Origin of the sequence: Paraburkholderia dipogonis, assembly GCF_046027395.1 — a bacterium.
GTDB lineage: Bacteria > Pseudomonadota > Gammaproteobacteria > Burkholderiales > Burkholderiaceae > Paraburkholderia > Paraburkholderia dipogonis_A.
The window spans coordinates 115,343-219,064 of record NZ_JAQQEG010000010.1; the positions used below are offsets into that span (position 1 = coordinate 115,343).

General features: G+C 59.5%; 90 protein-coding genes and 2 pseudogenes (1 of these 92 running past the window's edge). 64 read left to right on the top strand and 28 right to left on the bottom strand.

All coding sequences use genetic code 11. From position 1 onward, the window contains the following. The 7 genes from PQR32_RS12375 to PQR32_RS12405 form a co-directional block, all read left to right on the top strand. On the top strand, positions 1-58 hold the 3' end of the coding sequence (locus PQR32_RS12375; protein ID WP_408226478.1) for an efflux RND transporter permease subunit. 2,354 nt of this gene lie to the left of the window's left edge; 58 of the gene's 2,412 nt are visible here — the last part of the coding sequence; the start codon falls outside the window, past its left edge; its stop codon occupies positions 56-58. Between the two features lie 388 nt (positions 59-446). After that, complete coding sequence (locus PQR32_RS12380; RefSeq protein ID WP_408226481.1) at positions 447-1,562, top strand: porin; 1,116 nt, start codon at positions 447-449, stop codon at positions 1,560-1,562. Positions 1,563-1,673: 111 nt separating this feature from the next. After that, entirely contained in the window at positions 1,674-2,420 is a 747-nt protein-coding gene (locus tag PQR32_RS12385) for an SDR family NAD(P)-dependent oxidoreductase (protein WP_408226484.1), read from the top strand. 80 nt (positions 2,421-2,500) lie between these two features. Continuing rightward, complete coding sequence (locus PQR32_RS12390; protein ID WP_408226487.1) at positions 2,501-3,250, top strand: electron transfer flavoprotein subunit beta/FixA family protein; 750 nt, start codon at positions 2,501-2,503, stop codon at positions 3,248-3,250. A 21-nt stretch (positions 3,251-3,271) separates the two neighbouring features. Next, complete coding sequence (locus tag PQR32_RS12395; RefSeq protein ID WP_408226490.1) at positions 3,272-4,204, top strand: electron transfer flavoprotein subunit alpha/FixB family protein; 933 nt, start codon at positions 3,272-3,274, stop codon at positions 4,202-4,204. Between the two features lie 844 nt (positions 4,205-5,048). Beyond that, positions 5,049-6,677 carry an electron transfer flavoprotein-ubiquinone oxidoreductase gene (locus PQR32_RS12400; RefSeq protein ID WP_408226729.1) on the top strand — a complete coding sequence of 543 codons (1,629 nt, stop codon included), beginning with the start codon at positions 5,049-5,051 and terminating at the stop codon, positions 6,675-6,677. A 107-nt stretch (positions 6,678-6,784) separates the two neighbouring features. Next, complete coding sequence (locus tag PQR32_RS12405; protein WP_408226493.1) at positions 6,785-7,945, top strand: iron-containing alcohol dehydrogenase; 1,161 nt, start codon at positions 6,785-6,787, stop codon at positions 7,943-7,945. Positions 7,946-7,978: 33 nt separating this feature from the next. Here PQR32_RS12405 and PQR32_RS12410 read toward each other — a convergent pair whose 3' ends face one another. Beyond that, a complete protein-coding gene (locus PQR32_RS12410) occupies positions 7,979-10,678 on the bottom strand; it encodes a winged helix-turn-helix domain-containing protein (protein WP_408226496.1) in 2,700 nt (899 codons plus the stop codon). A 396-nt stretch (positions 10,679-11,074) separates the two neighbouring features. On the opposite strand from PQR32_RS12410, the gene PQR32_RS12415 reads away from it, so the two are divergent. The 7 genes from PQR32_RS12415 (at position 11,075) to PQR32_RS12445 (ending at position 17,995) form a co-directional block, all read left to right on the top strand. Beyond that, positions 11,075-12,256 carry a lipid-transfer protein gene (locus PQR32_RS12415; RefSeq protein WP_408226499.1) on the top strand — a complete coding sequence of 394 codons (1,182 nt, stop codon included), beginning with the start codon at positions 11,075-11,077 and terminating at the stop codon, positions 12,254-12,256. Between the two features lie 13 nt (positions 12,257-12,269). Then, on the top strand, positions 12,270-13,469 hold the full coding sequence (locus tag PQR32_RS12420) for an acyl-CoA dehydrogenase (RefSeq protein ID WP_408226502.1): 1,200 nt from the start codon (positions 12,270-12,272) through the stop codon (positions 13,467-13,469). 15 nt (positions 13,470-13,484) lie between these two features. Continuing rightward, positions 13,485-14,639: an acyl-CoA dehydrogenase family protein gene (locus PQR32_RS12425; protein ID WP_408226505.1), complete on the top strand. Its 1,155-nt coding sequence runs from the start codon at positions 13,485-13,487 to the stop codon at positions 14,637-14,639. Beyond that, positions 14,636-15,091 carry a MaoC family dehydratase gene (locus tag PQR32_RS12430; protein ID WP_408226508.1) on the top strand — a complete coding sequence of 152 codons (456 nt, stop codon included), beginning with the start codon at positions 14,636-14,638 and terminating at the stop codon, positions 15,089-15,091. The genes PQR32_RS12425 and PQR32_RS12430 overlap by 4 nt, the downstream gene beginning before the upstream one ends. An 87-nt stretch (positions 15,092-15,178) precedes the next feature. Continuing rightward, on the top strand, positions 15,179-16,081 hold the full coding sequence (locus PQR32_RS12435) for an SDR family NAD(P)-dependent oxidoreductase (protein ID WP_408226510.1): 903 nt from the start codon (positions 15,179-15,181) through the stop codon (positions 16,079-16,081). Between the two features lie 143 nt (positions 16,082-16,224). Continuing rightward, the gene (hisD, locus tag PQR32_RS12440) at positions 16,225-17,532 is read left to right on the top strand and encodes a histidinol dehydrogenase (protein WP_408226513.1); all 1,308 of its coding nucleotides are present in this window, start codon (positions 16,225-16,227) and stop codon (positions 17,530-17,532) included. 16 nt (positions 17,533-17,548) lie between these two features. Beyond that, positions 17,549-17,995, top strand: a complete 447-nt coding sequence (locus PQR32_RS12445) for an acyl-CoA thioesterase (protein WP_408226516.1) — start codon at positions 17,549-17,551, stop codon at positions 17,993-17,995. A 46-nt stretch (positions 17,996-18,041) separates the two neighbouring features. Here the strand turns inward: PQR32_RS12445 and PQR32_RS12450 are convergent, their stop codons facing one another. Next, positions 18,042-19,616 carry a class I adenylate-forming enzyme family protein gene (locus PQR32_RS12450; RefSeq protein ID WP_408226519.1) on the bottom strand — a complete coding sequence of 525 codons (1,575 nt, stop codon included), beginning with the start codon at positions 19,614-19,616 and terminating at the stop codon, positions 18,042-18,044. 57 nt (positions 19,617-19,673) lie between these two features. Between PQR32_RS12450 and PQR32_RS12455 the strand changes: the two genes are divergently transcribed. Continuing rightward, complete coding sequence (locus PQR32_RS12455; RefSeq protein WP_408226522.1) at positions 19,674-19,862, top strand: hypothetical protein; 189 nt, start codon at positions 19,674-19,676, stop codon at positions 19,860-19,862. Positions 19,863-19,965: 103 nt separating this feature from the next. On the opposite strand, the gene PQR32_RS12460 is transcribed toward PQR32_RS12455, so the two are convergent. Continuing rightward, positions 19,966-20,490, bottom strand: a complete 525-nt coding sequence (locus tag PQR32_RS12460; RefSeq protein WP_408226525.1) for a hypothetical protein — start codon at positions 20,488-20,490, stop codon at positions 19,966-19,968. A gap of 315 nt (positions 20,491-20,805) precedes the next feature. Here PQR32_RS12460 and aspT point away from each other — a divergent pair, with 315 nt between their 5' ends. From aspT to PQR32_RS12485, 5 genes are all read left to right on the top strand, one after another. Further along, positions 20,806-22,497, top strand: a complete 1,692-nt coding sequence (aspT, locus tag PQR32_RS12465; RefSeq protein WP_408226528.1) for an aspartate-alanine antiporter — start codon at positions 20,806-20,808, stop codon at positions 22,495-22,497. Positions 22,498-22,554: 57 nt separating this feature from the next. Beyond that, entirely contained in the window at positions 22,555-24,210 is a 1,656-nt protein-coding gene (locus PQR32_RS12470; protein ID WP_408226531.1) for a bifunctional aspartate transaminase/aspartate 4-decarboxylase, read from the top strand. A 1,302-nt stretch (positions 24,211-25,512) separates the two neighbouring features. Continuing rightward, positions 25,513-25,974, top strand: a complete 462-nt coding sequence (locus PQR32_RS12475; protein WP_408226534.1) for a hypothetical protein — start codon at positions 25,513-25,515, stop codon at positions 25,972-25,974. Positions 25,975-25,983: 9 nt separating this feature from the next. Next, entirely contained in the window at positions 25,984-26,733 is a 750-nt protein-coding gene (locus PQR32_RS12480; RefSeq protein ID WP_408226537.1) for a nucleotide-binding protein, read from the top strand. A gap of 855 nt (positions 26,734-27,588) precedes the next feature. Continuing rightward, positions 27,589-27,975: a RidA family protein gene (locus PQR32_RS12485; RefSeq protein WP_408226540.1), complete on the top strand. Its 387-nt coding sequence runs from the start codon at positions 27,589-27,591 to the stop codon at positions 27,973-27,975. A 262-nt stretch (positions 27,976-28,237) separates the two neighbouring features. Here PQR32_RS12485 and PQR32_RS12490 read toward each other — a convergent pair whose 3' ends face one another. From PQR32_RS12490 to PQR32_RS12510, 5 genes are all read right to left on the bottom strand, one after another. Beyond that, positions 28,238-29,074, bottom strand: a complete 837-nt coding sequence (locus PQR32_RS12490; RefSeq protein WP_408226543.1) for an ABC transporter permease — start codon at positions 29,072-29,074, stop codon at positions 28,238-28,240. A gap of 36 nt (positions 29,075-29,110) precedes the next feature. Continuing rightward, positions 29,111-30,382, bottom strand: a complete 1,272-nt coding sequence (locus PQR32_RS12495; protein WP_408226546.1) for an ABC transporter permease — start codon at positions 30,380-30,382, stop codon at positions 29,111-29,113. An 89-nt stretch (positions 30,383-30,471) separates the two neighbouring features. Then, complete coding sequence (locus PQR32_RS12500; RefSeq protein WP_408226549.1) at positions 30,472-31,521, bottom strand: ABC transporter substrate-binding protein; 1,050 nt, start codon at positions 31,519-31,521, stop codon at positions 30,472-30,474. A gap of 69 nt (positions 31,522-31,590) precedes the next feature. After that, on the bottom strand, positions 31,591-32,676 hold the full coding sequence (locus tag PQR32_RS12505; RefSeq protein ID WP_408226732.1) for an ABC transporter ATP-binding protein: 1,086 nt from the start codon (positions 32,674-32,676) through the stop codon (positions 31,591-31,593). Positions 32,677-32,750: 74 nt separating this feature from the next. Continuing rightward, positions 32,751-34,145 (bottom strand): aspartate aminotransferase family protein, encoded by a 1,395-nt coding sequence (locus PQR32_RS12510; protein ID WP_408226552.1) that lies wholly within the window; start codon positions 34,143-34,145, stop codon positions 32,751-32,753. Between the two features lie 364 nt (positions 34,146-34,509). Here PQR32_RS12510 and PQR32_RS12515 point away from each other — a divergent pair, with 364 nt between their 5' ends. The 3 genes from PQR32_RS12515 (at position 34,510) to PQR32_RS12525 (ending at position 37,010) form a co-directional block, all read left to right on the top strand. Continuing rightward, positions 34,510-35,109 (top strand): helix-turn-helix domain-containing protein, encoded by a 600-nt coding sequence (locus tag PQR32_RS12515; protein ID WP_408226555.1) that lies wholly within the window; start codon positions 34,510-34,512, stop codon positions 35,107-35,109. 177 nt (positions 35,110-35,286) lie between these two features. Then, positions 35,287-36,213, top strand: a complete 927-nt coding sequence (locus tag PQR32_RS12520; protein WP_408226558.1) for a fumarylacetoacetate hydrolase family protein — start codon at positions 35,287-35,289, stop codon at positions 36,211-36,213. A gap of 14 nt (positions 36,214-36,227) precedes the next feature. Next, positions 36,228-37,010 carry an N-acyl homoserine lactonase family protein gene (locus tag PQR32_RS12525; protein ID WP_408226561.1) on the top strand — a complete coding sequence of 261 codons (783 nt, stop codon included), beginning with the start codon at positions 36,228-36,230 and terminating at the stop codon, positions 37,008-37,010. A gap of 75 nt (positions 37,011-37,085) precedes the next feature. Here PQR32_RS12525 and PQR32_RS12530 read toward each other — a convergent pair whose 3' ends face one another. Beyond that, complete coding sequence (locus tag PQR32_RS12530; RefSeq protein WP_408226564.1) at positions 37,086-38,519, bottom strand: aminotransferase-like domain-containing protein; 1,434 nt, start codon at positions 38,517-38,519, stop codon at positions 37,086-37,088. A 283-nt stretch (positions 38,520-38,802) separates the two neighbouring features. Between PQR32_RS12530 and PQR32_RS12535 the strand changes: the two genes are divergently transcribed. From PQR32_RS12535 to PQR32_RS12560, 6 genes are all read left to right on the top strand, one after another. After that, positions 38,803-40,002 (top strand): pyridoxal phosphate-dependent aminotransferase, encoded by a 1,200-nt coding sequence (locus PQR32_RS12535; RefSeq protein ID WP_408226567.1) that lies wholly within the window; start codon positions 38,803-38,805, stop codon positions 40,000-40,002. Between the two features lie 28 nt (positions 40,003-40,030). After that, positions 40,031-40,891 (top strand): fumarylacetoacetate hydrolase family protein, encoded by an 861-nt coding sequence (locus PQR32_RS12540; RefSeq protein ID WP_408226570.1) that lies wholly within the window; start codon positions 40,031-40,033, stop codon positions 40,889-40,891. Positions 40,892-40,951: 60 nt separating this feature from the next. Beyond that, complete coding sequence (locus PQR32_RS12545; protein WP_408226573.1) at positions 40,952-41,668, top strand: transporter substrate-binding domain-containing protein; 717 nt, start codon at positions 40,952-40,954, stop codon at positions 41,666-41,668. A gap of 183 nt (positions 41,669-41,851) precedes the next feature. Beyond that, complete coding sequence (locus tag PQR32_RS12550; protein WP_408226576.1) at positions 41,852-42,334, top strand: MFS transporter; 483 nt, start codon at positions 41,852-41,854, stop codon at positions 42,332-42,334. Between the two features lie 149 nt (positions 42,335-42,483). Beyond that, positions 42,484-43,362: a PhzF family phenazine biosynthesis protein gene (locus tag PQR32_RS12555; RefSeq protein WP_408226579.1), complete on the top strand. Its 879-nt coding sequence runs from the start codon at positions 42,484-42,486 to the stop codon at positions 43,360-43,362. 91 nt (positions 43,363-43,453) lie between these two features. Further along, positions 43,454-44,896: an aldehyde dehydrogenase family protein gene (locus PQR32_RS12560; RefSeq protein WP_408226582.1), complete on the top strand. Its 1,443-nt coding sequence runs from the start codon at positions 43,454-43,456 to the stop codon at positions 44,894-44,896. Positions 44,897-45,023: 127 nt separating this feature from the next. Here the strand turns inward: PQR32_RS12560 and PQR32_RS12565 are convergent. After that, a pseudogene (locus PQR32_RS12565) lies at positions 45,024-45,161 on the bottom strand (3-keto-5-aminohexanoate cleavage protein); the annotation flags it as partial. A gap of 256 nt (positions 45,162-45,417) precedes the next feature. Between PQR32_RS12565 and PQR32_RS12570 the strand changes: the two are divergent. Further along, on the top strand, positions 45,418-45,819 hold the full coding sequence (locus tag PQR32_RS12570; protein WP_408226585.1) for a hypothetical protein: 402 nt from the start codon (positions 45,418-45,420) through the stop codon (positions 45,817-45,819). Positions 45,820-46,009: 190 nt separating this feature from the next. Next, positions 46,010-46,458: pseudogene (locus PQR32_RS12575) on the top strand (epoxide hydrolase); the annotation flags it as partial. A 201-nt stretch (positions 46,459-46,659) separates the two neighbouring features. Here PQR32_RS12575 and PQR32_RS12580 read toward each other — a convergent pair. Beyond that, positions 46,660-47,727 carry an alkene reductase gene (locus tag PQR32_RS12580; protein ID WP_408226587.1) on the bottom strand — a complete coding sequence of 356 codons (1,068 nt, stop codon included), beginning with the start codon at positions 47,725-47,727 and terminating at the stop codon, positions 46,660-46,662. Positions 47,728-48,090: 363 nt separating this feature from the next. On the opposite strand from PQR32_RS12580, the gene PQR32_RS12585 reads away from it, so the two are divergent. Beyond that, positions 48,091-48,540 (top strand): Rrf2 family transcriptional regulator, encoded by a 450-nt coding sequence (locus PQR32_RS12585; RefSeq protein WP_408226590.1) that lies wholly within the window; start codon positions 48,091-48,093, stop codon positions 48,538-48,540. Between the two features lie 67 nt (positions 48,541-48,607). Here PQR32_RS12585 and PQR32_RS12590 read toward each other — a convergent pair whose 3' ends face one another. After that, positions 48,608-49,915: an MFS transporter gene (locus PQR32_RS12590; RefSeq protein ID WP_408226593.1), complete on the bottom strand. Its 1,308-nt coding sequence runs from the start codon at positions 49,913-49,915 to the stop codon at positions 48,608-48,610. Between the two features lie 357 nt (positions 49,916-50,272). Between PQR32_RS12590 and PQR32_RS12595 the strand changes: the two genes are divergently transcribed. Both PQR32_RS12595 and PQR32_RS12600 read left to right on the top strand, forming a co-directional pair. Beyond that, positions 50,273-51,871, top strand: coding sequence for an FAD-dependent monooxygenase (locus PQR32_RS12595; protein WP_408226596.1), 1,599 nt, complete (start codon positions 50,273-50,275; stop codon positions 51,869-51,871). Positions 51,872-51,985: 114 nt separating this feature from the next. Next, positions 51,986-52,783, top strand: a complete 798-nt coding sequence (locus PQR32_RS12600) for a substrate-binding domain-containing protein (protein WP_408226599.1) — start codon at positions 51,986-51,988, stop codon at positions 52,781-52,783. A 174-nt stretch (positions 52,784-52,957) separates the two neighbouring features. Here the strand turns inward: PQR32_RS12600 and PQR32_RS12605 are convergent, their stop codons facing one another. Then, entirely contained in the window at positions 52,958-53,608 is a 651-nt protein-coding gene (locus tag PQR32_RS12605) for an FMN-dependent NADH-azoreductase (RefSeq protein WP_408226602.1), read from the bottom strand. 116 nt (positions 53,609-53,724) lie between these two features. Here PQR32_RS12605 and PQR32_RS12610 point away from each other — a divergent pair, with 116 nt between their 5' ends. The 7 genes from PQR32_RS12610 to PQR32_RS12640 all read left to right on the top strand — a co-directional run bounded on the left by PQR32_RS12610 (position 53,725) and on the right by PQR32_RS12640 (position 60,791). Further along, on the top strand, positions 53,725-54,576 hold the full coding sequence (locus PQR32_RS12610) for a LysR substrate-binding domain-containing protein (protein ID WP_408226605.1): 852 nt from the start codon (positions 53,725-53,727) through the stop codon (positions 54,574-54,576). A gap of 224 nt (positions 54,577-54,800) precedes the next feature. Beyond that, positions 54,801-55,511, top strand: coding sequence for an SDR family NAD(P)-dependent oxidoreductase (locus PQR32_RS12615; RefSeq protein ID WP_408226608.1), 711 nt, complete (start codon positions 54,801-54,803; stop codon positions 55,509-55,511). A 59-nt stretch (positions 55,512-55,570) separates the two neighbouring features. Beyond that, entirely contained in the window at positions 55,571-55,996 is a 426-nt protein-coding gene (locus PQR32_RS12620) for an organic hydroperoxide resistance protein (RefSeq protein WP_408226611.1), read from the top strand. A 200-nt stretch (positions 55,997-56,196) separates the two neighbouring features. Next, positions 56,197-56,826 (top strand): acrylate utilization transcriptional regulator AcuR, encoded by a 630-nt coding sequence (gene acuR, locus PQR32_RS12625; protein ID WP_408226614.1) that lies wholly within the window; start codon positions 56,197-56,199, stop codon positions 56,824-56,826. 87 nt (positions 56,827-56,913) lie between these two features. Continuing rightward, positions 56,914-58,578, top strand: coding sequence for a GMC family oxidoreductase (locus PQR32_RS12630; RefSeq protein WP_408226617.1), 1,665 nt, complete (start codon positions 56,914-56,916; stop codon positions 58,576-58,578). 23 nt (positions 58,579-58,601) lie between these two features. Beyond that, the gene (locus PQR32_RS12635; RefSeq protein WP_408226620.1) at positions 58,602-59,858 is read left to right on the top strand and encodes a CaiB/BaiF CoA transferase family protein; all 1,257 of its coding nucleotides are present in this window, start codon (positions 58,602-58,604) and stop codon (positions 59,856-59,858) included. A 30-nt stretch (positions 59,859-59,888) separates the two neighbouring features. Further along, on the top strand, positions 59,889-60,791 hold the full coding sequence (locus tag PQR32_RS12640; protein WP_408226623.1) for an enoyl-CoA hydratase-related protein: 903 nt from the start codon (positions 59,889-59,891) through the stop codon (positions 60,789-60,791). Positions 60,792-60,911: 120 nt separating this feature from the next. Here PQR32_RS12640 and PQR32_RS12645 read toward each other — a convergent pair whose 3' ends face one another. The 3 genes from PQR32_RS12645 to PQR32_RS12655 all read right to left on the bottom strand — a co-directional run bounded on the left by PQR32_RS12645 (position 60,912) and on the right by PQR32_RS12655 (position 63,644). Beyond that, entirely contained in the window at positions 60,912-61,793 is an 882-nt protein-coding gene (locus PQR32_RS12645) for a carboxymuconolactone decarboxylase family protein (protein WP_408226625.1), read from the bottom strand. A 312-nt stretch (positions 61,794-62,105) separates the two neighbouring features. Next, on the bottom strand, positions 62,106-62,489 hold the full coding sequence (locus tag PQR32_RS12650) for a nuclear transport factor 2 family protein (RefSeq protein WP_408226628.1): 384 nt from the start codon (positions 62,487-62,489) through the stop codon (positions 62,106-62,108). Between the two features lie 27 nt (positions 62,490-62,516). Beyond that, positions 62,517-63,644 carry an HPP family protein gene (locus tag PQR32_RS12655; RefSeq protein ID WP_408226631.1) on the bottom strand — a complete coding sequence of 376 codons (1,128 nt, stop codon included), beginning with the start codon at positions 63,642-63,644 and terminating at the stop codon, positions 62,517-62,519. Positions 63,645-64,190: 546 nt separating this feature from the next. Here PQR32_RS12655 and PQR32_RS12660 point away from each other — a divergent pair. Together PQR32_RS12660 and PQR32_RS12665 are read left to right on the top strand one after the other, a co-directional pair. After that, positions 64,191-65,168 (top strand): LysR family transcriptional regulator, encoded by a 978-nt coding sequence (locus PQR32_RS12660; RefSeq protein WP_408226634.1) that lies wholly within the window; start codon positions 64,191-64,193, stop codon positions 65,166-65,168. Between the two features lie 69 nt (positions 65,169-65,237). Then, positions 65,238-66,197 (top strand): LysR family transcriptional regulator, encoded by a 960-nt coding sequence (locus PQR32_RS12665; protein ID WP_408226637.1) that lies wholly within the window; start codon positions 65,238-65,240, stop codon positions 66,195-66,197. 35 nt (positions 66,198-66,232) lie between these two features. Here PQR32_RS12665 and PQR32_RS12670 read toward each other — a convergent pair whose 3' ends face one another. Together PQR32_RS12670 and PQR32_RS12675 are read right to left on the bottom strand one after the other, a co-directional pair. Further along, the gene (locus tag PQR32_RS12670; protein ID WP_408226640.1) at positions 66,233-67,186 is read right to left on the bottom strand and encodes an NAD(P)H-dependent flavin oxidoreductase; all 954 of its coding nucleotides are present in this window, start codon (positions 67,184-67,186) and stop codon (positions 66,233-66,235) included. 4 nt (positions 67,187-67,190) lie between these two features. Then, positions 67,191-67,745 carry a cytochrome b gene (locus PQR32_RS12675; protein ID WP_408226643.1) on the bottom strand — a complete coding sequence of 185 codons (555 nt, stop codon included), beginning with the start codon at positions 67,743-67,745 and terminating at the stop codon, positions 67,191-67,193. A gap of 1,515 nt (positions 67,746-69,260) precedes the next feature. On the opposite strand from PQR32_RS12675, the gene PQR32_RS12680 reads away from it, so the two are divergent. Continuing rightward, positions 69,261-70,973: an FAD-dependent oxidoreductase gene (locus tag PQR32_RS12680; protein WP_408226646.1), complete on the top strand. Its 1,713-nt coding sequence runs from the start codon at positions 69,261-69,263 to the stop codon at positions 70,971-70,973. A gap of 98 nt (positions 70,974-71,071) precedes the next feature. Here PQR32_RS12680 and PQR32_RS12685 read toward each other — a convergent pair whose 3' ends face one another. After that, positions 71,072-72,031, bottom strand: a complete 960-nt coding sequence (locus tag PQR32_RS12685; protein ID WP_408226649.1) for a LysR family transcriptional regulator — start codon at positions 72,029-72,031, stop codon at positions 71,072-71,074. Positions 72,032-72,160: 129 nt separating this feature from the next. On the opposite strand from PQR32_RS12685, the gene PQR32_RS12690 reads away from it, so the two are divergent. Genes PQR32_RS12690 through PQR32_RS12700 form a run of 3 tightly spaced genes read left to right on the top strand, consistent with a single transcriptional unit; the run spans position 72,161 to position 76,019 of the window. Then, positions 72,161-73,447, top strand: coding sequence for an MFS transporter (locus PQR32_RS12690; protein WP_408226652.1), 1,287 nt, complete (start codon positions 72,161-72,163; stop codon positions 73,445-73,447). 13 nt (positions 73,448-73,460) lie between these two features. After that, on the top strand, positions 73,461-75,005 hold the full coding sequence (locus tag PQR32_RS12695; protein WP_408226655.1) for a M81 family metallopeptidase: 1,545 nt from the start codon (positions 73,461-73,463) through the stop codon (positions 75,003-75,005). After that, a complete protein-coding gene (locus tag PQR32_RS12700) occupies positions 75,006-76,019 on the top strand; it encodes a D-cysteine desulfhydrase family protein (protein WP_408226658.1) in 1,014 nt (337 codons plus the stop codon). A gap of 735 nt (positions 76,020-76,754) precedes the next feature. Here the strand turns inward: PQR32_RS12700 and PQR32_RS12705 are convergent. Further along, positions 76,755-77,243, bottom strand: a complete 489-nt coding sequence (locus tag PQR32_RS12705) for a tautomerase family protein (protein ID WP_408226661.1) — start codon at positions 77,241-77,243, stop codon at positions 76,755-76,757. A gap of 757 nt (positions 77,244-78,000) precedes the next feature. Between PQR32_RS12705 and PQR32_RS12710 the strand changes: the two genes are divergently transcribed. From PQR32_RS12710 to PQR32_RS12725, 4 genes are all read left to right on the top strand, one after another. Further along, on the top strand, positions 78,001-78,642 hold the full coding sequence (locus PQR32_RS12710) for a DsbA family oxidoreductase (protein WP_408226664.1): 642 nt from the start codon (positions 78,001-78,003) through the stop codon (positions 78,640-78,642). A gap of 76 nt (positions 78,643-78,718) precedes the next feature. Continuing rightward, positions 78,719-79,603 carry a LysR substrate-binding domain-containing protein gene (locus PQR32_RS12715; RefSeq protein WP_408226667.1) on the top strand — a complete coding sequence of 295 codons (885 nt, stop codon included), beginning with the start codon at positions 78,719-78,721 and terminating at the stop codon, positions 79,601-79,603. Between the two features lie 638 nt (positions 79,604-80,241). Next, the gene (locus PQR32_RS12720) at positions 80,242-80,664 is read left to right on the top strand and encodes a VOC family protein (RefSeq protein WP_408226670.1); all 423 of its coding nucleotides are present in this window, start codon (positions 80,242-80,244) and stop codon (positions 80,662-80,664) included. Between the two features lie 136 nt (positions 80,665-80,800). Continuing rightward, a complete protein-coding gene (locus PQR32_RS12725; RefSeq protein ID WP_408226673.1) occupies positions 80,801-81,643 on the top strand; it encodes an oxidoreductase in 843 nt (280 codons plus the stop codon). Positions 81,644-81,663: 20 nt separating this feature from the next. Here the strand turns inward: PQR32_RS12725 and PQR32_RS12730 are convergent, their stop codons facing one another. After that, positions 81,664-82,605, bottom strand: coding sequence for a LysR family transcriptional regulator (locus tag PQR32_RS12730; protein ID WP_408226676.1), 942 nt, complete (start codon positions 82,603-82,605; stop codon positions 81,664-81,666). A 106-nt stretch (positions 82,606-82,711) separates the two neighbouring features. On the opposite strand from PQR32_RS12730, the gene PQR32_RS12735 reads away from it, so the two are divergent. The 9 genes from PQR32_RS12735 to PQR32_RS12775 all read left to right on the top strand — a co-directional run bounded on the left by PQR32_RS12735 (position 82,712) and on the right by PQR32_RS12775 (position 92,276). Further along, positions 82,712-84,223 carry a CoA-acylating methylmalonate-semialdehyde dehydrogenase gene (locus PQR32_RS12735; RefSeq protein ID WP_408226679.1) on the top strand — a complete coding sequence of 504 codons (1,512 nt, stop codon included), beginning with the start codon at positions 82,712-82,714 and terminating at the stop codon, positions 84,221-84,223. A gap of 313 nt (positions 84,224-84,536) precedes the next feature. Beyond that, the gene (locus PQR32_RS12740; RefSeq protein ID WP_408226682.1) at positions 84,537-85,454 is read left to right on the top strand and encodes a LysR substrate-binding domain-containing protein; all 918 of its coding nucleotides are present in this window, start codon (positions 84,537-84,539) and stop codon (positions 85,452-85,454) included. 171 nt (positions 85,455-85,625) lie between these two features. Next, positions 85,626-86,168 (top strand): MOSC domain-containing protein, encoded by a 543-nt coding sequence (locus PQR32_RS12745; RefSeq protein WP_408226735.1) that lies wholly within the window; start codon positions 85,626-85,628, stop codon positions 86,166-86,168. 649 nt (positions 86,169-86,817) lie between these two features. Beyond that, entirely contained in the window at positions 86,818-88,227 is a 1,410-nt protein-coding gene (locus tag PQR32_RS12750) for an MmgE/PrpD family protein (protein ID WP_408226685.1), read from the top strand. A 26-nt stretch (positions 88,228-88,253) separates the two neighbouring features. Beyond that, positions 88,254-88,484, top strand: a complete 231-nt coding sequence (locus PQR32_RS12755; RefSeq protein WP_132374109.1) for a tautomerase family protein — start codon at positions 88,254-88,256, stop codon at positions 88,482-88,484. Between the two features lie 18 nt (positions 88,485-88,502). After that, positions 88,503-88,706, top strand: coding sequence for a tautomerase family protein (locus PQR32_RS12760; protein WP_408226688.1), 204 nt, complete (start codon positions 88,503-88,505; stop codon positions 88,704-88,706). 188 nt (positions 88,707-88,894) lie between these two features. Then, positions 88,895-89,185, top strand: a complete 291-nt coding sequence (locus tag PQR32_RS12765) for a DUF485 domain-containing protein (protein WP_408226691.1) — start codon at positions 88,895-88,897, stop codon at positions 89,183-89,185. 24 nt (positions 89,186-89,209) lie between these two features. Beyond that, the gene (gene actP / locus PQR32_RS12770) at positions 89,210-90,856 is read left to right on the top strand and encodes a cation/acetate symporter ActP (protein ID WP_408226694.1); all 1,647 of its coding nucleotides are present in this window, start codon (positions 89,210-89,212) and stop codon (positions 90,854-90,856) included. Between the two features lie 532 nt (positions 90,857-91,388). Beyond that, positions 91,389-92,276 (top strand): LysR family transcriptional regulator, encoded by an 888-nt coding sequence (locus tag PQR32_RS12775; RefSeq protein WP_408226697.1) that lies wholly within the window; start codon positions 91,389-91,391, stop codon positions 92,274-92,276. An 18-nt stretch (positions 92,277-92,294) separates the two neighbouring features. Here the strand turns inward: PQR32_RS12775 and PQR32_RS12780 are convergent, their stop codons facing one another. Continuing rightward, the gene (locus PQR32_RS12780; RefSeq protein ID WP_408226700.1) at positions 92,295-92,741 is read right to left on the bottom strand and encodes a hypothetical protein; all 447 of its coding nucleotides are present in this window, start codon (positions 92,739-92,741) and stop codon (positions 92,295-92,297) included. Positions 92,742-92,871: 130 nt separating this feature from the next. On the opposite strand from PQR32_RS12780, the gene PQR32_RS12785 reads away from it, so the two are divergent. Both PQR32_RS12785 and PQR32_RS12790 read left to right on the top strand, forming a co-directional pair. Beyond that, positions 92,872-93,762 (top strand): alpha/beta fold hydrolase, encoded by an 891-nt coding sequence (locus tag PQR32_RS12785; RefSeq protein WP_408226703.1) that lies wholly within the window; start codon positions 92,872-92,874, stop codon positions 93,760-93,762. A 123-nt stretch (positions 93,763-93,885) separates the two neighbouring features. Beyond that, complete coding sequence (locus tag PQR32_RS12790) at positions 93,886-94,410, top strand: YceI family protein (RefSeq protein WP_408226738.1); 525 nt, start codon at positions 93,886-93,888, stop codon at positions 94,408-94,410. 104 nt (positions 94,411-94,514) lie between these two features. Here PQR32_RS12790 and PQR32_RS12795 read toward each other — a convergent pair whose 3' ends face one another. Both PQR32_RS12795 and PQR32_RS12800 read right to left on the bottom strand, forming a co-directional pair. Beyond that, positions 94,515-95,651, bottom strand: a complete 1,137-nt coding sequence (locus tag PQR32_RS12795) for an FAD-dependent oxidoreductase (protein ID WP_408226706.1) — start codon at positions 95,649-95,651, stop codon at positions 94,515-94,517. 14 nt (positions 95,652-95,665) lie between these two features. Beyond that, complete coding sequence (locus PQR32_RS12800) at positions 95,666-97,207, bottom strand: FAD-dependent monooxygenase (RefSeq protein WP_408226741.1); 1,542 nt, start codon at positions 97,205-97,207, stop codon at positions 95,666-95,668. 105 nt (positions 97,208-97,312) lie between these two features. On the opposite strand from PQR32_RS12800, the gene PQR32_RS12805 reads away from it, so the two are divergent. Further along, positions 97,313-98,005: a TetR/AcrR family transcriptional regulator gene (locus PQR32_RS12805; protein ID WP_408226709.1), complete on the top strand. Its 693-nt coding sequence runs from the start codon at positions 97,313-97,315 to the stop codon at positions 98,003-98,005. Between the two features lie 149 nt (positions 98,006-98,154). Here the strand turns inward: PQR32_RS12805 and PQR32_RS12810 are convergent, their stop codons facing one another. Together PQR32_RS12810 and PQR32_RS12815 are read right to left on the bottom strand one after the other, a co-directional pair. After that, positions 98,155-98,865: an SDR family NAD(P)-dependent oxidoreductase gene (locus PQR32_RS12810; RefSeq protein WP_408226711.1), complete on the bottom strand. Its 711-nt coding sequence runs from the start codon at positions 98,863-98,865 to the stop codon at positions 98,155-98,157. 104 nt (positions 98,866-98,969) lie between these two features. Further along, complete coding sequence (locus tag PQR32_RS12815) at positions 98,970-99,722, bottom strand: SDR family oxidoreductase (protein WP_408226714.1); 753 nt, start codon at positions 99,720-99,722, stop codon at positions 98,970-98,972. A 190-nt stretch (positions 99,723-99,912) separates the two neighbouring features. Between PQR32_RS12815 and pdxR the strand changes: the two genes are divergently transcribed. Next, positions 99,913-101,442: a MocR-like pyridoxine biosynthesis transcription factor PdxR gene (pdxR, locus tag PQR32_RS12820; RefSeq protein WP_408226717.1), complete on the top strand. Its 1,530-nt coding sequence runs from the start codon at positions 99,913-99,915 to the stop codon at positions 101,440-101,442. A 99-nt stretch (positions 101,443-101,541) separates the two neighbouring features. Here pdxR and PQR32_RS12825 read toward each other — a convergent pair whose 3' ends face one another. Then, positions 101,542-102,159, bottom strand: coding sequence for an FMN-dependent NADH-azoreductase (locus PQR32_RS12825; protein WP_408226744.1), 618 nt, complete (start codon positions 102,157-102,159; stop codon positions 101,542-101,544). Between the two features lie 24 nt (positions 102,160-102,183). After that, the coding region (locus PQR32_RS12830) for an ABC transporter substrate-binding protein (RefSeq protein WP_408226720.1) at positions 102,184-103,722 on the bottom strand (1,539 nt) is incomplete at its 5' end.

Consider the following 103,722-nt stretch of genomic DNA (forward strand, 5'->3'; position numbering starts at 1 on the left):
GCTGAATCATCGGAAGGTACCGCAGACCGCGGCATCGCAAGTTCTCGCCAGAGAATAGCGCCACGCGCGACCGAGGCGCCGTCCCGTAACCGTTTGCAACGAGGCCGTTGCGCGAGGCGACGCCCGTGCGACGGCCTTTCCCGCACGCGGCAGGCACGGCGTCACCCTGACGCCGGTGGCGCGTCCGCCACTGGCATAGGGGCGACGCCCCCCGGTCGGCATATTGGGCTGCGGCACCCCCCCTACATGGGAGGGGGGCATCCAGGCGGAAAGGTCCCTATCCTTCTTCCATGCCAACTGGCATGTCAGCACGTCAGATGGTCACACGGCGTCCGTTACACGCGTCCGTTACACGGCGTCCGCGAAGGTATCCGCAGCTGTTACGCATTTGCTTGAGTTTGTTTCGCGCGTCTGTCCGGCGCGATAGGCACAAAGAGGAAGGTTGTATGCGCTTTATCAGTCGGAGTATTGGCGGGGCCGCTTTGATGCTCGCCGCAGGGGGGGCCGCGGCGCAGTCAAACGTGACGCTGTATGGGGTGGTCGATACGTTCGTCCAGTACCTGAATAACGGCGGAAAGACTTCGATTTCCGAGCGAAGCGGCGGCAGCACGGGGTCGATGATCGGCCTGAAGGGCAGTGAAGATCTGGGTGGCGGACTGAAGGCGATCTTCGATCTGGAAAGCGGTTTCACGGCGAACAACGGCGCATTTTTTGTCGATAGCAGCAAGCTTTTCGAGCGTCAGTCATGGGTCGGACTCGCGAGCGACCACTACGGCACGCTGACATTCGGGCGTCAATATCAGCCGAGTTTCTGGATCGCCTATTTCGCCGAGCCGTTCCGGGGCAACGAAATCTTGTCGCCGTTCTCGGCGGGCATCTTGCCGGTGGACAAGCGGACCCTGTCTACCCAATACCCGGCAGGGCGGGTGGATAACTCGATCTTGTACCGCTCGCCGGTCTTGGGCGGTTTCAAGTTTTATGCGATGTACGCGCTTCCTGACACGGTGACCCAGCCAGTGCCGGTCACTTCGGGCGATGTCCTCGATGTCGGGGTGACCTACGAAGGCTATGGGCTTTACGCGGGCCTCGCGTATCAGAGCCAGCATGCGGGCTCTGAAACGTTCCCCGGGCTGCCGGCTGCGCTGAATCTGCTGCCGACGGAGCACTTCACGGGCGCACTGGCGTACCGGCTGGGCATCGTGAATCTCCAGTTCATCTATACCTATGCCCGGCCGGGCAATGCGCCGGCGGGTTCGCCGGCGGCGCAGCTCAATGCGGGGCATTCGGTCAGCGTGGCCGAACTGGGCGCGACGATTCAGGCCACCGCGGCGGACGTGATCGAGGTGGCCGCGGTTGAGCGCAACGTGCGCGGCGCTCACGACAACACGGTTGGCATCGAGCTGGGCGCTGATCACAACCTGTCCAAACGCACGAGCGTCTACATGCGTGCGGGCTATATGAAGAACCACGGCAGCGCGACGGCGAGCTGGCCAGGGGTATCGGTGACCGGGACAGGCACGTCGCAGACCCTTTTCGCGCTCGGCATCATGCATCGATTCTGACGGGCACGCGCACGATCCGAGGGGGTGCCTGGTGGGGGCCGTTGCGTTGCAGAGGAGTCGTCCGATTGCGCAGCATCCTGAACGTACAAACGTAGAGAATGAGGAAGAAAGATGAAACTGCAAAACAAGGTAGCTGTCGTCACGGGCGCCGCTTCGGGTCTCGGGCTCGCCACCTGCCAGGCGCTGGCGGCGGCGGGTGCCACGGTGGTCGGCTTCGATCTGGACAAGACGAAGCTTGACGACGCGCTCGGCACGGGCATCAAAGGGATCGCCGTCGACGTGGCCGACGAAGCCAGTGTGAAGGCTGGCATCGATGCGGTCGTCCACGAATACGGTCATGTGCATATCGCCGTCAATTGCGCCGGCGTGCTCGGACCCTGCAAGACGATTTCGAAAGGCCAGCTTTTTCCGTCGGATCTCTGGAACCGCGTGATCGGCGTGAACCTGACGGGCACCTTTAATGTGATTCGCCATGCAGCGCTCGCGATGACGGCCAACGAACCGGAAGAGACCGGCGAGCGTGGCGTGATCATCAACACCGCATCGGGTGCGGCTCGCGGGGGGCAGATGGGGCAGGCCGCTTACAGCGCGAGCAAGGCGGCGGTGATCGGTATGACCACTCCCGTGGCGCGCGACCTCGCGGAGCACGGTATTCGGGTCGTGTCGATTGCGCCGGGTTTGTTCGAGTCGGGCATGTCGGCCGGTATGCCGCCGAAGGTGTCGGACGGATTGATCGAGAAAATGCTGTTCCCGCGGCGCATGGGCAAAGCGAGCGAATTCGCAGCCCTGGTTCAGCACGTGATCGAGAACGCCTATTTGAATGCGACCACACTCGACATCGATTGCGGCACGCGATAGCCATGTCTCAGCGGTGGCGTGCGCTCAGAGTCGGCGCGTGCCGCTGCCCATAGAGAATCTCAGCAGGCAAGGAGAAGGTTGTGAAGATTTTAGTTGCAGTTAAAAGAGTGGTTGATGCGAATGTGAAGGTCGGCGCGAAGTCGGATGGCACGGGCGTCGATCTGGCGAATGTGAAGATGTCGATGAACCCGTTCGACGAGATCGGCGTGGAAGAGGCAGTACGTCTGAGAGAAGCGGGCGTGGCGACCGAAGTGATCGCCGTGTCGGCGGGTGTGACGCAATCGCAGGAAACGCTGCGCACGGCGCTGGCGATCGGCGCGGACCGCGCGATCCTGGTCGAGTCGAACGAAGAGCTGCAGCCGCTCGCCGTCGCCAAGCTGCTGAAGGCGCTGGTCGACAAGGAACAGCCTGGGCTGGTCATTCTGGGCAAGCAGGCGATCGACGACGATTCGAACCAGACCGGCCAGATGCTGGCTGCGCTGGCGAACCTGCCGCAAGCCACGTTCGCGTCGAAGGTTGTCGTGGCTGACGGTAAGGCGACGGTGTCGCGCGAAGTCGACGGCGGCGCGGAAACGCTGTCGCTGACGCTGCCGGCAGTGGTCACCACCGACTTGCGCCTGAACGAGCCGCGCTACGTGACGCTGCCGAACATCATGAAGGCGAAGAAGAAGCCGCTGGAAATCGTCAAGCCGGAAGATCTGGGTGTCGACGTCGCGTCGCGCCTGAAGACGCTGAAAGTCGCCGAGCCGCCGAAGCGCTCCGCCGGTGTGAAGGTGCCGGATGTGAAGACGCTGGTCGAGAAGCTGAAGACCGAAGCCAAGGTGTTGTAGTTAGGACCTGAGAGATAAAAAATGACGAATCTAATAATTGCAGAGCACGACAACGCGTCGATCAAGGCCGCGACGCTGAATACGATTGCCGCCGCGCAGAAGATTGGCGGTGATATTCACGTGCTGGTCGCAGGGCACAACGCACAAGCTGCAGCGGATGCGGCAGCGAAGATTGCTGGCGTGAGCAAGGTGTTGCTGGCCGACGCGCCGCAGCTCGCAGCAGGCCTCGCAGAAAACGTCGAAGCGACGGTGATGAACATCGCGAAGGATTACACGCACATCCTCGCGCCGGCGACTGCCTATGGCAAGAACATCGCGCCGCGTATTGCGGCGAAGCTCGATGTTGCGCAAATCAGCGAAATCACTGCAGTGGCTTCGGCTGACACTTTCGAACGCCCGATCTACGCTGGCAACGCGATCGCAACGGTTCAATCTCAAGATCCGATCAAGGTCATCACGGTCCGCACGACCGGCTTCGACCCGGTGGCGGCCGACGGCGGCAGCGCGACGGTCGAGAAGATCGAAGCCGCAGCGGATACCGGCCTGTCGCAGTTCGTGAGCCGCGAAGTGACGAAGCTGGACCGTCCAGAACTGACCTCGGCGAAGATCATCGTCTCGGGTGGCCGCGGTCTGGGCAACGGCGAGAACTACACCACGGTTCTGGAACCGCTGGCAGACAAGCTGAACGCGGCGCTGGGCGCATCGCGCGCAGCCGTCGATGCGGGCTTCGTGCCGAACGACTATCAGGTTGGGCAGACCGGCAAGATCGTCGCGCCGCAACTGTACCTTGCAGTCGGTATCTCGGGCGCGATCCAGCATCTGGCCGGGATGAAAGACTCGAAGGTCATTGTCGCGATCAACAAGGATCCGGAAGCGCCGATTTTCAGCGTTGCCGATTACGGTCTCGTCGGCGATCTGTTCGAGGTGGTGCCGGAACTCGCGAGCGAACTTTAATTGCGGGCATAGACAGGTTAGCGACTACACAGTCCTGCACACCGACACGCCCCCCCACTCGTGGAGGGGCCATTCGAAGCCCATCACGGTACCTTTAAAGCGTGCGCAAAAACCTGGAGTGGCGGCGGCACGCTTGCCTTCTTCAGCATTGCGCGATATCGGCGTGCGCGTCCATCAGCCGCAGTGTCCCGCGCATGGTGAAGCGCATGGCCCAGCAGACCTGTTGTCTGGACAAGCGGGTTGGCGCGCCGTGTAATACAGGACGTTGGCGTAGTCGGAGAAACAAATGGGTACTCGAGAAAAGTCGTTGCGCGTACTGGTTGAGAATTGGATGGGACCTGACGCGGCGAAGCATGCCCGCGTGACCCGTTTCAGTCACTCCCGCCGTAAGCAGTGGCGCTATGTGTGTGTGGAAGCCGATCGACCGTCAGGCACGCTGGCGTTCGTCTTCTTTCGTCACGACGAGGGATCGTGGTGCGTATTCCCCCCGGAATACAAGCGACCAACGATGAATATCGTACGAACCATCGCTTCGCCGGCCACGAGTCCTGACTGCGCAAGGCAATTTTCAGGCGACGAGGCTCTTCACGTCGCCTGAGCGGCCGGAGCGCCAGTGTTTGGCTCGGCAGCCGCTTGTGAATGCCAGCAATGCGCTTGGGCTAATCGATGCCGCAGGAAGCGGGACTGTCACAGGTCCGCGGCGCCGGTCGACGTTTTCCCAGATTAAAAAAAGTCGCGTGGCTCGCGTGAGACGCGACTTATACCGTTTTTATAAGCATGGAGACCTGGTTCAGTGTGTATCTCGACAGTCCTCGAAGATGACTTCGCCCCCAAGCGCGAGTCGATGCAATACGACGTGGTGATCGTCGGCGGCGGGCCGGCCGGCCTGTCCGCGGCGATCCGCCTGAAGCAGCTGGCACAGGAAAAAGGCGCGGAGATTGGCGTCTGCGTATTGGAAAAGGGCTCAGAGGTCGGTGCTCATATTCTCTCCGGCGCGGTAATGGACCCCCGCGCCCTTACCGAACTGATTCCTGACTGGAAGGAAAAAGGCGCGCCGCTGAATGTGGACGTGACCGAAGACCGCTTCCTGTTCCTGTCGAAAACCGGTTCGAAGAGCGTGCCGACCTGGGCTCTGCCGGGCAACTTCAAGAACCACGGCAACTACGTTGTGAGCCTTGCGAATGTCACGCGCTGGCTGGGACAGCAGGCCGAGGCGCTGGGCGTCGAGATCTTCCCGGGCTTTCCGGCTGCCGAAGTGCTGTACAACGACGACGGCTCCGTGAAAGGCGTCGCCACGGGCGATCTGGGCATCGGCAAGGAGGGGCAGCAGACCGAGAATTTCCAGCTCGGCATGGAGCTGCACGCCAAGTACACGCTGTTCTGCGAAGGCGCACGCGGCCATCTCGGCCGTCAGCTGAACGACCGGTTCAAGCTGCGCGACGGTGTCGATCCACAGGTCCACGGCCTCGGCATCAAGGAACTGTGGGAAATCGATCCTTCGAAACATAAGCCGGGTCTGGTGATCCATACCGCCGGCTGGCCGCTGGAGAGCGACACCTACGGCGGCTCGTTCCTCTATCACCTGGACAACAACCAGGTGATGGTCGGCTTTGTGGTGGGTCTGGGCTATACGAATCCGTACCTGTCACCGTTCGAGGAGTTCCAGCGCTACAAGACGCATCCGGCGATCCGCGAGTTCCTCGAAGGCGGCAAGCGCGTGTCGTACGGCGCGCGGGCGATCACCGCGGGCGGCCTGATGTCGCTGCCGAAGCTGGTGTTCCCGGGTGGCGCGCTGGTGGGTGACGATGCGGGCTTCCTGAATGCATCGCGGATCAAGGGTTCGCATGCGGCGATCAAGACCGGCATGCTGGCGGCCGATGCGGCGTTCGATGCGGTGCAGGCGGGACGTCAGGCCGATGAACTCACTGCTTATCCGGAGAGCTTCAAGACCTCGTGGCTGCACACTGAACTGTATCGTGCGCGCAACTTCAAGCAGTGGATGAGCAAGGGGCTGTACCTCGGCACCTTGATGGTCGGTGTCGAGCAGAAGCTGCTGGGCGGCAACGTGCCGTGGACGCTGCATCACCAGCATTCCGATCACGAGATGCTGAAACCCGCGTCGCAGTGCAAGCCGATTGTCTATCCGAAGCCGGATGGGAAGCTGACGTTCGACCGCCTGTCTTCGGTGTTCATTTCGAACACCAATCACGAAGAGAATCAGCCGGCTCACCTCACGCTGAAGGACGCAAGCGTTCCCATCAACGTCAATCTGCAAATCTACGCAGGACCGGAAGCCCGTTTCTGTCCAGCAGGCGTGTACGAGTTTGTGAAAGACGAGAGCGACGACGACCGGCTTGTCATCAACGCGCAGAACTGTGTGCATTGCAAGACCTGCGATATCAAGGACCCGACGCAGAACATCGTCTGGGTCACGCCTGAGGGGGGCGGCGGTCCGAATTACCCGAATATGTAATCGGCACGTCGTGAAATGGGCCGCAGAATCAGGATGGCCGATTTCACGCGATTAACGCATTGGCGTCGTGTTCATCGCCTCGCCGAGCCATCGTTCTTTTCAAAGACATGACGCGATCATTCAGCTTTCAAACCGTTCCCACCATCGTCGTCGAGTTTGGCGCGGCGCGACGCCTTGGCGCGTTGCTTCGCGAGACGTATCGCTCCCAGACTCGCCTGTGCGTCGTTACCGACAGTGCACTGAAAAGAAGCGGGCTACTCGATCCGGCACTGAACGACTTGTGCGCACACGGGTGGCATGTGACGCTGGTCGACGATGTGATCGCCGATCCGCCGGAGCACATCGTGATCGAGGCGGCGAACCGCGCGCGCGCCGCCGACGCGGAGGTCATACTCGGGCTGGGCGGCGGCTCGTCGATGGACGTGGCCAAGCTGATTGCGATTCTCGTGCCTGGCAGTCAAACGCTGGCCGAGATCTACGGCGTCAGGAAAGTGACCGGCGCACGCCTGCCTCTCGTGCAGATGCCGACAACCGCAGGGACCGGCTCGGAGGTGACGGCGGTGTCGATCGTGACTACCGGCGAGACGACCAAGACGGGCGTCGTGGCGCCCCAGTTGTACGCGGACCTCGCCATCCTCGACGCTGAGCTCACGCTGGGGCTGCCACGGCACGCAACCGCCGCGACGGGCATCGACGCGATGGTTCATGCCATCGAAGCCTATACGTCGGTACACCTGAAGAATCCTGTTTCCGACATGCTGGCGATGAAGGCGCTTTCGTTGCTGTCGCGCAATCTGCTGCGTGCTTGCGACAACGGCAGCGATCGCGCGGCGCGTGAGGCCATGCTGCTCGGTGCGATGTTCGCGGGGCAGGCATTCGCCAATTCGCCGGTGGCCGCCGTGCATGCGCTCGCCTATCCGATCGGTGGCATTTTTCATGTGCCGCACGGTCTGTCAAACGCACTCGTGTTGCCGCATGTGATGAAATTCAATGTCGAGGCGGCTTCGCATCTGTACGCGGAGCTTGCCGACATTGTGGTGCCAGCCGCAGCCTGCAGCGACGAATCGAAGGCGTACGCGCTGATCGACCACATCGATTGTCTGATAGAGGCGGCAGGCATCGCGCGGACACTGCGCGAGGTCGGCGTTCGACTTGAGGACCTGCCACGCATGGCCCGCGACGCGATGCTGCAGACGCGCCTGCTTGTCAATAACCCTCGTCCCGTCGAGGAGGGCGACGCACTGGCGATCTACCGCGCCGCGTTCTGACGCTCGGCCCGCCAGTCTGCAACCTGAACGCACCTATTGGATCAGGTTCCGATTCCGTGCCCATACCATCGCGTCGTAGCGGCTCGATACTTCCAGTTTCGAAAAGACATTGCGCAGGTTCCATTTCACGGTCTCGACCGTGATTTTCAACGTCAGCGCGATGCGCTTGTTGGACATGGCCTGTGCCACCAGCTCGAGTATTTCGATTTCCCGTTGCGTCAGCGCGGCCTGTCCCCGGCCGGCGCGCGAGTGCGGTTCCGCCGGTACGGCCAGGCCTTTCGCCGTGCCGTCGTCGGGAAATCCCGCCAGCAGTTCGCGTGCGAATTGCAAGGATCGGTCCTGCGATCCCTGTTTTTTCACCAGCAGCGCGAGTTCTTCGCGTGCGAGCAAGCCTTCGTCCAGAAAAGTGCGCACGAGGCCCAACTGGCAGCCGAACTGGACGGCCCGGCTGCGCGATGCCATCGCGTCATCCGTCCGCCCCAGCTCATCGAGCGCGCGCGCCGAAAGCAAATCGACCAACGTGAGCAGCTTGCCCCGTTTAAGCGCCAGCGCATACCGGCGCGCCTCTTCGAGCGCCTGAATGGCAAGCTCCGGCCGCTCGCCGAGATTCATGCGCGCTCGCGCAAGGGCCGCGGCGGCCGGGATTTCGGCCAGGAAGCCCTGACTGTCGGCGTGAGCGCCGGCGAGCTCATCGAGGGCTGCCATCACCGTCGCGGCGTGCACTTTGTCGCCTTTGGCGAGCAGGATCTTGAGCTGCTCGGCGAGCATGAGCGCGACCGGGCGATCCAGCCCCACGGTGCGAAAGCGCACGACCTGCCGCTGCAGGAACGCGAGTGCCGCACCAGGACTCTCCTGCAACAGGTCGAGCCGGGCCCGGCAGAGTGAAGCCCGTACGGTCACTTCCACGCCTGATGATTCCAATAATCCGTGGCGGTTGGCGAGTGTCTCGCGTGCATCGTCGATACGGTTGAGCTCGTAAAACGCGTCGGCGACGAATGCCGAGCAAACATTGGCGGGCACGGACTGATCGCCGAATTCTTTTTGCGCTCGTGCCAGCAGTGGTGAAGCAAGTCGTTCAGCCTCGAGTGCGTTCCCCTCCAGCAAGAGCAACAGGACGCGCGTATTTTCTGCGACGATCGCCATGTCGCTGTTTTCGTCGCGCGGAAGCATGGGGTGACGGTCCAACAGGCTTCGAGCATCGGCGAAGCGTCCTGCACCCGCATAGGCGGTGGCCAACACGGAAAGCGCGAGATACCGCAGGAACGGGTTATCGGCAGCGGCGTCGGGCTGCGACTCCAGCAGATCGATCGCGTGCTTCGCGTCGTCTCGCTGCAGTGCGATGACGGCATGGATCAGCGGCAGGCGGCTCGCAATATCAGGGTGCCGGGCGGCTTCGCTTGCTTGCAGTTGTGTCAGCCGCGCCTGCGCAATAGGCGCGCGCGCAGCCATCGCAACGGCGAGGCAGGCGAGGAAGGAGAGCTTGCGATGCTTGAGCAGCGTCTCGGGAGACAGGCGCTCGAGCAAGCCGAGGATCGGCCCGAGGTATCCCAGCGTCCAGTTTGCCGGCACCGCGCCTTCGATCACCGAAGCGGCGAGATCCACGTCTCCCGCCAGGTTGGCATGACGCACCGCCTCGACGAGCAACTCGTTGGCGGCAAACCAGCGGCTCGCGCGGCTATGCAGATCCGCGATGGCGTGCACGCCGCGCCGTTCCACGCGCGTATTGAGGAATTCGCTGAACAACCGGTGGAAGCGAAACCAGGGCGTGCGATCGTCGAGATCGACAGGCTGGATCGGCAGATTCTCGAACTCCATGCGCCTCAGCAGTTCGGCCGCGCGCGGATTGCCGGTCACGTACTCCGCAAGCGGTGCGTTGAAACGGCGAAACAGCGAGAGTGTCTCGGCGAACTCGACGAGTTCGGCGGGCAGGTCAGCGAGCACCTCCTCGCTGAGGTAGGTTTGCAGATCGTTTGAACGCCACACCACGTCGCGCAAGCGGCTGCCGGCACCCGGGTGGTTTTTCAGCATGATGGCGATCAGTTGAAGGCAGGACGGCCAGCCGCCTGTCATCTCATAGATGAGACCCGCGTCGTCCGCGTTGACTTTGCCCGGCCCGAGGTTCCCGTCGAGAAAGCTGCGCGTTTCCGTGGCACTGAACGGCAACTCCACGCAGTCGATCTCGACCATCTGGTCCATCACGCGAAGCCGGCCCAGGCTGAGTGGCGGGGCTGAACGCGACGCGATCACCAGATGGAAATTCGCGGGACACTGGTCGAGCAGCTTCTGCACCAGTTTGTGTATCCACGGATCCTCGACGTGATGGTAGTCGTCGAGGACGAGAAACAACTCACTCGCGAGATTGGCGATGCCCGCAAGCACGCTCGCGATCATCTCGTCGATCGCACTCTGGCTGCTGCCCTCGACGAACAGGTCGAGCTCGACCGCGACGCCGATCTGCTGCAGGGCGGCAAAGAAGACAGCACAGAAATCCGTGAAACCGCTGTCGTCGGAAGTCAGGGACAGCCACGCCACTTGCGCATGCGATTGCAGACAGGTTTGACGCCATTGTGCAAGCAGCGTGGTTTTGCCGTAGCCGGCGCTGCCTGTGACGAGCGCCAGCTTGCGTTGCTGTGTCTGCGAAAGCAGGCTCAGCAAGCCGGCGCGCGGCACATGCCTGGCGCTGATACGGGGCGGTGCGAACTTCGTCGAAATCAGGAGTTTGGTCGAGTGCATCGTCAGGCCGTCAACAGTGAACAATGGCGCCGCGCGCAGCCGAGGCGCTGCTGGAGCGTTCGCTATGGCGTAACCCGTTGCGATTTCGCGTGCCGGCGCCTGCCGGCCGCCAGGATGATCGACCCGTTTCGCGCATGTCGGGAACAGGCAGGACGCAGCGTTCCGTCCAGCTTAGAGCGGGTCGGTCGCGGTAGAGCCCCTCGTTTCGAGGGGTGTGGGGAAGATACCGACAAGCGTCGGGTGTCGCGCTGACGCGTGCTGTGCTCGCTGTTTCTGTACCGGCGGGCAAGTTTGAACGCCCCCTAGAAAGGAAGGGGCGGGTGCGGGGCGGCTCTGCCTATTATGGCCCAGTGCCGATTCCCCCGAACGGCGTGAATAACAGGTGGAGGAGAGCGTATGACACGCAAGGTGGTAGTCGCCGGTGTAGGGATGGTCCCGTTCAAGAAACCCGGTGCCAGTGAAACGTATGACCTGATGGGTGCGCAGGCTGCGCGATTCGCGCTTGCCGATGCAGGCGTGACCTACCAGGCGATCCAGCAGGCGTATGCCGCATTCGTCTACGGCGATTCGACGGCCGGCCAGCGCGCGCTGTACCACGTCGGCATGACGGGGTTGCCGATCTTCAACGTCAACAACAACTGCTCGACCGGTTCCACGGGCCTGTTTCTCGCACGCCAGGCGATCGTATCGGGCGCGATCGACATCGCGCTGGTGGTGGGGTTCGAACAGATGAATCCGGGCGCGCTCGGCAGCTACTTCAACGACCGTCCGCTGCCTTCCGATCTGTTCAACCAGCAATGCGACCGGCTCGGCGTGCCGACCGACATTCCGCCCGCGCTGCGCATCTTCGGCGGGGCCGGTATGGAGCACATGAAGCGCTTCGGCACGCCGATGGAGAGCTTCGCGAAGATTCGCGCCAAGGCGAGCCGCCACGCGGCGAACAACCCGCTTGCGGTGTTCCGCAAGGTGGTGAGTGTCGAGGACGTCATGAACGAGCAGGTGCTGTGGCCCGGCGTGATGACGCGCTTGATGGCCTGCCCGCCGACCTGCGGCGCGGCGGCGGCCGTCCTGTGCAGCGAAGACTATGCGCGCAAGCATGGTCTCGATTCGCGCGTGTGGATCGCCGCCCAGGCGATCACGACGGACAAGGAGGAATCTTTGCACGGCGACGACCTGCGCTACGTGGCAGGGTACGGCATGTCCAAGGACGCCGCGAGTCAGGTCTACGAGACGGCGGGCGTGGGTGTGGAAGACGTGGACGTGGTCGAGCTGCATGACTGTTTCGCACACAACGAACTGATCACCTACGAAGCGCTTGGCCTGTGTCCGGAAGGTGGCGCAGAGAAGTTCATCGACGACGGTGACAACACTTACGGCGGTCGCTATGTCGTCAACCCGTCCGGCGGCCTGCTGTCGAAAGGACATCCGCTCGGCGCAACGGGTCTCGCGCAATGCACCGAACTCGTCCAGCAACTGCGCGGCACGGCGGGTGAGCGCCAGGTCGAAGGTGCACGGATCGCCCTGCAGCACAACGTCGGCATCGGCGGCGCTTGCGTCGTGACGATGTACCGGAACTGAGCGGGAGACGCTGATGGACTTTCAACCCGATCAGGGACTGGACGCATTTCGCGACGAGGTTCGTACGTTCCTGCGCGAGAACTTGCCGGCCGACCTTGCCGGCAAGCCGGTGGGCAGCGTCAGGTCGATGCGTGCCGATCTCGTGCGCTGGCAGCGCATCCTGAATCAGAAAGGATGGGGCGCGCCCTATTGGGCAGCGAAGGATGGCGGCACCGGTTGGAGCGTGCTGCAGCGGCTGGCGTTCGATGAAGAGTGCGTCGCCGCGGGAGCGCCCACTCAGGACGGCTTTGCGCAGAAGCTGCTGGGCCCGGTACTCAACGAGTTCGCGTCGCCCGAGCAGAAAGCCGAACACCTGCCGTTGATCTTCGCCGGCGAGCGGCTGTGGTGCCAGGGTTTTTCGGAGCCGGGTTCGGGATCGGACCTCGCGTCACTTCGCACGCAGGCGGTGCGCGAGGGCGATCACTACGTGGTGAACGGCCAGAAGATCTGGACCAGCTATGCGCATGAGTCGGACTGGATCTTCCTGCTGGTGCGCACCGATACCGAAGTGAAGAAGCAGGCCGGTATCAGTTTCCTGCTGGTGGACATGAAGACGCCGGGTATTACGGTGCGCCCGATTCGCAGTATCGACGATTGCCATCACCTGAACGAAACCTTCTTCGACAACGTGCGGGTGCCGGTTGGCAATCGCGTCGGCGAAGAGGGCGCCGGTTGGAACATTACCAAGTTCCTGCTCAACAACGAGCACGCCTCCGCGGCCGATCTGCCGATCTTGCGCCGCTACCTGATGCAGCTCAAAAAGCTCGCGACAAGGCAGCTCGCCGGCGGCCAGGCATTGATCGAGCAATCTGAGTTCGCGCTGAAGCTGGCGCGGCTGGAGGCGGAGGTCAACGCGATTGCGATGATGGTCAAGCGCGTCGCTGCGATGGAGCAGGATCATAGCCCCGCAGCGCATGCGATGGGCTCGATCCTGAAGGTGCGTGGCACCGAGCTGCAGCAAAGGCTCAGCGAGTTCGCGCTCGAGGCGCTCGGCGACTATGGCGCGATCGCGTATCCGGAGCCGCACGATGACGCGCAGGGCGAGGCGCTGCCGCTGCAGGAAGTTGGGCGCGGCATTGCCAACGAGATGTTCTTCCGGCGTGCGTCGACGATTTATGGCGGCACGAGCGAAGTTCAGCGCGGCATCATCGCGAAGATGCTGTTTCAATTCTGAGTTGGGCTATCGATCATGAACTTCAACCTGAATTCCGAGCAGCAACTGCTGCAGGACAGCGTGCGCCGCTTTGTCGACAAGGCCTACAGCTTTGAAGCGCGAACCGCGTCGCTCAAGGCGGGCGCTACCCGTAGCGCTGCGCACTGGCAGACGTTTGCCGACAACGGCTGGCTCGCCGCAGCGCTGCCCGAAGCGGCCGGCGGTCTGGGCGGCACGCTCATCGACACCGTATTGATCGCCCACGAATTTGGCCGTGGTCTGGTGGTGGAACCGTATCTGGGCTGCGCGGTGCTCGCGGCGCAAACGCTGGTGGCCGCCGCCACGCCGGCGCAGCTCGAACAGTTGCTGCCGCCGCTTGCAGAGGGTTCGCGCAAGCTCGCACTCGCGTACAGCGAAGCGCAGTCATGTGGTTTTGCCGAGCCTGTCCAGTTGCATGCGAAGGCCACCGCGGACGGCTATACGCTGCACGGCCGCAAGACACTGGTAGCGGGCGGGCTCGACGCCGACAGTTTCATCGTGTCAGCGATCGCGCCAGACGCGCCCGGCATCACGCTCTTCCTGGTGGACGCCGCCAGCACGGGCTTGACGCGTCGCGCGTTGCCGCTACATGACGGTAGCTGGGCCGCGGAAGTTTCGTTCGAAGGCGTACGCGTGCCGCGTGACGCCGTGCTCGGAGCGCCCGGCCAAGGTTTGGCCGCACTGGAGCAGGGCCTCGCACACGGCACTGCGGCGCTGTGCGCGGAGCTGGTGGGCGGGATGGAGAAGGCAATCGCGATTACCGCCGAATACCTGAAGATGCGCAAGCAATTCGGCGTCCCGATCGCCAGCTTCCAGGCACTGCAGCATCGCATGGCCGATATGGCTGCGGAACTGGAAGTGGCGCGTTCGATGCTGTACGCGCTGCTCGCGTCGATTGACAACGATGATGCGGCAACGCGTCAGCATACGGTCTCGCAGGCCAAGGCGCTGATCGGGCGGGCGGCGAAATTCGTGTGCGGCCAGGCGATTCAGTTGCATGGCGGAATCGGCATGACCGAAGAATATGAGGTCGGTCATTACTACAAACGCGCCGTGGTAGCCGATGTTCTGCTGGGCAGCAGCGGCCGGCATGAGGCGGCCTGTGCGGCGCAATTGCAGAAAACCTTGCTTCAGGGAGACAACGCAGCATGAAGATTTTCGAAAAAATCACCGACCTGCAGCCGCTGGTCGGCGAATCGATCGGTACGAGCGATTGGCTGCTGATCGACCAGCACCGCGTGAACCTGTTCGCGGACGCCACCGGCGATCACCAATGGATCCACGTAGACGTCGAGCGGGCCAAGGCCGGGCCGTTTGGCGGTCCGATTGCGCATGGCTTCCTGACGCTGAGCCTGCTGCCGGCGTTCTTTGCAACCGCTTTCGAGATCCGCGAGACGAAGAGCGGCCTGAACTACGGGCTGGACAAGGTGCGTTTCGTCGCGCCGGTGCCCGTGGGCAGCCGGCTGCGCGCGCACTTCCGCTTGCTCGCGTGGGAGGCGCTCGCCAACGGCGGCGCACAACTGAAGATCGAGATGACCGTCGAATGCGAAGGGGGCACGAAGCCCGCGTGCGTCGCGGAATCGATCACACGCCTGTTTCCGTAACTGACTGAGGCAGGGTCGTGGTTCACGATCGTGTCCGACTTCTGATTCCGAAGAATCAGCAATGACTATTAATCTGGAGAGCAAACCATGACAATTCGTTTTGATGGCAAGGTCGCCATTGTGACCGGCGCGGGCGCCGGTTTGGGCCGTGTTCACGCGCTGGCGCTGGCCGCACGTGGCGCGAAGGTCGTCGTCAATGATTTCGGCGGCGCGCGCGATGGCAGCGGCGGCTCGTCCGAGGCGGCGCTCGCGGTGGTCGAGGAGATCGTCAAGGCAGGCGGCATGGCGATCGCCGACGGTGCGAATGTGGCCGACTACGATCAGGTGCAGAAGATGGTTGAGCGCACGGTGACGGAGTTTGGGCGCGTCGACATCCTCGTGAACAACGCCGGCATCCTGCGCGACAAGAGTTTCCAGAAGCTCGAGATGGCCGATATCAAGGCGGTGCTCGACGTGCACCTGATGGGCTCGATCAATTGCTCGAAGGCGGTGTGGGAGATCATGCGTGCGCAGGAGTTTGGGCGCATCGTGATGACCACGTCGTCCTCGGGCATGTATGGCAATTTCGGCCAGGCGAACTATGGAGCCGCGAAGATGGCGGTGATCGGCCTGATGAACGCACTGACGACCGAAGGCCGCAAGTACAACATCAAGGTGAACACGATCGCGCCGGTGGCGGCCACGCGCATGACGTCCGACATTCTGCCCGAAGCGATGCTGCAGCGGATCCAGCCGGAACGCGTGACGCCGGCGGTGCTGTTCTTGTGCGGCGAGGATGCGCCGTCGAAGACGATTATCGCAGCGGGCGGCGGTGCGTTTGCCGCGGCGACGGTGGTGGAGACCGCGCCGGTGCTGCTGTCGGACGCGGAGCTGACGCCCGAAGGCATCGCGGCGCGCTTCGACGAGATCGCGAACTGGAGCACGGCGCGCGCCTATGAAGAGTCGGGCCCGCAGGTGCAGGCGTTCCTGAAGCTGGCTTGCGGCCAGTAACGGAGTGAACGGCCCCGGTGGTGATGCTGCCGGGGCCGTTTTCGTATTGAAGCGGCGGGGGCTGTAGATGCCGGTGCTGAAAATCCGGCGTGGTGGGCGGCCGGCGCGCGAGGCCGCATAATCATAGATGGCAGGGATTAGAAATGGCAATTTGGCTCAAGCGAGGCGCCGAGGCGGAGGTTCTGAAGGCGGCCGCGCGCGAAGTACGCGAAACGGTTGAAGCAACGTTGGCAGATATCGAGGCGCGAGGCGATGCCGCGGTGCGTGATCTGTCGATCCGCTTCGACAAACTGGAGCGTGACGACTACCGCCTGTCGCAAGGTGAAATCGATCAATGTCTGTCGCAATTGTCAGCGCGTGACATCGCCGACATCGAATTCGCGCAGAAGCAGGTTGAGAATTTTGCGCGCCACCAGCGCGACTCGATCCGCGACATCGAAGTCGAAACGTTGCCGGGCGTCGTTCTCGGTCACAAGAATTTGCCGGTGAACGCTGCGGGTTGCTATGTGCCTGGCGGCAAGTATCCGTTGCTGGCGTCGGCGCATATGTCGGTGATTACCGCGAGGGTGGCCGGCGTGCCGCGCATTGTGACCTGCGCGCCGCCGTTTCACGGTAAACCGGCACCCGCCGTCGTCGCTGCACAACATATGGCAGGCGCGCACGAGATCTACTGTCTGGGCGGCATCCAGGCCATCGGCGCGATGGCGATCGGCACGCAGAGCATTGCGCCCGTCGACATGCTCGTCGGGCCAGGCAACGCATTCGTGGCTGAAGCGAAGCGGCAATTGTTCGGGCGGGTAGGGATCGATCTCTTCGCCGGTCCGACCGAGACGCTGGTGATCGCCGACGAATCTGTCGACGGCGAAATGTGCGCAACCGATCTGCTCGGCCAGGCCGAGCACGGTCCCGATTCGCCCGCGATCCTGCTGACCACCTCGGAGAAGCTGGCTCGCGAGACGATGGCCGAAGTCGAACGCCTGCTCAAAATACTGCCGACGGCTGATATTGCCCGCAAGTCGTGGGACAAGCATGGCGAAGTGATCGTGGCGGAAAGCGACGAAGAGATGGTTCGCATCGCCAACGAGATCGCTTCGGAGCACGTGCAGGTGATGACGCGCGATACCGACTATTTCCTGCGCAACATGACCAACTACGGTGCGCTCTTCCTTGGGCCGCGCACCAACGTGTCGTTTGGCGACAAGGTGATTGGCACGAACCATACACTGCCGACCCGAAAGGCGGCACGCTACACGGGCGGACTGTGGGTGGGCAAGTTCCTGAAGACCTGCACTTATCAGAAGGTCATGACGGACGAGGCATCGGCGATGATCGGCGAGTACTGCTCGCGTTTGTGCGCGCTTGAAGGCTTCGCAGGCCACGGCGAGCAGGCTAACCTGCGTGTGCGCCGTTACGGCCATAAGGACGTTCCTTACGGTGGCGCGGCGGTTTGAACGGGGGAAAGCAGCAATGAAGAAACCCACTGCCTTGTCACGTGATGCGTACCGTCACTTCCTCTCGATTCCGACTCGATGGATGGATAACGACGTCTACGGACATGTCAACAACGTTGTCTATTACAGCTACTTCGATACGGTCGTGAACGAGTATCTGCTCCGAATGGGGGTACTCGATTTCGAGCACGGCGAAGCGATTGGGCTTGTCGTCGAAACCCAGTGCAACTATTTTTCGTCGGTCGCATTTCCGGACCGCGTCGACGCCGGGCTGCGCGTGGCGAGACTCGGCTCATCGAGTGTTCGATATGAGGTTGGGCTCTTTCGTGAAGGTGAGGCGGAGCCCGCAGCGCAAGGTCATTTCGTGCATGTCTACGTCGATCGCATTGCGCGTCGCCCGATGCATTTGTCCGATGCGATGCGAGCGGCGCTCGCGCCGCTTACGGTCGCGGCGGACCGCTAGGGAACGCCGAGCCCGCAGCCGGAGCTGCGGGCAAAGCGCGCCAGTACTATCCAACCTGCCGCGAACGATCAGCCCAATACTTTTCGCGGACCTTGCGGCGCAATACCTTGCCGACCACGCTGACCGGGAGATCCTCCACGAACACGATCGACTTGGGCGCCTTGTAGCGGCCTATGCGGCTCTTCACATGTTCAATCAATGCTTCGGCGGTGACGGATTCGCCGGCACGCAGAACCACTTCCGCGTGCACGGCTTCGCCCCATTCATCGTGCGGCACGCCCACCACGGTCGAGTTCGACACCGCCGGATGAGCATTTAGCGCGGCTTCCACTTCGACTGCATAGACATTGAAGCCGCCGGTGATGATCATGTCTTTCTTGCGGTCGACGATGTACAGAAAGCCCTGGTCGTCGAGATAGCCGAGATCGCCTGACTTCCAGAAGCCGTTGGAGAATTCGCTGGCCGTGCCTTCCGGGTTATTGAGGTAACCGTCGATGGTCGCCCGCGAGCGGATCCAGATCTCGCCCGTTGCGCCCGGCGCGACTTCCTTACCTGTCTCGTCGACGATCATCAGTTCGACGTCGATTGCCACGCGTCCGGCAGAAGCAAGATGGCCGGTTTCCGCTGCCGTCAGATGGTCCGCTTTGGTCAGCATCGTGGCGTATTGCAGGCATTCAGTTCCCCCGTACACCTGCACGAAAATGTTACCGAAACGCTTCTGCGCCTGATCGAGTTTGGCCGGGCTCATCGGGGCGGCACCGTAGGCGATCGTGCGCAGCGTCGACAGGTCGTAGGCGGAAGCTTCGGCCAGATCGAGCAGCCAGTACAACAGCGTCGGCACGAGCGCGCTCATGGTGATTCGCTCAGTCTCGACGTTGCGGCACCACTGGGTCAGATCGGGCAGGTTCTGCGTGGCGGTGCAGCCCCCACGAAAGAGCGCTGCCAGCAAGGCCATTCCCGAACCGTGACTGATCGGCGCCATATGCAGGCACCGCGAGTCGGCGTCGTACAGCTGTTCACTCTCCAGGTAGGCCGAGTTCCGGCAGGCCAGCCAGTTTTCCATGGTGTACTGCGCGCACTTGCTCTTGCCGGTGGTTCCGCCGGTGAACCGGTAGATAAGGACGTCGGTGTCGGGATCGCTTTCGATCCCGGGGTTTCGATCGGAAACGTCTTCCAGAAGGTCCCAGAAGTAAGCCAGCCCTTCGCGCGCGCCCGGCGGCGGATCCATGCAGACGACCAGGATGCCGCGCTCATGCAGCATGTCGAAGTAGCGATCGAGAAGCGCGTTCTCAAGAAACACCACCTTGGGCTGGATAAACTCGATTTGCCAGCGGTGCTCGTCGCTCGAGTCGCGGAAATTCGTCCATGCGGCGGCGGCTTCGCCCTTCAGTGCGGTCCAGGCGTGCAGCAACGACAGATTGTCGTTCTCCAGAATGCACAAATAGGTGTCGCCGCGCCGCAGTTGGAGACGCTCGACCATCATGTTCACGATGCGATTGGTGAGCAGATGTAGATCGCGGTGCGTGAAGCGCCGTTGGCGTTCGATATTCACAAGCGCCTCGCGGTCGCGATGGCGAACGGACAATTGTTCGGTCATGCGGGCGAAATTCATTTTCATCATCTGTCTCCATTTGTTGTAGCCAGCCGTTGACGCCGACTATAACGCCGCAGGCGTTATGTGAACCCCTCATTCCGGAGGGGGGCGAAGCCACATAACAGCGTTGCCGTCGGTCAAGGCGCGAAGGCGCATCGGCAGGACAGTGCGGCGGTCGGCGCGTACACCGCCAGCGGCAACACGCTGAACCGCCAGGCCTATATCGCTGGCGGTTCGGCGAACGCGGAGGTATCGCTGGGGCCGGCCCGGTAACTAACGGCGTATCACCAACCTCGCAGCTGGCACCCATGCAACCGCACGCAGCTGAATTCATTGCACGCCTGCAATAACCTGCGCGGTCATGTCTGAAGCTGAACTAGACGATAGTCTGCCCGTCGGGCTTGTGGGGCAGGGGACCGAAGAACAACGCCTTGAGCTTGTCGCGACCGACTACACGTGCGAGTTCGGCGAGCACACAGTAGTTGGCGATTAGCGTGACCAGCAGGATCTGGATGGCCCAGAAATGCGCCCAGTTGAGTTCGGCAAACAGCATGTTGTTGGCGGCAACCAGGCCCGGTGCTTCCTTCCAGTAGTCGTACAGGTGCTCCGCGTAGTGCACGAGCAACGCCACAATCGTGTAAATGAACGTCCTCCATCCGACATTCCAGATCAGCGGTTTCTCGGGAAACTGGTTGACGAACGGCAGCATGTTGGCGACCAGCACCGATTTGCTGAGAATCAGAGCGGCGATGGTCACCGAGGCGGAAGTGGGCAGCGTAATGTCGGTGCCCTTTGTTGTCAGGGCCCGAATGATCGCGACGATGTGGAGGATGACGAAGAAGATAGTCGGCGGCAGCATCTCCATAAATTCGCGCTTGATCGTGGTGGTCAGCTTGCTCATGTTCCTCTCCCATCTAGATAGGGTTGGGCAGCATCATCGCTCCGCATATGACATCAAGGGCGTGCGAAGCTTAACCGTTCCTTGACCTCTGAACTCCATCGTGTGGAGCATTCTGGTGCGCTCCCAGATCCGTTGAAAGGATTGTATTTCAGGTTTCATTTCCTACACTCAATCGACGACCCTTTCCTTCCCGAACGTACTGCCTGCGCGTCGGTCGGCTCAGCAGCACGCGGCTGCGCCGGGCTGGAATGCCCGTATGTTATTGCTTGAGCCTGTCGAATATATCGTCGAGAAGCAGTCCACCAAGGAGTGCGTATGTCATGGTTCACTACAACATTACGCAGTTACCCCGAGATCGCCATTTTTCTCTCGTTGGGGATCGGATATTGGATAGGCGGGAAAAGCTATCGCGGGTTTACTCTCGGGGCGGTGACGGCGACGCTGCTTGCCGCCATTGCGATCGGACAGCTGGGTATTACCGTCTCGGCTAACGTCAAGTCAGTGTTTTTCTTGATGTTTCTATTCGCCGTCGGTTATGGCGTCGGCCCGCAGTTCGTCCGTGGCGTTGCGAAGGACGGCTTGCCGCAAGCATTGTTTTCTGTCGTTCAGTGCATATTGTGTCTCGCGGCGCCCTATGTTGCGGCGAAGCTTGCCGGGTATAGCGTCGGTTCGGCCGCGGGCCTCTTCGCGGGGTCGCAAACCATCTCTGCATCGATGGGCCTTGCCACAGACGCCATGAATCGCCTCGGGCTACCCGCCGACCAGACGAAGGCGCTGCTGGACGCAATGCCGACCGCCTATGCCGTCACCTACATCTTCGGCACTATTGGCTCCGCACTGATCCTCGCGACGCTCGGACCGAAGCTCCTGGGTATCGATCTCGTGGCAGCGTGCAAAGAGTATGAAGCGACGCTGGGCGGGGCACAGGAGTCAGGTGGGGCCGCCGTGGCATGGCACCAATATGAATTGCGTGCCTACCGGATTGCGGAACACGGCCCGGCTGTCGGCCTGACGGTGGCACAGGCTGAAGTGAGGTCGCCAGAAGGAGCCCGGCTATTCGTTGAACGGATCAGACGCAGTGGCGTGCTTCAGGACGCAAAGCTCGACGATGTGCTGCAGGCGGGCGACGTGGTCGCCGTTGCCGGGCGCCGCGAGCATCTCGTGGCGATGCTGGGGCCACGGGGTACCGAGGTCGACGATCCGGAATTGCTGGCCGTGCCGGCCGAAGGTGTCGACGTTTATGTCACGAACAAGGAGGTCGACGGGAAGACCTTGCAGGAGTTGGCGGCGCGGCCTCTGGCGCGCGGCGTCTTCCTGCGCAGGATCAAGCGTGGCGCGACGGAAACACCGATTCCGGTCTTACCGAGCACCAGGCTGCATCGTGGCGACACCGTCACTATCATCGGCCGCACGCAGGACACCACGGCGGCCGCGAAAGATCTGGGCGTGCTCGATCGGCCCACCGGCGCCGCGGATATCGCGTTCGTTGGTTTTGCGATTACGCTCGGCGCCCTGATCGGTGCCGTCGTGATCAAGGTTGGGGCGATTCCCATTACGTTATCGACGGCGGGCGGTGCGCTGATCGCGGGTATCGTGTTCGGCTGGTTGCGCGCGATTCATCCGACCTTCGGCCGGATCCCCGAGCCGACCATCTGGTTCATGAACTCAGTCGGTCTGAACGTGTTCATTGCGGTGGTCGGTATCACGGCGGGGCCGGGTTTCGTCTCGGGCCTTCAGCAACTGGGTGTGAGCCTCTTCCTGTGGGGCATCTTCGCGACCAGTGTACCGCTCATCCTTGGCATGTTCATTGCCAAATACATTTTCAAGTTCCATCCTGCGATTCTGCTCGGCATCTGTGCCGGGGCGAGAACGACGACAGCCGCGCTCGGCATGATCTGCGACGCGGCCAAAAGCCAGGTGCCGGGTCTCGGTTACACCGTCACCTACGCAGTGGGCAATACGCTGCTTACGATCTGGGGGATGGTCATCGTGATGCTGTTGACCTGACTCCCACATTGACGCATTCGGCTTTTCCTGCACGTTAACCCTCAATGGAGGTGTTGGATGGCGAAGTCTTCTAAAGCGGGCGCAGGCGATCGTGCTGCGATGGCGGCGCTCAGCCCGTTCGAACTGAAGGACGAACTCATCAAGGCCGCGGGCGGCGGCGCAGTCGAGCGCGCGGCGAACGCATCGATGCTCAATGCCGGTCGCGGCAATCCAAACTTTCTCGCGACGGTTCCACGCCACGGTTTCTGGCAGATCGGGCTATTCGCGATGCGTGAATCTGAGCGTTCGTTTGCGTACATGCCGGAGGGCATCGGCGGCTTTCCGAAGCGTGAAGGGCTCACCGAACGCTTCGAGCTATTCCTGCGCGAAAACCGGGGCGTGCCCGGTATTGACTTCCTGGGCGCCGCCGTTTCGTATGTACGCGACCAGCTCGGACTGTCTGCCGGCGACTTCCTCTATGAAATGTGCGAAGGCATTCTCGCCTGCAACTATCCGGTGCCGGACCGGATGCTCAAGCTCTCGGAGATCATCGTTGGGCAGTATCTGCGTCGAGAGATGATCGGCAAGCATCCGTTCATCGGCGAGTTCGACATCTTCGCTGTCGAAGGCGGCACGGCGGCGATGACGTACATCTTCAACACGATGCGTGAGAATCACCTGATCCAGGCAGGTGACACGATTGCGCTCGGCATGCCGATCTTTACGCCGTACATCGAAATTCCGCGTCTGAACGACTACCAGTTGAATGTCGTGAACCTGAATGCCGACGTGGAAAACGGCTGGCAATATTCGAAGAAGGAACTCGACAAACTGCGCGATCCGAAGGTGAAGGCGTTCTTCCTCGTGAATCCGAGCAATCCACCTTCGGTAAAGATCAGCGACGAGAGCCTCGAATACATCGCCGACATCGTCAAGGAACGTCCCGACCTGATCCTGCTGACCGACGACGTTTATGGCACCTTCGCCGATGACTTCGTGTCGCTTTTCGCACTCGCACCTAAGAACACGATCCTCGTGTATTCGTACTCGAAGTACTTCGGCGCGACCGGCTGGCGCCTGGGCACGATTGCGACGCATCGCGACAATGTGCTCGACAGGCTGCTCGCCGAGATGCCCAAGGACGTCAAAAAGGAACTGAACACGCGCTACGAGTCGATCACGACCGAGCCGGCCAAGCTCAAGTTCATCGATCGTCTCGTGGCCGACAGCCGCACCGTCGCGCTGAATCACACAGCTGGCTTGTCGACACCGCAGCAGGTGCAGATGGTGTTGTTCTCTCTGTTCTCGCTGATGGATACGCCCGATGCGTACAAGAATGCGCTCAAGCGGCTGATCCGCAGCCGTAAGCAGGCGCTATACCGCGAGATCGGCATTAGCTTCGATGACGATGATGAGAACAAGGTTGACTACTACACGATCCTCGATCTCGAGTTCCTCGGTGAGCGAGCCTACGGACGCGACTTCGTCGATTGGGTGATCAAGAACACTGAGCCGTCCGAGATGCTGTTCCGTCTCGCGAAGGACGCGCGGGTCGTGCTGCTGCCGGGACGCGGTTTCGGTACACAGCATCCGTCGGGCCGCGTGTCGCTTGCGAATCTCAACGAGAGCGACTATGTGAAGATCGGACGCGCGATCCGGGCATTGCTTGGCGAATACGTCGACCACTACAACGCGGCATCGGGCAAGAAGCTCGATAAGAACAAGGTGCTCTGACGGGCTGCTTCGCTGAATCCATGCGTGGGCGGGAGTCCTCAATGGGCACATCGAACCGAGAAGAATCTGCTGGTCGGGGCGGCGATAGCCCACGTTATCGCGGCGACCAGGTGTCGCAAAGGCGAGGGCGGGCGGGACGGATCGGCTGGTGGTTGCCCGGCTCAAAGTAGTATCGTTCTTTGCATTTTCTTGAGACCCCGACCGATGCGGCGAGCGGGCCGCTTTTCGGTATAGCAGTTGCCTCATGACGGGCTAACAGTGATCGCAATTGCCGACACCCGCCGGCCGCGACGACGTCTCTAACGCCCGCTGATCTTTGCAATCAGTCCTAGCCGCGACATCGGCGACGACCGGCTGAAGTAGGGTTCGTTCGACCTCTCAACTCCGCTGCGGATCGCGAGCTATTTCGGCGGCCACGAATACAGTGCTCGATATCCTCGTTGATCTGATCGTTCACACCACCAGCGTACGCAACAGGATCCCGGTCAACGCGAGAGCGTTTGTTAACAAGCGCAAGGTTACTGAGGCCGCGACCATGTTTATCTAGTAGAAGTGCATTGCACATGGCGCCCAAAACCGGCGGTAGCCTATCCTGCCATCCCTTGTTTTTCCGTTGTTCAGTTTGTCGTCCGCAGATCCCGTGAGTAGGGTAGCCGACGCCGCGCGAAAAGAATGACCACCTGGCGCAAGAAAAACGATCCACTAGCACAGAAAAGACATCTGTGGCACGCAGAAAACTGAACCTCTTGCGAGGGAAGGTGCGCGACATCGTACGGGTAGATTTCCCTGCTCGCAAATTGACCGAACAGTCTGGAGAAAGAAACCCGTAATTGCTGGCGCAATATGGAGAACACGGAGTTCCATGCTTCGCGCAGAAAAATTCAAATGACCTGTTGAATGTCTACGCGAGAAGGCAGCCTCTTCCGCCACTTGGAGATGCCAGGTGTTGGCGAGCAGCGCAGAAAAAACCTGTATAACGAAGCGGATTAAATCGAATCCTGCGATTGCTCGGCGCAACTTGCGCGATCGCAGCCTCCTACGGTGAACAATGTTCCTACCGGTCAAACCTGTAGAAGCGCGCAACCATTGATTGCTATCGCTGGGTAGCCTCGACGGTCGTGCCTTCTCGCACGAATCCCCACGTGTTGCCCGTACAAAACGACGCAAAAAAATTTCCTATTCCGGTCAGTTCCTCTGTATTCCGCCGTGTTCTCGTGCCTTGCTTCAGGCCTGATTCAGGGTGTTGACGATCATCGGGAATCGTTTGCAAGATGGCATTCAGGCCGCACACCGGAGCGAGTCATGCCGATGGTGAAGAGCTTTACCCAGGCGCAATGGGACGCCGCCTCGCGCCGTCTCGATACGCTGCCGGCAAAGCCTGCGCATGAGCATCGCGTCAATGTGCGGGATGCAATCAAGTCGATGCAGGCCCAGATCTGCAGCGCCCAGAAAAAGGGGTACACGCTGGAGGAAATCGTGCAGCAGCTTGCCCAGGATGGCGTCGAAATCAGCGCGAGCACGTTGAGATACGCGATGCAACGCGCTGCAAAGGAGAGTCGGCCTGTTCAGGCAGAAGCGAATGGTGTGCAGGGTGCGACGACGGCAGCACGCGCGAAGAAGGGTAGTCAGGAAAGAGCATTACATGCCGGCAACAAGCCTGCCGGGAAAACGCAGGATGGGGGAAGGGCAGTCAGTCAGCAGGGATCAATGGTAATTCGGGACGCGTTCTCGTTCGAGATCACGCCCGATGTTGAAAACTTGTAGAGGGCTCAAATGGACACGACGATTCCCCCCATTTATCTGGTTGGCGGCAGCAAGGGCGGTGTGGGTAAGAGCTTTGTATCGCTTGCGCTGGCCGATTATCTCCAGCGTCAGGATATCCATGCCGCGCTGGTTGAAACCGACACCTCAAATCCGGACGTCATGAAGGCGGTTCAGGACGAGATGCATTGCGTTGCCTATAGTCTGGACGATGCAGACGGCTGGATTGGCCTCGTCAATTTCTGCGACGGACACCGGGACGCGGCAGTAATCGTCAATACGGCGGCGCGTAATCAGGCGGGTGTTGCGCGATTTGGTGCGATGCTGGCCGGTACGCTAGGCGAGCTTCAGCGCCGACTAGTAGTCCTGTGGGTGATTAACCGGCAGCGCGACAGTCTGGAACGTCTAGCTCTGGGGCGAATGAAGTCTGCCAGGGATCGTTCCCGGGTTGAAATCATGGCTTCAGCAAGCTCTGCCAGGATTACCTTGGACGTGCCTGACGGTATCGATGACGATATCCTTGGAGAAATCGCCCTCAAATGCCTAGTGTTCCTGATCCATCGACGAAAGCACGGGTTGAATCTCCGATGCAGTCTATCGAAAGCCGATAACTGCCGACTAGGTTTTTCGGTATCGGTGACGGTATCGTCGATACATGACCTGGCGGCAATCCGTTCCCACAAAGGGTGCAGCCACTGGATTGACAATCGAGTGGGAATGAGGGGAAATTTCCTCACTGTGAAATTCTGCCGGAGAGACTAGACGCCGCGCGGGTCCGTGGGCGTCTGTCGGTCTCGTGGTTGGTGACGGTAGAAAGTTGTCCCAACCACGACGCCGATACGATGCCCGCCGAATTTGCAGTCGCAACCGCGAGATCCATGCAAGATCGCGCAGCCTGAGCGTATAGCGTCGATATTATCGAACGCAGAGAACGGTCGAGAAGGGGCGTTCCTGATCGTGGACGAGCAGGTTGCAGCGACAACTTGCGTTACCACCGTTGAAAAGCGGCGCCCCCGCCGAGAACCGACCGCTCGTTCCCTGTACCACTGAACGGGGGATTCCGTTACGGCGGAAGCTACCTGACAATCGGTCGCTCGATGCCTTTCACAGCGGAATCATTCGGGACCTACCCATATGGGCACCGCCCAGACGTCGTTTGACATTTCTTCAATGGTAGATGTATTCTACCGACACGATGCGTCCTGCAACACTGAAGGCGCGCCGGGAACATTTGGCTGACAGTCACTTCAGTCGGGTAGGTCCCGGGCAAGAGATTGTCTCCGATCCGTTCTGTCTAACCCATTACATTTCGGATTACTTATTTAAAAGCACCAGCAATAAGTCGGGTGTTGACGATCTCAGTCGAGTGGCAATGGCTTAAGCCTGGTGACGAACCTTGTCTTCCCGGAGAAGAGGCTGGGTGAACTACGCATCGCCTTGTGCTAACTCGCTCGGGTCGGTGCTTTCATTCTCGGTGTGGGCGTCTTTCCAGAAGAGTGAGCGGACAACCATCAGCGCAACCGCCGCATGCGTTTGTGTTCGTCCTACGCATTTGGAGTCGGCGGAAGGTCACATGTGGCCGTCCTCTCCCAAATCCTAAAATAGAAGGAGCTAACGATGACTATCCGATTGCACAATCCTGCTGGCATTGCACCGCCGTTTTCCTGCTACAGCCATGGCGCGTCGGTGCCGGGTGGCGCACGCTGGCTATATGTTTCAGGCCAGGTTGGCGTCACGCCTGAAGGCATCGTTCCAGATGACCCTGAGAAGCAAATCGAGCTGGCCTGGGACAATCTGCTGGCGGTGCTCGCCGATGCCGGTATGACCGTAACCGATTTGGTCAAGGTGGACGGCTTCATCACCCGGCCGGACCTCGTGCCTTTTTATCGAAAGGAGCGCGAGCGTCGATTTGCCGGTCACGCCGCTGCTACCACCATGGTCATCGTCGCCGGCCTTGCGGAACCCAACCTGCTAGTGGAGATTCAGGCGGTCGCAGCCCGTTAAGCGCTGCTCCCTGGTCGTCAGCGGACGTCTCTCGATGGAGGTGCCCCCTGCATGACCAGGCCATCGCCGTGTCGTCGCGTGTGCGGCCACGCGGCGCTTCGGGGGTGGCGTAAGGCAAATCACGTCCGCGACGGCGCTGTAACGTAGATTGATATCTTGTCCAGCTCGAGTCACACGCCGACGGGGACGCTTCAATTGACGACGCCAATGACGGAGATCGAGCCTCTCTTCGTCGATAGTGTGTGTCAGTGACCGTCTCCTGTCAGGCAACAGCGCTCCTCGCGTTGCGGCCGCGCAGCCATTCGAGCGCGAGCAGCAGGCTCGTCGAGAACAGGATCAGGATCGTCGCTAGCGCAGCGATCGTTGGGCTGATGTTCTCGCGGATCCCAGTGAACATCTGGCGCGGCAGCGTTGTCTGGTCGGCGCCCGCGAGAAACAGCGTGACGACCACTTCGTCGAACGACGTCGCGAACGCGAAAAGCGCGCCCGACATCACACCAGGGGCGATCACCGGCAGGGTGACGCGGAAGAACGTCGTCACCGGATTCGCTCCTAGTGACAGGCTTGCGCGCACGAGGTTATGGTTGAAGCCCTGCAGTGTCGCCGCGACGGTCGTGACGACGAAAGGGGCGCCGAGCGCCGCATGCGCGGCGATCAGCCCCGTGTAGCTATTCGCAAGGCCGAGCGGGGCGAAGAACAGGTACATGCCGACGCCGACCACGACGACGGGCACGATCATCGGCGATATCAGCACGGCCATCAGGAGCCCTTTGCCGCGGAAGTCGGCTTTCGTGAGACCGATCGCGGCGAGCGTACCGAGCACGGTTGCGACGACGGTCGCCGACGGCGCGACGATAAAGCTGTTCTTCGCGGCCGTCCGCCACTCGTCCGAGGCGATCAGGTGCTCGTACCAGCGCATCGAGAAGCCCGGGATCGGATAGACGAGGAATGTGCTCGACGAGAACGACAGTGGCACGATCGCGAGTACCGGCAGGATCAGATACAGCAGCGTCAGCACGACGAGCAAGCGAAGCGCGACGTACCACGCGCGCTCGGCCAACGACATATGCGGCGCGAACAGCGGCCTGGCAAGTTTCATGGTCGGATTCCCCTTGCTTTTCCAGTAGTCATCGGTTCAGCCGAGGCTCAGTTTCGAGCGCGTGAAGCGGCTGTACACCGCATACAGCGCGAGCGTCGCCGCGAGCAGCAACCCGCCAAGCGCGCACGCCATGCCCCAGTTGATCGTACCGTTCGTGTAGTACGCGACGTAATAGCTGACCATCTGGTCGTCCGGTCCGCCGACCAGCGCCGGGGTGATGTAGTAGCCGATCGCGAGAATGAACACAAGCAGTGCACCGGCGGCGACGCCCGGATAGGTCTGCGGCACGTACACGCGCCAGAACGCCGCGAACGGATGACTGCCGAGCGACACGGCCGCGCGCTGGTAGGTCGGCGGAATCGACTTCATCACGCTGTAGAGCGGCAGGATCATGAATGGCAGCAGGATGTGCGTCATCGAGATGTACACGCCGACCCGGTTGAACAGTAGCATCAACGGATGCGAGATCAGCCCGATGCCGATCAGCGCGTTGTTGACGAGTCCAGCGTTCTGAAGCAGCACGATCCACGCCGCGACACGGACCAGGACCGATGTCCAGAAGGGGATCAGCACGAGGATCATCACGAGGTTCGCGCGGCGCTCCGACAGCTGCGAGATCCAGTACGCGAGCGGGTAGCCGAGTAGCAGCGCAAAAACGGTGACCGCGGCGCCAATCACGAACGTACGGCCGAAGATCGTGAGGTAGATCGACTGGTCGGGATCGGCGTGCACGATATGACCGAAGCCGTCCTGCTTGTGGTCGAGTGCGGCGAGCAGATAGAACGGTGAGATCTGATTCCCGTTCTTCGCGATTGCCTGCCAGTATGCCGTGTCGCCCCAGCGCGCATCGAGCTCCACGACCTTCTCGCGCGTCTGCGCGGGCGTCAGTGCGTGGTCGTTGCCGCCCTTGAGCGGCATCGCGCGCGCCGTCTTCGCAACGAGTGAACGAAAGCCGGGAATCTCGTGGTTCAGACGCGACGCGAGCGTACCCATTGCATCGCTGCCGGCGACCCTGGTCATGTCGGCCGCGAGCGCAACGTACGCTGCGTCGGCCGGTGGCGCGTGACGGTCCCAACCCGACAACGCAGCGACCGTGTTCGGCAGCGACGTTGCGATCTCGGGGTTTTGCACCGCGCGCGTGAGCAGCGCACCGATCGGCACGACGAAGATGAGCAGGACGAAGACTGCGAGCGGCGCTATCAGCAGCAGCGCCGTCACACGCTTGCGGGCCTCCGCGGACTTGAGTTCGCGCTTGAGCGCGGCTGTCGACGGCGTCGAAGAGGAGGGAGCGATCGTCATCGTATTCAACGTTTTTCTCCGGCCAGACGGCGATCCGGCGGAATGCCGCACGACGCGATGCGCGCCGCGCGGCCGGTTGGACCAGAACAGCCGTACACTTACTTCGAGGCCCATGCGGCGAAGCGCTGCTCGAGTTCATCGCCGTGATCGGTCCAGAAGCCAATGTCCTGCAGCACCGCGTCTTTGGCGTTCGTCGGAGAGTTGGGCAGGTTCGCGAGTGTCTTTGCATCGAGCGACTTGAGCGCCGCGACGTCTGCCGGGCCGTACGCGATATGCTGCGTGAACGTAACCTGCTGTTTTGGCGTGAGCGTGTACGCGATGTATTTCTCGGCGAGCGCCTTGTTCGGCGTGCCCTTCGGAATCGCCCAGTAGTCGAGATCGTAAATGCTGCCGTTCCACATGACCTTCAGGTTCTGGCCTTCTCTTTGTGCGGCATCGATGCGGCCGTTGAACGCGGTCGACATCACGACATCACCGGCGACGAGGAACTGCGGCGGCTGCGCACCCGCCTCCCACCACTGGATGTTCGGCTTCAGTTGGTCGAGCTTCCTGAACGCGCGATCCTGGCCGGCCTTCGTAGCGAGCACCTTGTACACGTCCTTCGGCGCGACGCCGTCGGCCATCAGCGCGAACTCGAGGTTGTAGCGCGCGCCTTTGCGCATCGCGCGCTTGCCAGAGAATTTCTTGACGTCCCAGAAATCAGCCCAGCTCGTTGGCGCCGTCTTGAGTTTGTCGGCGTTATAGGCAAGCGCCATGGACCACACTACGAAGCCGACGCCGCAGGTCTGCGGCGCTTCGGGCACCAGGTCTGACTTCTTCGCGATCTTCGACCAGTCGAGTTGTTCGTACAAGCCCTCATCGCAGCCGCGGTTCAGCTCGCCCGACTCGACCTCGACTACGTCCCAGTTGACGTGCTTTGCCTCGACCATGGCCTTCACCCTGGCCTGCTCGCCGTTGTACTCGACGACGGTAACCTTGTTGCCGGTCGCTTTCTCGAACGGCTGGTTGAATGCGATGGTCTGCACTTGCCCCCAACTGCCGCCGAAGTTGACAACCGTCAGTTCCGCAGCGGCTGCGGATGTGCCGGACATCACCAGCGTAAGAGCCAGCACCGTGCAGGGCGCGGCAAGCTTTGCTCGAGTGATCATGATTTCTTCTCCTCGTGATGGAAACGAATCGTAGATTTGGACCAGGTGGCGTGGGCGCGTGTAGACCGTTCACGCGAAGACGCGCAGATGTTCGGGCGCGAATGCGAGCATCACGGGTGCACCGGGTGAGAATTGTTCAAGCGCGCCGGTACCGAGCGGGACTTTGACGAAACATTCGTCCTGCCCTGTGAACGCGCAGCGCATCCGCACGTGATCACCGAAATAGATCAGGCTACGTGCCTCTCCCGCGAGCGCGTTCGCTGCTGCACCGTTTGCATCGTCGCTGCCATACACGACGCTCATGCGCTCAGGGCGGATGCATGCGACGGCGGATGCGCCCGCCGCCGCATTATCGATATTGCGCCCGACGAGCCGCGTACCGTCGTCGAGACGGAAGTTACAGAATTCGCCATCCACCGACGCAATAGTGCCGTGCAGCCGGTTGCTATCACCGATGAAGCTCGCCACGAACTCGTTGCATGGCGATTCGTACATGCTGTCGACGGTGTCGAGCTGCTGCACGACGCCCTTGTCAAACACCGCGACCCGATCGGACATGGTGAGAGCCTCGTCCTGATCGTGCGTGACGTAGACGAACGTCAGCCCAAGGTCCGCGTGTAGCGACTTCAGCTCGTATTGCATATGTTCGCGCAGTTGCTTGTCGAGGGCGCCAAGCGGCTCGTCCATGAGAACGAGCTTCGGCTTGAACACGAGTGCGCGCGCCAAGGCGATGCGCTGCTGCTGGCCACCTGAGAGTTGTGCTGGATAGCGCTTCGCGAAACTGTCCATGCGTACCATCTTCAGTGCTTCGTCCGCACGCGCGGCCCGTTCGATTGCGGACACCTTGCGCACGCTGAGCGGATAAGCGACGTTCTGCTCGACGGTCAGGTGCGGAAACAGCGCGTAGTTCTGAAACACCATGCCAATGTCCCGCTTGTGCGGCGGTACGTTGTTGAGCAGCTTGCCGTCGAGGCGAATCTCGCCACCCGTAGGAAATTCGAACCCCGCAAGCATCATCAGGCAGGTCGTCTTGCCGGACCCAGACGGTCCGAGCAACGTCAGAAATTCCCCACGGTAGATGTCCAGATCGAGCGATTTGACGACGAGCGATTCGCCATCGTAAGTTTTCCTAACGCCTTGAAAGCTGACGATCACTTCATGAGTATTCGACACAGTTGCCTCCGTTCAACGGGACAAGCACTAACAGGATGCGGAGCGTAGCGGCAATGTCAGCCGGCGTCCGCGAGAGCTCGCTCCGCAACCTCGTCCACGGCCTGCTTTACGATGCCAACGATCTCGTCTGCCTCGTCGCGGCGCATCACGAGCGGCGGCGCGAAGCCGAGGATGTCGCCGTGCGGCATGGCGCGCGCGATCAGACCTCGCTGCAGCGCGGCTGCGGCCACCCGCGGCCCGATCTTCAATGCCGGGTCGAAGGGCTGGCGCGCCTCCTTGTCCGCCATGAATTCCAGTGCAGCTAGCATGCCGGCGCTGCGCACCTCGCCCACGAGCGGGTGCGTGCCGAACGCTTCACGCAGCTTCGTGCCGAAGTACGAGCCCACCTGCGCGGCGTTTTCCACGAGCTTTTCACGCTCCAGGATCGCCAGATTGGCGAGCGCCGCAGCCGCGGACACCGGATGCCCCGAATAGGTCCAGCCATGTCCCATCGGTCCATGCTCCTGCGAGCCTCGCGCAATCACGTCCCAGACCTTTTCGCCCACGATCACACCGGAAAGCGGCGCATAAGCGCTCGTGAGTCCCTTCGCGACGGTAATGAGATCAGGCTGGATGCCAAAGTGCTGCGCACCCATCTTTGAGCCGAGCCGGCCGAAGCCGCACACCACTTCGTCGCAGATCAGCAGAATGTCGTGCTTGCGCAGCACCGACTGGATGGCAGGCCAGTAGCCGGCCGGCGGTTCGATGATGCCGCCTGTGCCCATCACCGGCTCGCCGATGAAGGCGGCGATCGTGTCGGCGCCTTCGCGCGCGATCAGTTTTTCGAGTTCGTCTACACAATAGACAACGAACGCGGCCTCATTCATTCCCGCGGGTGCCTTTCGATACCAGTGCGGGCAGACCGTGTGCTTCACGCGATCGATCGGCAGGTCGAAATGCTGATGGAAGCTCGGCAGGCCTGTGAGACTACCCGTCACGATGCCCGAGCCGTGGTAGCCGCGTTCGCGTGAGATGATCTTCTTCCTGTTCGGGCGGCCCAGCACGTTGTTGTAGTACCAGACGAGCTTGACCTGCGTTTCGTTCGCGTCCGAGCCGGACATGCCGTAGTACACCTTCTTCATGCCGGCCGGCGCCCATTCTATGAGGCGCGAAGACAGTTCGATGATCGCGTCCGACGAGTGACCGACGTAGGTGTGGTAATAGGCAAGCTGCTTTGCCTGCTGATACATGGCGTCGGCGACTTCGGTACGGCCATAGCCGATGTTCACGCAGTAAAGTCCCGCAAAGGCGTCGATGTACTGCCTGCCTTCATGATCTTCGATGCGGATGCCGCTGCCGCCGCGCACGATCTTGCCTGGCAGCGCGCCGCTCTGGTGATCGTGAGCGTGCGTGGATGGATGCATGAAATGCGCGCGGTCCTGCTCGAAAAGTGCGTCGATCGGTTGAGTCATGTCACCTCCTGATTCGGGCGCGAGTCTTAGCCGAAGGCGGCGAGGCGCGATAGCCCGGATAAAAATATCTCTTTTGCGTACGCTAAAAAAGGGGGTATCGGACGACCGGCGTCGGCCACATGGCGGGGCGCGGGCCGGTATCCTGGCCGCGACATCAATCCGCTCCTCGCCGCCTTCGTCTGATCTAAATATTCGCGCGCTTCTTCAGAAATGGCTCCAATCTTCTTACATGGTAGACACAATCTACTATGGAAGATACACTAGCAGACAGTTAGTGAGCCATCAAGCGTTTTCAAAAAAAGCTTGTGACGATGCGCTAGACTCTCGCCGACCCCCTAATGAACAGTCATAGATGAACAGGCTTATGGCACTTCCACCTGAAGCTGCAGGCGACCACGACGAGTTGAATCAGGAATTTGGGCGGCGCATGCGCGCGCTGCGGGAACGCGGCGAGCTGACACTCGAAGAACTGGCGACGAGGTCTGGCGTGAGTCGAGCGATGCTTTCGAAAGTCGAGCGAGGCGAGAAGAGCCCGACAATCGGGGTAGCAAAACGAATAGCGCATGCGCTCGAGACGACCCTGAGCTTTCTTACCGGCGGCGTCGAGGACCGACAGGCGGTAGTGGTGGTTCGCCGCGATCAGCGGCATATTTTCCGGGACAGTGAAACCGGCTTCGAGCGTCACATTCTTTCCCCGTCAATGGTTGGAGGCCAGGTTGAGCTGCTCCAGCACTGGCTGCCGGCTGGTGTGTCCACGGGCACGATGCCTGCCTATCGAAGCGGAACGGAAAAGCACGTCACCGTGGCAGAAGGGGAGTTGATCGTTTCGCTGCCGGACCAGGAGATCCGGTTGTCGGAGGGAGATACCCTGTTTTTCGAAGCCCGGGTCGAGCACGCTTTCAGCAATCGCTCCAGAAAGCATTGTTCTTATTACCTGGTCATCTCCCGGCGCGACGATAAGTAAAGCAATGGAGACCGCCGGGAAGGTGGTCGTTGACATTCTACTATCGTAGATATATTCTACATAAATGTGTCGACGAGCGTGGCGAGCGATCGGTTTCGTTGTGCCTCGTTCCTGCGACCACCCAGGTCGTCCCGTCTCTTCATCCCGCTTTTTGTCAATTTTCATAAGGAATGCAAATTGAAAAACGCAAACCCCAATCTCGAAGTCGGGGATCTCAGCCTGAAGCTAGCCAATCTTCGCGTTGATGGTGTACTCGCCCTCGGCGCCGAGCTCGATGGCCGAATCGTGAATATCACGCAGGCTGGCGCCAACTTCGACATGCCGGCGCCGCTGGATATGGACGATTTGATCCAGAACTATCGTGCTCCCGATGTATCGGCCATCGTGAACCGTCTTCGGCAGAACGACGGAATCGAATCGGTTGAGGTACATGAGGCCGCTTTCGCCCCTCTCGTCAGCCGACCGCAGAAGATCATCTGCGTGGGGTTCAACTACCGGGCGCACGCAGCGGAGACGGGAACTCCCATTCCCAAGGCGCCCCCGCTCTTCAGCAAGTTTGTGAACGCGCTCAATCACCATGACGGTGATATTGAACTTCCTACTCTAGTGGACAAGGAGTTCGATTACGAAACGGAACTCGTGATCGTGTTCGGGCAGAAGTGCAAGAACGTGTCGAAGGAGAATGCTCTATCCGTCGTTGCGGGTTACGCGGTCGGCAATGACTTCAGTGCCCGAGGTTTGCAGAACATCACGACGCAGTTTACGGCGGGGAAGATGTCGGATGGCTTTGCTCCATTGGGTCCCTGGCTTGTTACTCGCGATCGTGTGCCCGAGCCGAATAACTTGAGGTTGCGAACTTGGGTGAACGGCGAAATCAGGCAGGACAGCAACACCAGCGAAATGATCTTCGACTGCCGCGAGATCATCAGCTACGTGACCGGCATCATGACGATCGAACCGGGCGACATCCTGTTTACCGGAACGCCGCCGGGGGTGATCTGGGGGCAAAAGGTGCCGCGTGACGAGCGTCAATGGCTTAAAGCGGGCGATAAAGTGGTGTCCGCGATCGATGGGCTCGGTGAGCTCGCCGTTCACCTTCGATGAGAACGGAGAAAGCCATGAGCCATGACGCGACAATCGAGCGACTCTACGTTCTCGACGCTGGCATAGCGCAGGTCGAGGATGCATCGATTTACTCTCCCGGATTCAATGTTGGCAAACCTATGACGCTGAGCTGCAACGCGTATCTCATCCGGCATCGCGGACAATGGATGTTATGGGACACCGGCACCCAGGACGATCTGATCGGCGAACCGGAAGGCCGTATCATCGCTCACGGTATCCGCGGAACGATCAGTAAGACGATCGCGTCGCAGCTTACGGAAATCGGGGTTGAGCCCGATGAAATCGGCACGTTGGCGCTTTCGCATGCGCATTACGATCATGCAGGCAATTGCCGGCTGTTCACGAAGGCCGAGTGGATAGTGCAGAAAGCTGAATACGAAGCCATGTTTGGACCGGATCCTGGCGCTTTCGGGTTCAGCCCTGAGTTGTACGGTACGCTTCGTAACAACAAGCTTAGGTTGATCGAGGGTGATCACGATGTCTACGGAGATGGCGCCGTCCGTATCATTTTCACTCCCGGCCATACCCCTGGCCATTGCTCGCTGTTGGTAAATCTTCCCGAGGCAGGACGTGTCCTGTTGAGCGGCGATGTTGCTCATAATCGACGCAACTTCCAATGCAGATGCGTTCCCTCTTTCAATGTCGACGCACTGCAGTCAATTGCGTCGATGAACAGGGTCGAAGAGATTTTGGAGACTGAGGGCGCGACCTTGTTTGTCAATCACGACGTTGTTCAGAATGCAACCTTGCCTCATGCGCCCGACTGGCTCTTCTGATTGCAGTATGCGTAGGTGAGCCGCCGCGTTCCCCGTACAGGCCCCTTTGTTCACCCGTGCATGCGCCAAAGCCGCTCAGCGCGCGAGCTGAGCCTGCGCGAGCCGGGCCAGGCGATGGACGCCGTCTTCGATTCGATCGTTCCAGACATGTCCGGCGCTCAAGCGCAGGCAATTGCGAAAGCGACGGCTCGCAGAGAAGACGTCCCCCGGTGCGAAGCAAACCCCTTGCTCGAGCGCTTCGTCGAAGAGCGCTCGCGAATCGAAACGCCTCGGCAGTTCGAGCCAGAGCACAAAGCCGCCTGCTGGCCGGCTTACTTTCGTGTCGGCCGGGAAGCTTGCCTCGATCGTGCGCGTCATGCGCGCGAGGTTCTCTTCGAAGAGGCGCCGGATGCCGCGCAAGTGCGTATCGTAGGCGCCGCTCTCCAGGAAGTCCGCAAGCGCGACTTGGGGTAAGACGGGGCAGCAGAGGCTGAATGCGAGCTTGCGTTCCATCACCTGCTGCGCATAGGCGCCCGCGGCAATCCAGCCGATCCGGTATCCGGGCGCAAGGCTCTTCGAGAACGAACTGCAGTAGATCGTATTGGCGCCGCCGTCGAGCGCGATGAACGGCTTCGGCCGCTCGCGACCGAAGTGGATGTCGCCGTAGACGTCGTCTTCGATGAGCGGCACGGCGTGGCGCGCGAGCAGGGCGAGGAGCGCCCGCTTGTCGGCCTCGGCCATTGTGGAGCCGAGCGGATTGTTGAAATTCGATGACAGCGCGCAGGCCGCCACCGGCTCCGTATCGAGCAAGCGTGCGAGCGCGCCGACGTCGATGCCGCGAGTCGGGTCCGTCGGAAGCTCGAATGCCTTCAGGCCAAGCATTTCGAGCGTATGTAGTAATCCGAAGTAAGTGGGCGATTCAACCGCGATCGTATCGCCGCGCCTGGCGACGGAGGTAAGCGCGAGGGTCAGCGCCTCGGTGCAGCCGTTCGTGACGACCAGGTCGTCGGGCGACTGCGCGTGCCCGAAGCGCATCGCCCGCTTCGCGATTTCGCGACGCAGGCGCGGGTCGCCTTGCGGTGCGCAATAGATGTTGTAGCGCGTGCCGTGTTGACGTGCTGCACGCGCGAGCGCGAGGTCGAGCCGCGTCGATTGCAGCAGCGCCGCGTCGGGTACGGCGCAGCCAAGCGGCACGAGCGCCGGGTTCGATGCGTGCTCGAGCAGTGCCGCGACGGCTCCGCTGATCGACACGGCCGACGCTTTCGCGCGCGGTCGCGAGACCGAAGGTAACGCGAGTGCACCGCGGCGCGAGGCTGCGACGTAAAAGCCTGACTGCGGCCGCGCGACCAGGATGCCGCGGTCTTCGAGCAGGCGATACGCCTGTAGCGTCGTGGAGATACTGATGCGGTGCTGTTCGCTGACGGCGCGCACGGATGGCAGGCGCGTGCCCGGCGCGAGCGCGCCATTGTCGATCATGTCGACGATGAGCTCGGCCAACCGCTCGTAGCGGTACGGAGTGGGCGTGTTCATGGAAGCGCTCATAACGGAGTAATCCACGATTATCGATGCGGCGCGCCCGGCTCGCCAAGGGGAATTGTGATGGTCCATTCCGCAGAAAATTGTGACTGTTACGGTCGATCTTTGGGCGCTACGATGCAAGCGTCGCGATCACGTCCGAAAGATCCCGGACGCCGCACCGCAGCAAAGCGCTGCGCACAGCTGTGACTGCTATCAGGGCTGTGCTGGAGCAGCCGTTCGACTGCTTGCAACGGATCGGCTGACGAACAATTCACAGCAAATACAAGGCAAAAGCATGCAGCGTATTGAACGGAATTTCGATGAACGACAGCAGCCTGGCCTCAGCGGATCGAATGCCATCGAGTGGCGCGGGAGATTTCCTCACAATGAGATCATTTCACTTCTCAACGTAAATCGGCCGTTCAATCTGGCGGAGAGCACGTCGCAGGACCTGACGGTCGGCGAACTCCTGGATCTGGCTGGTCTCGAGAATATCCGCAATCTGAAGCTTGGCTATGGCACATCCGCTGGGTCGACCGCGCTTCGTGAGGCAATTGCCGAGGGCTGCAACGTTCCAGCCGAGCAGATCATCACGACACAAGGTACCGCGCTGGGTCTGTTTCTTCTCGCTTTCGAAGTTTGCCGGTCCGGCGACGAAGCTGTCCTCGCGACACCCTGCTTTCCGCCGAGCCGTGATTGCCTTCTCGGAGCCGGCGTTAGCGTCCGCGAGATCAAGCTCTCGTTCGAGAATGGCTATCGGCTGGACCTGGACCAGATCGACGCAAGCCTGTCGGCGAGTACGAAGCTGGTCAGTATTGCTTCGCCACAGAATCCAGGTGGTATTCAGACGTCTCGTGCCGACATCGAGAAGCTTCTTGTCTTGCTGGAAAAGCGGTCTCCGGACGCGATACTTTTCATCGACGAGACCTATCGGGAGGCCACCTATGGCGACAATGCAGTGGTCGAGAGTTTCGCGGGACTCGATTCACGTATCGTCACCGGCGCGTCGGTATCGAAGGCGCTCGGCGCGCCGGGCTTGCGGACAGGTTGGCTCACCGTGGTGGACGCGGATCTTCGGGAGCGTCTGGCCGTCGCCAAAATGAACACCGTGATCTCGGGATCGGTTCTTGACGAGACGCTCGCCACAGCGCTTCTGCGCAACAGGGAGGGTGTGCTCGCATCACGGCGCCGGTTGCTCGCAGGTGCACTTCAGGAGTTGGCGCGTTGGTGTGAGAGGGAGCACGGGCGTGTCGAGTGGGTGCGCCCTGACGCCGGCGCGTTGTGCTGCCTGCGCCTGCGCTCCGACGCATTCGACGAGATTGCTGTCTCGCGCTTCTGGGATCTGCTACCAGGTCGTGACTTGCAACTGGCATCCGGCACATGGTTCGGTGAAAGCAGCCGTGTATTCCGGCTGGGCTTTGGCTACCTGCCGCCTGCGCGCCTCGGACCCGCACTGTCCGCTCTTTCAATGACTATGGACGCCGCTACGGCATGACGTGCCGGAATAGCCGGGAAACATCGCGATGAAACTTGTCCGATTTGGTCCGCCTGGCGACGAGCGGCCAGGTATTCTCGACGCCTCCGGAACGGTGCGCGACGCTAGCAGCCTGGCCCGCGATTGGTCAGGGAGCGCGTTGGAGACAAACTTCTTGAGCGAAATATCGCGGGCTGATTTTTCGCGGCTAGCGGAAGCGCCTACAGGGTCCCGCCTTGGTTGCCCGATAGCAGTGCCGGGCAAAATCGTATGCGTGGGATTGAACTACGCGGATCACGCTGAGGAAACCGGCTTCGAACTGCCGCGCGAGCCGCTCGTGTTCTTCAAGTCTCCGACTGCGCTGAGCGGACCATTTGACCCAATCGTCATTCCGGCGACTGCCAATGCGGTTGACTGGGAAGTCGAACTCGCGGTGGTAATGGGCGGCGTGGCGCGCAACGTTCGCCCCGAGGAGGCCGCGTCGCTCATCGCTGGCGTCACAATCGCCAACGACGTCACCGACCGGCATTGGCAGTTTGAGCGCGGAGGCCAATGGAGCAAGGCGAAAAGCGCGGACACCTTCGCTCCTCTCGGGCCCTGGCTGGTCACGCTGGATGAGCTTCCCGCGTCGCTCGATCTCAGGATCTGGTTGAAAAAAAATGGCGTGCCTCGACAGGAAAGCCGTACCAGCAGGTTGGTTTTTCCCGTCAGCCAGATCATTGCCCATCTAAGTGAATTCATGACCTTGTTGCCCGGCGATCTCCTCCTGACTGGAACGCCTCACGGCGTTGCGTACAACAAGCCAGAGCCAGACTATCTGAAGCAAGGCGACACCATTACTTGCGGAATCGAGAGGCTCGGTTCCCAGCGCTGCGCGGTTCAGGCAGCAGTGTCATCGATGCACAAATGAATCGCCAGGCCCAACGGCGGGCGACCGGAATCTCAACTGCTGGACATGTGGAGCACAGCTATGAAAGTAAGAATCGCATATCTCGAGGAACCGCCTTTCTACTGGACGGGTGAAGATCATTCGGTGACGGGGGCCGACATCGAACTGGCCGAGGTGGTGCTTCGGGCGATCGGTGTGTCCTCCATCGAACATCAGTTGACCTCGTTCGAAGAACTTCTGCCTGGCGTGCAGGAAGGCCGGTGGGACATGAACGTCCCCATTTTCGTGACAGCCGAGCGCGCCGGGCGCGTTGCGTTCAGCGTGCCGGTCTGGGCACTGGGCGATGGATTCCTGCTTCGTCAGGGCAATCCGAAAGCGCTGACGGGCTACGGGGCCGTCGCGGCGCGGGACGACGCGCGGCTTGGAATCGTCGCCGGGACAGTTCAGCTCGACTCTGCAAAGTCGGCCGGCGTGAGCGATAGCCAGATCGTGGCGTTCACGGGCCAAGCCGACGCGATCGACGCGCTGCTCGCGGGACGAATCGACGCATACGCGAGCACGGCGGTTGGAAGCCGTGTCCTTGCCAGTGCCAATAAAGAGCTGGAAGTTGTTGCGCACGAAAAGAGCAAGGAAGGCGGAGCACCTGTCGGCGCGTTCTCGTTCAGCAAGAGCAATCCTGGCCTTCTGCGGGCGGTGAATGAGCAACTTCGCAAGTACCTCGGTTCGGCTGATCACCGTGCCCGCATGGCCAGGTACGGTCTCACACAGACGGAGCTCGATAGCGTAAGCGAGGCCTGAACGGAATGATGCACAATGCCGGGCGTCGGCGGACGCCCGTGCAACGCCTGTCGCCATACGTCCGCCACAGAATCCGTGTGCGCCGACGACGCTACGCGCCGGCCCGGCGATCCGCCGCACGGACATTACCTCGACCTCTGCATACTGCTCTGCTTCTATTCGATAAGTTTCTGGATGCCCACGATGCTGCGCGATGCCGGCGTCAGAAGTGCGATCGGGATCGGTGCCCTGATGGCGATACCCAATGGGTTGGCGGTTGTCATGGTTCTGGTAACCGGGATCAGTTCTGACCGGTTCCGGGAGCGTCGCTGGCATGTCGCCGTGCCGTTGCTTTGGTCAGCGTTTGGCATGATTGCAAGCGCTTTTTTCCCGGCTAACGTCGCCGCTATAGTCATCCTTCTCTCGATGGCAAACGCCGGGGCAGCAGCAGCGATGCCGGTGATCTTGGCGCTTCCGTCGACGTTTCTTCGCGGCAGGGCAGCCGCCGCCGGTATTGCATTCGCGTGCTCGATTGCCAACCTTGGAGGCTTCGCGAGTGCCTATTTCCTTGGCTGGCTCAAGGATCAGACACATAGCGTGGGCGCTGGTGTCATCACGTTCGGTATCTGTCTGCTCCTGGGTTGCGTGCTGGCGTTGGCGATGCCGAAGCGGATCGTCAACCGGTGAGCGCATGCCATTCCCGCCGGGCGAAATTGTGACGGTCGAATGGGCGAAAAACTGTGACTGTTACGGTTGGGCTGCACGCGCTACGATGCATGCGTTCCACTTGCATCTAAAGAATGCCCAGATGTCCACGGGAGTCAGACGAGGCGAACATGAAACGATCTTATAAAGTGGTTGACGTATTCACCTCCAGGCCGCTTCTGGGCAATCCGGTGGCCGTGGTATTGGACGCGGAGGGCCTGACCGCTGACGCGATGCAAGCTGTCGCGCGCTGGACTAACCTTTCAGAAACGACCTTTGTCCTTCCGCCCACGACAGCCGGGGCCGACTATCGGTTGAGGATCTTCACGCCGCGCAGTGAGCTTCCCTTCGCAGGACATCCAACCCTGGGCAGTGCTCACGCCGTCGTGGAAGCTGGGCGCGTCACACCTCGCGGAAGCGGTCGATTGATTCAGCAATGCGGCATCGGCCTCGTTGAGTTGACGCTCGAGGAGCGAGGCGCAGACCGCGAGCTTACGTTCGACCTGCCACCTGCGAAGTTGGAGCCGCTGAACGCGGCAGACGTGGCGGAGCTGGAGCTTATCCTCGGGTGCAAAGTGGGTCTCAAGGCTGCGCCAGGTATCGTGAATGTCGGCGCCATCTGGATTGTGGCGCATCTGAACGATGCCGCTTCCGTACTCAATCTTCGGCCGGATCTCGCGCGGTTGGCGGAGCTCGAGCGCCGCCTCGGCGTCACGGGCCTGACCGTATTCGGCACTCGCGAGCATGGAGACGATGCGGCAATAGAAGTGCGTACCTTCGCGCCATCCTGTGGGGTGGACGAGGATCCGGTCTGCGGAAGCGGCAACGGGAGCGTGGCTGCCTTCCTGTGGCAGCGCGGCCTGTTGCCGCCAGGCGGAACAGATTACGTGGCTGCTCAAGGACGGTGCGTCGGTCGAGATGGCCGAGTACAGGTAAGCGTGGATGCGAACGGAAATGTGCGCGTGGGCGGTTCCTGCGTCACATCTCTGGAAGGTCTGCTTACGCTCTAGACAGGGACCGGACGCGAGACGCGCTGAAACGGGTTGCGCGCTGGTTTCTGACATTTTCCGCATTCGAAAGAAAGGACGCAGGCGCCTCGAAATGAATTCCGCATTCCCCATTGACTCATCGCCCGGCTTCATCTCGGTCACCAATCCTTTCAATGGCGTCGAAGTCGGCACTGTCGTGAACATTCCACCGGAAGGCGCGCAGGTGCTGATCCAGACCGCCAGGGATGGCGCGCGCGTTTGCCGTAACCTGTCCCGTCACGAACGGGCTCGCGTGCTCGAGACCTGCGCTTCGCTCGTGGAGCGTGATAGGGACGCATTTGCCAGTCTCATCGTCGCGGAAGCGGGCAAGACGATCAAGCAGGCCAGGAAGGAAGTGCTGCGGTGTGTGAACACCCTCAAGCTATCCGCCGATGAGGCGCGTCGAAACGCAGGCGAGGTCGTGCCGTTCGACGCGTATGGCGGATCGGAAAACCGCCAGGGATGGTTCACCCGGGAACCTCTCGGCATTATCGTTGCCATCACGCCGTACAACGATCCACTCAACCTGGTAGCGCACAAGCTCGGGCCGGCGATTGCTGGTGGCAATGCCGTCGTTCTCAAGCCATCCGAACTCACGCCGCTTTCGGCGATCAAGCTCGTTGGATATCTGGTGGCGGCAGGCATGCCACCGAACGTCGTGTCGGTCGCGACGGGTGGCGCAGCGCTCGGCGAAGCACTCGTCTCATCCCGGGACGTCAGAATGGTTTCCTTTACGGGTGGATTCGCGACCGGAGAGAAAATAGCCAGCTCCGCAGGCCTCAAAAAGCTTGCCATGGATCTGGGAGGTAACGCTCCAGTCATCGTCCTGGGTGACTGCGACCTTGAGGACGCCGTTGAGTCGTGCGTGTCTGGAGCGTACTGGGCCGCAGGCCAGAACTGTATAGGCACGCAGCGCATTCTGGTCCAGTCGTCCATCTATGACGCGTTCAGGAAGCGTTTCGTCGCCGGCACAAAAGCGCTCAAGACGGGCAATCCCGCGTTACCTGACACGGACGTTGGGCCGATGATCACAGCTCAGTCAGGCGCCCGGACGAAGCGCGTGGTGGATGCCGCGATCAGCCAGGGAGCCAACCTGCTGTGCGGCAATACTCAGGACGGTTCGCTTTACGCTCCAACGGTGCTTGAGGACGTCAGCTTCGAATGCGACCTTTGGAAGCAGGAAGTATTCAGCCCGGTTGTCGTTCTTCAGCGGGTTGAGACACTGGATGAGGCGCTTTCGCTCGCCAACAGCTCCGAATACAGTTTGCATGCCGGCATCTTCACAAATGATCTGCATGCGGCGCTCAAGGCGGCCGACAAGCTGGAGGCTGGCGGGGTCATGATTAACGACTCGTCGGACTACAGATTCGATGCCATGCCGTTCGGAGGATTCAAGTACGGAAGCCTGGGCCGCGAAGGTGTCAGATTTGCGTACGAGGAAATGACTCAACCGAAGGTCGTGTGCATCAGGAAGGCGGTACATGGAAACCAGGAACATTCAGCAACGACCCGATAAGGATCAACCGGACGGTAGCCGGCTTCGTGGCGTGGGCAGCCAGCCACGTTGATGTAGCGCATCCATAGTCGGATAGCCTTCCGGCAGCGGCGATTCGAAATCCGGCGGCGCCGCGAGCAGCGCGCCCACCGCCCATCTGGATGATCAGGTCGGGTACTTCGGCGCGTACGCCCGCAATCAGTTCGTTGAACTTCGCGAGCCGCTTCGATCCCTTGCCATCGAGTTCGCGCACATGCAGGTGAAGGACTGTCGCGCCGGCGCTGGACGTGGGCACTGGAGCGTTCGATTGTTATATTCGGGCGGATATAACCTGAGGAAGATGGATGGAGCTCCGGTCAAAACGGCGGCCGTCCAGTCGCGGTGTAGTATTCGCCCATGTACGGGTTCTTGCCCAGCCTCGACGGCGTGCAGATCTGACGCATCCATGACGGGGACGGCAATCTGGTTAAAGGGCCTGGAGAGCGCTCCAACGAAACGTATGGTGGCGTCGGCCGTGACAACGGCATTGATGGGAATACATCATGTCAACCGAGTGGAAACGACGCGCCAGGCTGTTTATCCAGCGTTTCTGGCAGCCGACCAGCGCGTGCATGACCTGCATGCCGGGGAGCTGGGGCAATGTCATGAGCCTTGCCCACTGGACGATTGCATTCCATACCGGTCTGCTCACTGGACTCCTGGCCGTACTGTTGACCTTCACACCTGCGTCGAAGCTCTACGGGCATCGATACGGCAATGCGCTGGTCGTCGGCCTCCTGACGACGGTAGGCGACGCCTATTCGCACGCGAGTCACTACCGCATCCCTTATGTCGAGCACATCGTGACGGGTGCTATCTCAGGTCTTTTGACGCTGGTTGCCTCATATCTCTTCGAAGACCGCGCACGTCGCCTTCGGGCGGCATGGGCTCGGGTTTTCGGATAGCTTGTCCGTTGACGTTCAGAATCCTCCCGGTCGAACCGAACGAGGCTCCCGGGTTTGGTTACGCGTCATTGCTGGGAAGTCTGCGCGTGGGCAACGGCGTTCGGGTAGGCGCATGACATCGTGATTCCTTCGCTGCCGGCTACGGTTTTTCAGGCAAGCCGACTACGACCGGCTGGGATCCTGCACGTGTCTCGGCTACGCGCAAGAGATGGCGAACCGTCCGCAGGCCTTATATGGATCGAAGATTCACCTGTCGGCCTCGCTGCGTGGATGCTCGATCACGACACCGCCGGTCAGGCAATGATCGCGCGCGTCTTTGACGGCCAGACCGAGGGGCTGACGCGAGACGACGTTCTCGACAATGTCATGCTCTATTGGTTGACGAATACGGGCGTTTCGTCAGCGCGGCTGTATTGGGAAAACAAGCTCAACTTCTTTGGCCGAAGCACGTTGCGATCCCCGTTGCCGTCAGCGTGTTTCCGGATGAGATCTACGCGGCCCCGCAGAACTGGACAGAGAAGGCGTATACGAAGCTGATTCACTACAACCGCCTTCCGAAAGGCGGGCATTTTCGCGGCATGGGAGCAGCCGCAGGTGTTCGTGGAGGAAGTTCGCTTGGGCTTCCGGACGCTGCGCTGACCGTACAAAATGCGATTGACGCCACTATGGGGTCAATCGCACTCTTCGGTGATCCATAGCAGCCATATATTGCGGACAGGTCAGTCAATAGATCACCTCAACCGCATCCTGCCGAATGGCGTCTTCCTTGCGCACTGCAACTGACAGGCCTTCGTCGCATCTATGAAGACCCGCGAAGATGTCATCCATCGCGCGTCTGCTTCACACGGTTTCAGCTAGCAGCGGATAGTCGTTGTAGCCGGTTTCGTCGTCCGCGTAGATGGTTTCCGGATTGACCGCATTGAGCGGCGCACCGCGTCGAAAGCGCTCCACCAGATCAGGGTTGGCGATAAAAGGACGCCCAAACGCTGCCGCGTCTGCATCGCCGCGTTCGATGGCCAGTTCCGCAGTCTCCCTCGTCAGCCCTTCATTGAGGATGTAGGCCCCTTTGAAGATACGCCGCACGTCACGGCCGATGCGATCATCGCCGCGATCCAGCGACTCGCGCGCGAAAATGAAAGCGATATTGCGCGCGTTGAGTTGCTCGGCGACATAAGTGAACAGCGCGCGCGGATCCGAGTCGCGCATGGAGTATGAACTCGACATCAGGTTCAGATGCACGCCGATGCGGTCCGCGGGCCAAACCGTGAGCAACGCATCGACTGCCTCCAGCAGGAAGCGCGCGCGATTCTCGATCGAGCCGCCATAACGGTCGGTCCGCAGGTTCGATCCGTCGTGCAGGAACTGATCGAACAGGTAACCATTTGCCGCATGAAGCTCGACACCATCAAAACCGGCGCGTTGTGCGTTTGCGGCGCCAACCCGGAAATCCTCGACGATGCCGGGAATTTCTTCGGTCTCCAGCGCGCGCGGTACCGTGTACGGGCGCTGAGGCCGCACGCGGGTGACATGGCCTTCCGGCGCAATGGCACTGGGGGCGACCGGAAGTTGGCCGTCGTGGTAGAGCGGGTCGGAAACTCGCCCGACGTGCCACAGCTGCGAAACGATCAGGCCACCTGCATCGTGTACCGCTGAAGTCACCTCTTTCCAGCCGGCAATCTGCTTCTCGCTCCAGATGCCCGGCGTGTTGGGGTAGCCAACGCCCTGAGGCGTGACGGAAGTGGCTTCGGTAATGACAAGTCCTGCGCTCGCACGCAGCGCGTAGTGGTGCGCGTTGAGGTCACCTGGACTGCGCTCGTCGAACGCGCGCATGCGCGTGAGCGGTGCCATGACAATGCGGTTCGACAACTTCAGCGCGCCAATCTGGATAGGATCGAAGAGTGTGGACATCTGCGGGCTTCTCATTTCGGTGTTGAAAGTAGCAAGACGGCCGCTCCGTTTCCATTGACCATGGAACGTGGCACGCCATACGTTTATCGTCACAACATACTCGATGTAACAATAGTTGTTACAACATAAACCATCCAGGCCATCAACACAAGTCTCTTGTCATGAACGGGCGCCGTCGATGAGACACGAATGACGCGAGCGGGGTTGATCCGGCACGCCGATGGACGGTGCGCGTAGCCTGAAATCGGCCGTCTTTTAAGGCGGGGAACGCGCTATGCCGCCGGATTCATCAAGCGCGTCAGGATTGACTACCCATGCTGTAACGAATATAGTTACAACTAGACTGACTAACACGGGCTTTCTATGAGCGCCAACAGCCGCTTGACCGTGGCGACCCACATCCTGGCGTGGATGGCGCTCGTCGCACGGCGCACTGCTGACCCGGTCACGTCCGATCGGATCGCTGCGAGCGTCAACACCAATCCGGTGGTGATTCGTCGTACGCTTGGGTTGCTTGCGAAAGGCGGCCTTGTCGAGAGTTATCGCGGTGTCAATGCGGGATGGCGTCTGACGAGGAGTGCGGACGCAATCAGTTTGCTCGACGTCTTCAGTGCACTTGAAGAGGGTGCGCGCTTCGCGCTGCATCCTTCGAAACCCAGTCAGGCGTGTCCCGTCGGTCGAGGCATCGGGTCGACGCTGAGCCACGTCTATGATTCCATCGACGATGGCGTTCGAAAGACGCTTGCCGCCACGACGATCGAAGCGGTACTCACAGATACTCTTGCATCGCAACCATCGAAAAAGCGCGGCTGAATCGGCCTCTAGCCGACAAGATGGTTCAGACGCAGCGATAGGCGTCAATGCATGCGCGCGCGCCGGTTCAGGTTTCGAAGCGCCGTTCCTTGAAAAGCATCAGCGCACAGAAGCTCACCGCGCACGCCGGCGCCGCATACCAGGCTGCGGACATGGGATCGCCAGTCCACTTGATCAATGCCGTCACGATGAACTGAGCGGTACCGCCGAACAAGGCAACGTGCAGCGCATGCGAAACGGCCATGCCGCTGGCGCGCACCCGCGCAGGAAGCGCTTCGAGCACAAGCAGGGCGACCGCGACGGCGCTGAGCGCCACCGTTGTGCTGATGAGCCCGACGCCGCACAGGATAGGCAGCGCGCTGGTCGCGCGGGTAATCATCACAAAGACCGGATAGATCAGAAGCGCCGTGCATCCAGAGGCGAGGAGGGCCAGTGGCTTGCGGCGAGGCAGGCGGTCTATGAGACGGCCGGCCAGCGGCGGAATGACGACGAGTAGCAGCGCAGACAACGCGGAAGCCAGAAATCCGGTGACGGCGGGCATGTGCATCACGCGAGTCGCATAGCTCGGCATGAAGTAGACGATCGCGTAGACCGGTATGGTTTGCCCCATCATCATCAGCATCGCCAGCAGGATCGTCGTCCCATGTTCGCGACACAGTTCGGCGAGCGGTGTGCCGGCATTTCTGGCGGTGCTGGTGGGAATCGGATCATCGCGAAGCCGGTGGCGAACGTAGAGGCCGACTGGCGCGATCAGGAGACCGATCAGGAATGGAATCCGCCAGCCCCACGAAGCAAGAGCAGCCGGTGACAGTGTGCTGGTGAGTAGCACGCCCAGGGTTGCGCCCAGCAACGCGGCCGCGCCCTGGCTGGCGAGCTGCCAGCTAACCAGATAGCCGCGACGCGATACGGGACCCGCCTCGAGCACGAAGGTCGCGGCAACCCCGATGTCGCCGCCGAGGGCCAAGCCCTGCAACGATCGACCGGCAATGACGACCAGCGGCGCAATCACGCCTATGCTGGCAAACGACGGGCACAGGGCGAGCGCGGCGGTTCCCAGAGCCATCATCCAGCTGGTCCTTGTCATCGCTGCGCGGCGTCCCACGCGGTCCGCGTAAGCGCCGATGATCATCGCGCCAACAGGCCGCATGAAAAAGCCGACGCCGAATGTACCGACGGCCCACAGTAATGAAGTCATCGGGTCGTGCGCCGGGAAGAACCGGTCTCCGATCATCACCGCGAAGAATCCGAACACGGTGAAATCGAACATTTCGAGGCCAGTCACAAGCGATGCTGCGACAACGGTTTTGAGAAGCTCGCGGGGATTGTCCTGATTGCCGGACGGCTGGTCGCACGTCGCGAAGGGAGGCGTGAACATTCTTTTGTAGGGTCGTCAGTAATGGCGCATGAGCTTCACGTTGAAAACGCATTCTCGCTACGCGGCGCATTGCACGGTCGGGCTTCCGGGTGCGGGCAGGAATGGAGATTCGACACAACTGCGTGAAATGTCGAAATTGCGCGCAAACAGTTGAAATCGGGACTACATTTTGACAGAAGCTGCGGAGTGACGCTCCCGATATGCGTAAGCTGTTTGCACGAGCTGCCGCAGTCCGATGCTTGCGCGAACACGAGAGCGCGTCTTTGTCACCCCGCGAATCTCGGCAATTTGTATAAGGAATCGATAGTCCGGCGTGACACGCAGCCGTCCCGCCGCTCATCTTGAGGATTCGTTGACATGTCGAATGATGCTCCAGACATACTGATCGTCGGCGCCGGCCCGGTCGGTCTATTGCTCGCGACAGAGTTGCGACGCGACGGCGTCGATGTGCGCCTCGTCGACCGTATGCCCGCCCGGATTTTCTATTGCAAGGCGCTCGGGATTACCCCACGCACCATCGAAATTTTCGAAGACATCGGCATTGCCCGACGCGCGATCGACGCTGGCGTATGGCTCACCGGCGTTCAAACGTGGCAGGACGGTACCCCCGTGCCCGCACGCAGCATGAGCATTCAGGGGCAAGGCCTGCCGTACGGTTCGTTGTCGCTCGCGCAGTTCGAAACGGAACGCCTGCTCGAGGCCGCACTCGCTGCGCAGGGCGGACGTGTGGAGTATGGCGTCGAGTTGGTCGCTTTCGAAGAGCGCGAGGGTGCGGTCCATGCGCAACTCACCGACCCTGACGGGCAAACGCACACCGTGCGTTGCCGTTGGCTCGTGGGCTGCGATGGCGCGCACAGCAAGGTTCGCTCGACGCTCGGTCTTGCGTTCGAAGGCGGTCAATACCCGCAAACATTCGCGCTCGCCGATCTCGACGTGGAATGGGACCTGCCCCGAGGACCCATGTATCGTTTCGACTGGAGTGCGGGGGCACGCCCGAAAACTTCGCTCGCGGCGGTTCCGGTTCGGGGCTCGGAGCAACGCTACCGGCTCTCGGTCATCGTGCCCGAAGACCGGGCGGCGCTCGTCGATACCCCGTCGCCCGATTTCGATACGATGTGCGATCTGCTCCTGCCGGCTTTGCCGGATAACACGCGGCTGTCGTCGATGCGCTGGTCATCGGTCTACCGCGTCAGCCATCGCATCGTGCCTGCTTATGCCCAGGGCCGCGTGTTCATTGCCGGCGACGCGGCACATATCCATCCTCCGGTGGGCGGTCAGGGTATGAATACGGGGTTGCAGGATGCACACAATCTGGCGTGGAAGCTATCGCTCGCGGCGAGGGGCCTCGCACAGCCTGAATTGCTCGAGAGCTATTCGCAAGAACGGCATCCCGTCGGGGTCGACGTCGTCCGGTCGACGAGCGCGGCGCTGAATGCGGTGTTCGCTCGCGAGGCGGCGACACCGGCCATGCGCGAAACCCAGTTGCTCGTCACCTATCGAGGCAGCCGCATCGTCGCCGACGAGTGTCCCGAGATGGACGCGATGTCACCCGCGCCCGGCGACCGTGTTCCCGAAGTGGGCGGTCTCCAGCAAACGTTCGTCGGCCATGCGCAGCGCCTGCATGAATATGTCGGCCGAGGGCGGCATGTCCTGCTCGGCTATATCGATGCACCCGGCGCACAATACGATGCGTTCGTCGAGGGTTGCTCTGCGCTCGATGTCCTGCCTCGTGAGTTGGCGTCTGCGGTGCTGATCGCGGCACCCGGATGTGAAGTGCCTCCCAATGAGCGGTTCACTGTGCTCACGGATGCGGCAAATGAATTCACTATCGCGTTTCGTGCTTCAGGCGGCACCGTGTGGGGGGTGCGGCCTGACGCGCATATCGGCTGGCGTAGCCGCCTCTGCTCGACAGAGGCGGTGAAAGGATGGTTACGGCGTTGGTTACAGGTCGATTGATTTTCGGGGCGGCGGCGCGGGTGGAACCAGACGAATTGCCGGCTAACATCATGACTGGCATCCGGACTCGATGCATATCCGGACCAGGTTATTCGATCGACATGGGGCGGGGCCGTGACCATCCGCAAGCTGAAGGTTCGCGCACTGGCGTTCTGTGTAGCGGGCGCGTTATTGGGCAGTGGGGCCGCATGGGCAGACGAAGTCAAGGTGATGATTTCGGGCGGGTTTGCGTCGGCCTATCGCGAACTGGGCCCGCAATTCTCAGAGGCGACCGGCCGTAAGCTAATCACCGTCTGGGGGCCCGCGGTGGGTACGGCGGCGAATGCGATTCCTGTGCGGCTTGCGCGCGGCGAGTGGGCCGACGTGCTGATCGTGGCTGGGTATGCGCTCGACGAACAGATCAATGCGGGCAAGGTCTTGCCTGACAGTAAGGTGGACTTCGCACGCTCGGCAATCGGCATGGTGGTTCGCCAGGGGACGCCGAAGCCGGACATCAGCTCGGTCGACGCATTGCGGCGAGCGCTGCTCGCGGCGAAGTCGATCGTCTATCCGGACAGCCCGAGCGGCGTCTTTGTCGGCAGTGAACTGTTCTGGCGTCTCGGCATCGCGGGGCGGATGGAAAGCAAGAGCCGCATGATTCCGGCCGGGCAGGTCGCCGATGCCGTCGCGAATGGAGAAGCTGAGCTCGGAATTCAACAGGTCGTCGAACTGTTACCGGTGAAGGGGGTGACCGTGGTCGGCAGTTTGCCCGCAGAAGTGCAGTGGTACACGGTGTTCTCCGGGGGCATCGCCACCAGCGCGAAAAATCCAGCCGGCGCAGAGGCGCTGATCCAGTTTCTATCGTCGCCGGATGCGGCGCCCGCGATTTCGAAGACTGGGCTCGAACCGCTTCCGGCGACGCCCGCGAACTGAGCGAAACGCGTGTCCTATGCGCCGTTCGACCTGCGTGGCCGGCGAACTTTCCGGGTTCAGCCATGAGCGGTCAGCCGCCTCGTTGTCGTGATGGACACGGCACGCAAGAGAGCGGCGCTAATAGATCCAGAGATGGGTCATCAACGACGGGCTGCCCGGTCGCCGCGCCATATTTCATTTGCCGACTGAAACGGAAGCCGTCCGCACAAGCGCCATGGCCTGCTCGCGTGCAGCCTGTCTTGCCGCGTGATCGACTTCGGGACCAAGGAGTGTTTTCTCGACGACAATCGATTTAACGTCGGTCACGCCGACGGATCGCAGCCACGCTTCCATGAACGGCCGCTGAAAATCGAACGAATGGGCGGGTGTGCTCGATCCCACTGAATAGTCGAGGCCTCTCGCATAAATGACCACCGCTTTCTTGTTTTTCAGCAAGCCCTGCAGCCCACGCTCATCGAACGAGAACAGGATGCCGCGCTGCGACACGACGTCGATGAAATGCTTGAGCTTGTAGGGAATGGAAAAATTCCATAGCGGCACGGAGAACAGCAACGTATCCGCGTCGTGCAATCGCTGCGCGAGTTCCCGGATGCTCGTCCACGCCTGCTGCTGGTCTTCGGTGAGCGGTGTGCCGCTCAGGTCCGCATATTTGGCGTCGAGCGCGTTGCCGTCGAACTCCGGCAGTTCGACCGACCACAGATCGAGCACGTCGATCCGATGATCCGGATGAGCGTCGCGATAGGCGTCCAGATACGCGCGTGCGACGTCGAGGGACGCAGACCGCTTCTTACGTGGCGACGATTCGATATGCAGCAAGGTAGGCATGGCACTACTCCGGGTGGGTTAGGAGTCGCCATCACAACATATTTCAATTCAAAATATAAACGAAGTATCATCGCCGTATTCAGTTTAATTCGCACTATATATGCAGGGACTCGCCCATGTTCGATACTGTCCTGCTGCGATCTTTCGTTGCTGTGGTTCAGGAGGGCGGCTTCACGCTTGCCGCCGCCCGTCTCAATCTGACGCAGTCTGCCGTCAGCGCGCATCTGCGGCGTCTGGAAAAACAGACCGGTCGCGACCTGCTCGCGCGCACCACGCGCTCGGTCACGCTCACGGCGGACGGCGAGCTGCTGCTGGGTTATGCGCGGGCGATCCTCGCACTCAATCATGATGCGCAGGCGCAGCTCTCGCGCGGACCGAGCGAGGGCGCGATTCGTGTCGGACTTTCCGAAGACCTCGCCAACGTCAGGCTGATGAACGTCATGCAGACGTTCGCGGTGCGCTACCCGCGCATCGCGTTCAGCGTCCGGGTTGGCATTCCCGCCGAACTGCTGCACGCGATGGATCAGGCCGAACTGGACATGGTGATCGGCGGTCGCTGCGAGGGCGCCCGTTCTGGACGCGTGCTGTGGTGCGAGCCATTGGTGTGGGCCGGCGCGGAATGGGCGTCGCTTACGCCTGGCGCTCCGGTGCCGCTTGCGGTGCTGCCGGAACCGTGCCCGTATCGTGAGGCTGCACTGGCCGCGCTCGCTCGCGCTGGCATCGACTACCGCATTGCGCTGGTGTGCTCGAGCGGCGCTGGCCTATGCGCCGCAGCGCAGGCCGGCTTTGCGGTGACGCCAGTCGTGCAGACTCAACTCGTGCACGGCTTGCACGTAGTGCCGCCGGATGCCGGCTTGCCTTCACTGCCCGATGTCGAGTTCACGATTTTCACTGCGGCGGGTGCAGCCGCGCCCGTCGCCGACGAACTGGGAAACGCTATCGCGTTGGCATTCGTGAACAAGGGGTGACGCAGAGCGAGCGCCAGTGATCTGCCAAAGATAGGGAATCAAAACCTCGCTCGACCCACCTTAACCCCATGAACCATGGGGCTGCGATCCGATTTGTTCCGCGCGCGAAAAATAGTTTGTCCACGGCGGGTATTTGCTCGACGCATAAATACACCTAGATTAGGCACGCATCGGAGCCGCCGGCCCGGTGGGCAAGAGAGCCCAATCCAAATTTCGAGGTTTGAATGAGCGCATCGCAAAAGGTCGTAGTCGTTACGGGTGCATCGCAAGGTATTGGTGCAGAGACTGTCAAAGCATTCCGCAAGCTTGACTATCGGATCGTCGCAACGGCACGCAGCATCAAGCCGTCCGACGATCCCGGCATTCTGACGGTGGCGGGTGACATCGCTGACCCGGCGACGGCGCATCGTGTCATTACGGAAGGCGTGGCGCGCTTTGGCCGCATCGACACGCTGATCAACAACGCCGGTATCTTTATCGCAAAGCCGTTTACCGGTTATACCGCTGAAGACTACGCTGCGGTGACGGGCGTGAATCTGAACGGTTTCTTCTACATCACGCAGTTGGCGATCGCTGAAATGGAGAAGAACAAGAGCGGCCATGTGGTCAGTATCACGACCAGTCTGGCCGACCACGCCATCGACGGTGTGCCGTCGGTGCTGGCATCGCTGACGAAAGGCGGTTTGAACGCGGCCACGAAGTCGCTCGCCATTGAATACGCGAAGCGCGGCATCCGCGCGAACGCGGTCGCACCCGGTATCATGAAGTCGCCGATGCATGCACCCGAAACGCACGCGGCACTCGGCGCACTCCACCCGATGGGCCACATGGGCGAGATGAGCGATATCGTGAACGCGATCCTGTATCTGGATGCGGCGCCATTCGTGACGGGCGAAATCCTGCATGTGGACGGCGGTCAGAGCGCTGGGCACTAAGGCATCATCGGGCGCTACCGGTTGCGCCCGTTAACTGACTTATCGATAAGGAGCTGGCAATGTCGATCGAAAATGTTCTCTACCGTGCTCACGCAGAGGTTACGGGAGGCCGCGAAGGGCGCGCCGTGGCGCCCGAGAGTGGACTGGACCTGAAGCTGACGAGGCCGAAGGGATTGGGTGGAAAGGGCGAGAAGGGCACAAACCCCGAAGAACTTTTTGCGGCTGGTTACAGCGCATGCTTTATCGGTGCGATGCAATTCGTTGCTGCGCGCGACAAAATTGCTATCCCTGCTGATGTGTCGGTGAACGGCATTGTGGGCATCGGCCCCATTCCCAATGGCTTCGGCATCGAAGTCGAGTTGAAGATATCGTTGCCGGGCATGGCACGCGAAGCGGCTCAGGACTTCATCAACAGAGCCCATATTGTGTGCCCTTATTCGAACGCAACGCGGAACAACATAGACGTGACGCTTACGCTCGTCTAAGCCGCAATTCTGTTCGGTGATCTGCGGGTCGCCCTGGTGATTGACGACCTGCAGGGCCGTGGCTTCCGATGCGCGTCGCGCAAGGCAGTCTTGAGTCGAAGTGCGATGTCTTTAGAGAGGAAAGCCGGACGTAGTTGCCCAACGTAGCAACGCGCGCTATTGCCTTGCATTTCGTAGACGAGCGGTCTAATATCGGTGACATGGATACGCATATCGCACCGCGCCGTAGAGGGCGTCCACCGAAAGAACTTGCAGGCTATAGCGAAACCCGAGAACTTCTCGTGCGCGCTGGAGTGGTTGCGCTCACGGAAAAAGGCTTCTCTGCAACTGGACTCGACGAAATCCTGCGTAGCGTGAACGTGCCAAAGGGCTCGTTCTACCACTACTTCGGAAGCAAGGAAGCGTTCGGCCTCGAATTGATCGACCGCTACGCGATGTATTTCGCGAGAAAGCTCGATCAGTTCCTCACGGACGAATCTAAATCGCCCCTGAAGCGCTTGCAGGATTTCGTCTCGGACGCAGAGGCAGGGATGGGGCGTTACGGCTTTCGGCGTGGGTGTCTCGTGGGCAATCTCGGGCAGGAAATGGCCGTACTCCCGGAAGCTCATCGTGTACGGCTGCGCGAGGTTTTTGCCGATTGGGAAGCCCGCACAGCGCGGTGCCTGATCGAAGCGCAGGCTGCGGGCGAGATTGCGGAAGGGGTCGATTGCTCGCAACTTGCCGCATTTTTCTGGATAGGCTGGGAGGGCGCGGTGTTGAGGGCGAAGCTCGAAGGCGGGCCTGAAGCGTTGCGCACTTTTGCGAACGTTTTTTTCGCTGCGCTCGGTTAGGCCGCTTTTTTTTCTATTTTTATAGACGATCGGTCTAATTTAGGCAGGCAGCGCTGGAAGCCGCTCGCATAGACAAATAGGATGCACATGCAAAGTACGACATTTGACTTTATTGTGATTGGCGCCGGTTCCGCAGGCAGCCTGCTCGCGAATCGTCTGAGCGCCGACAAAACCAGAAATGTTCTCCTGGTCGAGGCGGGCGGCACCGATGACTACATGTGGATCCATATTCCTGTCGGCTATTTATATTGCGTCGACAATCCGCGCACGGACTGGCAATTCCGCACTGAGCCGGACAAAGGCCTCAATGGCCGGCAGATTCTTTATCCACGTGGCAAAACGTTGGGCGGATGCTCCAGCATCAACGGGATGATCTACATGCGTGGCCAGGCTCGCGATTACGATCATTGGGCGGACCTGACGGGCGATCCGGAATGGAAATGGAACAACTCATTGAAGGACTTCAAGGCTCACGAAGACTTCTACAAACTCGATCCGAAACAGCGTGAACTGCTGAACAGCAATGTCGACACGATCGCAAAGGCTCACGGAAGCGGCGGCGAGTGGCGTGTCGAGAAGCAGCGTCTCAAGTGGGAAATCCTTGATGCGTTCGCCAAAGCGGCGGAGCAGGCGGGCATTCCTATCATCGACGATTTCAACACTGGTGATAATTTCGGCGTCAGCTATTTTGACGTCACGCAGAAAGACGGCTGGCGCTGGAATACTTCGAAGGCGTTCCTGCGTCCGATCAAACACCGGTCGAATCTCACGACGTGGACCCGCTCCCACGTGAAGAAGCTCAGGATTGACCGTGACAAAAACGGTGTGCTGCGTTGCACCGGTGCGGAGATTGTTCGCGATGGCGAGCTCGTGTCGGTGAGCGCCGCTCGCGAAGTCGTGCTCAGCGCCGGTGCGATCGGTTCGCCGCATATTCTGCAGCACTCGGGTATTGGGCCGGCGTCTCTGTTGAAGAAGCACGGCATCGATATTGTCCAACACACACCGGGTGTCGGTGCAAACTTGCAGGACCACCTTCAGATCCGCGCGGTCTACCAGGTTGAAAACTGCGAGACGCTGAACGTTCTGGCGTCGAGCATGGTCGGCAAGGCGAAGATCGGCCTCGAATATGCGCTGCACCGTTCGGGTCCGATGAGCATGGCGCCCTCCCAACTCGGGGCCTTTACCAGAAGCGATCCGTCAAGGAAGCACGCCAACATCGAGTATCACGTGCAGCCGCTGAGTCTCGATGCTTTCGGGCAGCCGCTGCACACGTTCCCGGCGTTCACCGCCAGTGTCGCCAATGTGAACCCGACAAGCCGTGGCACGGTGCACATCAGGAGCGGCAACTTTGAGGATGCGCCAGCTATTGCGCCGAATTACCTCAGCACGGAAGACGATCGACAAGTCGCTGTCGACAGCCTCCGTTTGACGCGACACATCGCGAGCCAGGCGGCCCTCGCGAAATACAGGCCGCAAGAATACAAGCCGGGTCCGCAGTACGAATCGGATGCCGAACTCACAAAACTGGCCGGTGACATCGCCACCACGATCTTCCACCCCGTGGGTACTGTGCAGATGGGCACGTTCGCGGATCCGAATGTTGTCGTCGACAGCCATCTTCGCGTGCGCGGCGTCGCGGGACTTCGGGTGGTGGACGCGAGCGTGATGCCCACGATCACCAGCGGCAATACGAGCTCCCCCACCATGATGATCGCCGAGAAAGCTTCGCACTGGATTCAGCAAGGCGTTTGACTTTATTCAATCAGGAATTGGCCATGACTGAGAACAAAACCGGGGTGAAAAAGCGCTTGCCCCTTGAAGGAATCACGGTGATCGACTTCTCGCGTGTGCTGTCGGGACCGTATTGCGCCATGACGCTTGCCGACCTCGGAGCACGCGTCATCAAGATAGAGCGTGTGGGCACGGGAGACGATACTCGAGCGTTCGGTCCGTTCGTCGACGACGAATCGGCGTACTTCATGTGCTTCAACCGCGGAAAGGAGAGCATTGCGCTCGACTTCAAGTCCCCGCGTGACCGCGAACTTCTCGGCCGCTTGCTGGACAAGGCCGACGTGGTGGTCGAGAACTTCCGGCCCGGCGTGATGGAGCGGCTCGGCTACGGCGCAGAGCAATTGGCAAGGACGCATCCGCACATCGTCTATGCATCGATTTCCGGCTTTGGCCACACCGGCCCGTTCAAGGATCTGCCAGGCTACGACACCGTCGTGCAGGCTATGGGCGGAGTCATGAGTCTGACGGGTTGGCCCGACACTCAGCCGGCACGTGTTGGCACCGCCTTCGGGGACCTCGGTGCAGCACTATTCGCCGTGATAGGCATCCTGGCAGGGCTTTACAAGCGCTCCAGAGATGCCCAAGGCACGCACGTAGACATCGCGATGCTGGATTGTCAGGCCGCGTTGATGGAAACGGCGTTCGCCAGGTTTGACGTCGAAAAGAAGGTGCCTACGAGGACTGGCGACGCCCACCCGTCGCTCGCGCCGTTCGAAAGCTTTGCTGCCCAGGATGGTCGATTCATCATTGCCGCAGGTAACGATCAGCTTTTTCTGTTGATGGCGGACGCCTTGGGTGTGCCGGAAGTGGCCTTCGCCCCGTTGTTCCTGACGAACGATCTCCGCGTGCAAAACCGGCCCGCCATGATCGAGGCCATTGAGCGGGTAACCCGCTGCGCACCGGTCAGTGTCTGGCTCGAGAAGCTGAACGAGGCTGGCGTGCCCTGTGCCCCGATCAACACGATCGACAAGGTCATCGATCATCCGCAACTGCACGCGCGCAACATGTTCATCCAGGTCCAGAGCAAGTCCGAGCGGAAAGTGAAAACAGCCGGTAATCCGATCAAGATGAGCACCTCACCCGATGAGGACGTCACGGTGGTCAGGAGAGCGCCGGCAGTGGACGAGCATCGCGAAGCGATTCTGGCTGAGTTGATGGTTTCGTCGGGCGCGTATGCGTCGCAGGCTGATTCCGAATCAGACGTCGATGAGACGAAGCGCTCCACAAGCCTTGCAGCATGACGCCGCAATTTTCAACTGACAGGTGACTATATGAAGACCGACATTTCAGCAGTGCGTGAAGTATCCGCGAAGCAAACCAGGACGCAAACGATCGAACCGGATGCGGGACCCGCTGCCGCGGGCGCGAATGCAGATGCCGTCGGCGCCGCGTCGGAAAACGGTGTGTACGAAACCATCAAGATCGATCGAAGGGAGCGCGTGGGTCTGATCACGCTCTACCGCCCGAAGAACCTGAATGCGCTCAATGTTCAGATGTCGCGCGAGGTGCTCGCAGCGCTGACGACATTTGATCAGGATGATGGAATCGGCGCCATCGTGATCACGGGCAATGCGCGCGCATTCGCGGCAGGGGCGGACATCGAGGAAATGGCCGACAGGTCCTTCGCCGATTGGCACGCGAAAGACCTGTTCGCCGAATGGGATCGCATTCGAACCATTTCGAAACCGGTCATCGCGGCCGTTGGCGGCTATGCACTCGGCGGCGGCTGCGAACTGGCGATGGCCTGCGATTTCATCATTGCGGCCCACGATGCCCAATTCGGCCAACCGGAGATCAAGCTCGGGATTCCGCCTGGTATTGGCGGTTCGCAGCGCTTGACACGTGCAGTCGGAAAGTCGCTTGCGATGGATCTGATTCTTACTGGCCGGAATCTGGCCGCTGACGAGGCATTCGCAGCCGGCCTCGTTGCGCGCGTTGTTCCGTCGAGCGACTTGCTGCAAACTGCGCTCGAGACAGCGCATACCATCGCCGGTTACAACCTGCCGGCCGTACGGCTGGCCAAGGAGGCGGTCAATCGCGCATTCGAGACGCCGCTGAGCGAGGGCGTGTTGCACGAGCGTCGACTTTTTCAGGCCGCCTTCGCGACCGAAGGTCAAAAGGAAGGCATGTACGCGTTCCTGGCCAAGCGCGCTCCTGTCTTCCGCCATCGATGAGCCACGACTTATCGTCAGTAATGGGCAGAGCGCGTCCCAAATGCCTTGCTTAGGGTAATGCGCTCCCGCCCGACGAATCCGCCCGGCGTGGAAAAAACACGGGCAACCTTCCGTTGGTATTCATATACTCTGTGCAGCTGCGATTGCGTCTTCCAGCATCGGAGTACCGATCAGCGCACCGTGGATTCCGATAACACTGGCAATCTCGATGGCCTCCATAATTTCCTCCGCGGTTGCCCCGTGACGAAGTGCATTGCGCATGTGGATCCTGATGCCCGGCTCGTAAAGATGCGTGGCGGCGACATCGAGCGCGCAAAGCACAAGCTCCTTGATTTTCGGCTCTAGAAATCCGTTCTGCCACGGAACCGACGAGAATTCGAGGTACGCCTCGAAGAAATCCGGATCGAGTTCCAGCGCATCGTCCCATATGCGATCCCAATGCCCCTGTACTTCGGTGAAGCGCCGCTTCAGAGCCTGCCGGCGGTTATCCGCAGACGTTGCCCGTTTTCGGAGACCTTCTTCCTCAAGCACTTCTGCCAGGATGGGCATCGCTACATTGGAAGCGTGAATGCCGATTGTACTGGTCAGCTCGAGCACTTCCATCAGTTCTTCAAGCGTGGCGCCAAAATCCACGGCCGCCTTCAAATGCATCTGGATGCCGGGAGCGAAGAGATGGGTCGAGGACGCATTCACGGCGATATAGATGAACTCCTTGACCTTGTCCTCCAGGTGATCGTGTCGCAGTGGCACCGCTGACAGATTAAGGTAGGCATGCAGGAAATCACAGTCGACGCGAAGAATACTTTCCCATTGCGGAGCCCACGTATTCCGTACGCGAATGAACTCGTCCTTGATCGATTGCTGTCTGGGGGTAAGCGTCGTCGCTTCTCCGCTAGGGATGTATAGAGGTTGACTAACCGTTAGCGTGGTCCACGCTAGCCCGGGTATTTCATGGAAAACCCATCGCATCACGCATACGGTCAATAGCGTGATCGACGTCATACCCTCGCACTGTTTAAGGTGCTTGACAAGCGAAGGGAAAATATACGGCTATCTATTTGACAGATAACGCAACGCCGGCAACGAACGAGACGAGTCATTTGCGGCGCGCACAAGTTAGTGCGGCGTAGCCGCCACTGGATGATCGGAATAGCCCACAAAAAAAGCGCACTTCTGAGAACGTGCGCTGCGACGAAAGAAGGGCAGGGTAGGGTAGGAGGAAAGTCCCTTCATGCCGCAAAAAAACCAATCACCCGATGGCCGCCCGAGTTGGCCAGTGATCACGCAACGTTTCATAAGGAACGGACAATCCGATCAGGCGGAAACGGTCGATATGTCGTGCCATAGCTTGGCGACGATCATAAAGGAACCGTTCACATACGCCCAGTTCAAGTGATCGATGAAAACGTTGTCGTGGATGCGCAGTCGAACTTTGGTGACTGCAATGTCGGTCGACAGAAAGTCTGCCGAGATCAACGCATCGTCACGCCTTTGGCCCTTGCTCATTGGCGACACACGTTCAGCAATGATTCGGCGATAGTCGGCAATGGGGACGACAGTCAGTTTTCCGTCGTCCACGTCGAACAAGCTGCAACTCGTGTGGAAAACCCGATCAAATTTGTCCAGAGCGCATTCGTGCAGTGCCTGAAAATATAGATCGACGGCTTCGACAAGTTCAGGCATTTTCTCGATAGACATAGTGAGTTTCCTCATGGTTTTCAGGGGTTAAGCGAACGCCTGACTGTGGTGATAGAGGCCTGAGATGACATCCGCTTGAGTCATCATCCCGACTAGCTGGCCGTGGGAGTCAACAACTGGTATGTGGTGATGTCCGTGCTTTGCAAACATCGGAACAACTGTCATCAGTAACGTCCGGGCTTCGACCATTTCCGGTCTTGCTGTCATCAAACTATCGATCAACGTCTCCTGGCTGGGGACGGTCCATCGCTCGAGACGCGAACTGCAGGCCTCGGCGACGCTGACGGTCTCTTCGCGTCCGTAGACATCCGCCCACGTGACGATGCCAATAACCTGTTTCGATCCATCGGTTACCGGAAGAGCTTTGATGCGATGTCTGAGCAAAATGTCACGAGCTGTTTTCAATGAGGTCTTTGTTGGTATGCAGATGGCCGGACGTGACATAACATCGCCACACGTCAGCTCGCCGAAGCTACGAGCGTAGGCCAACATCTGCGCTTCCTCCATCAACGAGGCAAGATCATCGGTTCCTACATCCAGGAGTTCACCGCGTCGACGTACGGCGGACTCCAGGTCAATGCGCGAGATTTTTCGGCGCGACTGATCAGCATCATCGATGGCGATGCCCTCGTGGCTACCATGGGGATAGCGGTGACCAGTGAGCGCGTGATAGGTAATCGCGCTCACCAGCATGATCAAAGATTGCACCGCTATTGGCGCGATCACGAAGCCGTATCCAAGTGAGTGAATGCCGGGCCCTCCCAACACGGCGGTGAGTGCGACGGCGCCAGAAGGCGGGTGCATGCACCTCAGCGAAAACATCGCACATAGCGCAATAGGGACTGCGGCAGCTGCCGCGAGAGCCGGATCAGAAATAGATTGCGACCATGCCACGCCAATCGTGGCGGAAATCAGATTTCCGCCAACGAAGGACCATGGCTGAGCGATTGGACTTGCAGGCACGGCGAAGAGCAAGACCGCCGATGCACCCATGGGCGCGACCAGAAACGGAACCAATACGCCGCTCTGGTTGAAGCTGCGCATAGTTAGCCCTGTGACCGTAATATCGATCGATACCCCTACGCAGGAACGAATGCGTTCAGACCAGTTGACAGAGATGGGCGACGGAACGAAGCGGTTGAACCAATGGATCATGCGATATTCCCACGCCTGCCGGAGCGTGGCGGTTTGCCCACGTTGACTCCACTTTCTCATCGTGCTTCAGATCTCGGAGTAGCCAGATTCGATTCCCTTATCGATCAGACCCGCGGTGCTGATAATTTGCGGATCGTAAGCTCGTTGCCTACGTGTTTGAATACCCACGATAGGCAAACACTCTTTCCCGGCGAGAACAAGTTGGGCGTGCGTTAGCGGCCCGTCAGGCGGTCAGCTGCAAAGATGCCGGAGAGTTGACGTGATATGTGTGAGCGTGCCCTGAAACCGTTCACCTCTTGCGAGCGAAGCGAGGGTTATCTGTTTATGCGATACCCCTATCGTCACAAACCGCCTATGCATATTGGAAACGTTGCTAAGCTGTTTCCTGCGCGATATGCCAACAATCTCAACGTAAGAACGTCGCTATATGGTTCGTCTGACCTTCGATGGATACGTCCGCAATGACGGCAGCCTTCGGATTTTTACAGCCACGAAAGTTCCAGTCGGGGGATGTTCGCTTTGTGAAATTTATCAGCGAGGTAGGCGATGGACCAACTATACATGTTGCGAGCGTTCGTTGCAGTCGCACAGCATAGAAGTTTTAGCAAGGCGGCTGCATCATTGGGCGTGACCACCGGCTCGATTTCCAAAGCCATCGCCAAGCTCGAAGAGAGCATCCAGACGCTGATCCTGCATAGAACAACCCGATCTGTTTCAGTGACAGACGCGGCACAGTCGTACTATCTGAGTTGCTGCCGTCTCCTCGAAGAACTTGACGAAGCGAATCGTCGGATTGTGCAGGAGCGTGAAATCGATAGTGGAAGGTTACGACTTGTTTTACACCCGATGCTGGTGAACAAAACCTTCTCGCGACTTGTGTCCAACTACAAAGCGATCGCTCCCAACGTGAATCTCATGGTGTCCGTTCGGGAAGAAGCGGTGAATCTGTATGACGGCCACTTCGATATGGCGATCCTTCCGCCACATCTTGTCGAGCAGTCTGGGGTAATTCGCCGTACGCTGTCCAGGTCGCGGCACATTTTTGTCGCCGCATCCGGTTATCTTGAACGATGCGGTACACCTGAAGCCGCTTCGGATTTGGCTGGCCATTTTCTTCTGTTGGACCCTGCGTCAAAGCAGAGGGACACGAATTTCATCGACCTTCTGGAAACCGGAAAGCGAGTAAGTGTGCCGCCAATGTCGTCCATGGACGGTAACGAAGTGCTGCTTCGAGCGGCGGCGCTTGCGGGAACCGGCATTGCAACCTTACCCGAAGCTATGGTTCGTGAAGACATTGCCGCGGGGCATCTCACGCACATCTTGCCGCTGTGCTCCACGTCAGAAAGTGGCGTCGAGATATGTCTTTTCTATTCGCACCGTGAACTGCTTCCCGTGAGGCTGAGGACCTTCGTTGATTTCTGCATTGACTTTTTCCGCTCGCTTCCCGGACCTATCCCCAACGAGACAGCGGCGGTTTTACAGCGCCTGGACCACGACGTAGATCGTGCGCTAACAACGGTCTGAAGCCTGGGTGACAGAGCGTCGAATTGCGCAACGTCATTCATCATTTTCTGTGATCGATAGGATACCGGCATGGAAATGCGTCAATTGAGAATCTTCTGTGCGGTGGCCGAAGAGGGCAGCTTCACTGCGGCGGCGGACATAGTGCACACCGTGCAGTCCAATGTCACTATGCGGGTGAAAGAGCTCGAGGCCGAGTTGGGGCAGCAACTGTTCATTCGGCAGAAGAGTGGAGTGGTGCTCACGTCGGCCGGACAGACTTTCCTCGGCTACGCACGCCGTATTCTGCAACTCACGGAGGAGAGCCGCAATGCGCTGCTGGATACCGCAACGCCCACTGGGCACCTTCGACTCGGATCGATGGAGACCACGGCTGCGATAAGACTGCCCCAGGTACTGACCAAATACCGGGAAAAGCATCCCCAGGTCAAGTTATCTCTGTTGACGGGCACCACAGTCGAATTGATCAAGGCCATTGAGAGTTATCGCCTCGATGGCGCTTTCGTGGGCGGATTTCACGAGAACGCAGGTTTGTCGCAGGAGGAGGCGTTCGAAGAGGAACTGGTCCTTGTGAGCAGTTGTGAGTTTGACTCGCTGGCAGCGCTTATCCGCGTGATGCCTCAGCAAACGGTGCTTGTTTTTCGGACGGGATGCTTTTACCGCTCCACGCTCGAGCATTGGTTTCATCAGGCCGGGCTGGTTGCCAATCAGTTGATGGAACTGGGAACGCTTGACGGCATCCTGTCATGTGTCGCTGCCGGCATAGGCGTGACGTTGTTGCCGAAGACCGTTGCTGAAAGCTATGGATCGCGGCAGTTGATCCGCTACCATCGGCTGCCGCCCGAGATCGCAAATGTGAAGACAGTTTTCATTCGCAGGAGTGACACCTTGATCACCCCAGCGTTGACCGCATTCATTAATCTGGCGCGAGATCAGTTCATCCAGGTGAATGAAGATACGAAAATCGTCGTGGAGAGAGTCGTGACAGGGAAACATGCCGCTATCAGCGCGCCGAAGGCGGACGTCCACTAGAGCGCCAGTGCGCAGTGGTCGCTTGCATCACCGCCCTATATTTCCGGGGTTGCCGATGACACAGATAGCCCTTCGATGAGTTCAGCTACCCGTTCGGCCGCAGAGACGACACTGCCGATCTTTCCAACGCCCTGTCCTGCGTAAAGCGACAGTTTCTGTGCCATCCGCGGCTTGTCAATCACCCGTGCTCCGCCCCCGATGAAGCGCAGCAGATTCCACTTGTCGCGGTTTGGAGTCACCCGGTGTGGGGTGCCGTACTTCCAGCCGAATGAGTAGCCCGTCCGATACTCCGTATCGTCCACGGTGGCTTCGACGATCTTTTGCTTGTAGAGCGGATGTGCGTTCGACTCGTGGCTTGCCACGAACGCTGTACCTACGAGCACGCCCGCGGCACCGAGGTCCATCGCGGCCTTGACGTCGTCGCGATTTGTGATGCCTCCCGCCGCCAGGACCGGCCGTCCTTGCGCGATCTTGCAAATCGCCGGCAGCAGCGACATCAGGCCAATGGTGCCCCGGTTGAGGTGCCCACCGCTCTCGCTTCCCTGCGCCACGATCATGTCTGCTCCGCGCTCAATGGCCATCTCAGCAAGTTCGACTGTGCCAACCTGTACCGAGACCACCAGCCCGGCGTCCTTGGCACGGGGAATCATATCGACGTAGTCCTCGGCGTAGAACAGGGAAAGCAGCCGTGGCCTTTCCCTGAGGATGACCTGAAACTGCGCTTCGAATACCTCAGGACCACCGAACGATGGAACGAGGTTCACTCCGAAGGGCATGTCTGTCAGTTCCCTTGTTTCGCGTATCCATTTGAGCAGGGCCAACGGCGGCAGTCGCAGGCCGCCCAGCGTACCCATTCCGCCGGCATTCGCCACCGCGGCGACCAGTTTGGGACCAGAAATCGCCGCCATACCCGCCAGAAAGATGGGATACCTCACACCGCAGAGTCGAGTGACCTCGCTCACGGCAAAATCCGATTTGACTTCGCTCATGGCTTCAAAGCTCCACGTGTTTGCCGATCATTCGTTTTAGGGCGTCATTCCGCAGAACCAGGTGATTCTTGAGCGCGCCAAAGATATGCAGCGCCAGGCCCAGGAGAAAGGCGGTCGCGCCGACGTTGAAAAGAAATTCGACAACCCGCTTGACCTGCGCGTTGGGTTCAATGAGAGCAGGTATCGCGAATCCGCCTGGCAGACCAATGACTTCGCCTGCGGCCGACTTTGAAAGCCATGCAGCAATCGGAAGCAGAACCATCGCCAAGGCCAGGGAAACCGCCACGGACCTGCTGACGATCACCTCAATGGGGTTCGGCGTACCGACGGGCAAGGGATGGTAGGAATACATCCGCGCCCCGAATCGATAGATCGAGATGATGAACAATATGGTGCCGAGCAGGTTTTGGATCCGCGTCAAGCCCGCCCTTTGCACCTCACCGGCTGTTTGGGATATAGCGATGTCAAAGCCGACAATCGAGAGTAGCAGAGCGGCTACGAGCCAATGCAGCGCGATAGTGACGGGTGAGAACCCGAGGCCATTGTCCCGCAGTTTCATACTTACCTCCTTGCGTGTGTTTTCTGACGGCGGTCGTGCCATGAAGAGGGCTGAAACCGTCAGGTCAAGTTCAGCCCTCGAGGCCGGCACCGGCCGAAAACCAAGTGGATGGCTGCTTCAGATGTGCCCGACACAGTCTGCGTACGAATCCGGCATTCGCCGTGTCGGCGGGACTCGAGGTCGGCGATGGTAATAATGGGGAATTGACGGGCGAGGTTTATTTGCTTACCCCCGTCATAGTCGTTGCGGTGGCCTGTCGAATTCACCACTGGCGTATTGAGTACGCCGATTGACCCAAATGCGGGCCACTGCGGTTGGTTCCATCAGTTTGTCTCCGTCCATGGAAGTTTTTTGATGCCCAGTCCCACTAGGAGATGCTTAATTCACCTCCCAGGCTGCAGCTTTCTGTTTCTTGAACGATATATGGACCGCTCAATCACATCAAATGATGATTTGTGATGGCTGGAATCTCTTTTAGTGAATTGGTGGGGTGAGCAAGCAGGTACCCACTAGATCGGTTCCGTGTAATTCTGGACACCGTCACACACGTTCGTTGCCGCATCGGTCCTGTGACTGCTCACGTTCGTCGGCGACGACGCCAGGGTGCACGCAATGAAATCGGCACATTGAATTCAAAGTCAGAGAACACATTTCCCGCAAGCTGACAAAATAGTTGGAAGGAATCCAGAACATCCCACGTTCGGTTCTCAACAGTCCTCGCAAGGTCTGCACATATCCGGGCGAGAACCAGAATCGTGCACTCATGCTGAAGCCGTCTGCAAAGCATGACCTCTGCAACCCTCCATAGCATTTCTATTTACCAGGTGTAAAAGGTGTTGTTCATGCGTTGGCCTTTATTCAGCTTCGTCGCAAACCTTATAGTTCTTATTCGAAGCTGCGGCCTTCACGGCGTCAGCAACTTATCGCAGTGATGACTCGGAGCAGGGGGCGGATGTGTCGAACGCAGACATCATTTCGTTTGCGTCTGCTGAGGCAGGTCGCGCTTTCCGGCGCGTAGTCCTGCTGTCGGGTTGGTGTGCGTTCCGGTGAGATTGGGCGGTGTGTTAGTGAGTGCCTCGCCCCACTTTCCATAGTGAGCTCAAAATGAAACACGTATTTCAGCTGGATCCGTGGTCGCAGACTCTTGCAATGATACGCAGTTGCTCGGTGCTAAACCCGAGCGATCGCGGCAGCGAAGAAACGATTAGTGCATGGTGAGCCGAAGCCTGAGCGCGGCGCGCCAAAGCCCCAATGGAGCGCATCGCGCCGAGCGGCCCACGACGCATGCACTCGTCGGCGCTGGCGGCGGCGCAAGAGCGAAACGCATCAGATTTTTACGAGTACCCAAGCTCCGTCTGCTGCGCATCGAGCGATGGAGCGAGCGTCCAACAACGATCGTGCCATGACCGCGCTCACGGCGGCCGTGCCATCGTCAGCGTGTCGATCGTCAGGTCCGCCGCCGTGGGGGACGTGATGGAACAGCCGACAACTTCCTGGTTGAACAAGGAAACTCCCATGACATTGAAAGACGGTCCACCGCCCGGCGTCCGTGTCACGCCTGAAGATTACGAAACCGTCGAGGCAGGGCAGCGCACCCAGATTGAGCGGCGCCGGTATCAGATGTATCCCCGTTTGACCGAAACGCGGATAGCTAAAGCGGCGCGTTTCGGAACGACGGAACACTGGAAAGCCGGCGACGTCATGTTTCGCGCTGGAGAGCAGAGCGATGGCATGAGGATCTTGACTCGTGGAACGGTACATTTGACCGTACGGAACGGATTTGGGCAGTCGCATCTCTTTCAGGAGGTTGGAGAGGGGCACTTTCTCGGAGAGACAGCCACCCTCAGCGGCAAGCCATACCTCGTTGATGCGATTGCCATCACTGACGTTGATGCGTTTCTGATCGCGCCTGAGCAGCTCCGGGCGCTTCTGATTGCGGAGGCGCAACTTGGCTCGGAGATCATGCGCGCATTCATTCTCCGACGCGTCGGATTGATTCAGGATGGTAGTGGTCCGATCCTGATCGGATCTTCAACTGACGCGAGACTCATCGTTCTTGAAAATCTGCTGAGACGAGCCAATCATCCGCATCGGATCCTCGATCCGTCCACTGACGATGAGGCTCGCGATTTCCTTTCGAAAACACTGTGCATAGAAGGAGAGATGCCGCTAGCCGTGCTCGTTGATGGCTCTATCCTGCACAATCCCGATGAAACACTTCTCGCGTCCAGGCTCGGTCTGCTTCGCGGCTTCGATGAATCCGGCACGTACGACATCGTCATTGTCGGCGCGGGTCCAGCCGGACTCGCTGCGGCCGTGTACGCCGCGTCAGAAGGACTTTCCGTGCTTGTTTTCGATGGCAAGGGGTTTGGCGGACAGGCCGGCGCAAGCACCAGGATCGAAAATTATTTCGGGTTTCCAACCGGCATCTCCGGTCACGTTCTCGTTAGCCGCGCATTTGAGCAGGCCGTTAAATTTGGCGCGGAAATAGTCATACCGACCGAGGTGGCAAAACTGCACTGCGCGGAATCGCCTTTCAGGATCGAACTCAGGGATGGCCGTTGTGCCCGGGCGAAGACGGTCGTTATAGCATCCGGTGCTGCTTATCGCCGCCCTCAAATCGCAGGCCTCAATGAGTCCGAGATTCGTGGCGTCTACTATTGGGCGTCATCGATCGAGGGTCGTCTCTGTCAGGGTTCGGAAATCGTACTGGTGGGAGGAGGGAATTCTGCTGGACAGGCAATCGTCTTCCTGGCGAGCTATGCAGCACATGTCCACGTGCTGATTCGACGCAAGAGCTTGCACGAAACAATGTCGAGATATTTGATCGATCGCGTGAACTCGTTCGCGAACGTGACGATTCATAGCAACTCTGCCATCGAATCTGTCGTGTCTGACGAGGACAGTGTGACGGAGGTTCATTGCCGTTCGGCTGGGAGTCACACACGAATCCCGACTCGCCACCTCTTTCTTTTTACTGGCGCTGACCCAGCCACTGGCTGGTTACGTGGATGCGGAGTGGAGGTGGATGACAAAGGTTTCGTTATAACCGGCCGCCCTGGTTCGACGGAGTCAGTGACGGGCAATTTCGCATTTCAGACGAGTGTTCCGGGCGTTTTTGCTATCGGCGACGTGCGCTCGACGTCGATCAAGCGTGTTACGTCCGCGGTCGGAGAAGGTGCCGGCGTAGTGTCCGAAATACATGCGCTATTGGCGGCCGAACGTTGAATATGTGCCCGATCTCGGCTCCTGGCATAATCGCGCGCGACACGACCGTGGTAAGCGGTCAATACGGTATGTGTCATGTTTTCCCGCCGATGTACCGGTCATCCCTTTTTGCGTGTGCTTCGCTTCTGTGCTGGGGATCTGTGTAACTGAAACACAGTCATGTCGGACAGGATGCGTTTCAGGATCTCGTCAGCTGCCTTTGAGAGAGGACGCCCGTTGCGCACGAGGACTCTTGCCTGCGCGGACGAAAACAGCGGATGGTCGACCGTTCTCGAAATCAAGGTTCCTGCCTCAAGCTCGGCGCGGGCAGCAAACCTCGTTGCGAAAATAACTCCACGTCCAGCCTTCGCAAATCTGATCAGAACACGCAGGGAGTTAACCGTGAGTACTGGTGCGAGACGCAGATTTTCTGCGAAAGCAAGAGCCTGCATGAGTTGACCGAGACCGAAAGCCACTGGCATGAGACCAATCGGATAGGAAAGTGCCTGGTGGACGGAGATCGGGGTTCGGATATCGCCCTTTGACAGTGGATGATCCTTTGCGACGAGTACGACGACGGGTTCTGAGGCGCTTGCAAGGTACCGAATGTGCGGAGAGTTGGGCGGGTTGTACGCTATTCCGATGTGCGCGATGTCTTCTTCGACTTCTCTTACCACCTCGTTAACGGGCGCCACATTCATGACCACATCCAGCTTCGGGTACTGCGCCGAGAAACTGTTCAGCACTTCGTCCAGGAAGTCATCGACGAAGCCTTCGCTGATGGAGATCCGCACCTGACCTCGCTGCAATCCGCGCAACTCATTTAGTCTGCCCTGAAGATGCTCCTGCTGCGCCTGGCAGGCTCTCCAGTATTCCAGCAGTTGATGTGCCGCCTCGGTCGGCGTTACGCCGCGGGATTGTCTTTCAAACAGGATCATCCCGATCTCATCTTCCAGCAGTTTGATCTGTCGCGTAATGACCGATGGCGCCGTGTTGACGCTGTCGGCGGCGCTGCGAATCGAGCCGTGGGTCAGCACTTCTTGAAAATAACGAAGCCTGCGTTGGTTTATTTCCCGCATAGCGTAAGTCCCCGCGTTGCTCAAAAGACAACGATAACGGTCCACAGTTGCTCTTGCAACCAGGTTTTTCTTGGGTAACGATGCAGGCACCAGAACCGCCGGATCCGCAGTCGAAACTGGAGCAATTTGATGTCTACACTATCTTCTGCTGCGCTCTTGAACGGCAAGCGAACTGCTTATCGTCGCATAGACTTGCATGTGCTGCCGCTATTGGTGTCCTGCTATCTCTTCGCCTACCTTGATCGGATCAACATCGGATTCGCGAAGTTGCAGATGCAGTCCGACATCGGAATCACCGACGCGGCGTTCGGGGTGGGCGCCGGGATTTTCTTTCTTGGGTACATGCTCTTCGAAATCCCGAGCAACCTGCTGCTACCTCGCCTCGGGGCGCGCAAAACGCTCAGCCGAATCATGGTGCTATGGGGACTGACATCCGCTGCCATGATGTTTGTTCACGATGTGCATTCCTTCTACATCCTGCGGTTCATGCTCGGAGTCTTCGAAGCCGGTTTTGCACCGGGAATGGTCTTTTATCTGACATGCTGGTATCCACAGGCGCGCATGGCACAGGTGATGGCTTTCGTGATGGCGGCCGCGCCTCTCGGTGGGATTGTCGGGGCGCCTTTGTCGACAGGGATCATGACCTTGCTTTCGGGGGCGCACGGGCTCGCCGGTTGGCAATGGATGTTTCTCCTCGAGGGCTTGCCATGTGTCGTTCTCGGAGTCGTTACGTTCTTCTGTCTGGATGATCGCATTGAATCGGCGCGATGGCTGTCCAGCGATGAGAAGGCATCGCTTTTGCAAGACATCGGAAGCCGGAAAGCAAGCCACACGGGGTTTAGGGACGTCTGCACCGACGGTCGCGTTTACGCCATGGCACTCGCGTATTTTTGCCTTATTTGTGGCATATACGCCGTCAGTTTCTGGCTCCCCACAATCCTTAAGTCAGGAGGCGTGTCAGATCTCGTGACCATCGGCTTCCTGTCGGCAATTCCCTATGGTCTTGCGGTGATCGCGATGTGGGTGATAGGCCGAAGCTCTGATAAACGAATGGAGCGTCGCTGGCATAGCGCGGTCCCCGCAATGGTTGGTGCGATTGCGCTGGCCATTTCAGCACTCTCGATAGGCTCACTCTGGTTATCGCTCGCCAGCATCACGCTGGCGACCGCTCTCACCTGGGCTGCGTACACGGTGTTCTGGGCCATGCCGTCAGAGCACCTGAAGGGGGACGTTGCGGCCGGCGGCATTGCACTGATCAACACGATTGGGCTAATTGGCGGATTCATCAGCCCAAGCGTCATAGGTTGGGTAAAAAGCGCAACCGGAAGCATGCAGACTGCACTTTTGCCAACGGTTGCTCTGTTGATGGTGGGAGCGTGCGTTCTAGCGCTTATTCGATCCAAACGAGAAGATTGAAGGACGCCAGAAGATGAAGATACTGATTGCCGGGTTCCAGCACGAGACAAACACGTTTGCGCCGTCCAAGGCGGACTACGAGAATTTCGTCCGCGGGGAAGGATTTCCAGCCATGGTCCGCAAGGACGGCGTATTTCAACTGCAAAGCGTGAACATCCCAATCGGCGGATTTATCCAGGAGATGCAGGCAGAAGGACATCACCTGATCCCGGTCATATGGGCGGCGGCGAGCCCTTCGGCCCACGTAACCCGATCAGCTTACGAGCGGATTGCCGGCGAAATCGTCGAAGCGGTCCGGACCACCGAGGTGGACGCGATTTACCTGGACCTGCACGGAGCCATGGTCGCCGAGCATGTCGACGATGGGGAAGGGGAACTGCTGGCACGCATTCGAAGTATTGTCGGTAGTGGCATACCAGTTGTCGCGTCACTTGATCTGCATGCGAACGTAACAGAACAGATGCTGCGCAGTGCAAGCGGTCTCGTTGCATACCGGACCTACCCTCACGTGGACATGGCCGATACCGGAAGGGCCGCGGCGCATCTATTGCGAAGGTTGATGACGAGTAAAACGCCAGTCACGATGGCCTATCGGCGCGTCCCGTTTCTCATTCCGGTGAATGCGATGTGCACACTGCTTGAGCCGGCGCGTAGTGTCTACGAGCATCTGGCAGCGCGGGAAAATGCCGCAGTACTGTCGATTTCGTTCACACCGGGATTCCCCGCTGCTGATTTCCCCGAATGCGGGCCGATGGTGTGGTGCTACGCCACCGAACCAGGCCAGGCGGATGCGGCGGTGGCAGCCATTTATGACGAAGTCATCGAGCGTGAGTCCGAATGGGCGGTTGAATTTCTCACCGCGGATGAGGCTGTGCGTGAGGCACAACGAATCGCCTCGCGCGCAAGTCGCCCGGTGGTCATCGCCGATACGCAGGATAATCCCCATGGCGGCGCTGATTCAAATACGACGGGAATGCTCCGGGCACTGGTGCGCAACAAAGCCCAAGGCGCTGCGCTGGGCTTGATGTGGGACCCTGAGGTCGTTCGAGTGGCTTACAAGGCGGGCAAAGGAAGTTACATCACGGTAGCGTTGGGTGGCAAGTCTGGGGTCGTCGATGACTTCCCGTTCGAGGCGACATTCGAAGTTGAACATCTTTCAGACGGCAAATGTATCTTTGATGGTCCGATGATGCACGGAATGCACGTCGACGTCGGTCCAACTGCCTGCCTTCGAATCGACGACGTCAGAGTTGCGGTGAGTTCCGTCAAGGCACCGATGAACGATCGCAACCTTTTCAGAATGGCTGGTATCCAGCCTGAGAAGATGAGGATTCTGGTGAACAAGAGCTCGGTGCATTTCCGCGCAGACTTCGGTCCAATAGCCGAGCGCATTCTCGTGGCCAAGTCGCCTGGCCCGATGGCAGCTGATCCGGCTGATCTGCCGTGGAAACGACTAGGGGCCAGTACGCGTGTGCGCCCAACCGCGAGTTCAAACCGGCCACCCAACGACGACAATCTCCATGCGGACGCGCGATCAACCAACCTGTGGGGTGATTAAATGACATTGCGAGTACCAGACCTTTCCCGGTTTCCCAAGGCGCGATTGCGCGACGGACCTTCACCGATTGTGGCACTGCCTAGATTGAGTCAGTACTTAAACGGAGCCGAAATCTACGTCAAGCGGGACGACCTTGATGGCCTGGGGGGCGGAGGCAACAAGCTGCGCAAGCTCGAGTTTCTGATCGGCGAGGCGCAGGCGGCCGGCGCTGACACGATCATCACGGTTGGCGGCCGACAGTCAAATCATGCCCGGTTGACGGCAGCGGCGGCCGCGCGCATTGGAATGAAATGTGAACTGGTGCTCTCGAGGCTGGTTCCGATCGAAGACGACGACTACGTGGAAAATGGCAATGTGGTGCTAGACCGCCTCTTTGGTGCGGTCATTCATGATATTCCAGGGAACGTTAGCGCGCTGCAGATTGCGGAAGAGCGGGCCGCAACGCTGCGTGGCGAGGGGCGAAAAGTGTATGTGTGTCCGCTCGGTGGATCGAGCCCGGTCGGCTGTCTGGGCTATGTTTCCTGTGCAATTGAGATTCTCGACCAGTCGAGGAAGGGCGGAATTGACTTTGACTATATCGTTGTCGCCAATGGCAGTGGTGGCATGCAGGCCGGGCTGATAGCGGGTGCGATCGCTGCTGGTGTGGCGCCGACGAAAGTAGTGGGGTACACGGTTCTTGCGCCGCTCGAAAAAGCTTATGCCACCACATACGAAAAAGTGCAGCAGACGCTTGACTTGATCGGTTCTGGTCTCACGGTATCCGGCGACGACGTTGTTCTTCATGGCGAGCAACTGGGAAGCGGCTACGGATTACCCACTAGTTCAATGCGTCGGGCAGTCAATCTTCTGGCGAGCCAGGAAGGCCTTCTATTGGACCCGGTATATAGCGGCAAGGCGTTCGCGGGTCTAATTCAGAATGTCGAAAATGGAACATTCGGTGCGGGAAAAAAGGTTCTATTTCTTATGAGCGGGGGGACTCCGTCGTTGTTTGCATATCGCACCGCGTTTGTGTGATTGGGTTGGAGCCAGCCATTTGTCGATCAACAAACGCAAAGCTGTCTGATGAGCGTTCATTACCGCCTCCTTCTACCTCTTTCCGTAGAATGACAGAGTTGTATCTCGACACCAACTTTGCGAAGGCCCGCATACGCAGGTTGCCTGTCTGAACGTCGACCTCGGTGTCGGCTTCATGTCGATATCAACGGCTGCGCAAATTCGTAGAGAGAGAAAATCCAACCCTGCCAAAACTGCCGAACCTGCAATCGAGACGGAGCAACGTCCCAGCGCCCATCGCAATGTCCTGTACTTACTGTAGCAATCTTTAACCGGCTGACGGGCGGTTTATCTCGATAGGGCTATCGCTGTCTGTGATAGCAAACGAGCCTTTGAACCCGTTTTTTTGAATGAACGATGTTGTTACTGCGGCTCACCGGGTGTGAGGCGAAAGCGTTGGACCGGAGCCCTTCGCTACTGCTCCAAGGCGCATGCGCCTCAGCGATGGCGCCAATCCGGAGCAGCTCTTCGCTGCTCAAGTCCATCTTGGTGGCACCGTGGTGGTGGCTGTTTCAGCGTCATCGTCCATTGGTTGGTGCTGGTGCGCCAACCGGGCAACGCGGTCTCAGAGTGAGAGACTGTTGAGACAGAGCGCAGCGCCGCCCCTGCGGGGTGGCTGGGACGGGGCGATTCGGGGGGGGCCATACACGCAATCTGGAGTTCGGTTAGACAGCAGCGGCCGCGTCCGTCCATGTGTCAAAGTTCGCCGGTGAGATACTGAGCGGCTCCGTTCCCGAAGCTCCAGTCCGAGTCAGAGTTGGTAGTGATGGAGACGATCACATCATTCGCGCCGGTGCCGCAGCTTGTCTCCAATTCGGCCGTAAGCTCACTATAGAATTTGCGCTTTGATTCGTCAGAACGTGGACGAGTGGTGACTGAAACCAGAGTCAGTTTGTCGGTGCGTACAATTCCGAGCCCGGTGTCTTCTGCGATTAACCGGCAAGACCTGTGTTCCGTCAAGACCTGGTAGCGGTCCGTTTGGGGTACGTCGAAAGCCTTGACTACTGCGCGATGTACGGCGTCGAGCAAGGAGGTGATTTCAGCCTCCGTCCTTCCTTGAAGGACATCGATACGAATTAGCGGCATTATTTCCTCTCTGAGTAAAACAAATGGCGTCGGCGCGATGGCACGAGCGATGGAATGATCCAGCCTGGATTCCCGGGCTGACAAGGCGGCCGACGGCATGGATACCAGCCAAACGTATGTGTTAGCGCTGGGCCGGGTGAGCCTCGCGATGGTTGAGCCTTAAGATAGGCAAGCTACACCAGCACGCGCTTATCCTACTTTGCAATCTCCTTTCTTTGGTCGATACAGTCGCGTGGATATTTGATCGCCGGCTAACAATTGAAATTCCCACGGCGTCGGTCTACGTTGATGATGACGTCGCAGTCCGCTAGCTGAATATCGGACAAAGCACACAAGCTCGGTGGGAATGCAATGTCGGTGACAGCGCACGGGGAATAAACGAGGCAGTGAGAATGAGTGTCCATACGCCGCGTACATATGCACGGCGCTAACGCATGGTTGACGTACAGGAACAATTGAATTACCACGGACTGCGATCATCTCGCACCGAAGGTCGTCCAGAATACGAGGTATCCCAGTCGCGGCTGAAACGTCACGGTGTCTTTCGACATGGTCAGCCTATTCACATGAACACTGACCGGCAACGCGCTGCCGGGACGCTGACTCGTGGCAGCAGCGGCGACCGGTCTGTCGACGACCTGCCGGAGCGTCCGTGCGCATTCGCTTGGCGTTTGTTCCGCCCCGCCCAGGAGGTCGATGAACTTGCCACCCATGTCGTGCCGCATTTTCAGGCCTTCAGCGCGCCGCAATCGGGCGAACGATCCTGCGGGCATTCGCAAATTCGGCTACGCCTGTGTGTGGTTGTTGCCCTCGTATCGAGTCGTTCGCGTAACAGGTCATCTTCATCACGAAAGCAATGAAACAACCACTCACAATCGATTTTGTCTCCGATGTAGCGTGCCCCTGGTGTGCTATCGGGCTATCTTCGCTGCAACTTGCAATCGCGCGCCTAGGCGACGCCGTGGACGTCGAATTAGTCACGCATCCCTTCGAACTGAATCCGCAGATGGGCAATGACGGCGAAGAACTCGTCGAACATATCGGAAAGAAATACGGACGCACCCCGGATCAGATAGCCGAGTCACAAATTGCGCTCCGCGAGCGTGGCGCGAATGTCGGCTTTACTTTTGGCCCGCGTACTCGCATTTATAACACCTTCGATGCGCACCGATTGTTGCATTGGGCCGGCATCAAAGGCAAACAGTTATCGCTGAAACAGGCGTTGCTACAGGCTTATCACGGCGAGGGTAAGGCCCCAAGCAACCATGACGTTCTGGTCGAAGCCGCGGAATCAGTGGGGCTCGACGTGGCGCAGGCGCGCACTGTTCTGCAAAGCGGCGACTACGCCGATGAAGTTCGTGCGGAAGAGGAGAAATACCAGGCGATGGGTATCCATTCGGTGCCGTCAATCATCTTTGATAATCGCTATCTGCTGACCGGCGCACAGCCTGTCGAAGCCTTCGAGGAAGCCATCCGGCGGATTCTGGCAGAAGCGTAATCTGACTTCCGCGGTGACTTCCGCGCTGCAATGTCGGTTCATCATCGACTTCGGAACTTTTTCATAGGGTAGTGTTATGGATGTTGCCGACCTCAAGGCATTTGAAGCGGTCGCTCGCCATGGGAGCATGAACAGAGCGGCCGTAGAGTTGCACACTGTCCAGTCCAACGTAACGGCCCGGATCCGTTCACTGGAAAGAGAAGTTGGTGTTGCACTCTTTGAGCGGCATGTTCGCGGGGTGAGCATGACTCCGGCGGGTCAGCGCATGCTTCCGTACGCGGCCCGAATCGCCAAGCTCGTTGCAGACGCTCGCGTGGCGGCCATGGACGACGGACCGCCGGGCGGTTCCCTGGTGTTGGGCACCATGGAAACCGCTGCGGCGCTGCGGCTCTCGCCGATAGTGAGCAACTTCGCGCGGATGTATCCGCAAGTCAGACTGTCGCTGACGACCGGAACAAGTTGCAGCCTCGCGATGGATGTCGCGGAATGTCGTCTGGACGGGGCGTTCATAGCTGGTCCTCTTGACCACCCGGAGCTTCACAGCGAGACCATTCTCCATGAAGAACTGGTGCTCGTGACCCCTCGGACCCTACACTCGCTGGAGTCTTTGACGTCAATCCCGAACCTGAAGACTATTGTGTTTCGCGTCGGGTGTGCGTATCGGCGGCAACTGGAAGCGCTGCTTGTGGAGATGGGGATTCTTGTGACGACGCTTGAGTTCGGTTCGTTGGACGCAATCATTGCGTGTGTTGCGGCCGGTATCGGAATCACGTTGCTGCCGCGGGGCGTGGTAGCGGCAGCGGCGCAGCAGGACATCATTGCCATCCATGAAGTCTCGCCTGAGAAAGCACATGTCGAGACGCTTTTCGTCCGACGGCATGACGCCTACATGTCGAGCGCCATGCGTGCTTTCGTCGAGGTCTCGCGCTCGGAGTTTGGGCCTTTGATGGCGGCGGCGTAGCAGCGTACTGGCGAAGAAACCTCACCGCCTGGGTTTTCGGATCGTTCAAGACACTCGGCAGCTTGAGCATGTTGCTGCCGTTGCCGACGCGATCATTTTCGTCGCGGCTATTCTGGCCGTTGTGCTGGTCAAGGAATACTTCACCTCATCACAGAGGCGTCAGGCCGGAACATCAGCGCACGGCGGTGGCGCGGGAATGTGATGGGAATCGCTGAGTGCGACGTCGTGGCTGATCGATCTTCGGCTCGAGGGTATCTATTTTTGCGATACCCGTATCGTCACAAACCGCCTATGCATTCTCGAGACATTGTTAAGCTGCTCTCTACGTGATACGTCAACTATTCGAACGGAGGGAGGTCGTTATATGGTCCGTCGGGTTTTGAAGAACACCTCCGCGATGATGACATCCGTCGCAAAACCTTTTCCCGACTTGCATCGAACGACCACGCCATTGCCTCAGCGCGAACCTCATGGTTTCCATACAGGAAGAAGCGGTGAATCTGTATGGCGCCAATTCGATATGGCGATTCTTCCGCCTCATCGTGTGCAGCAGTCGTGGTTGTCGCGAGCAATATGGTACACACGCGGCCGCTTCTGAGTTAGCGGATATGGTCTAAGTTCAAATGGAGAGCTTGGGGATGACTGATGCACCTCTGACACTTGGCATCGACCACGTTGGACTGACGGTCCGTAATCTGGGCGTCACCCGGGACTTTTTCATCAACGTCCTGGGCTGGACACAGGTTGGCGGGAGACCCAACTACCCGGCGGCTTTTGTGTCCGACGGGCACGTCACGCTAACACTCTGGGAGGTCAAGGATCTGGAAAATTGCGTAGAGTTCGACCGCAAAACGAATGTAGGTCTACATCACCTCGCGTTGCGGGTCGGTAGTAAAGCGGCTCTCGACGCAATCTTCGCCCGGGTCTCCGGATGGCCGGGGGTAGTGGTTGAGTTCGCACCGGAGAACATGGGTGAAGGACCCAAGTGCCACGCGATGGTGTACGAGCCGGGCGGCATCAGACTCGAGTTCGATTTTGATCCGCGAATTCAGCCTGCTTGAGTTGTGCTGAGTCATAGAGGAAGTGGTTCAGTTGGCGCTGGGTGCAGACGAATTCGTCGTGCATGGAACCCGATTTTTTACCAAAGTGGCTGCTGGAACCGGCAGTTCGAAGACTACCCGACGGGAAGTTTCAATCATGAGCCAAGCCGCCCAGCGCATATTTTTGATTACCGGTGCGAGCTCCGGTTTTGGTCGTGCTTTGGCGAAAGCAGCATTGGACGCCGGCAACACGGTGATTGGCATTGTAAGAAGCAATCCGGCGAAAGCTGAGTTTGAGGGATTGCATGCGGGCCACGCTCACGGTGCGATCCTCGATGTGTCTGATTTCGATTCAATCAATACGACGATCAAGGAAGTCGCCGGGCGCGTTGGTGCGATCGACGTTCTCGTGAATAGTGCGGGATACGGTCGTGAAGGAATCCTCGAGGAATCTCCGCTCGAGGAACTCCGTCGTCAGTTCGATGTGAACGTGTTCGGCGCGGTCGCCATGATCAAGGCCGTGCTCCCGTCCATGCGAATGCGACGCACCGGTCACATCATCAATATCACGTCAATGGCGGGGCTAGTTACATTTCCCGGCATCTCATACTACTGCGGTAGCAAGTTCGCACTTGAAGGGATATCGGAAGCCCTGGAAAAGGAAGTGCGCGGTTTCGGTATCAAGGTGACGGCTGTCGCGCCGGGCGCGTTTCGAACGGATTGGGCGGGCAGATCGATGGTGCGCACTGAGCACAATATCGACGACTACGACCCGGTGTTCGCCCCGATCCGCCGCGCCCGTATGGCGAAAGATGGGAAGCAGCCTGGGGATCCGGTGAAGGCGGCGAAAATCATGTTGAACCTGATCGACGAGGTTGACCCGCCGGTTCACCTTGTGCTTGGCGACGATGCGTTAAGCGTAGTCCGGGACAGAATGTCTGCGCTGAGTCGCGAAATTGACGCTTGGGAATCCGTTTCGAAATCTACTGGGTTCTCGTGAAAACGTAGCGGCGCGAGTCGCTATGGAGGAAATCCTTCAGCGAACGTATCCCTTAGGTAGGTGACAAACAGTTCGACAGCGCGTGGTACGTGCGGGGTGTATGGCCGGACCACATAGAGTTGCTCGGCAAAGGCGCCTATTGGCCGCCAGTCAGGCAGGAGAGCAACGAGTTTTCCTGATTGAATCGCTGCCTGCGCCGTGAAATCGGGCAGTAGCGCGATGCCCAGGTCGTCAAGGGCAGCGTCTCTCAATGCTTCGCTGTTGTTAGCGGAAAAGGGGCCATTTACCGCGATCATCAAAGGAGCCGAGTGCGTCCGCCGCGCTGTTCTGCGTTCGAACGACCAGATTCCGGACCCTAAAGCACGAGGATAGAACAGGCAATCGTGAGCGGAGAGATCGGTTGGCGATTCAGGGTACCCTCGACGCTCCAGGTATGCGTATGTCGCGACGATTACGGACTGCGTCTCGCACAGCTTCCATGCGACATGGGTCTCAGGGACCTGAGCGCTATGTCTGACGGCAAGATCGAAGCCCTCGGTGGCAATCGAGGTCAGACGATCAGACGCTTCAAGTTGTAATCGTACTTCCGGATTTGCCCGCAGAAACGCGGACATCTTCGGCACCAACTGCTGCCGCGCGAACGCCACCGGAGCGGTTATCCTGATCAACCCGCGTGCAACGCCCGCCATCTCCTTAACCATCGCAAAACTCGTCGCGATGTGCTCGTACTCCAGACGTGTGTTGTCGACGAGTCGCTGCCCGGCTTCAGTGAGCCGTACGCTGCGGGTGTTACGTTGCACCAGTGCGATACCCGAGGCTCGCTCGAGTTCTGCGATGCGTTGACTCATGGCAGCCTTGCTCACTCCAAGGCGAGCGGCCGCCGCAGTGTACGTGCCTTGTTCGGCAAGAACCGTCAGCCAGTGCAAATGAGTCCAAAGGCCTTCGACCTTTCGCGTATCCATATGTCTATTGTTCGCCGTTGGAAACGATCATTTCAAGTTTAACGCCTTTGCAATCGCAATGCCGACTCCTAGACTTTCCTCACCACCCATCAATCAAGGAATCGAGATGCAAGCGTTCAACGACACAGCTGACGTCACCCACTTTATTCATGGCGAGCCTGTACGTGGGTCAGGAATGCGTACCCAGGCGATTTTCAATCCTGCCACCGGTGAACGTCCCCGAAAACTTCTGCTGGGCGAGATCGCAGATGTCGACACCGCTGTCGCAAGCGCCAAGGCTGCATTTCCGAAGTGGAGCAACACGCCGCCCATCCGCCGCGCTCGCGTCATGCTGCGGTTTCTCGAGTTGATGAACAGGCATCGGGATGAACTGGCCGCAATCATCACGGCCGAACATGGAAAGGTCTTCTCCGATGCTCAAGGCGAGGTGGCGCGCGGTATCGATGTGATCGAATTCGCCTGCGGTATTCCGCAGCTTCTTAAGGGGGACTATACCGAGCAGGTTTCAACTGGCATGGATAACTGGACAACGCGTCAGGCGCTCGGCATTGTCGCGGGCATTACGCCGTTCAACTTCCCGTGCATGGTGCCGTGCTGGATGTTCCCTGTTGCGATTGCTGCGGGCAACGCGTTCATTCTGAAGCCAAGCGAGCGCGATCCGTCGACGTCGTTGTTCATGGCAAGGCTGCTGAAGGAGGCCGGTCTGCCGGATGGCATTTTTAACGTGGTTCAGGGCGACAAGGTCGTTGTCGATGCTCTGCTGGCGCACCCGGACGTGAAGGCGGTGAGTTTTGTCGGATCGACGCCAATCGCCAATTACATTTACGAAACCGGTGCAAAGAACGGCAAGCGCGTGCAGGCGCTGGGCGGAGCCAAAAATCATATGGTGGTGATGCCCGATGCCGACATCGATCAAGCTGTCGACGCGCTGGTTGGCGCTGGTTACGGCTCCGCTGGCGAGCGTTGTATGGCTATTTCGGTCGCTGTTCTCGTCGGCGATGTGGCTGACAAAATCATTCCGAAGCTTGCCGAGCGTGCGCGTAGCCTCGTTGTAAAGAACGGCATGGAGCCCGACGCGGAAATGGGTCCAATCGTTACGCAACAGGCGCTTGAACGCATCGAAGGGTACATCGGGATTGGTGTCGACGAAGGTGCAAAGTTGGTCGTCGACGGTCGCGGCCTTAAGGTCGACGGTCATGAGGACGGATTCTTCACGGGCGGTACGCTGTTCGACAACGTCACGCCGGAGATGAGAATTTATAAGGAAGAAATCTTTGGGCCCGTTCTTGCCTGCGTCCGTGTGAAGGACTTCTCGGAAGCGGTCGACTTGATCAATGCTCATGAGTTCGGCAATGGCGTGGCGTGCTACACCCGCGACGGGCACATCGCTCGCGAATTCGGACGACGCATCGAAGTAGGTATGGTCGGCATCAATGTCCCTATTCCGGTTCCGATGGCCTGGCATGGTTTCGGCGGCTGGAAGCGCAGTCTGTTCGGCGATACGCATGCATACGGCGAGGAAGGAGTTCGGTTCTATACGAAGCAGAAGTCGATCATGCAGCGCTGGCCGGAAAGCACGGAAAAAGGCGCTGAATTTGCAATGCCCACAGCGAAGTAAGCGAGCTGATTCGACAAGTGATTGGACGTCGCGCGTGGCACGATGCGGCGTCTGGTTTTCGCCTGCGTGTAGTGGAAGCACTGAACCGCCGCCGCGTCGTCTTCTCATGTCATGGATTGTCATTCAGGGTCCTCTCTGCAGCGAATTTCTAACGATAACGATACGCTCCATCGGTGGCGATTCAGGAGCGACTCTGCGTGCCTTGCCGCGATGGAAAGAGTGTTTTTCTTGTTTGCCGATTGACGGCACGTTTGGCCAAACTAAACACTCCCATTAGTTGTATTCCAGAGTGAGAAGCAAACTGGGGGGCGAAATGAATTTCTCGTCGTTAGAAATATTTTGTGCCGTCGCCAGCGAGCAAAGTGTGGCCCGCGCGGCACGCCATTTGGCCCGCGTTCAGTCAAATGTGACGACGCGCGTAAAACAGCTTGAAAAGGAACTGGAGGTCGACCTTTTTTCAAGAGGTGGCAAGCGGATGAGGTTGACGCCAAGTGGCCGCACGATGCTGGACTATGCGCAACGAATCCTGTACCTCGCGGAAGAGGCGAGACTTGCGATGAAACCGGAGCAGCAGTTCGGACGATTGAGCATTGGCGCTATGGAATCTACCGCAGCAGCACGCCTTCCGGCCTTGCTCTCGAAATACCATAGCAGGTGGCCCCGGGTGGAGTTGGAGATTTCGATCGGTACGTCGCGGTCACTTGTCGAAGACGTGGAGCGAGGCCATCTCGACTGCGTTTTTGTCGCCGATAGTGGATTTCTGGGGGCGCGTGATCCGCAGTCAAAGTTTACCGCGCGCGGATTGAGCGCAACGCGCGCATACCGGGAAGATCTACTGCTCATATTGCCGCCGAACCACCCAACGGTAGGCAGGCCGACGGACCTCAGGCTCAAGACGTTGGCTGCTTTTTCCAGTGGCTGCGCCTATCGGAGCGTACTCGAACGCTGGCTGGGAATCGAAAATTTCGAGGCGGACGGTGACTGGAAGGTCATGGAGCTTGTTTCGTACCATGCCATATTAGCCTGCGTTGCCGCAGGTTCGTGTTTCGCACTTTGCCCGAGGTCGATTGTAAGTTTGCAGCGTGTTCCGATGGACATTTGCACGCAGAAGATCGCCACGATCGATACATACCTGGTTGCCCAATCGAGCTACAAGAGCAGCGCTTACAAAGAACTGCTTCAATTCCTTCAGGTCTCGATGTACCACCGGCCCGGGGGCATCAACGGCTGATACTCTCGCCTCATTCCAGGCAGTGTCGAACAGCACAACACGGAGTTGGCGATGCAACAGGAGCTTGCGCAGCATACAACTACGGAAATGACCACCCCAACCGCCGCCAGACTAGTCGCGGCTAGCGTGGGTTCGAGTGCTCCGTTACATGTGAGTAATACCTCGCCAGGTATGGTGGTTAACTCCGGAATACGCAAAACCCCTGTCAGCCTGCTTCAGAACCGGGCTTGTATCGAGGTTAAGAGGCTAGGACTGGCCGGTGATGAGCAAGTAGACCTAAGTGTGCACGGAGGCCTTGAGAAAGCTGTTTATATGTATCCTGCCGAACACTACGAATGGTGGCGGGAACGCCGGCTCGAGGCAGGCGTCGTGGGTGCGGACGACCCGTTGCCGTTTGCTGTGGTGGGAGAGAATTTAACGACGAGTGGTCTGCTCGAGACCCAGCTCTGGGTCGGGGATCGAATCTTGATAGATGAGGTCGAATTTCGCGTCGAGTCTCCCCGAAATCCCTGCTACAAGTTTAACGCCGTAATGGGATATACGCGCGCTGCCAAACATATGATGGCCAGTGGGTACTCTGGTGTTTATTTAAGCGTATCCAAAACTGGATTCATTTCCGCGGGTTCGGCCATTCAAGTGATCCCTGGCCGGCGTCAGGAGTCAATCAGTGCGATTCTGGACCGGCGGCGTGTCCGCGCGCGACGGGAACCATAAGTCGGAAAGTACATCGGCGCCGTCCGGTGGCCTCTGTTCATGAGCCTTCGTGGGTGAAGCGTGTTCTTCGACCACATCGGTCTGACGCGGAATATCTGTGCGTAACTGATCCGTCGATTGGGGCCGAAAGGTTTCGATAGGCGCTGTACGTCGAATCCGCCTGAGCGGCGGGTGATTGTGATAGCGATCGAGGTAGATCTTTCGATTCCGGCGACGAAATGATCCGGAATTCGGTTGAGCGTTTAGAAGCAGCGCAACTTACAAAAACCTGAGCAGACTCCTATGTACGGCTCTGGGGCGCACCAGCCGGATTGGTCAGAGGGTCGGAGTGACTGGGTTATCGCTGAGATAGATAACCGTATTTAATACCTTCGCTTGATATCCAGTTCGAATGGTGCGAGTTTGTCTCATTGGTTGGAGACATGGCAATGTCACATCAAATCTCGACTTCGGCAGGAGATGGCAATTGTCGGACTCACTGCTGCAGGTTCAATGCCGCCAGGCAACGAAGCGAAATCACAGCCCCACAGCTGAGTATGTGTAGACGGAACGCGAAGCGCGTCAATTGGATGAAACGCACGCGAATCGCCAATTGAGAGTCGGACTGCCGTTCGAGGCGATCCGGAAATTTTTGAGGAATAGAGTTCAAATGAGTACACCCACGACTGCTCAGCGTATCGGCCGTTTTGCATACGACGCACGCGCAGACCATCTTACTCCCGGCGCGAGGGCAATTCTCAAGCGGAATATTCTCGACAGTCTGGGTTGTGCAATAGCTGCGCTGCCTGGTAAGCCGTTCAAGGCGCTTCGCGATCAGTTCGAGGAGTACCGCGGCTCGGGGACGTGTTCCTTGATTGGAGGCGGTAAGACTTCGCCCGATCAAGCCGCTTTGTACAACTCCGGTTTGGTCCGGTATGTAGACCTGCTGGACAGCTACATGTCCCCCGGCGGACTTTGTCACCCGAGCGATAACTTCGGCACTATTCTGGCAGCTGCCGAGCATGCGTCCGCAAGTGGCGAAGAATTTATGCTGGCCTTGGCAACAGCCTATGAAATTGGCTGCCGTATTACGGCGATCGTGCCGGTTATGGCCAAAGGGTTTAACCACGCAATTCAATTGGCGGTGTCCGCCGCGGCCGGGTCGGGCAAGCTGTTCGGTCTCGATGCCGATCAGATTGCTAACGCGATTGCAATCGCAACGATCGACAACATTTCGCTGACGTGTGTCCATTCCGAGCCGGTTTCGCAGTGGAAAGGCTTTTCCCCTGGTATCACGGGCATGAGAGCGGTCTATTCAGCATCGCTTGCCAAGCGTGGATTCACAGGTCCTCTCCGTCTTTTCGAGGGGCCTAACGGTCTGGTGCGAATGTTTGACCAGCCGCTCGACGTCGATTGGGAAGACCATCGGCTCGAAGTCGTTCACCAGACGATCATGAAGAAATACTGTTCGCTTATCCATGGTCAGCCCGTCCTTGAAGCTACTCTCGCGTTAAAGCGTAAACATGATTTGAAGAGCGGCGACGTGGACGAAGTCCAGTGTGACATCTTCCAAAGCGGATTCGACATTGCCGGCGGCGGCAGCTTCGGTTCAAAGGATGACCCGCAGACTAAAGAGCAGGCGGACTATAACCTCAAATATCTGATTGCAGCCGCGTTGCTCGATGATCAGGTCGGCCCGGCTCAGCTCGAACCTGAGCGTGTACAGGCCGCCGATGCACAGGCATTGCTCAGAAAAGTGTCTGTGAAACCTGACGCTGAATTTTCGGCGCAATACCCACACGCGCTGAACACGCGCTTGACGATCAAATGCAAGGATGGTCGCGTGTTGGTCACGGAGCATATCGGCTTCGAAGGCGGTCTGGACAATCCGTTCACGTGGGAACGTACCGTCGAAAAATTCAATTGGCTGAGCGAACAACACGCGGATCAGGAGCTCCGAGACCAGATCATCGGTCTGATCTCGGAGCTCGATGAACACCCGCTCGAAGACTTAATGAACCTCTTGGCGAAAGTCAGTCCAGAGCCACGATTTCCGGCAATGCATCCGGGAATTCAATAATCCCTAAAGGTATTTAGGAGCTATATATGGCACTCATTTCTTGTGACATGCGTTTTGGTCGAACGGACGAACAGAAGCGGCAGCTTGCTGCCGGTTTACTCCGGGTGGTCAGCGCCGCGACAGGTGAAACGAAGAATGACATCTTTTTCGTGATTCGCGAGGGACGTGGAATCAATTTCGTTGAACATGGCGAGCATCTTCCAGAGTACGTTGAGGGCGCCGCGAACGATAAAGAACTGATTGAACGTCTTAAATAGATCTGACGGAGAAATATTGTGCCTTTCATCGAATGCCACATCAAAATCGGTCTTACGCAAGAACGACGTGAACAACTCATCAGGGACATCATCCAGGTCACGCACGACTCGATTGGATCGGACCCCAAGATTATCAATGTGATCCTGCACGAACGTCCGGCTGAGAATATCAGTATTTCCAGCCGGATCAATGGAGAGGACTTCAAGAAGTCCACCGGGTAGCCACGCCAAACTGAGCGATAAGGTCTTGATCGGAGTTCCGCCGGGGCGTGGCATCCGGCGGTCGGAATGCAGTGTACGCGGCAACGATCGCAAATATGGCAAAACCATAGCATTGTCTACGTCAGGTCTGGTGAGAGACACGTTTTTCGGAATATATAGTACGTAGTACAAAAAAATGTGGAGGAGAGATGAGCGGAGCAAGAATGGTGGTCGATGGTGTCGCCGCCGGAAATGAGAGGGTAGGGCTGGCAATATTTTTGACGCTTGTCGAAGTGTTGATGTTCTTTGGGTTCATTACTCTTGCCGTCGTGTCGCCGGCAACGCTCGCTTCGCCAGTGGTAGATGGGTCAGAGGTTACGGTTTCGTTCCTGTACGGAATAGTCATTCTGGTCGTTAGCGTGCTGCTTATCGGGTTGTATGTCCTGGTCGAAAATGCAGCCGATTCGAGAAAATTTCGTATCGATTCCGCTGAAATTTAATCGTTAATTGCCTGGTGACTCATTATGAATATTCTTCGACAAGGCGCTTTTCTCGCGCTTTCAGCGTCCGCATGCGTTGCGAGTACCGGGTCCTTTGCCGCCGGGAGCGGCGTAGGTGCCGGAAACGGCGTGGCAATAACGTTTTTTCTTGCCTTCGTGCTGGCGACGCTTGCTATCACCTACTGGGCCGCGAAGCGAACTAGGTCGACTGACGATTTCTACGCAGCTGGAGGTGAAATAACCGCATTGCAAAATGGGCTTGCAATCGCGGGTGATTTCATGTCGGCCGGTGCATTTCTTGGCCTGACAGCTTTGGTGTTCAGTAGTGGGTTTGATGGTCTTGTCTATGCAGTCGGGTATGCGACGGGGATGCCAATTGTTGTGTTTCTGCTGGCAACGAGGCTGCGAAAACTCGGTAAATATACAGTCGCGGATGCGGTTTCCACGCGCCTTGGCGAGACACCGATTCGTATCTTCTCGGCCTGCGCGTCGCTATGTATTGTTTCGCTATATCTCATCGCGCAGATGGTGGGGGCGGGGCAGCTGATCAAGCTGCTGTTTGGCATTGACTATGTTTACGCCGAAATTCTGGTTGGCGCTCTCATGATGTTTTATGTAGCTTTTGGCGGGATGGTCGCGACGACTTGGGTGCAGCTCGTGAAGGCAGCGTTGTTGCTGCTCGGCACGATTGTGATGAGCTTTCTGGTCCTGCGAAACTTTGGCTTCAACTTCTCGGAATTGTTGCGGCGTGCCGTGGAGATTCACCCAAGGGGCGGTGCAATCCTCAGTCCACAGTTTCTGGTGAAGGATCCTGTATCGGGATTTTCATTAGGTCTTGCGGTGATGTTTGGCACCTCGGGATTGCCGCATATTCTCATGCGCTTCTTCACGGTTCCCGACGCACGGGCGGCACGCGGTTCGGTATTTTGGGCAAGTGCATTTATCAACCTGTTCTTTGCACTGGTGTTTGTCATCGGGTTTGGATCTATCGCGCTGGTCGCCTCCAATCCAGACTTCCTGGATGCCGCGGGCAAACCGCTCGGCGGCGTCAATATGGTTGCTGTCCACCTTGCAAAGGCGGTAGGAGGAAACGCGTTGCTGGGGTTTATCTCGGCAGTCGCATTCGCTACCATCCTTGCGGTTGTGTCGGGTTTGACGCTCGCGGGTTCTTCGGCGGTTTCGCATGACCTCTACGCCCGTGTCTTTTGCAAAGGCGCCGTAAGTCAAGCCAATGAAGTAAGGGTATCAAGGATATCGACTCTGGTTCTTGGCGTCATCGCGGTGGCATTAGGCATTGCCTTCAGAACACAGAATGTGGCTTACATGCTTGGACTCACGTTCTCGGTCGCCTGCAGCTCGACTTTTCCCGTGTTACTGCTTGCCCTTTATTGGAAACGATTGACCACGATTGGAGCCGTTGTGGGCGGAACTGTCGGGTTGGTCTCTGCCATCTTACTGACGGTCGCAGGTCCAGCGGTCTGGGTGCATGTTATGGGGAATGCGAAGCCACTGTTCTCGATCGATCCGCCGACCATAGTGACTATGCCGCTCGCGTTCATGACGTGCTGGTTAGTATCCGTACTGGACCGTAGCAAACAGGCGGATGCTGACCGCGCGCGGAGTGCGACTCTACAGGAACATCCGGTATTCGCGGGACCGGTTGGTCATTAGATTTGGGAGTGGCACACAGGGATTGTGTCGCCGTTGAGTGGTTGACCTTGCGGGCTATTCAATTGGGTGTTCGGTCGCAGGACAGAGCGGTATAGCGTGTTGCTCAGTTCGAGGGCGGATCGTCGAGATCCGCTCTGCGCGTTTCCTCGGCGTTTTATCGTTAAACGCGAAAAGCTTGATGTTCGGATTGTCGAGCCTCTCCTACGCTTTCGGGTCAGATAGAAACAGGTAATTCTCCACGTTCGACAGTGCGCTAAACGTAGCAACGACTCTGCGCTATTCCTTCGCTATTGCTCGCGGTTGCGAAGCGACCGAAGGGTACTGTTTCCCTCGAATCTTCGATTTCGCTTTGGTGTAGGATGCAAGATAAGTTCGCCGTGCGGACAGTACCGAAGGTCTGCACTCGTTTTCACTCAGTTTGTCGTGCAAGCGTCTGAATAAATCGAAGTTATCGAACCGCATTGTTGATAGCTTGCTGCTCGGGCATTGAAGGTTTTATCGAGGTTGTGGACATTTCATAGAGGTGCAAAGCATGGACGCCGCCGACCTCAAGGTCTTCGAAGCCGTAGCTCGTCATGGAAGTATGAATCGCGCGGCTACCGAGCTAAATACTGTTCAATCCAACGTCACCGCGCGAATTCGATCTCTGGAGAGAGAGGTCGGAGTCGCTCTCTTTCAAAGGCATGTGCGCGGCGTGAGCATGACCCCTGCGGGGCAGCGCATGCTTCCGTATGCCGCGCGTATTGCGAAGCTCATTACGGATGCCAAGGTCGCAGCGCTGGATGACGGCGCACCGAGCGGCACTCTCACGCTCGGAACACTCGAGACGACTGTGGCGCTGAGGCTCTCTCCAATATTGAGCAATTTCGCTCGAATGTATCCTCAGGTTCGACTGTCCCTGACGACAGGCACGAGTTGCGGTCTCACTGCCGATGTTGCGGAATGCCGGCTTGATGGGGCATTTATAGCGGGTCCGCTGGACCATCCGGACCTTTACGTTGAGACAGTCTTTCATGAGGAGTTGGTACTGGTTACGCCGCGTACCGTGCGCTCGCTTGACGCGATCAGATCGGTGCAGGACCTGAAAACAATTGTCTTCCGTTTGGGTTGCTCGTACCGTCAGCGGCTCGACGCGTTGCTCGCCGAAATGGGGGTACTCACGGCAGCGCCTCTCGAATTTGGCTCAATGGATGCGATCATTGCGTGCGTTGCTGCCGGTATCGGTATCACGCTATTACCTCGAGGCGTGGTCTCGGCGGCGGCGGAACAGGATCTCGTTACTATCCACGCTATATCGCCAGAGAAGGCGCAAGTCGAAACGCTGTTTATCCGACGGCATGACGCCTATGTATCGAGTGCAATGCAGGCTTTCGTTGACGTTGCACGGTCTCAGCTCGGGCCGCTGATGGTCGCCGCATAGACGACGTACAGCGCACCGTCACGCGGGGAGCCCGGGCGGTTCGCGCTTCAGCCCGTTTGATTGAAGGCATGCAGTATTGATTTCCACCGGATTCTGACCCGTAGTTTTCATCTGCGTTTGCCCCCAAAAGACAGCGTAGTGCAGTTGCGGCGACGGCGTCGAGTTCTCCCGAAGTAGTAATGGTGCGGATCGCCACTGCCGCTTCAGCGGAAACCAGCCGGGCTCCACTCGAGCCAGGTTCAATAGACCATCGCCGTTTGCGGGCCAATTCGTAGCATTCCCACCGGGCGTCGTCTTCGAATTCAGAAAGTCAAGACCGAGTACATCGGCCAGAAATTTTGCCGGTGAACGCTCAATTGCGATTCCCTTCCCAGGTTGACTCGATGGCATTGTTGCACGGTTGGCAACGGAATTGATAACCTGTTCACTTGCCTTGGTCAAGTTACGCGGATAGGATGATCGCATAGGCATCGCCGACAAGGTACTGCGTAACTGACAGATTAGTTAGTAATCCATAGGCAACCACGACCGTTGTCGAGGACGCCGCGCGGTGAGCCGCCAATCCCCCGACCAGAAGCAAACCTGGAGTACACAGATGAGCGAGCATGCCAACGTAGATGAGATTTATCCCTTCCCGGCTGTGATGCAGACGCGGACGATCGAAACCAACGGTACATCCATCCATGTGCGGGTCGGCGGTCAGGGTCCAGCGGTCGTCATGCTGCACGGCTTCGGCACAACGGGCGACATGTGGGGTCATCTGGCGAGCGCACTCATCGAAGACCACACGATTGTCGCGCCCGACCTGCGTGGGTTGGGCCTCTCGTCGAAGCCTGATGGCGGCTACGACAAGAAGAATCAGGCGGCGGACGTGGTGGGCGTACTGGACGCCCTAGGTGTGCGTACGGCCGAATTGGTGACGCACGACATCGGCATCATGGTCGGCTTCGCAGTTGCCGCCGCCCACCCCGAGCGCGTGAGCCGATGGGTGGCGATCGATGCGCCGCTGCCCGGCGTCGGACCCTGGGATCAGATCACACAGGATCCGGCCATGTGGCACTTTGGCTTCGGTGGTCCGGACATGGAGCGCCTGGTCGCCGGCCGCGAGCGCATCTATCTGGACCGCTTCTGGAACGAACTTTCCCGGGACCGGAAGCGGTTTGATGAAGCGAAGCGCCAGCATTATGCGGCGCTCTATGCGCAACCCGGCGCAATGCGAGCGGGCTTTGCCCAGTTCCTGGCATTCCGCCAGGATGCGGCTGACAACAGGACGTTCCTTGCGCAGGGCAAGCTTCAGATACCGGTCCTGGCCTTGGGTGGCGAAGCTACATTCGGCCCTATGATCGGCGCGGTGATGCGGTGTGTCGCCGATGACGTCGAAGATGTGATCATCCCGGATTGCGGGCACTGGATCACGGAAGAGCAGCCGCGGGCGACGACAGAACTGGTCGTCGACTTCCTGCATCGCCGTTCGGGGGGTAGTTAGCGTTAAGAGACATCGCTTTGATTGAGGCCTCCTTTGATAGGCCCACCACCCATATTCAAGGAGTCTGAATTGAACAAAAACGTGATTGCAGCGGGCATTCTTGCGCTGATCGCGGGGGCCGCGATGGCAACCCCGACGACTTACGATCTCGACCCGAGGCACACCTATCCCAGCTTCGAGGCTGATCATTTTGGCGGCATTTCGGTGTGGCGAGGTAAGTTCACGAAAAGCAGCGGCGTCGTGACACTTGACCGCGCTGCGAAGACTGGCACGATCGACGTGTCGATTGACACCGCGTCGATCGACACTGGTAATGCGCAACTCGATACGCGCGTGAAGTCGGATGAATTTTTCGATGTCAGCAAGTATCCGACCGCGACGTTCAAAGGCAATGCGCTCCGCTTTGATGGCGATACGCCGATCGAGGTCTCGGGCGACTTCACGTTTCATGGGGTGACCAAACCGCTGACGTTGAAGATTGATTCGTTCAAGTGCTTCGTCAACCCGCTGATCAAGCGCGAGGTCTGTGGTGCGGAAGCCAGCGCGCAATTCGACCGCGTCGACTATGGCGTGACTTGGGGCACCAAGTATGGCTTCAAGACGCTGACTCGCTTGCAGATTCAGGTTGAAGGCGTGAAGGCGGATTAGGCTGTAGGCAACCGATTACAACTTGCCAGATAACCCAGCGGTCAAGGAGTGGCCGCTGCCCTCCGGCGCCCGCCGAAGGGCCCGATTTGCTGATGTGCATGCGGCTATTTGACGGGCTGGTAATGGGTGAAAAACTCAACCACGCTCTGAGGCGTGTTGTCGTCGAAGAACAGCTTGAGGTTCCGGTCAGCCTCCGCAGCAGCGGACGCGCTGCGGGGAAAGAGGTCCTTTTCATACGCGATCAGCGCAGCTTCAACGTCACCGGGGTTGGCGGCGATGGCCTTCCCGAGTTCAGCGCCGTCGTACATGGCGAGGTTGGCTCCTTCACCAGCGAACGGCGACATCAGGTGCGCTGCGTCGCCGAGCAGAGTCACCCCGGGTACGCGATCCCATTTGTGCTCGACCGGGAGCGCATGGATAGTGCGAGGAACAGGGTCGGTCTCACCGTCGGTGAGGAGCGCCGTCAACTCTGGAGCCCAGCCGTCGAATTCCTCGGCGACGCGGGCCAGGGCGGTGCGCGGGTGGGAGAAGTCGATGCGGGCGATCCAATCCTCCGGCTTGATCAAGGCCACGTACGTGTGCAGCACATCATTGGCCTCGCGATGCGCGAGAATGCCTTTGCCCGGCGCTAGCGCAAACAGCGCGCCACCGCCCACCGCTTCAGCGCTTGCCTTGTGGCGGGTGTCGCCATCGAACAGGTACGTCTCAATGAATGAAATGCCGAGATAGGCGGGCTTAGCCATGGAAAGATGCGGACGAACTCTTGACCAGGCGCCGTCTGCGCCCACGAGGAGGTCGGTAGTCACTGTCGAGCCATCAGCGAAGGTCAACACATGCAGTCCGCCGCCGAGCGAATCGACCGCTGTGACCTTGTGTCCCCAGCGAATCGTGTCGGCAGGAAGTGAGTCGAGCAGAATCCGACGAAGGTCTCCCCGGTGTACCTCAGGTCGACCGCCTGTACCGTCGTCGGGCTCATCGATCAGGACGTTGCCGTCCTTGTCGAGTACGCGGGTTGCCTCACCGCCAGTTCGGATGATCCCGAGGAACTCGTCGTAAAGTCCCGCTGCCTTAAGTGCGAGCTGCCCGTTGTACTCGTGGATATCGAGCAATCCCCCTTGTGCGCGCGCGCTTGCCGAGGCTTCCGCTTCGTAGATCGTCACTGCAATACCGTGAACGTGGAGGACGCGAGCGAGTGTCAGGCCGCCGAGCCCGGCACCGATGATGGTGACTGAAGTATTCATCCTGATTCCATCACTCACCAGCGAGCGGCAGCCTTTTGGAGTTCGCTGCAATCCGGGTCGTTGTCAGATGCCCACGCGATAATCCCATCAGGGCGTATCAGTGCCGCACTTAAGCCCAATTGTTCTTTCGCCCGGCCAGAAACGTACTTGATCCGGCCGCCGTCTTCGTTCGCCAAATTTTTGAGCGAAGGGTTCCCGTCAAAATCGAGCAGTACTCGTCGGCCATCGCGCATTAGCTCGCCAATTGTTGCACTGTCTTCGAACTCAAAGTTGGGAACGCTATGGCCTACGAGAGGATGGCCGCCACCGAGATCGTAGTTTGTGAAAACGCCCCACACCCTTCCTGCAAAGTAGGTGGCCCCATCGCGCGTGTTCATCAGGTCGCGGATAATGGCATTCAGCGCGTGGGCTTGTGGGTCTGGTCGCATGATTGCGACCTGGGCACGTGACCAATCCAGAACCCGTGCGCCGATCGGGTGTCGTTCCGTCTGATAACTGTCCAGCAAGCCTTCCGGCGCTTTCTTCCTGATGGTTGCGGCGAGCTTCCAGCCCAGGTTCATGGCGTCGCCCAGTCCGAGATTAAGCCCTTGGCCTCCCAGCGGCGCGTGAATGTGCGCGGCATCGCCAGCTAAAAGAACCCGTCCGTTGCGATAGGTTGTTGCCTGCCGTGCTCGGTCCGTCCACGTGGTCGCGATATGCAAAGCATTGATTGTCACGTCGGTGTTCGAGATGCGGCGTAGAACTTCCTGCACGTGTTCTCGCGTGATTGGCGTTCCTGCACGATGAAATGCGCCGCCATCAAAATCCTGTATCACCAGGTAACCTGGCTGCGATTGCAAGTACATGCCTGCGGTTGTGACGTTTCGGCCCGACTTGAGCTTCTGCGGATCGGCAATGTCCACTTTAGCCGTGTAGCCGGTGAATTCCGGCTCAGTACCGGCGAATTCAAAACCGCCTGCCTTGCGAACAACACTGCGACTTCCATCGCAACCCACGAGCCATTGACCTTCAAAAGTCTGGTTGCCGGATTGAACAGTGACTCCGTCCTCGGCTTGATGAAAGTCGGTAACGGAAAGCCCGCGCCTGATTTCGACGCCCAGGGCTTCCGCGCGGCGAGACAACACCACTTCAAGCTCTTCCATTTCAGATATCAAGCTGGTTTCGGTCGAGCTCGGCAGGCGATACGTCCACTGAGAGGTGTCAATATCGCCGTCATGAAATGGAATGCCGGCGAAGTGTCCCACCTGACGACGCGATCCTTCACCAGCGTTTTGGTGGGGATTCTTAAGTCGTTTATGGACCTCGAGTTCCTGTAGCAACCCACGACGGTAAAGCGCTTCAATAGTAGGCGCCGAGAGTCCCCGTATCCCGAAAGGAAGCTGCTTCAATGGCGAGTGCGGGTCCTCCGCCTTTTCCAGTATCAGGACGGAACATTGGGCCAAGGCCAGTTCACAGGCGAGGAATAAACCTACAGGCCCTGCGCCGGAAATGATCACATCGTGAATAGATTGATTCTGTGCGGATTGCTTGCCGTTGATTGTGACTGGAGTAGTCATCCTGCTTCCCATGTTGTTGGAGGTCGCCACCGGGAATTCCGCAGATAGCTATGGAACGTCATTCCATGATATTGGAACGACATTCCAAATGTGTCAAGATGCGGCATGACCAAAAATTCACGTAACGCTCCACGCAGCCCTCAACGACGAGAAGAATCGCTCTCGCGGGATCGCATCATCGAGGCGTCGATCGCGCTTCTGGACAGTAGTGGAGAAAGCGGACTGACGTTCCGCACCCTGTCCGAACGGCTTGCCACCGGTGCTGGCGCCATTTATTGGCACGTCGAAAACAAGAGCGATCTGCTGACCGCCGCCTGCGACGCCATCGTCGCTCGCACGATGGTGTCGTGCGTGGTCGGCGCGACACCGGAGGCGACGATTCGCGCCCTTGCGCTGGGCATATTCGACGCGATCGACGCGCATCCGTGGGTTGGCTCGGCGCTCACACGAGTGGCGGGGCAGTTGCCCATGGTGCGCATTGTCGAATGCCTGGGTCAGCAGGTTCGCGCGCTTGGTGTGCCGGATGAGGAACAGTGGGCCGCGGTGTCCGCGCTGCTGCACTACATCCTTGGCGTCGCAGGACAGAACGCCGCCAACACGCAGTTCGCCCGGACGCGAGACGTCGACAGAGCCGACTTTTTGGACGCAATGGCGACTGTGTGGTCCCGGCTCGATCCGAATGAGTATCCGTTTGCACGCAGCCTCGCCGGCCACTTGCGCGTTCATGACGACCGGGTCGATTTTCTCGCCGGAATCGATCTCATCCTGAGCGGTATCGAGTCATCGCGCGATCGCTGACCCAGCGACTCAAGCAGGCACGGGTGGACGTTCGCGTAGTCGACCTCTGACCGCCTATCGAGTGCCATTTACCAGTGCAAGGGCGATCCATAATGATGTAATTGCTGCAGGGATACGAAAGGGCACCGGCTTGCGGTGCCCGAGTAAGTTTAGCGACCAGCGCTCTGGCCGCCGTCGACGTGCAGGATTTCTCCCGTGATGAACGGTGCGGAATCAAGGAACAGAATCGCATCGGCGATATCGCTCATCTCGCCCATGCGCCCGAGCGGATGGAAGACGCCCAACGCTTCATGGGTTTCGGGTGCGTGCATCGGCGTCTTGATGATCCCCGGCGCGACGGCATTCACGCGAATACCTTTCCTCGCGTACTCGATCGCCAGCGACTTCGTGGCGGCGTTCTGACCACCCTTCGTCAGGGCTGCCAGTACTGAATATCCGCCACTGATCGCATTGTCGGCGGTGCTGGAGGTTACGCTAACCACGTGGCCGCTCGCATGCTTTTCCATTTCGGCGATGGCAAGCTGCGTGATGTAATAAAAGCCTGTCATATTCACGTTCACCACCGCGGCGTAGTCTTCCGTGGTGTGTTCGGTGAAAGGCTTGCCGATGTAAATGCCGGCGTTGTTCACCAGCGTGTCGATCCGGCCGAACTTCGCGACGCCTTCTGCAATGACCCGTTGGGCGGTTGCGGGATCGCCAATATCACCGGCAACCGTCAGGATGTTCGGATCTTCCGAGGGCTTGATCGAACGCGAAGTCGCAATGATGCGATAGTCGAGCTTGCGAAACGCCTTGACGACTTCGGCGCCTATGCCTTGCGATGCACCGGTAACGACGACGACCTTTTGTGAATTGCTCATGCTTTACCCAGAAAATTTTCGTTCTGCTTCAACGCCGATCGGGCCGGCGGCTCTGATCAAGGGAAATGTCGACGCGTTGATTCAGGTTTCGCTTAAACCTGCAATCAACCCTTTTTAGCCTGGGCCAGCCACTGGTCGAGACCGACGCGGCCGATCCGCGCGTCGCCGAGCGGCACGAGCGATTGTTCCTCGACAAGGCCGCCGTAGTACCGCGCGTCGCGATCCGTCACCACCGGGCGCGCGTCGCCGACCGATTTCAGATAACGCGTGACGATCTCCGCGAAGGGCGCGCGGTCCGGGCCGGCGATGTCGACCGTGCCGTTCAGCGGCGCGGCGAGCGCGACCTGCGCGAGGTTTGCCACGACATCGTCTACGGCGATCGGCTGAAACAGTCCTTCGCCGATGCGTACCGTGCCGCCGACCGTGCCGAAATCCGCGATACCGCCGATGAACTCCATGAACTGCGTCGCGCGCACGATGGTGTACGGCACGCCGGCCGCTTGGATCAACTCCTCCTGCGCGACCTTGGCAGTGAAATACGCGTTCTCCGGCGAGCGGTCGCAACCGACGATGGATAGCGCGACGTGATGGCGCACCCCCGCGGCCACTTCGGCCTTGCCAAGGTTGCGCGCCGAATTGCGGAAGAAGTCGAGTACCGCCTGCGGCTCCCATGACGGCGCGTTCGTCACATCCACGACGACGTCCGCGCCCGCGAGCGCGTTGCTCAGGCCTTCGCCCGTCACGCTGTTCACGCCGGTACGCGGCGACGCGGGGAGCGCCTCATGGCCCGCCTCGCTGAGCAGCGCCACGAGACGCGATCCGATCAGGCCGGACCCACCGATTACGACGATTTTCATGGCAGATTCTCCAGATGAAAGTAAATGAACGCGTGGGGCGCCGGGCGAGTGTCGTATCGCGTGAAAGCGTTCGCCGCCGTCGCATCGCGTGAGGCCATTGTGGAACAATCATGTTCTATCGAAAAGTGACAAGAACTGTCGGTCTGACTAGTCCAAGTCGTTTGCCGCTCCCCTTACCCACGAGACCGTCATGAGCGTACCGACTCCCGCATTGACCATCGAAATCGATCGGCAGCAGCAGTTGCCGATCTATCTGCAGATCTGCGAGCGTTTCAGGACCGCGATCGCCGCGGGGCATCTGCGTCCTGGCGATCGCGTACCCGCGCTGCGCGGCCTCGCCACGCAACTGAACACGGCGCGCGGCACGGTCGAGCTCGCCTATACGATCCTCGTCGACGAGGGCTATCTGCAGATGCGCGGCGCGGCGGGCACGTTCGTATCGGCGTCGCTGCCGGCATCGGTGATGCGCTCGTCGCGTGCGCAGGGGGTTCAGGGCGCGCGCGGCACGCAAAGCACGGAAGCAGCGGGCACGCCGCAGACGCCGGGTAAATCGCGCGATGCACAAGCGGCGGCGCGCCAACTGGCCGTCACCGTCACCATGAGCGGCGAGCCGCGGCCGTTGCAACCAGGGCTGCCCGCGCTCGACGCGTTTCCAGGCAAGGTATGGAACCGTCTCGTTGCGCAGCGCGCGCGCAGCGGTGGACGCGCGATGCTCGCGTACCCGGATCCGGCCGGCTACCGGCCGCTGCGCGAACATATCGCCACCTATCTCGGGCTGTCGCGCGGCGTGACCTGCCTGCCGGAACAGGTGTTCATTACCGGCGGCTACCGTGCGACGCTCGAACTCGTGCTGCGCAGTCTCGCCCGCCCGAACGATCGCGTGTGGTTCGAGGATCCCGGCTATCTGCTCGCGCGCGGTTTTCTGGCAGAGACCGGCGTGCAACTCGTGCCGGTGCCGGTGGACGGCGAAGGGATCGACGTCGAGCGCGGCACACTGCTGGATGCGCAGGCGCGCTTCGCAATGGTCACACCGTCGCATCAGAGCCCACTCGGGCACACGCTGTCGCTCGCAAGACGCATGGCGCTGCTGGATTGGGCAGGCAAAGCGTCCCGCTGGATCATCGAGGACGACTACGACAGCGAGTTCCGTTATCTGGGCCGGCCATTGCCGGCGTTAAAGAGCCTCGACCGGCGCGATCGCGTGATCTATTGCGGTACGTTCAGCAAGGTGATGTTTCCCGGTTTGCGGCTCGCGTATGTGGTGGTGCCAGAGCGAGCTGTCGAGCGCGTCGGGCGGGTGGCGCGCAGCATGAACGCCGGATCGCCGACACTATTGCAGGCGGCCGTGGCGGATTTCATTGGACAGGGGCATTTTGCGCGGCATCTGAAGCGTATGCGCGCGTTGTACGCCGAGCGGCGCGTGCTGATCGTGCACGCGCTAGAGCAGGCGTTTGGCGAACGGTTGATTGTCGATTTGCCGCCAGGTGGAATTCAGTTCGCGGTGCGGTTCGCCGAAGGTCCCGATGGCCCGGTCGACGACGTCGGCGTCGCCGCGCGCGCCCGCGAGGCGGGGCTTGCGGTGCTGCCGCTTTCGATCTGGTACGCGAATGGGCGCGCGCGGCGCACGCTGCGCGGCCTCGTGATCGGCTTCGCGAACATCGCCGATGCGGATGAAGCAGGGCGTCTCGCGCGAACGCTGCGCGCGTGTCTGGACGGCTGACGCGCGGGGCATGTGTCCAGATCGCGAATTGGCGCAGCGCGGCACGCCATCGCACGATGCGACGGTAGCGCTTTCGGATCGCATTCCGTCCGGCGTGCTCTATGCGCTCCGTGCAGCCGCGTCCGCCGCCGTCCGCGCGCTGCCGGCCGCCTGTGCGGCGAGCGAGGCGAACACTCGATTCCTGGTAAGTTGGGCGCGCGCCGCAGCGAGCACCTCGGCTACTGCCGCTTCGCCCATCACAAGCCCCTGCAAGAGAAGAAACTGCACGCTGTGGATGCCGATCGAGCCGAGCGCGTAGCGCAGATACGGCGTCAGGAAATCCGGCTGCCGCGCGCGGTCGCCGCTATGGACACCGCCCGAACCGACGATCACGATGGTCGGCCGGTCGCGCATCAGTCCAACCTTGCCTTCCGGCGTCGAGGCGAACGTGCGATGAATGCGCAGCGTGTAATCGATCCACAGCTTGAGCGCTGCCGGCACCGTGAAGTTGTGCATCGGCGTGTTGATAATGAGCGCATCCGTCGTTTCGAGTTCACCGATCAGTTGCTCTGAGACATCGAACTGCGCCTTATCCGGTGTGCGCGACGTGATGGCGCGCGCATAGTCGCGGGCGACCGGCGGCAGCGGTGCGGCTGCCACTTCTGAGTGGCGATGATCGGGCTCGGTGGTATCGACGCCGTGCCGATACCAGCAGCACGAAGCTGCGGACGCATGCAGGCTTGCGTCCGCGCGAACGCTCGATCACGCAGCGTCGAGCCAGGCAAATTCCGCAAAGCGGTAGCCCATCAAGCGTCCCGAAGGCGAACCGGCGAGCCCTTTGACATGGCTGCTATGCGCATCGATGAAGTTGATGAACGCAGGAATGATGATGCTGCCTTTCTCGTAGACGATGGTCTGCATATCGCCGTACATCTGCTTGCGCCTGGTTTCGTCCTTCTCCTGGCGCGCCTGCACCAGAAGCTCGTCGAACTGCGCATTCTTCCAGCCCGACTCGTTCCACACGGAATCCGACTTGAAGAACTGCGTATAGAGCAGATCGAGCGTCGGCCGCGGCAGGATCGAGCCGTAGGTCATGGGATGCTTCATCCAGTGCGTCGACCAGTAGCCGTCAGCGGGCACGCGGCGCACGTCGAGTTTGAGGTCGGTCTGCATCGCAGCCTGCTGCAACATCAGCGCGGAATCGAGTGCGGATTCGATCGAAGGAGGGGCCACCATTTCCGCCGTCGTGCCGGACAGGTTCGCTTTCCTGATGAGCGACTTCGCGCGGTCGGGGTCGTAGGTGCGCTGCGGCAGTCCGGCGAGGTAATAGGGGTGCCACGCGGGGACCGGATGATCGTTGCCGATGGTGGCATAGCCGCGCAGCAGTGTCTTCTGAATGCGCTCGCGATCATGCAGTGACTTGATCGCCTGAATGAACTCGGGGTTGCGGGTGGGCGTCGCGTCCTGACGCAGGATGAGATCGGTGTAGAGACCCGACTGGCTTTCGAGCACGCCGAAGCCGCCGGCGCGCTTGAGGCGCTCGACGTCCCGCGCGGGCACCGGCGAGACGAGGTGAATATCGCCGGCTAGCAGTGCGTTCAGACGCGCAGCATCGTCGACGATGCCGACGAGTTGCACTTCGTCGAGATGCGGCAGCCCCGGCTTCCAGAAGTTCGGATTGCGCGTGCCGACGCATCGGCCGCCCGGCGTGAATTCCTTGCAGACGAACGGCCCCGTGCCATTGCCCCTGGAGAAATCCTTCGTGCCGGCGGCGACGATGACGAAATGCGGCACGGCGAGCAGCGCGGGCAGATCGACGTTGGGCGCGTTCAGCACGATTTCCACTTGCAGCGGCCCCGTCGCCTTGACAGAGTCGATCGCATCGGCAATCGACTTGGCTTTCGACGCCGTCATCGGGTCCTTGTGGCGCGAGAGCGAGAACACGATATCGTCCGCCGTGAGCGGTTTGCCGTCGTGGAAATGCACGTTCGGCCTGAGTTTGACGGTCCACCGCTTGTGATCGCTGGTGTCGAACGACTCGGCGAGTGCGTTCTGCACCTTGAAGTTGCTGTCGAACTCGGTCAGGCCGCTGTAGAAGATGAACATGCGCGAATAGTCGGCGGTATGCGAGGCCTTCGCAGGATCGAGCGAATCGGACTGCGACTGGTTGGCCGTCGCGACGCGCATGATGCCGCCTTGACGCGGTTTCGGGGGGGGGGGGGGGGGGGCGGCGGGCCCCCCCCCCCCCCCCCCCCCCCCCCCCGGGGGGGGGGCCCCCCCCCCCCCCGCCCCCCGGCCCCC

Excerpts from the sequence above, each read along its gene's own strand:
- PQR32_RS12380 (WP_408226481.1), top strand. The coding sequence starts at position 447 with ATGCGCTTTATCAGTCGGAGTATTGGCGGGGCCGCTTTGATGCTCGCC.
- PQR32_RS12385 (WP_408226484.1), top strand. The coding sequence starts at position 1,674 with ATGAAACTGCAAAACAAGGTAGCTGTCGTCACGGGCGCCGCTTCGGGT.
- PQR32_RS12395 (WP_408226490.1), top strand. The coding sequence starts at position 3,272 with ATGACGAATCTAATAATTGCAGAGCACGACAACGCGTCGATCAAGGCC.
- PQR32_RS12400 (WP_408226729.1), top strand. The coding sequence starts at position 5,049 with ATGCAATACGACGTGGTGATCGTCGGCGGCGGGCCGGCCGGCCTGTCC.
- PQR32_RS12405 (WP_408226493.1), top strand. The coding sequence starts at position 6,785 with ATGACGCGATCATTCAGCTTTCAAACCGTTCCCACCATCGTCGTCGAG.
- PQR32_RS12410 (WP_408226496.1), bottom strand. The coding sequence starts at position 10,678 with ATGCACTCGACCAAACTCCTGATTTCGACGAAGTTCGCACCGCCCCGT.
- PQR32_RS12415 (WP_408226499.1), top strand. The coding sequence starts at position 11,075 with ATGACACGCAAGGTGGTAGTCGCCGGTGTAGGGATGGTCCCGTTCAAG.
- PQR32_RS12420 (WP_408226502.1), top strand. The coding sequence starts at position 12,270 with ATGGACTTTCAACCCGATCAGGGACTGGACGCATTTCGCGACGAGGTT.
- PQR32_RS12425 (WP_408226505.1), top strand. The coding sequence starts at position 13,485 with ATGAACTTCAACCTGAATTCCGAGCAGCAACTGCTGCAGGACAGCGTG.
- PQR32_RS12430 (WP_408226508.1), top strand. The coding sequence starts at position 14,636 with ATGAAGATTTTCGAAAAAATCACCGACCTGCAGCCGCTGGTCGGCGAA.
- PQR32_RS12435 (WP_408226510.1), top strand. The coding sequence starts at position 15,179 with ATGACAATTCGTTTTGATGGCAAGGTCGCCATTGTGACCGGCGCGGGC.
- hisD (WP_408226513.1), top strand. The coding sequence starts at position 16,225 with ATGGCAATTTGGCTCAAGCGAGGCGCCGAGGCGGAGGTTCTGAAGGCG.
- PQR32_RS12445 (WP_408226516.1), top strand. The coding sequence starts at position 17,549 with ATGAAGAAACCCACTGCCTTGTCACGTGATGCGTACCGTCACTTCCTC.
- PQR32_RS12450 (WP_408226519.1), bottom strand. The coding sequence starts at position 19,616 with ATGATGAAAATGAATTTCGCCCGCATGACCGAACAATTGTCCGTTCGC.
- PQR32_RS12460 (WP_408226525.1), bottom strand. The coding sequence starts at position 20,490 with ATGAGCAAGCTGACCACCACGATCAAGCGCGAATTTATGGAGATGCTG.
- aspT (WP_408226528.1), top strand. The coding sequence starts at position 20,806 with ATGTCATGGTTCACTACAACATTACGCAGTTACCCCGAGATCGCCATT.
- PQR32_RS12470 (WP_408226531.1), top strand. The coding sequence starts at position 22,555 with ATGGCGAAGTCTTCTAAAGCGGGCGCAGGCGATCGTGCTGCGATGGCG.
- PQR32_RS12475 (WP_408226534.1), top strand. The coding sequence starts at position 25,513 with ATGCCGATGGTGAAGAGCTTTACCCAGGCGCAATGGGACGCCGCCTCG.
- PQR32_RS12480 (WP_408226537.1), top strand. The coding sequence starts at position 25,984 with ATGGACACGACGATTCCCCCCATTTATCTGGTTGGCGGCAGCAAGGGC.
- PQR32_RS12485 (WP_408226540.1), top strand. The coding sequence starts at position 27,589 with ATGACTATCCGATTGCACAATCCTGCTGGCATTGCACCGCCGTTTTCC.
- PQR32_RS12490 (WP_408226543.1), bottom strand. The coding sequence starts at position 29,074 with ATGAAACTTGCCAGGCCGCTGTTCGCGCCGCATATGTCGTTGGCCGAG.
- PQR32_RS12500 (WP_408226549.1), bottom strand. The coding sequence starts at position 31,521 with ATGATCACTCGAGCAAAGCTTGCCGCGCCCTGCACGGTGCTGGCTCTT.
- PQR32_RS12510 (WP_408226552.1), bottom strand. The coding sequence starts at position 34,145 with ATGACTCAACCGATCGACGCACTTTTCGAGCAGGACCGCGCGCATTTC.
- PQR32_RS12515 (WP_408226555.1), top strand. The coding sequence starts at position 34,510 with ATGGCACTTCCACCTGAAGCTGCAGGCGACCACGACGAGTTGAATCAG.
- PQR32_RS12525 (WP_408226561.1), top strand. The coding sequence starts at position 36,228 with ATGAGCCATGACGCGACAATCGAGCGACTCTACGTTCTCGACGCTGGC.
- PQR32_RS12530 (WP_408226564.1), bottom strand. The coding sequence starts at position 38,519 with ATGAACACGCCCACTCCGTACCGCTACGAGCGGTTGGCCGAGCTCATC.
- PQR32_RS12535 (WP_408226567.1), top strand. The coding sequence starts at position 38,803 with ATGCAGCGTATTGAACGGAATTTCGATGAACGACAGCAGCCTGGCCTC.
- PQR32_RS12540 (WP_408226570.1), top strand. The coding sequence starts at position 40,031 with ATGAAACTTGTCCGATTTGGTCCGCCTGGCGACGAGCGGCCAGGTATT.
- PQR32_RS12545 (WP_408226573.1), top strand. The coding sequence starts at position 40,952 with ATGAAAGTAAGAATCGCATATCTCGAGGAACCGCCTTTCTACTGGACG.
- PQR32_RS12550 (WP_408226576.1), top strand. The coding sequence starts at position 41,852 with ATGCTGCGCGATGCCGGCGTCAGAAGTGCGATCGGGATCGGTGCCCTG.
- PQR32_RS12555 (WP_408226579.1), top strand. The coding sequence starts at position 42,484 with ATGAAACGATCTTATAAAGTGGTTGACGTATTCACCTCCAGGCCGCTT.
- PQR32_RS12560 (WP_408226582.1), top strand. The coding sequence starts at position 43,454 with ATGAATTCCGCATTCCCCATTGACTCATCGCCCGGCTTCATCTCGGTC.
- PQR32_RS12570 (WP_408226585.1), top strand. The coding sequence starts at position 45,418 with ATGTCAACCGAGTGGAAACGACGCGCCAGGCTGTTTATCCAGCGTTTC.
- PQR32_RS12580 (WP_408226587.1), bottom strand. The coding sequence starts at position 47,727 with ATGTCCACACTCTTCGATCCTATCCAGATTGGCGCGCTGAAGTTGTCG.
- PQR32_RS12585 (WP_408226590.1), top strand. The coding sequence starts at position 48,091 with ATGAGCGCCAACAGCCGCTTGACCGTGGCGACCCACATCCTGGCGTGG.
- PQR32_RS12590 (WP_408226593.1), bottom strand. The coding sequence starts at position 49,915 with ATGTTCACGCCTCCCTTCGCGACGTGCGACCAGCCGTCCGGCAATCAG.
- PQR32_RS12595 (WP_408226596.1), top strand. The coding sequence starts at position 50,273 with ATGTCGAATGATGCTCCAGACATACTGATCGTCGGCGCCGGCCCGGTC.
- PQR32_RS12605 (WP_408226602.1), bottom strand. The coding sequence starts at position 53,608 with ATGCCTACCTTGCTGCATATCGAATCGTCGCCACGTAAGAAGCGGTCT.
- PQR32_RS12610 (WP_408226605.1), top strand. The coding sequence starts at position 53,725 with ATGTTCGATACTGTCCTGCTGCGATCTTTCGTTGCTGTGGTTCAGGAG.
- PQR32_RS12615 (WP_408226608.1), top strand. The coding sequence starts at position 54,801 with ATGAGCGCATCGCAAAAGGTCGTAGTCGTTACGGGTGCATCGCAAGGT.
- PQR32_RS12620 (WP_408226611.1), top strand. The coding sequence starts at position 55,571 with ATGTCGATCGAAAATGTTCTCTACCGTGCTCACGCAGAGGTTACGGGA.
- acuR (WP_408226614.1), top strand. The coding sequence starts at position 56,197 with ATGGATACGCATATCGCACCGCGCCGTAGAGGGCGTCCACCGAAAGAA.
- PQR32_RS12630 (WP_408226617.1), top strand. The coding sequence starts at position 56,914 with ATGCAAAGTACGACATTTGACTTTATTGTGATTGGCGCCGGTTCCGCA.
- PQR32_RS12635 (WP_408226620.1), top strand. The coding sequence starts at position 58,602 with ATGACTGAGAACAAAACCGGGGTGAAAAAGCGCTTGCCCCTTGAAGGA.
- PQR32_RS12640 (WP_408226623.1), top strand. The coding sequence starts at position 59,889 with ATGAAGACCGACATTTCAGCAGTGCGTGAAGTATCCGCGAAGCAAACC.
- PQR32_RS12645 (WP_408226625.1), bottom strand. The coding sequence starts at position 61,793 with ATGACGTCGATCACGCTATTGACCGTATGCGTGATGCGATGGGTTTTC.
- PQR32_RS12650 (WP_408226628.1), bottom strand. The coding sequence starts at position 62,489 with ATGTCTATCGAGAAAATGCCTGAACTTGTCGAAGCCGTCGATCTATAT.
- PQR32_RS12655 (WP_408226631.1), bottom strand. The coding sequence starts at position 63,644 with ATGATCCATTGGTTCAACCGCTTCGTTCCGTCGCCCATCTCTGTCAAC.
- PQR32_RS12660 (WP_408226634.1), top strand. The coding sequence starts at position 64,191 with ATGGACCAACTATACATGTTGCGAGCGTTCGTTGCAGTCGCACAGCAT.
- PQR32_RS12665 (WP_408226637.1), top strand. The coding sequence starts at position 65,238 with ATGGAAATGCGTCAATTGAGAATCTTCTGTGCGGTGGCCGAAGAGGGC.
- PQR32_RS12670 (WP_408226640.1), bottom strand. The coding sequence starts at position 67,186 with ATGAGCGAAGTCAAATCGGATTTTGCCGTGAGCGAGGTCACTCGACTC.
- PQR32_RS12675 (WP_408226643.1), bottom strand. The coding sequence starts at position 67,745 with ATGAAACTGCGGGACAATGGCCTCGGGTTCTCACCCGTCACTATCGCG.
- PQR32_RS12680 (WP_408226646.1), top strand. The coding sequence starts at position 69,261 with ATGACATTGAAAGACGGTCCACCGCCCGGCGTCCGTGTCACGCCTGAA.
- PQR32_RS12685 (WP_408226649.1), bottom strand. The coding sequence starts at position 72,031 with ATGCGGGAAATAAACCAACGCAGGCTTCGTTATTTTCAAGAAGTGCTG.
- PQR32_RS12690 (WP_408226652.1), top strand. The coding sequence starts at position 72,161 with ATGTCTACACTATCTTCTGCTGCGCTCTTGAACGGCAAGCGAACTGCT.
- PQR32_RS12695 (WP_408226655.1), top strand. The coding sequence starts at position 73,461 with ATGAAGATACTGATTGCCGGGTTCCAGCACGAGACAAACACGTTTGCG.
- PQR32_RS12700 (WP_408226658.1), top strand. The coding sequence starts at position 75,006 with ATGACATTGCGAGTACCAGACCTTTCCCGGTTTCCCAAGGCGCGATTG.
- PQR32_RS12705 (WP_408226661.1), bottom strand. The coding sequence starts at position 77,243 with ATGCCGTCGGCCGCCTTGTCAGCCCGGGAATCCAGGCTGGATCATTCC.
- PQR32_RS12710 (WP_408226664.1), top strand. The coding sequence starts at position 78,001 with ATGAAACAACCACTCACAATCGATTTTGTCTCCGATGTAGCGTGCCCC.
- PQR32_RS12715 (WP_408226667.1), top strand. The coding sequence starts at position 78,719 with ATGGATGTTGCCGACCTCAAGGCATTTGAAGCGGTCGCTCGCCATGGG.
- PQR32_RS12720 (WP_408226670.1), top strand. The coding sequence starts at position 80,242 with ATGACTGATGCACCTCTGACACTTGGCATCGACCACGTTGGACTGACG.
- PQR32_RS12725 (WP_408226673.1), top strand. The coding sequence starts at position 80,801 with ATGAGCCAAGCCGCCCAGCGCATATTTTTGATTACCGGTGCGAGCTCC.
- PQR32_RS12730 (WP_408226676.1), bottom strand. The coding sequence starts at position 82,605 with ATGGATACGCGAAAGGTCGAAGGCCTTTGGACTCATTTGCACTGGCTG.
- PQR32_RS12735 (WP_408226679.1), top strand. The coding sequence starts at position 82,712 with ATGCAAGCGTTCAACGACACAGCTGACGTCACCCACTTTATTCATGGC.
- PQR32_RS12740 (WP_408226682.1), top strand. The coding sequence starts at position 84,537 with ATGAATTTCTCGTCGTTAGAAATATTTTGTGCCGTCGCCAGCGAGCAA.
- PQR32_RS12745 (WP_408226735.1), top strand. The coding sequence starts at position 85,626 with ATGGTGGTTAACTCCGGAATACGCAAAACCCCTGTCAGCCTGCTTCAG.
- PQR32_RS12750 (WP_408226685.1), top strand. The coding sequence starts at position 86,818 with ATGAGTACACCCACGACTGCTCAGCGTATCGGCCGTTTTGCATACGAC.
- PQR32_RS12755 (WP_132374109.1), top strand. The coding sequence starts at position 88,254 with ATGGCACTCATTTCTTGTGACATGCGTTTTGGTCGAACGGACGAACAG.
- PQR32_RS12765 (WP_408226691.1), top strand. The coding sequence starts at position 88,895 with ATGAGCGGAGCAAGAATGGTGGTCGATGGTGTCGCCGCCGGAAATGAG.
- actP (WP_408226694.1), top strand. The coding sequence starts at position 89,210 with ATGAATATTCTTCGACAAGGCGCTTTTCTCGCGCTTTCAGCGTCCGCA.
- PQR32_RS12775 (WP_408226697.1), top strand. The coding sequence starts at position 91,389 with ATGGACGCCGCCGACCTCAAGGTCTTCGAAGCCGTAGCTCGTCATGGA.
- PQR32_RS12780 (WP_408226700.1), bottom strand. The coding sequence starts at position 92,741 with ATGCGATCATCCTATCCGCGTAACTTGACCAAGGCAAGTGAACAGGTT.
- PQR32_RS12785 (WP_408226703.1), top strand. The coding sequence starts at position 92,872 with ATGAGCGAGCATGCCAACGTAGATGAGATTTATCCCTTCCCGGCTGTG.
- PQR32_RS12790 (WP_408226738.1), top strand. The coding sequence starts at position 93,886 with ATGGCAACCCCGACGACTTACGATCTCGACCCGAGGCACACCTATCCC.
- PQR32_RS12795 (WP_408226706.1), bottom strand. The coding sequence starts at position 95,651 with ATGAATACTTCAGTCACCATCATCGGTGCCGGGCTCGGCGGCCTGACA.
- PQR32_RS12800 (WP_408226741.1), bottom strand. The coding sequence starts at position 97,207 with ATGACTACTCCAGTCACAATCAACGGCAAGCAATCCGCACAGAATCAA.
- PQR32_RS12805 (WP_408226709.1), top strand. The coding sequence starts at position 97,313 with ATGACCAAAAATTCACGTAACGCTCCACGCAGCCCTCAACGACGAGAA.
- PQR32_RS12810 (WP_408226711.1), bottom strand. The coding sequence starts at position 98,865 with ATGAGCAATTCACAAAAGGTCGTCGTCGTTACCGGTGCATCGCAAGGC.
- PQR32_RS12815 (WP_408226714.1), bottom strand. The coding sequence starts at position 99,722 with ATGAAAATCGTCGTAATCGGTGGGTCCGGCCTGATCGGATCGCGTCTC.
- pdxR (WP_408226717.1), top strand. The coding sequence starts at position 99,913 with ATGAGCGTACCGACTCCCGCATTGACCATCGAAATCGATCGGCAGCAG.